This window comes from Autumnicola lenta, assembly GCF_031846515.1.
GTDB lineage: Bacteria > Bacteroidota > Bacteroidia > Flavobacteriales > Flavobacteriaceae > Autumnicola > Autumnicola lenta.
On record NZ_JAVRHO010000005.1, the window covers coordinates 1 to 115343 of the forward strand.

98 protein-coding genes (1 of these 98 running past the window's edge) are annotated in these 115343 nt (G+C 37.2%); 30 read left to right on the forward strand and 68 right to left on the reverse strand.

Translation table 11 applies throughout. From position 1 onward, the window contains the following. Nucleotides 1–118 precede the first annotated feature (118 nt). From RM545_RS04290 to RM545_RS04440, 31 genes are all read right to left on the reverse strand, one after another. Complete coding sequence (locus RM545_RS04290; RefSeq protein WP_311494085.1) at nt 119–1093, reverse strand: polysaccharide deacetylase family protein; 975 nt, start codon at nt 1091–1093, stop codon at nt 119–121. Between the two features lie 101 nt (nt 1094–1194). Beyond that, the gene (locus tag RM545_RS04295; protein WP_311494086.1) at nt 1195–2022 is read right to left on the reverse strand and encodes a glycosyltransferase family 2 protein; all 828 of its coding nucleotides are present in this window, start codon (nt 2020–2022) and stop codon (nt 1195–1197) included. Between the two features lie 59 nt (nt 2023–2081). Beyond that, complete coding sequence (locus tag RM545_RS04300; RefSeq protein WP_311494087.1) at nt 2082–3281, reverse strand: hypothetical protein; 1200 nt, start codon at nt 3279–3281, stop codon at nt 2082–2084. A 5-nt stretch (nt 3282–3286) separates the two neighbouring features. Beyond that, on the reverse strand, nt 3287–4231 hold the full coding sequence (locus RM545_RS04305) for a GNAT family N-acetyltransferase (RefSeq protein ID WP_311494088.1): 945 nt from the start codon (nt 4229–4231) through the stop codon (nt 3287–3289). Nucleotides 4232–4274: 43 nt separating this feature from the next. Continuing rightward, complete coding sequence (locus tag RM545_RS04310) at nt 4275–5390, reverse strand: glycosyltransferase (protein WP_311494089.1); 1116 nt, start codon at nt 5388–5390, stop codon at nt 4275–4277. 47 nt (nt 5391–5437) lie between these two features. Continuing rightward, nucleotides 5438–6520: a glycosyltransferase gene (locus RM545_RS04315; RefSeq protein ID WP_311494090.1), complete on the reverse strand. Its 1083-nt coding sequence runs from the start codon at nt 6518–6520 to the stop codon at nt 5438–5440. Between the two features lie 57 nt (nt 6521–6577). Next, nucleotides 6578–7447, reverse strand: a complete 870-nt coding sequence (locus RM545_RS04320; protein ID WP_311494091.1) for a GNAT family N-acetyltransferase — start codon at nt 7445–7447, stop codon at nt 6578–6580. 101 nt (nt 7448–7548) lie between these two features. Next, nucleotides 7549–8418 (reverse strand): polysaccharide deacetylase family protein, encoded by an 870-nt coding sequence (locus tag RM545_RS04325; protein ID WP_311494092.1) that lies wholly within the window; start codon nt 8416–8418, stop codon nt 7549–7551. 5 nt (nt 8419–8423) lie between these two features. After that, the gene (locus RM545_RS04330; protein WP_349254703.1) at nt 8424–9587 is read right to left on the reverse strand and encodes a glycosyltransferase family 4 protein; all 1164 of its coding nucleotides are present in this window, start codon (nt 9585–9587) and stop codon (nt 8424–8426) included. Between the two features lie 147 nt (nt 9588–9734). After that, nucleotides 9735–11204 carry a lipopolysaccharide biosynthesis protein gene (locus tag RM545_RS04335; protein WP_311494094.1) on the reverse strand — a complete coding sequence of 490 codons (1470 nt, stop codon included), beginning with the start codon at nt 11202–11204 and terminating at the stop codon, nt 9735–9737. Nucleotides 11205–11381: 177 nt separating this feature from the next. Beyond that, nucleotides 11382–11969: a GNAT family N-acetyltransferase gene (locus RM545_RS04340; RefSeq protein ID WP_311494095.1), complete on the reverse strand. Its 588-nt coding sequence runs from the start codon at nt 11967–11969 to the stop codon at nt 11382–11384. A 110-nt stretch (nt 11970–12079) separates the two neighbouring features. Further along, nucleotides 12080–13366, reverse strand: a complete 1287-nt coding sequence (locus RM545_RS04345; protein WP_311494096.1) for a DUF4910 domain-containing protein — start codon at nt 13364–13366, stop codon at nt 12080–12082. A 24-nt stretch (nt 13367–13390) separates the two neighbouring features. Next, the gene (locus RM545_RS04350; RefSeq protein ID WP_311494097.1) at nt 13391–14143 is read right to left on the reverse strand and encodes an AAC(3) family N-acetyltransferase; all 753 of its coding nucleotides are present in this window, start codon (nt 14141–14143) and stop codon (nt 13391–13393) included. A gap of 1 nt (nt 14144) precedes the next feature. After that, a complete protein-coding gene (gene pseI / locus RM545_RS04355; RefSeq protein ID WP_311494098.1) occupies nt 14145–15188 on the reverse strand; it encodes a pseudaminic acid synthase in 1044 nt (347 codons plus the stop codon). After that, the gene (locus RM545_RS04360) at nt 15185–15643 is read right to left on the reverse strand and encodes a GNAT family N-acetyltransferase (RefSeq protein ID WP_311494099.1); all 459 of its coding nucleotides are present in this window, start codon (nt 15641–15643) and stop codon (nt 15185–15187) included. Before RM545_RS04360 ends, pseI begins: the two co-directional genes overlap by 4 nt. A 33-nt stretch (nt 15644–15676) precedes the next feature. Next, a complete protein-coding gene (locus RM545_RS04365; protein WP_311494100.1) occupies nt 15677–16081 on the reverse strand; it encodes a MaoC family dehydratase in 405 nt (134 codons plus the stop codon). 21 nt (nt 16082–16102) lie between these two features. Next, on the reverse strand, nt 16103–16645 hold the full coding sequence (gene pseH / locus RM545_RS04370) for a UDP-4-amino-4,6-dideoxy-N-acetyl-beta-L-altrosamine N-acetyltransferase (protein ID WP_311494101.1): 543 nt from the start codon (nt 16643–16645) through the stop codon (nt 16103–16105). 82 nt (nt 16646–16727) lie between these two features. Further along, a complete protein-coding gene (locus RM545_RS04375) occupies nt 16728–17285 on the reverse strand; it encodes a GNAT family N-acetyltransferase (protein WP_311494102.1) in 558 nt (185 codons plus the stop codon). Continuing rightward, nucleotides 17260–17955, reverse strand: coding sequence for a pseudaminic acid cytidylyltransferase (gene pseF / locus RM545_RS04380; protein WP_311494103.1), 696 nt, complete (start codon nt 17953–17955; stop codon nt 17260–17262). Before pseF ends, RM545_RS04375 begins: the two co-directional genes overlap by 26 nt. After that, complete coding sequence (gene pseC / locus RM545_RS04385; RefSeq protein ID WP_311494104.1) at nt 17948–19135, reverse strand: UDP-4-amino-4,6-dideoxy-N-acetyl-beta-L-altrosamine transaminase; 1188 nt, start codon at nt 19133–19135, stop codon at nt 17948–17950. The genes pseF and pseC overlap by 8 nt, the downstream gene beginning before the upstream one ends. Before the next feature lie 6 nt (nt 19136–19141). Next, a complete protein-coding gene (pseB, locus tag RM545_RS04390) occupies nt 19142–20158 on the reverse strand; it encodes a UDP-N-acetylglucosamine 4,6-dehydratase (inverting) (RefSeq protein ID WP_311494105.1) in 1017 nt (338 codons plus the stop codon). A 2-nt stretch (nt 20159–20160) separates the two neighbouring features. Further along, a complete protein-coding gene (locus RM545_RS04395; protein WP_311494106.1) occupies nt 20161–21384 on the reverse strand; it encodes a capsular polysaccharide export protein, LipB/KpsS family in 1224 nt (407 codons plus the stop codon). A 646-nt stretch (nt 21385–22030) separates the two neighbouring features. After that, nucleotides 22031–23107 carry an ABC transporter transmembrane domain-containing protein gene (locus RM545_RS04400; protein WP_311494107.1) on the reverse strand — a complete coding sequence of 359 codons (1077 nt, stop codon included), beginning with the start codon at nt 23105–23107 and terminating at the stop codon, nt 22031–22033. A gap of 246 nt (nt 23108–23353) precedes the next feature. Further along, nucleotides 23354–24379: an NAD-dependent epimerase gene (locus tag RM545_RS04405; protein WP_311494108.1), complete on the reverse strand. Its 1026-nt coding sequence runs from the start codon at nt 24377–24379 to the stop codon at nt 23354–23356. A 7-nt stretch (nt 24380–24386) separates the two neighbouring features. Next, nucleotides 24387–25784 (reverse strand): nucleotide sugar dehydrogenase, encoded by a 1398-nt coding sequence (locus RM545_RS04410; RefSeq protein ID WP_311494109.1) that lies wholly within the window; start codon nt 25782–25784, stop codon nt 24387–24389. A 151-nt stretch (nt 25785–25935) separates the two neighbouring features. Then, entirely contained in the window at nt 25936–26283 is a 348-nt protein-coding gene (locus RM545_RS04415) for a four helix bundle protein (protein ID WP_311494110.1), read from the reverse strand. Nucleotides 26284–26386: 103 nt separating this feature from the next. Next, nucleotides 26387–27670 (reverse strand): nucleotide sugar dehydrogenase, encoded by a 1284-nt coding sequence (locus tag RM545_RS04420; protein ID WP_311494111.1) that lies wholly within the window; start codon nt 27668–27670, stop codon nt 26387–26389. A 32-nt stretch (nt 27671–27702) separates the two neighbouring features. Continuing rightward, nucleotides 27703–28698 carry an SDR family oxidoreductase gene (locus RM545_RS04425; protein ID WP_311494112.1) on the reverse strand — a complete coding sequence of 332 codons (996 nt, stop codon included), beginning with the start codon at nt 28696–28698 and terminating at the stop codon, nt 27703–27705. 112 nt (nt 28699–28810) lie between these two features. Further along, complete coding sequence (rfbA, locus tag RM545_RS04430) at nt 28811–29692, reverse strand: glucose-1-phosphate thymidylyltransferase RfbA (protein ID WP_311494113.1); 882 nt, start codon at nt 29690–29692, stop codon at nt 28811–28813. Between the two features lie 14 nt (nt 29693–29706). Further along, the gene (gene rfbB, locus RM545_RS04435; protein ID WP_311494114.1) at nt 29707–30768 is read right to left on the reverse strand and encodes a dTDP-glucose 4,6-dehydratase; all 1062 of its coding nucleotides are present in this window, start codon (nt 30766–30768) and stop codon (nt 29707–29709) included. A 15-nt stretch (nt 30769–30783) separates the two neighbouring features. Continuing rightward, the gene (locus tag RM545_RS04440; RefSeq protein ID WP_311494115.1) at nt 30784–31794 is read right to left on the reverse strand and encodes a LacI family DNA-binding transcriptional regulator; all 1011 of its coding nucleotides are present in this window, start codon (nt 31792–31794) and stop codon (nt 30784–30786) included. Nucleotides 31795–32008: 214 nt separating this feature from the next. Here RM545_RS04440 and RM545_RS04445 point away from each other — a divergent pair, with 214 nt between their 5' ends. The 4 genes from RM545_RS04445 to RM545_RS04460 all read left to right on the forward strand — a co-directional run bounded on the left by RM545_RS04445 (nt 32009) and on the right by RM545_RS04460 (nt 34110). Continuing rightward, entirely contained in the window at nt 32009–32146 is a 138-nt protein-coding gene (locus RM545_RS04445; protein WP_311494116.1) for a hypothetical protein, read from the forward strand. 126 nt (nt 32147–32272) lie between these two features. Continuing rightward, the gene (locus RM545_RS04450; RefSeq protein WP_311494117.1) at nt 32273–32593 is read left to right on the forward strand and encodes a phosphoribosylpyrophosphate synthetase; all 321 of its coding nucleotides are present in this window, start codon (nt 32273–32275) and stop codon (nt 32591–32593) included. 97 nt (nt 32594–32690) lie between these two features. Next, nucleotides 32691–33182, forward strand: a complete 492-nt coding sequence (locus RM545_RS04455; protein ID WP_311494118.1) for a Dps family protein — start codon at nt 32691–32693, stop codon at nt 33180–33182. Nucleotides 33183–33204: 22 nt separating this feature from the next. Then, on the forward strand, nt 33205–34110 hold the full coding sequence (locus tag RM545_RS04460) for a mechanosensitive ion channel family protein (protein ID WP_311494119.1): 906 nt from the start codon (nt 33205–33207) through the stop codon (nt 34108–34110). A gap of 99 nt (nt 34111–34209) precedes the next feature. Here the strand turns inward: RM545_RS04460 and RM545_RS04465 are convergent, their stop codons facing one another. Beyond that, nucleotides 34210–34734, reverse strand: a complete 525-nt coding sequence (locus tag RM545_RS04465; protein ID WP_311494120.1) for a hypothetical protein — start codon at nt 34732–34734, stop codon at nt 34210–34212. Between the two features lie 480 nt (nt 34735–35214). Continuing rightward, on the reverse strand, nt 35215–38937 hold the full coding sequence (locus tag RM545_RS04470) for a metallophosphoesterase (RefSeq protein WP_311494121.1): 3723 nt from the start codon (nt 38935–38937) through the stop codon (nt 35215–35217). Nucleotides 38938–38991: 54 nt separating this feature from the next. Here RM545_RS04470 and RM545_RS04475 point away from each other — a divergent pair, with 54 nt between their 5' ends. Continuing rightward, the gene (locus RM545_RS04475) at nt 38992–40176 is read left to right on the forward strand and encodes a Pycsar system effector family protein (RefSeq protein ID WP_311494122.1); all 1185 of its coding nucleotides are present in this window, start codon (nt 38992–38994) and stop codon (nt 40174–40176) included. Here RM545_RS04475 and RM545_RS04480 read toward each other — a convergent pair. Beyond that, nucleotides 40168–42537 carry a GAF domain-containing protein gene (locus RM545_RS04480; protein WP_311494123.1) on the reverse strand — a complete coding sequence of 790 codons (2370 nt, stop codon included), beginning with the start codon at nt 42535–42537 and terminating at the stop codon, nt 40168–40170. The genes RM545_RS04475 and RM545_RS04480 overlap by 9 nt on opposite strands. Before the next feature lie 150 nt (nt 42538–42687). On the opposite strand from RM545_RS04480, the gene RM545_RS04485 reads away from it, so the two are divergent. Continuing rightward, nucleotides 42688–43806, forward strand: a complete 1119-nt coding sequence (locus tag RM545_RS04485; protein ID WP_311494124.1) for a redoxin domain-containing protein — start codon at nt 42688–42690, stop codon at nt 43804–43806. 375 nt (nt 43807–44181) lie between these two features. Here the strand turns inward: RM545_RS04485 and RM545_RS04490 are convergent, their stop codons facing one another. After that, entirely contained in the window at nt 44182–44862 is a 681-nt protein-coding gene (locus tag RM545_RS04490) for an SIMPL domain-containing protein (RefSeq protein ID WP_311494125.1), read from the reverse strand. 24 nt (nt 44863–44886) lie between these two features. After that, the gene (locus tag RM545_RS04495; RefSeq protein ID WP_311494126.1) at nt 44887–45534 is read right to left on the reverse strand and encodes a rhomboid family intramembrane serine protease; all 648 of its coding nucleotides are present in this window, start codon (nt 45532–45534) and stop codon (nt 44887–44889) included. A 52-nt stretch (nt 45535–45586) separates the two neighbouring features. Here RM545_RS04495 and RM545_RS04500 point away from each other — a divergent pair, with 52 nt between their 5' ends. Continuing rightward, complete coding sequence (locus RM545_RS04500; RefSeq protein WP_311494127.1) at nt 45587–46492, forward strand: lysophospholipid acyltransferase family protein; 906 nt, start codon at nt 45587–45589, stop codon at nt 46490–46492. Here the strand turns inward: RM545_RS04500 and glmM are convergent, their stop codons facing one another. After that, nucleotides 46493–47878, reverse strand: a complete 1386-nt coding sequence (glmM, locus tag RM545_RS04505) for a phosphoglucosamine mutase (RefSeq protein ID WP_311494128.1) — start codon at nt 47876–47878, stop codon at nt 46493–46495. Between the two features lie 112 nt (nt 47879–47990). Between glmM and RM545_RS04510 the strand changes: the two genes are divergently transcribed. Further along, nucleotides 47991–48587 (forward strand): acyl carrier protein phosphodiesterase, encoded by a 597-nt coding sequence (locus tag RM545_RS04510; RefSeq protein WP_311494129.1) that lies wholly within the window; start codon nt 47991–47993, stop codon nt 48585–48587. Between the two features lie 165 nt (nt 48588–48752). Here RM545_RS04510 and RM545_RS04515 read toward each other — a convergent pair whose 3' ends face one another. The 6 genes from RM545_RS04515 to RM545_RS04540 form a co-directional block, all read right to left on the reverse strand. After that, entirely contained in the window at nt 48753–49790 is a 1038-nt protein-coding gene (locus RM545_RS04515; RefSeq protein WP_311494130.1) for a M12 family metallopeptidase, read from the reverse strand. A 446-nt stretch (nt 49791–50236) separates the two neighbouring features. Further along, nucleotides 50237–51784, reverse strand: a complete 1548-nt coding sequence (locus tag RM545_RS04520) for a hypothetical protein (RefSeq protein ID WP_311494131.1) — start codon at nt 51782–51784, stop codon at nt 50237–50239. A gap of 133 nt (nt 51785–51917) precedes the next feature. After that, the gene (locus RM545_RS04525) at nt 51918–53411 is read right to left on the reverse strand and encodes a hypothetical protein (protein WP_311494132.1); all 1494 of its coding nucleotides are present in this window, start codon (nt 53409–53411) and stop codon (nt 51918–51920) included. 174 nt (nt 53412–53585) lie between these two features. Beyond that, the gene (locus RM545_RS04530; protein ID WP_311494133.1) at nt 53586–55190 is read right to left on the reverse strand and encodes a hypothetical protein; all 1605 of its coding nucleotides are present in this window, start codon (nt 55188–55190) and stop codon (nt 53586–53588) included. 86 nt (nt 55191–55276) lie between these two features. Continuing rightward, a complete protein-coding gene (locus tag RM545_RS04535) occupies nt 55277–56782 on the reverse strand; it encodes a hypothetical protein (protein WP_311494134.1) in 1506 nt (501 codons plus the stop codon). 269 nt (nt 56783–57051) lie between these two features. Then, on the reverse strand, nt 57052–58068 hold the full coding sequence (locus RM545_RS04540) for a LuxR C-terminal-related transcriptional regulator (RefSeq protein WP_311494135.1): 1017 nt from the start codon (nt 58066–58068) through the stop codon (nt 57052–57054). Between the two features lie 436 nt (nt 58069–58504). Here RM545_RS04540 and uvrA point away from each other — a divergent pair, with 436 nt between their 5' ends. From uvrA to RM545_RS04570, 6 genes are all read left to right on the forward strand, one after another. Beyond that, entirely contained in the window at nt 58505–61336 is a 2832-nt protein-coding gene (gene uvrA / locus RM545_RS04545) for an excinuclease ABC subunit UvrA (RefSeq protein ID WP_311494136.1), read from the forward strand. Between the two features lie 13 nt (nt 61337–61349). Beyond that, on the forward strand, nt 61350–62039 hold the full coding sequence (locus RM545_RS04550) for an LOG family protein (RefSeq protein WP_311494137.1): 690 nt from the start codon (nt 61350–61352) through the stop codon (nt 62037–62039). 77 nt (nt 62040–62116) lie between these two features. Next, a complete protein-coding gene (locus tag RM545_RS04555) occupies nt 62117–64924 on the forward strand; it encodes a gluzincin family metallopeptidase (RefSeq protein ID WP_311494138.1) in 2808 nt (935 codons plus the stop codon). A gap of 180 nt (nt 64925–65104) precedes the next feature. Then, nucleotides 65105–67507 (forward strand): alpha-ketoacid dehydrogenase subunit alpha/beta, encoded by a 2403-nt coding sequence (locus tag RM545_RS04560; protein WP_311494139.1) that lies wholly within the window; start codon nt 65105–65107, stop codon nt 67505–67507. A gap of 301 nt (nt 67508–67808) precedes the next feature. Continuing rightward, entirely contained in the window at nt 67809–68075 is a 267-nt protein-coding gene (locus RM545_RS04565) for a response regulator transcription factor (RefSeq protein WP_311494140.1), read from the forward strand. Between the two features lie 207 nt (nt 68076–68282). Next, nucleotides 68283–69170, forward strand: a complete 888-nt coding sequence (locus RM545_RS04570) for an alpha/beta fold hydrolase (protein WP_311494141.1) — start codon at nt 68283–68285, stop codon at nt 69168–69170. Nucleotides 69171–69523: 353 nt separating this feature from the next. Here the strand turns inward: RM545_RS04570 and RM545_RS04575 are convergent, their stop codons facing one another. Then, the gene (locus RM545_RS04575; RefSeq protein ID WP_311494142.1) at nt 69524–69688 is read right to left on the reverse strand and encodes a hypothetical protein; all 165 of its coding nucleotides are present in this window, start codon (nt 69686–69688) and stop codon (nt 69524–69526) included. A gap of 266 nt (nt 69689–69954) precedes the next feature. Here RM545_RS04575 and dnaK point away from each other — a divergent pair, with 266 nt between their 5' ends. The 6 genes from dnaK to RM545_RS04605 all read left to right on the forward strand — a co-directional run bounded on the left by dnaK (nt 69955) and on the right by RM545_RS04605 (nt 77508). Next, the gene (dnaK, locus tag RM545_RS04580) at nt 69955–71889 is read left to right on the forward strand and encodes a molecular chaperone DnaK (RefSeq protein ID WP_311494143.1); all 1935 of its coding nucleotides are present in this window, start codon (nt 69955–69957) and stop codon (nt 71887–71889) included. 237 nt (nt 71890–72126) lie between these two features. Beyond that, nucleotides 72127–72726, forward strand: coding sequence for a hypothetical protein (locus tag RM545_RS04585; RefSeq protein ID WP_311494144.1), 600 nt, complete (start codon nt 72127–72129; stop codon nt 72724–72726). A 141-nt stretch (nt 72727–72867) separates the two neighbouring features. After that, nucleotides 72868–73260 carry a hypothetical protein gene (locus RM545_RS04590; RefSeq protein ID WP_311494145.1) on the forward strand — a complete coding sequence of 131 codons (393 nt, stop codon included), beginning with the start codon at nt 72868–72870 and terminating at the stop codon, nt 73258–73260. A 160-nt stretch (nt 73261–73420) separates the two neighbouring features. Beyond that, entirely contained in the window at nt 73421–73807 is a 387-nt protein-coding gene (locus RM545_RS04595; RefSeq protein WP_311494146.1) for a hypothetical protein, read from the forward strand. Nucleotides 73808–73996: 189 nt separating this feature from the next. Then, nucleotides 73997–75577, forward strand: coding sequence for a PhoX family protein (locus tag RM545_RS04600; protein WP_311494147.1), 1581 nt, complete (start codon nt 73997–73999; stop codon nt 75575–75577). A 71-nt stretch (nt 75578–75648) separates the two neighbouring features. Further along, the gene (locus tag RM545_RS04605) at nt 75649–77508 is read left to right on the forward strand and encodes a cytochrome-c peroxidase (RefSeq protein WP_311494148.1); all 1860 of its coding nucleotides are present in this window, start codon (nt 75649–75651) and stop codon (nt 77506–77508) included. Between the two features lie 102 nt (nt 77509–77610). On the opposite strand, the gene RM545_RS04610 is transcribed toward RM545_RS04605, so the two are convergent. The 3 genes from RM545_RS04610 to RM545_RS04620 all read right to left on the reverse strand — a co-directional run bounded on the left by RM545_RS04610 (nt 77611) and on the right by RM545_RS04620 (nt 81111). Beyond that, nucleotides 77611–78813 carry a porin gene (locus RM545_RS04610; RefSeq protein WP_311494149.1) on the reverse strand — a complete coding sequence of 401 codons (1203 nt, stop codon included), beginning with the start codon at nt 78811–78813 and terminating at the stop codon, nt 77611–77613. A gap of 269 nt (nt 78814–79082) precedes the next feature. Continuing rightward, nucleotides 79083–80363, reverse strand: a complete 1281-nt coding sequence (locus RM545_RS04615) for an NRAMP family divalent metal transporter (RefSeq protein ID WP_311494150.1) — start codon at nt 80361–80363, stop codon at nt 79083–79085. A 112-nt stretch (nt 80364–80475) separates the two neighbouring features. Then, nucleotides 80476–81111, reverse strand: a complete 636-nt coding sequence (locus RM545_RS04620) for an alpha/beta hydrolase (RefSeq protein ID WP_311494151.1) — start codon at nt 81109–81111, stop codon at nt 80476–80478. Nucleotides 81112–81159: 48 nt separating this feature from the next. Here RM545_RS04620 and RM545_RS04625 point away from each other — a divergent pair, with 48 nt between their 5' ends. The 3 genes from RM545_RS04625 (at nt 81160) to menD (ending at nt 84609) form a co-directional block, all read left to right on the forward strand. Further along, nucleotides 81160–81579 (forward strand): PaaI family thioesterase, encoded by a 420-nt coding sequence (locus RM545_RS04625; protein ID WP_311494152.1) that lies wholly within the window; start codon nt 81160–81162, stop codon nt 81577–81579. After that, the gene (locus RM545_RS04630) at nt 81580–82743 is read left to right on the forward strand and encodes a chorismate-binding protein (RefSeq protein ID WP_311494153.1); all 1164 of its coding nucleotides are present in this window, start codon (nt 81580–81582) and stop codon (nt 82741–82743) included. A 132-nt stretch (nt 82744–82875) separates the two neighbouring features. Next, the gene (gene menD, locus RM545_RS04635) at nt 82876–84609 is read left to right on the forward strand and encodes a 2-succinyl-5-enolpyruvyl-6-hydroxy-3-cyclohexene-1-carboxylic-acid synthase (RefSeq protein ID WP_311494154.1); all 1734 of its coding nucleotides are present in this window, start codon (nt 82876–82878) and stop codon (nt 84607–84609) included. A 129-nt stretch (nt 84610–84738) separates the two neighbouring features. Here the strand turns inward: menD and RM545_RS04640 are convergent, their stop codons facing one another. After that, complete coding sequence (locus RM545_RS04640) at nt 84739–84987, reverse strand: hypothetical protein (protein WP_311494155.1); 249 nt, start codon at nt 84985–84987, stop codon at nt 84739–84741. A 61-nt stretch (nt 84988–85048) separates the two neighbouring features. On the opposite strand from RM545_RS04640, the gene RM545_RS04645 reads away from it, so the two are divergent. Next, nucleotides 85049–85897: a CvfB family protein gene (locus tag RM545_RS04645; protein ID WP_311494156.1), complete on the forward strand. Its 849-nt coding sequence runs from the start codon at nt 85049–85051 to the stop codon at nt 85895–85897. On the opposite strand, the gene RM545_RS04650 is transcribed toward RM545_RS04645, so the two are convergent. The 9 genes from RM545_RS04650 to pfkA all read right to left on the reverse strand — a co-directional run bounded on the left by RM545_RS04650 (nt 85888) and on the right by pfkA (nt 95450). Then, nucleotides 85888–86349 (reverse strand): hypothetical protein, encoded by a 462-nt coding sequence (locus tag RM545_RS04650; protein WP_311494157.1) that lies wholly within the window; start codon nt 86347–86349, stop codon nt 85888–85890. The two genes, RM545_RS04645 and RM545_RS04650, sit on opposite strands and share 10 nt — an antisense overlap. A 342-nt stretch (nt 86350–86691) precedes the next feature. Next, nucleotides 86692–87585: a 5-oxoprolinase subunit C family protein gene (locus RM545_RS04655; RefSeq protein WP_311494158.1), complete on the reverse strand. Its 894-nt coding sequence runs from the start codon at nt 87583–87585 to the stop codon at nt 86692–86694. Further along, the gene (gene pxpB / locus RM545_RS04660; protein ID WP_311494159.1) at nt 87572–88312 is read right to left on the reverse strand and encodes a 5-oxoprolinase subunit PxpB; all 741 of its coding nucleotides are present in this window, start codon (nt 88310–88312) and stop codon (nt 87572–87574) included. The genes RM545_RS04655 and pxpB overlap by 14 nt, the downstream gene beginning before the upstream one ends. Beyond that, nucleotides 88309–89046 carry a 5-oxoprolinase subunit PxpA gene (gene pxpA / locus RM545_RS04665; RefSeq protein WP_311494160.1) on the reverse strand — a complete coding sequence of 246 codons (738 nt, stop codon included), beginning with the start codon at nt 89044–89046 and terminating at the stop codon, nt 88309–88311. The genes pxpB and pxpA overlap by 4 nt, the downstream gene beginning before the upstream one ends. Nucleotides 89047–89486: 440 nt before the next feature. Then, nucleotides 89487–90644: a DUF2891 domain-containing protein gene (locus RM545_RS04670; protein WP_311494161.1), complete on the reverse strand. Its 1158-nt coding sequence runs from the start codon at nt 90642–90644 to the stop codon at nt 89487–89489. Nucleotides 90645–90714: 70 nt separating this feature from the next. Next, nucleotides 90715–92253: a YifB family Mg chelatase-like AAA ATPase gene (locus RM545_RS04675; RefSeq protein WP_311494162.1), complete on the reverse strand. Its 1539-nt coding sequence runs from the start codon at nt 92251–92253 to the stop codon at nt 90715–90717. Between the two features lie 250 nt (nt 92254–92503). Beyond that, on the reverse strand, nt 92504–93361 hold the full coding sequence (locus RM545_RS04680; protein WP_311494163.1) for a BadF/BadG/BcrA/BcrD ATPase family protein: 858 nt from the start codon (nt 93359–93361) through the stop codon (nt 92504–92506). Nucleotides 93362–93448: 87 nt separating this feature from the next. Next, nucleotides 93449–94447, reverse strand: coding sequence for a type I glyceraldehyde-3-phosphate dehydrogenase (gap, locus tag RM545_RS04685; protein WP_311494164.1), 999 nt, complete (start codon nt 94445–94447; stop codon nt 93449–93451). A gap of 16 nt (nt 94448–94463) precedes the next feature. Further along, nucleotides 94464–95450, reverse strand: coding sequence for a 6-phosphofructokinase (gene pfkA, locus RM545_RS04690; RefSeq protein WP_311494165.1), 987 nt, complete (start codon nt 95448–95450; stop codon nt 94464–94466). A 741-nt stretch (nt 95451–96191) separates the two neighbouring features. On the opposite strand from pfkA, the gene RM545_RS04695 reads away from it, so the two are divergent. Beyond that, entirely contained in the window at nt 96192–98747 is a 2556-nt protein-coding gene (locus RM545_RS04695) for an adenosylcobalamin-dependent ribonucleoside-diphosphate reductase (RefSeq protein ID WP_311494166.1), read from the forward strand. 79 nt (nt 98748–98826) lie between these two features. On the opposite strand, the gene RM545_RS04700 is transcribed toward RM545_RS04695, so the two are convergent. Then, the gene (locus tag RM545_RS04700) at nt 98827–99726 is read right to left on the reverse strand and encodes a hydroxypyruvate isomerase family protein (RefSeq protein WP_311494167.1); all 900 of its coding nucleotides are present in this window, start codon (nt 99724–99726) and stop codon (nt 98827–98829) included. 104 nt (nt 99727–99830) lie between these two features. Beyond that, nucleotides 99831–100535 carry an NUDIX hydrolase gene (locus tag RM545_RS04705; RefSeq protein WP_311494168.1) on the reverse strand — a complete coding sequence of 235 codons (705 nt, stop codon included), beginning with the start codon at nt 100533–100535 and terminating at the stop codon, nt 99831–99833. A gap of 109 nt (nt 100536–100644) precedes the next feature. On the opposite strand from RM545_RS04705, the gene galK reads away from it, so the two are divergent. Then, nucleotides 100645–101814 carry a galactokinase gene (gene galK, locus RM545_RS04710; protein ID WP_311494169.1) on the forward strand — a complete coding sequence of 390 codons (1170 nt, stop codon included), beginning with the start codon at nt 100645–100647 and terminating at the stop codon, nt 101812–101814. A 15-nt stretch (nt 101815–101829) separates the two neighbouring features. Then, entirely contained in the window at nt 101830–102867 is a 1038-nt protein-coding gene (locus tag RM545_RS04715; protein WP_311494170.1) for a UDP-glucose--hexose-1-phosphate uridylyltransferase, read from the forward strand. Nucleotides 102868–102974: 107 nt separating this feature from the next. Here the strand turns inward: RM545_RS04715 and RM545_RS04720 are convergent, their stop codons facing one another. From RM545_RS04720 to RM545_RS04760, 9 genes are all read right to left on the reverse strand, one after another. Continuing rightward, nucleotides 102975–104651: a sodium/sugar symporter gene (locus tag RM545_RS04720; protein ID WP_311494171.1), complete on the reverse strand. Its 1677-nt coding sequence runs from the start codon at nt 104649–104651 to the stop codon at nt 102975–102977. A gap of 75 nt (nt 104652–104726) precedes the next feature. Next, nucleotides 104727–105725, reverse strand: a complete 999-nt coding sequence (locus RM545_RS04725) for an aldose epimerase family protein (RefSeq protein ID WP_311494172.1) — start codon at nt 105723–105725, stop codon at nt 104727–104729. A 10-nt stretch (nt 105726–105735) separates the two neighbouring features. Continuing rightward, entirely contained in the window at nt 105736–107556 is a 1821-nt protein-coding gene (locus RM545_RS04730; protein WP_311494173.1) for a DUF885 domain-containing protein, read from the reverse strand. 7 nt (nt 107557–107563) lie between these two features. Further along, complete coding sequence (locus tag RM545_RS04735; RefSeq protein WP_311494174.1) at nt 107564–109417, reverse strand: CocE/NonD family hydrolase; 1854 nt, start codon at nt 109415–109417, stop codon at nt 107564–107566. A gap of 69 nt (nt 109418–109486) precedes the next feature. Further along, nucleotides 109487–110812 (reverse strand): tRNA lysidine(34) synthetase TilS, encoded by a 1326-nt coding sequence (gene tilS / locus RM545_RS04740; RefSeq protein WP_311494175.1) that lies wholly within the window; start codon nt 110810–110812, stop codon nt 109487–109489. Between the two features lie 236 nt (nt 110813–111048). Beyond that, nucleotides 111049–112347 carry an anthranilate synthase component I family protein gene (locus tag RM545_RS04745; RefSeq protein WP_311494176.1) on the reverse strand — a complete coding sequence of 433 codons (1299 nt, stop codon included), beginning with the start codon at nt 112345–112347 and terminating at the stop codon, nt 111049–111051. A gap of 86 nt (nt 112348–112433) precedes the next feature. Continuing rightward, a complete protein-coding gene (locus RM545_RS04750; protein ID WP_311494177.1) occupies nt 112434–112802 on the reverse strand; it encodes a DUF5615 family PIN-like protein in 369 nt (122 codons plus the stop codon). Beyond that, the gene (locus RM545_RS04755; RefSeq protein WP_311494178.1) at nt 112802–113029 is read right to left on the reverse strand and encodes a DUF433 domain-containing protein; all 228 of its coding nucleotides are present in this window, start codon (nt 113027–113029) and stop codon (nt 112802–112804) included. Before RM545_RS04755 ends, RM545_RS04750 begins: the two co-directional genes overlap by 1 nt. 41 nt (nt 113030–113070) lie before the next feature. After that, complete coding sequence (locus tag RM545_RS04760) at nt 113071–113607, reverse strand: NADPH-dependent FMN reductase (protein ID WP_311494179.1); 537 nt, start codon at nt 113605–113607, stop codon at nt 113071–113073. A gap of 104 nt (nt 113608–113711) precedes the next feature. Between RM545_RS04760 and RM545_RS04765 the strand changes: the two genes are divergently transcribed. From RM545_RS04765 to RM545_RS04775, 3 genes are all read left to right on the forward strand, one after another. Further along, nucleotides 113712–114590 carry an aldose 1-epimerase family protein gene (locus RM545_RS04765; RefSeq protein WP_311494180.1) on the forward strand — a complete coding sequence of 293 codons (879 nt, stop codon included), beginning with the start codon at nt 113712–113714 and terminating at the stop codon, nt 114588–114590. Between the two features lie 27 nt (nt 114591–114617). Next, complete coding sequence (locus RM545_RS04770; protein WP_311494181.1) at nt 114618–114854, forward strand: hypothetical protein; 237 nt, start codon at nt 114618–114620, stop codon at nt 114852–114854. A gap of 123 nt (nt 114855–114977) precedes the next feature. After that, nucleotides 114978–115343, forward strand: partial view of a hypothetical protein gene (locus tag RM545_RS04775; protein WP_311494182.1) — the 5' portion only. The gene runs 30 nt beyond the window's last position; the window shows 366 of its 396 coding nt (coding positions 1–366); its start codon is at nt 114978–114980; its stop codon lies off the right edge, out of view.

Sequence of the window (115343 nt, forward strand, 5' to 3'; positions counted from 1 at the left end):
TTTAAATAAATAGAGATTCACCATGAGATGAATTTAAGCCTTATATTAATTACATTTTTAGTTCTTCCATTTCCCATGAATCAATACCAAATACACAATTTAAATTAAACATTTACGATTATGTGCTCTTTTGTAATCCTCCAATTTCTTCCATATTGGCAGATTGAAAATTAAATTTACTTCGCAGTTTATCAAAATGTTCCAAGATTACTTTCAGGTCATTCAAGCTTTCTGTAGGATGGTCTCCAAAGTTATGCGGATGCCACCATAGATGATAAATTTCATTCTTTTTTGCTGCCATAGTCATTTCTCTCATAATTCGCTTAAGTTTCAATTTTCTCAAAAAACTATTCCCTTCTACAGGCCTTAAGAATCTACCGGCTTTCTGCTCCAATGGGATGCCTTTCTTTTTCTTTAGTTCTTTAAGTGGGTAATTCTTATTACCGAATGGGAAATAGGCATCTCCAGATCGTCCGATCTTGGTCAGGAAAGAACTGGATTGGGTATCCTGCCAATACCAGGAAGAAGGATTGGATCTTACATTTTCAATACCCATGTCTGCACAAATCTTTAAGTACTCCTCCCTAAGTTGATTTCTGGGAAATACAAGAGATTTTAAATTTATATTCATTTCACAAGCAACATCAATAGCTTTCTGAAGATCTGCAGCAAATTGTTCTATGGTCTGTCCTTGTTCCAGGCAATAATAATGGGAATACGTGTGCGTTCCTATTTCCTGCCCTTCCGTACCCTTTATTTGTTGGATAAGCTCGGGAGCAAACACAAAATCTTCAGTAGCAAGGGTTGAAATTGAGTTGCCAAAATCGTATGGAGAAAGAGAGGAATTTTTATAAAGGGGTACAACCTTAGGTTGGTTATTATTCCATTCCTCCCAATTGCTATTAAACAACATCCCTACAATAGCCCAAGTTGCATGTATTTGATACTGTGCAAAGCTATCAAGTATAAGAGGTATTACTTTTTTCGTATTGGTAAAATATTCTTCTTTTTCTTTATGATTTACTAAATCGAATACCCCCCAAAGAAGCTCAAAGTCAAGAGAAATAACAAAACAGCCTTTATTCACCTGCATACAATTTCGTTTTAAATATATTCATCTTACGGCATCTCCTAAAAGTTCCCAAATTCACTAAAAATCCGCACAATTTTATGTGTTTTACTGCGTACATCCACTTATCTTCCAGAGAGTTTTATAATCTTACCACTTGAAGGATCTACCCTTTTACCAAGTTTTTTAAAAAATCCATGATACGTCCCCAAAAAAAACATCTTAAATTTTAACGATTTCTTATCCTCTTTAACTAAAATATTTAAAAATAAAATAATCCAACTCCTTAAAAGCTTATATAAACGTTGCAATGTAGTCTCTTTTATGTACAGACGAGAATAAATAGTATTACGTGTTTCATAGTAATACTGCCAAGGTCTTCTGGCGTTCGTTTGCCGTACCGTAAAATGAACGCCTTTAGCCTGAGAAATCCATTTTTGCGCATACTTGTACTTCATCCGGATTCTTGCCTGCAAGTACTCCGTATCTTCAGACCAAAAGAATAAATCTTCCCGGGGATAACCCACACGTTTAATAATGGGCATTGGAACTAGAACTCCCCACCATCCGGGTTGTTGGCGAAAAGCAAAATTTTTTTCCCGAACATAGGGAAATACCACCGTTTCTAAATTGGTAGCATTAAGAAGAATTTCTAAACAAGAGTCAAAAGGAAAAAAATCATCATCCATGAGCCACACATAGTCGACATTGGTGTTTTCAGAAAAATACTTAATCCCGTTATAAAAACCGCCGGCAGGTCCGGTATTTTCAATTAGAAAGATTTTTTCAACTTTATCGACAGAAGCAAGATATTCTTTTGTTCCATCGGTAGAACCGTTATCCACTACCAATATCTGAAGTGGCTGGTGTGTTTGAGCAATCACCTTACATAAAGCTATTTTTAAATACTTTAAACGGTTATATGTTAATACGACTACTCCTGTTTTTTTCATGTACCTCATCTACCGGAAAAAGAAACGTATTCCTTTACTAACCGCTTCCTATATCCGAATTACGCTAAACTTTCTTCTTTTATTTTTCTTTTTTTTCTTAATCTCACGATCTTGTCATATTTTTTTTGTGCCAAAAAATAGTAGATCACAAAAAACAGAAAATACATGACCATTTGTTTCTGCCTCATAATTATTCCCAGATTAGACATGACAAAAGTCATGGCAAAAGATGTTAATAAGAAAATTACCAAACTCATTTTTACAGCTGATGGTGCACGTTTTAAAAAACTGATAAAATCTTTTCTTATAATTTTCAGGAAGAGTAAAAGATACAGAAGATTTTCAAAAGAAATTATAAAACCCAAAGGATTAGGGGCATCAATAAAAAGAGGACGAAACCAGAAGGTAAACAATTTCATTGGTAAAGAATATGATGCCATGTCCACTCCTGACCCAGCCTTCTGGCTTAAATTTTCTGCTCTATCTCCTGTAAAACTTTCGAAATCTTCAACAAGGTTGTCAGAATCCTGTAAATTAACAACAGCTAAAATTTGATCCTGCACAAGAAGAACGCCACCTAACATCCCCACCATCACTAATATTTTGTTAGAGGTTGAAATTTTCTCTTTACCTGTAAAATATCCTGAAACTGCCCCCACGGCCAAAAACAGAAATACATGAGGTCTTATATAAAAGACCAGTAACGAGCCCAAAAACAAGGTGAATATTCGTGATTTCGGCTGTAAAATAGAATAGGCAAACATCATAACAGCCATAAAAATTGGCGCTCCTTTGCCCAAAGAAGCAGTCCAAAAATGCATATTTGGCAGAAAAAGCAGAAGGGTTAGAAAATCTATGGATTTAAACATTTTTACTTTTACAGGTATTTTCTCCCTAAAAAATAAATAGGAATAGACAAAACCTATAAACCCTATCCAGGAAAATGTTACCATAAACATTTCGTATGAAAATCCAATAAAATGCAAAGGATATCCAATAAAATGAATAAAACTTGTGTCTGTCCCAAAAGTTTCAAACCAACTAAGGTTTGGATATTTACTATAAAATTCAAAATATCCTTTGGAGTCTGAAGGATTATTATACGCATACCAGAGGTAAATACCAAAAAAAACCAGATGATAGAAGTATAAAAGATTTAACAGCTTTTTATTAAAAAAAGAGTGTTTCTTTTGATAAAAACCAAAGATTATTTGATTTAAACCAGCAAATAAGATAATTAGAAAAAGGACACCTATCATATTTTTTAAAATAACTCCAAATCCCCTAAACTATAGTTCCAATTTTCTATGGAAGAACAAATTTCCTTCTCATGAGGAGAAAGATTGAGATCTCGTACCGTTAAAATTGGCCCAAACTTACCTTTAACCGCAGGAGCTTTTAATTTTAAAAGTTCGGGTGAGAAAGAAATAAACTGTGCTCCAAATTTAAGGCTCCAATCGCGTATACTTTTATTTATTTCCTTATTGGGAAAAGCATTTAAGTATAAACATTCCACAATTCGAAGCTCTTTGATCCTTTTATGATGTTTTATATAACCAGCAATGTAGTAATTGGAAGCTGCCAAAACCTCATACTGTCGTAATGGATTGTTCTCGTACCTCCACTTCAAGTATTCCACAGATTTGGGAGTATATAAAACTTCCCCGATAAATTTACTATTCCACTCTGAACACAAATTTTCAATTTTGGAAACAGAGGTTCTATATTGCACTTCGTAATCAGGAATTGTTTTTTTAATTTTCCAGAAAGAATTAAAAGCCGGTTTAATACTTACCTTTATATTTCCCGCCAACTCCCAGCCCATCTTTAAATACCCTGGTCTGCTTTTTTCATTTGGTGTATTAAACACAAAGTCCGCTCCTTCTTCTTTTCCTATTTCAATTGCCTTAAGAGTTAATTTTTTAAAAATACCCTTACCCTGATGTTTAGGATGTGTAGCAGTATCTACCGCCCGAAAACAATAAAATTCTTTATGCCCGTTGTGCCAGCGCCACCTCATAAAGGCACGTACACCAACTATTATATCTTCTTCCTCTGCCACAAGTATAAGAGATTTACCAAAGGGATTATTAATATGTTTATATCTCCAGATTTCTTCAGACAAAGCTAACTCCTGTTCTCCCAGGCTTGCTTTTAGAACAGTCACGATTTCCGGAATATCCTTTTCTGTAGCTTCTCGTATGTTCATTTTTTAAAAAAAATAAAAATCAGATGAAAATTGAAATTTTTTATTACTTCTTCACAAAACTATTGTAGATATCCTCTAATTCATCCACCATCCTCTTTAAACTAAAGTTATTCACTACCCGTTTCCTGGCAGCAATTTGGTAATCTTTTCTTTTTTCCGGATCTTCTATCAATTCAGAAGCTTTTGCTGCCAGACAACCATAATTTCCTACTTCACACAATAAACCGCTTATTTCATTTTCCACTACTTCTACTACTCCTCCCGCCTTTGTTGATACTACAGCACATTCCATACTCATTGCTTCTAAAAGCGCAATTGGAAGACCTTCGAAAGCAGAACTCATCATAAATATATCTATTGCTGAAAAATAAGCGAGGGTATCCGTTTGAAGACCTGGTAATATTATTTTGTCTGATAAATTATATTCCTTTACTAAAGCTTTAACTTCATCTTCCTTTGGACCTGCGCCAACCAAAAGCCCATAAACTTCAGGATGTTTTTTATTTATTTTTTTGAAAGCCTTTAACCAAACTGGTATTGCTTTTTGTTCCCTAAAAACAGCGATATTACCAATTACACAAGCATCATCAGGTATGTTATGCTTATGCCTAATCTTTACTCTTTCATTGTGGTTTTTAATAAAAAAGTCTGTATTAACACCATTTAAAACTGTACGGACAGGAATTTTTGGTTTTATATTGTTTATAATAGATTGCGTGGCATCCTCAGACACTCCTAAAGCCAAAGCTTGAAAATTGAAGCTAAATTTATTCAATGTTTTTGTAGCTATATGATAGTGCTCCTGTATATTATGCTCTGTATAAATAACAGGAATATTTGTTCTTTTTGCTACTATCCTGCCAAGAAATCCGGACCAGGGTAAATGGCAATGGATGAGATCTATTTTATATTTTCTACAGTAGTTTATTACATCTGAAGATTTACCTAATAAACTTAAATTGTTGGAAGCCTTTAGACAGGTAACCTTTCCTCCCGTTTTTTCTATAGCCTCCACCATCTGATTTTTCCAGGGCAGAAAATATATGTAATGGAATTCGAATTGTGATTGATTATGCAATTTTAGCGTTTCTGGCAGTAAAACCTCAGCTCCTCCTCTACCTAATGATTTTATAATATGGAGGATTTTTATTTTATCCATAACGATAACAATATTATTTAAATAAGATGGTATTTGGCAAAAATAAGCTATTCCTCATCTGTAACAATCTTTTCGTAGGAATTAACGAATTTTAACGCTATGTCCTCATTCATATATCTTTTAACAACCATCCTATATGCATTGTCTATTCTGACATTTTCCGGCTGATTAATAGATTTTAAGACTCCTTCTGCAAACTTTTGCTCTTCGTTCTTTTCTACAAGAATACCGGTATCTCCATTAACAATTTCAGATATACCTCCAACATTATAAGCGACAACAGGAGTCTTGCAGTACATGCCTTCAAGAATAACTCCCGGAAGACCTTCAATAATACTTGGCAATACCAAAACATCCGCAGCATCTATAAAAGCCAGAGGATTGTTCACAAAGCCATAAAAAGACACATGAGATTCCAGCTTCATCTTTTTTACTTCTAATTCAATTTCTTCTTTTAAAGGTCCATCCCCCACAAGGTGCAGATGGACCTGAGGCACTTTTTCCAAAATTAGAGATAATATGCGCAACAGCCCTTTATGGTTTTTTTCAAAACTAAAACCTCCTACGTGAACTATATGCTTTACAGAAAAAGGCTTTAGCCTTACAAGGGATTCTTGCTTCTTTATCTCCAATCCAATAGGAATTATTTCAGTTTTTCCTTTTAGAAAAGGAAAATGTTCTAAAAGATCTCTTTCTGAAACCCCTGAAACCGATGCCACCCAATCTATTTTTCTGTATAAAAAACTGTTATATCTCTTTTGAAATGGAGAAGTAAGGTAACGTCCCACTTCACTGGCGTTACGAAATAGAATAGGCGCTTTCCAGTCAAAAATTATTTTTGAAAATACAGCATATTTTAAAGTGTCCCCGGCATTTGCCTGAACAACATTAGGTTGATAGGATGAAATTATTTTAGATAACTTTCTCCAACCTCTTAGGTCCAAAAATCTGTTTCCTTGAGAAGCATTTAAACATATTATTTCCCCCTCATACGGCAAAGTTGCATTGCCTTCAAAAATAGCAACAATCTTTACCTGATGTCCCAGGGCTTTGAGGTGACCTGATATTTGGCAGGCAAAAGTTTCTGCTCCCCTGTTTTGAGGTTTATGTATTAATTGTAGTATTTTCAATAGAAGAATTTTGAGTAATTAAAAATTTCTTGGTTTCCTCATATAACAATAGATACCTTAGAAAATAGCCTCTAAATCGGCAAGCGAAAAATCCATACTTCCGGAAATATTTAAATGTTCATGATTACGTACTACAATAACAGGTTTTTTACGTTTAAAGGTTACCAGTAAATTAAATTTCTTAAAGCACTCATTATTGTAATAGTATATTAAATACTTTCCCGTGTTTTTAGCCAAAGAATTTAAAACTTTATACGACACCGCACCATTATTTCCAAACACCTCACAAACAATAAGATATGTTTTACTGGTGCGATAAGCAACATAAATTTTCTCCTCTGGAAAAAAAGCTATTTTATATGGATCATTTTTATATCGCCATTTAAAATAAACAGAAGACCGGTAAGTACTAACATCACGAGAAGTTTGTTCTTCAAAATCTATCGCTCCGGCTTCTATGTCTTCGTACTGTAAAGATTTAAGAAGAGGGTTCATTAAGGAAGTTCGGAAATAATTTACCTGTTCCAGTCTTTGCCAACCCATTTTAAGATAACCGGGAAGACTGTTTTCATTAGGTGTATTAAAAATTATTTTATAATTACCTCTGCATTCATCCAGTCCTGTTAAAGAGAGGCGTTTAAATAATCCCTGACCTCTATAATCTTTATCTACAACTGTATCTACAGGCCGAATGGCCTTAATAGTCTTTTGTTCTTTAAAATACTTGAATTCCCAGTACATAAACATTCTTAGCCCTACAATTTGATCACCGTCAAGAGCTAAAAGGCCGTAAGATTTACCAAAAGGATTTTCTAAATGCTTCCATTTAAAAAGTTCAGGAGTAAAATTTGGATCCAAACCTTTTTGAATAAGATTAATTACCTGATCCAGATCCTCTTCATAATTAATTTTTCTGAACTCCAACATAAATATTTTGTTTAACCTCTAAAGTCTTCTGCGTAATATTAAGATTACAATAATGACTTAATATTCAATTCTACCATCCTTTATATATTATCTAGCAATGTCTAAAATTGCTTTGCAACATGCCAAATCATTGGATGTAAACCTGAAACTTTAGTCTTAAATTCTGGTAGAGGTGTATCGGAATCTACTGCAATCCGTGAAATTCTTAATGGATTTATTTTCTTTTCATTGATTTTGTGATCAAATAAAAAAGCAATTTCAATACCATTATCTAAAAGTAAATTCTCTGCGCTTTCATTGAAGTTACCATTTGGATAAGCAAATACTGAAAAATCACCAATTCCATTTTTTTTAAAAAGAAGCCCTGCCTGGTTTAGTTCTTCAAGTAATTCATCTTTATCAAGTTTATCAAACATAGGATGTGTGTGGGAATGATTTCCAATGTAAACTCTATTACCTTTAAGCTCTCTAATCTCACTAGTAGTTAACTGGTCCTGATAAGTCAATGGATATTGCTTTAAAAACTCAATCCGTTGTTTGTTTAACATAGACTTATTTTTATTCACGATTTTCATTATTTCCACTTGGGAATATCCTTTTTTCTTCTCATTCTTTATAATCGTATTCCACCAAAAATCTTTATTAGTAGAAATTAATTCTGTAATTATAAAAAGACAGACCGGTATCTGATACTTCTTAAAAATTGGAAGACCATTTGTGTAAACTGTTTTATCACCATCGTCCAGAGTAATAAGTAAAGAATTTGCTCTTAATTCTTTATTATAAAAAAGATGATCTCTTAAGGTAGAAATATCTATTATATGATAGTTTGTTTTTAGCCACAATAGTTGAGATTCAAATGTAACCGGATCTATAATATCATGATAAGCCAGAACCCGTAGCCTATTTTTAAAAAAGGTATTAACAACAGGATGAATAATATTTAAAGCTTTATAAAAAACGTCTCTCATTATTTTCACTTATATTTCGTCCTGACTTCTTCATAAGTTTCCTCATATTTATCAGCAATTTTTTGAATTTCAAATTTTTCCTCTGCCATCTTTTTGGCATTTTCACCTAGATCCTGCAATTGTGCATAATTTCTTAGTGCAAAAATTATTTTATCGGACAACTCCTTTACATTAGCTTTTTTAAAAATTATTGCACACTTCTCATCAACACATTCTAAATTCTCCCCAATGTCAGAAGCGATTATTAGTTTACCTGCCATCATTGCTTCAATTAAAGCTCCGGGCAAACCTTCGGCATAAGAAGGGTATACAAATACCTTTGACAGTTTTAATAAGTCCGGAATATCATGTCTTCTACCTAATATCTTCACATGCTCCTGAACAGCAAGGTCCTTCGCTCTTTTTTCCAGTATACTTTTATATTCACCATGACCAGCAATAATAAGAATAGTATCAGGAAATTCTTTAATGACTACAGGTAAAGAATTTACAATATCCAATTGTGCTTTTCTCTCTATTAACCTGCTTACATTTAATAGAATATTATCACTTTCAATTCCTAAAGAAGTTTTCATCCTGCTCATGATGTTTTCATCATCGATGTTGGCATATTTTGAAAAATCCCTTCCTCTGTAGATTACTTTTATTTTTGATGGGGGAACAGCCAAAGCACCACCCTCGGCATTCTTAATTGTTTCAGAATTTGATACAAAGAAATCAACCTTTTTTGCAGATTGTTTGTCCATTTGATATGCTATCCATAGCTTAGCTTTTTTTAAAATACTTACATTTTGGTACCGTTGAGGAGTATAGGTATTATTTACAAAACTGCCCATTAAAGGAATTTGTGGAAATTTTCTCTTCATACGTCTTGCAATCATATCTGCGCGAAACAAGGTGGAATGTACTAAAGAAGGTGTCTCCTCTTCATAAATGGGAACAAGTAACTTTATAGCATCCTTAAACCCATATTTTTTTTCAATATTTAAAGAATACACTTTTATTCCAGCGTTTTGCAGGATAGGCTTTAACATGTCGCCCTTGTATATATGAACAAAAACAGGAGTAAACTCTTTGAGATGTTTTGCAATTCCAACTAAGCTTCTTTCCGCACCTGCACCTTGCAGGGTATCAATAATAAAAAGTATTTTTTTTATCTGTCTACTCATTATCTGAATCAGGTTTTAGGATGTAAAAGTAATTATTGAATTAAGAAACATATAATCAGGAAATCATATGATTTTCTTAAAATTATAAATCTAAAATTCAATGGTAAATTTACTTTTAATCATTTTTACTTTATATTTTCCTTTTACTTAAGATTTACCAAACATCTTCCCTTTGGGAACTAATTTTAAAATTAAATGTATTTCTTTTAAAGCCCTGGTTCTAAACAAAAAATGTAAAGAAATAAGAATTGCCATAAACAAGCCTCCAATTATTAATAACTCAAGGAAGTAATTAAAATCCTTCATTATATTATAAAATTCTATTAAATAAAATATTAGAGCAAATGATATTAAGCCGGGAAGAGCAGTTTTAAATGCATCCACAAATTGCTCTATATATGGGTATTTTATAAATTGATTAGCATAATAGATGTTGATACCAACCCCAATTAAGCTGTTTATTACCTGTGCCAATATTAATGGTATTATTCCATATTCTACAGTTACAATAATTCCCAACACCATTGTTATGTTGACGATAATTGCCATTTTTAAATACAAATCTGTTCTTCCTTTTACTTTTAAAATGTTGGAATTATATTTATTGATAGGATAAAAAATTCCTGTTATACATAATAACTGAAAAAAAGGTACTGCAGGGAGCCATTTCTCACCGAGTAAAAAACCAAACAGTGGATGTGCAATTAGAATCAACAGCAACATAATTGTGCTCAATACAAATAATGATAATATTTGTATTTTTTGATAAGCAGCTTTTAATTGTCTGTCATCATTTTTGATTTTGGCCAACAACGGATAGACAACTTTGTCTAAAGTATTAGATATAGTAACAACCGGCAACTCTTTCATGGTAAATGCCCTGGTATAATAACCAACCATTGCTGCCGAATAATATTTACCAATAACCATTGGGAATATGTTTTTGACAATACGGCTCATAATACCCGCTAATGTCAGCTTATAACCAAATAGAAAATGTTCTTTTAACTTACTTCGATTGATTTTTACATTAGGGATCCAACGCGTTTGAAGGAAATATGTAATTGTAAGAAATAAACCATTTACAATTTGCATATAAACAAGAGCCCACACACCATAATCCAAATAAGCCAATAGAATACCTGTAAGACCTGATAAAAACAAGGCAGGTAACTGTGCTTTCATTTGATACTTAAAATTCAGCTCATAAGTTAATCTTGTTTTTTGTATAATGAATAAACTGCTAATTATAATTACAATTGAATACACCCTGATTAAATCGGTTAATCTGGGTTGCTCATAAAATTCGGAAATGTAAGGAGCGATAATAAAAAAGATCCAGTACAGAAGAAATGATATAGTAAAATTAATACTGAAAACTGTAGAAAAATCTTCTTCGTCCGGCTTATCAGACCGAATTAGAGATTGGCTCATTCCTGTATCTGATAACGAATTACCAATAGCATTAAAAATTAAAATCATACCCAGAAGTCCAAATTCTTCCGGAGCAATTAACCTCGCCAGAACAATCTGCACTATAAAATTTATTGCCTTACTTCCAAATTGTTCAAGAAAAGTCCAGCTAACCCCAGAAAGAGCCTTCTTTTGTAAAGACATAAATTTGATTTAACCGCTGAATTGTGGTGCACCGAAACATGTATTCCATATATATTTTCTTTCAACGATTTGTTAATTATTCAAAAAAGAGAAAACAATCATCTCTAACGGATTTTTTCTCACAGCTCAAAAAGAGAAGTACATCGCTACTATACTTTAATTTTGGTCCAACCGCTCTTACAATTGAAGATATCTCTTTTGATTGGCTGATACTTCATCTATTTCTTCCTGCTTAAAATGTTTAGGATTAAAACATCCTACCAATATCCTATCCTCATTCCTGTTATCTACACTATAAAATCCTTTAAGTCTTCCTTCGACGAGCCAACCAGCTCTGGTATAGGCTTTAATTGAAGGAATGTTCGATTCGTACATTCCACCATATAATTTCCTGATGTTGAACTCTTCAAATGCTAATGTATTTCCAACCTTTATAGCCTCTACTGCTAGCCCTTTTCCAAGGTAATTTCTGTCTCCAATAAGAATTACCAAATCAGAAGTTTTATGACCCTGATGGATTGGCCCTAGCTTTATCGTGCCAATTAGAGTATTATCTTCTATAGTATAGATCCCAAAAGTGAAAAGATTACCTTTAGATTTTCCTTCTTCTATGGAATGAAGTAATTTTTCCTTGGTAATGGTCTGCTTGGATGAGGTATAGAACTTCATTAATTCCTCATCTTTAAACCACTTCATTACATCATCAGTAATGTCTTTCTTTTCGATTTCATTAAGATAAACTCTTTCTCCATAATATTTTTTCATAATTATCAATTTTTTACGTGAACTATATTATTAAATTTAAGCTTTATTCTCTTGGGATGATTAAAATCTACTTTTTAGAAAAGTGCAACAGCATTTTATGTACTTTTTCACTAAAGCACCTTAATCACTTTATTCTCAACTAATTTATCGACTATAGCATATAGATCCCAAATAGGGGCATTAATTTTATTAGCTATTTGTAAAAGACTGTGTTCGCCGTCACAATAGCTAATCAAATTCATCATTCTTCTTGCCTCATTGGCTGACCCTTTAACACTGACCGTAGGATATAACCCTCTTTTGCCCAATTGTGGTTCACAATAAACTGTACTCTTTAAAACCGCATTATGCTCAATAACTTCAATTGCTTTTTTTAAAGCATTCAATCCTCCCTCCAAACCTTCAGGAGAAATTAAATCGAGATTATCATCAGAAGTGTGATATTCAGGATATTCACCATATTTACTTCTCATGATGGTGGCCATCGGCAAATCTACTCCGGGTGCACAATACTGCCGTTCATCACTGCCACGATCGAGCCAGGTATATTTTTTGAAATTTGGGGCAGTATGTTGTAGCACATGCAACGCTATTTGATCTGATAATGTGTTCCCCTCTCGCGAAGGTAAATAGGAATAGCATCTGTCATCACCAATACAGGTAATATTAAAACCTGCAAAAACCTTTTCTTTAAGTTCCTCCAGGTGTTTACTTAAATAAATAATTGATCCTAATGTTTCAGGTATCAAAACAATTCTATAAGTGTAATTTCTATCCTGAAGGGTTCTAATCCAATTGGTCAGTGCAATAGTAACAACGGGGCCAGAAAGCTCATTGTTGGCCATTGAGGGATGGCAAACGTAAGAAGACAGGAAAACTTCTTTGCTAGATTTCCCGGGTAGTATTATCTCTCCATAGTTTAAAACACCTTCTTTAAAACTTGACTTTACAACCACATGATAATCTCCCGGTTCTAATTTTCTTCTTTGATTTTCAGAAAGGCAGAACCCCCATCTCTTCTTATAGTATGAAGTTACATAGGGTATAGCATCCGGTTGTTCTGGCAAAGAATATAAATGGTTCTCTAATTCATCCAGATTAAGCCATTCATCCACAGGTTCAGAATATCCAACAACATGTAAATTGTTTGTTTTGAAATCAATAATTCTTTCACCATCCTTATTTTCAATATAGGCCTCTTCAATTTCCCATTCTTCAGGCACTGTCCAGTCAAAAGCTTTATAACCGGTAGAAACGCTTTTAATTTCCAACTCCGGAATAATATTTTTAAAGTAATTAAAGGTTTCTCTGACTCCAGCTCCCATTAAACTACGATTAATCGGGAACAAATCTTTTGCCCACCCATACATTACATTTCCTATATTTTTCTCTGTCATTTGAATTAATTAATCGTGTCTCATTTAAAGCTTGTAACTCAGCAGGAAATTCTTATCTGCTTCTAATTTCTGTCCCAAAATCTTTTCCATCGTTTTTGAATGGGACCAAACAACCTCCACATTTCCACTCTGGTGAATTTTTAGACCACCTTCCTTGTGTAGGGTCGTTTTAATTTTATGGCGATCCCACGAGGTATGTTTATCCAAATCCCTCACATGATATTGATAGTTTATTTCCTTCTTATCCTCATCAGATAAAATCACCTCTCCAGGAAAATTTTTATTATATCGATATGGGACCTTGTAATGATACTCAAGGAAATGAAGATAGGTACTTATAAATTCATCAACATTTATATTTATTACCACATGACCCAAATTATGTAAAAGGTGCATAAGAGAATCCTCACCAAAGGCGCTTTCTTCTTTTAGTTCAAATTTTTCAAAATATCTGTTAGTATCTATTACATTAAAAACAGGATTACTTGTTCGATGTACAGGATCAAACTGATTTCTTATTTCTTCACCGAACCTTCCGACCTCTGAATTAGAACTTAATTTGTTAAAAATCCCACTCTTGGTATAGCTATATGTAAAAGTGGGAATTAATATAGTTTTAGGCTGATAAAGATCATCCAGAACCGCAATTATCTGCTTTGATAAATTGGGATATGGAATTTGATCTGCTATTCCTTTCAGTTTCACGTGTAAGAACAGGATCTCATTCTTTGGAATATTTACCTCTTTAAAAATCCCCTCTATATCTGATAGCTTCATATTATTTTTCTAAATCTTCTAATGACAGTCGCGAACCTTTTTCAAGATTATTGATAAACTTTTTTCCTAACACTTGAGAGTAATACATTGGATGCAAACCAAATCCAGGTCTAACAGATCCTACGTTTTCTTCAGTTAAAGCCTCCCCTGCTTTTATATCTTTAATTACATATAGGGAACGAGAAAATTCCCTCCCTTTTTTCTGCTTCTCGGTTAATGAATAGTCTACTATGCCCATAGCTTTTTCGGCTTCTCGAACAGCTTTTACCATTTCTGTAAATTCCTTTTCATCCATCGAAAAAGAAGCGTCAGGTCCTCCAATTTTTTTATTCAAAATAAAATGCTTCTCAATTATTTTTGCTCCAAAGCAGGTAGCTACTACGGGAACTGTACTTCCCATCGTATGGTCTGAGAGTCCAGAGATTACATTAAAACGCTCGGAAAGATCTTTTACCATAACCATATTTGCCTCCTCAATGGGAGCTGGATAAGAAGAGGTACATTTTAAAAAGGCCACATCCTTATTTCCCATTCTGTGACATGCATCCAAAGCCAGTTCAATATCTTCCTTTTCAGCTATGCCCGTAGAGATTATTACTGGTTTTCCTTTTGAAGCTACCAATTCAATTAATGGGATATCAGTAATTTCAAAAGAAGCTATTTTATAAGCGGGGGCATCTAATTTTTCAAGTAAATCTACAGCTGTTGCATCAAAGGGAGATGAGAAACAAATTAAACCTTCCTCTTCTGCAGCTCTAAATAATTGTTCATGCCACTCCCAGGGTGTATAAGCTTCTTTATATAGATCATGAAGGTATTTCCCATCCCAGATCGTACCCTGACTTAACATGAAATCAGGTTTTTTTACATCAAGCGTCATGGTATCTGCAGTATAGGTCTGGATTTTAACTGCATCTGCTCCTGTACGCTTAGCAGCCTTGATCGTCTCAAGAGCTGTTTCTAAACTACCATTATGATTTGCCGATAATTCAGCAATTATAAAAACAGGATTATCTCCTCCTATTGTCTTATTTCCTATGTTCATTCTATAGATTTTTCAAATTTTAATTCTGATGTATTCTCCCAAACTTTATCAAAACTTAGCTTCTTAAAAATTTTTATTGAAGCCAGGTTATCTTTTAGCACAAGACCATAGACCTTTTTCAATGCTGAATTTTCCTTAAAAACCCTTTTTACCCCTAAAGCTAATATTTTTGAACCATAACCCTTGCCTTGCTGGGAAGGATCTATAAAATAATTTATTTTAGCTAATATCTGCCCTTCTACATCAAATCGAATAACTCCAACGGGAATTTCCCCTATTTCCAAAATGTAAGTAATTATGTCATCATTATTTAGAACATTCACAAACCATTCCTTATGACCTGCCATCGAAAGTTTACTTGTGTCAAAAGAATTTTGTCTGATAGCCGGATGATTTCTCCAGTTAAAGAGCATTTCCACATCTCCATAATATATTTTACGCAACCTCACTTTCATATAAAACTTTAAGCCTATCCGAAAACTCTATACTCATAGGTTTTCTAAAAATAGAATTACAGACTGACCTTCCAGAACTACTTCACCATCTTCCTTTTCTATCCAGTTTTTCAGCGTAATAATTGGTTTGTCATCCCTGATTTTTATAATTTCAACCCAGGCAGTAACAGTTTCTTCAATAAACAGTGGCTTTAAAAATTTAGTTTCCTGGCTAATGTAAATCGTCCCAGGTCCCGGCAGTGTAGAACCCAATATCCCCCCAATCAATGAAACTACCATTGGCCCCTGAACAATCGTTTTTTTAAATCTGGTCTTTGAAGCATACTGTTCATCAAAATGAATGGGATTATCATCAGATGTTAGTTTACTAAAATTTAAGACCTCTTCTTTTGAAAATTTTTTGGTTTGAGAAGCTTTCTGCCCTACTATTAACTGCATAACTAATGTTCTTTTTATAACTTAACCATAAATTTTAGTCTTTAAACTATCTTTTAATTGTTTCCATTCAGAAGAAAGTAGACCAATTACCACTATATCATGAAATCTATTATTTTTTTGAATATGATTTCTTAAATAGCCTTCTCTTCTAAAACCAAATTTTTCATGCATCTGAACAACCTTTTCATTAAAAGAAAAAACTTCACCACATAATTTATTTAATTTCAGTTCACCAAAGACATAATTCAGAACATTATATTCAATTTTAGCACCTATGCCCTTCCCCCTAATACTGGTATTACCAAGATAGAACCCCCAATAGCACTTGCTGTTCCATTTATCTATTTCTGTTAAATTGGCAACACCAAGTTCTTCGCCTTCATATTTAATGATCCAATATTTTTTACTTTCGTCCTGTTGAACCTTTTTAAACCATTTTTCCTGTTGTTCCCTAGTGATGTTCTCGTCTTTATACATGTATTGAGAGACTTCCGGAGAATTTCTCCACTCCCTCACAATATCCAGGTCTTCTTCTGCCAATGGTATTAATTCAATATCTTTCATTTATAGAAATTATATTTTGAAAATGTTATATTTAGGTCAGATAACTTAATACGATATAAGTCTTAATTGAGTTTTGATTATATTATATATCATTGAATTTAGAATGAATAATTATATCTATGTATTCATTATTAAAAAAACAATGTTCCTTTAAAACTGCCTCAACCTTAAAATTTGCTGCTTCCAAAACTTCATAGATTTTAGGCCTTAGGTCAAAAGCATATGTGTGTAACTTATGCAAATTCAACTCCTTAAAAGCTACTCTTTCAATTAATTTCAAATAAATATTCCAATGCTTATTGAACTCCTTCTGTTCAAGATCTGTTTTCATAATGAAGGATATTTCAGCATTTTTATCTACCCAGTTTATATGTACCAAACCGCCATATCCAATACATTCTTCTCCTTTCAAATAGGAAAATAAAATTTGGCCTGGTTTCTCCTGTTCAAATAAATTTGATACTACGGAATCAAAATAATTATCCTGCTTCTTCTTTGTCAAGAGTTCATTTTGTCGCAAATGATACATTTGCTCATTACGCCATTGCATAATTTTATACCTGTCTTCCAGACGTATAGGGACAATTGAATATTCACCTCTAGAAAACTTCTGCTTATTCAGTGCGTTGTATGAGTTCATATTTTAATTCAGCAAGGTTCCAATCTGTTTCTGTATCTATATCCTGAGCTTCCATCTCAGCTATTATTATACCTCCGGTGTTTTCTGTTATTATAGATTTATTACGGACAAAATTTTCTGTTCTTATGAAATAGAATTGTCCTGCATCGTGATATGCTTTTTCAAGGTCCTGAGAACGTGATTTTTCATATTCCGGAAAGAAAAATCGCAGTTTATTATTATAATATTTCAGTGATCTCTGAATAGGATAACCAAAAGGAATTACAGGAAATACGGCATCCAGATTTTCTCTGGATAATTTCTCAAAGGCCTCAACTAATTTAGCTTCGGTTATAAAAGGTGCTGTAGGATAAATGCAGCACATGTTTTCAAATTCTTTTCCTTCGGCATCATACTCCTCCAGGACCTCCAATAGCACATCAACAGTGGTGGCAAAATCATTTGCATTTTCCTTACTTCTCATAAAGGGAATATCTGCTCCATATTTGCGTGCTATTTCAGCAATCTCCTCATCGTCAGTAGAAACCATAACTTCATCAAAAAGCCCGCTATTTAGAGCAGCTTCTATTGAATACGCAATAATTGGTTTGCCCATAAAGCTTCTTATGTTCTTCCTGGGAATACGTTTACTTCCTCCACGAGCCGGTATGATGCACAGATTTCTATTCACTGTAATATTCTTTAACTTTTGAAATTACAAAATCCTGTTCTTCTGCTGATAGAGTGGGATACATAGGCAGGCTGATACAATGATTATAATAATTTTCCGCCTTAGGCATATCTCCCTCTTTCCAGCCAAAATCTCTGTAATAAGGCATTAGATGGCAAGGTATATAGTGAATTTGCGCAAAAATACTCTGTTCTCTTAAAAAGTTATAAAGTCCGAGTCTGTCTTCCACTTCAATTATATATAAGTGATATGCATGCCCCTCAATTACACCTGATTGCCCTTTTATGAAATTTTCATCCTTAAATTCACTCGAATACTTTTGAGCTATTTCTCTTCTACGCCGGAGCCCTTCATCAGCTCTTTTTAACTGACTACTTCCTAATGCTGCCTGAAAATCGGTAATACGATAGTTGTACCCCAAATCCTGCATTTCCATGTACCAACCGGGATATTTTTGGTTACCTCCCGCAAACTCTATTGAGTTTTGGTATAGATCATCGTTCTTAACTATACCATGTGTACGGAGTTGAAGCAGTTTATTATATAAACCTTCATCATTAGTAGTTATCATCCCTCCTTCTCCACTGGCAATATGCTTTACCGGGTGAAAAGAAAATATTGCCAAATCGGCGAAGTGCCCATTTCCACAAATTTGTATCTTATTTTCAGAATCACTAAAAAATCCGCCGGGAGCATGGCATGCATCCTCAATTATCCAAAGATTATATTCTTTGGCCAATATTTTAAAAGCCTCTAAGTTAACTGCACGTCCTGCAAAATCCACCGGAATAATCCCTTTATAGGTTCCTCTTGGTGCTTCTTCGAGCAGTTTCCTCACTGCATCGATGTTCAATAGATAAGTCTCCGCATCAATATCTGCAAATACAACTTCACCCCCGCAATATCTTACACAATTGGCCGAGGCTGCAAATGTTATAGGGGTAGTAATTACTTTATCTCCTTCTTTCACATCCAAGGCAAGTGCACAAAGATGAAGAGCGGCGGTACCATTAGCAACCGCAACAGCGTACTTACTATCGGTATATTCTGCAAAGGCTTTTTCAAATTCCATAATCTTTGGACCCTGAGTAAGGTAATCTGATTTCAGGGTTTCAACAACTGCCTGTATATCTTCTTCAGTGATATTTTGTCTTCCGTAAGGAATAGGTTTATTTTTCATGCTTGCTTATTTATCAACTTCAAAAGTTTCATCTATATGTTCTTTTATTAAAGAACGTAGAGAATCTACTGTTTCCCAATCGGTATTTTCTTCTGAATTATATTTAAAACCCTGAGGCACCTTTTTGGCATGGAATTCGTTTTTAAAATCTTCTAAGCTCCACCGGGGACTGGAAGGAAGTATTGCATAATATTTTCCTAAATCATAAGTGTAAAAGGAATCAGAAGGAGTAATCATTTCCTCATGCAATTTTTCACCGGGCCTTATGCCCACAACTTTCTTTTCACACTCCGGGCCAATGGCTTCGGCTACATCCATAATTTTATAGGAAGGAATCTTAGGCACAAAAAGTTCTCCCCCCCAGGCATTTTCCAGCGCATGCATAACCATATCAACTCCCCCCTGTAAAGAGATATTAAATCTCGTCATTTCAGGATCTGTAATTGGCAAAATACCCTCTTCCCGTTTATTCATAAAGAAAGGAATTACAGAACCGTTTGATCCCATTACATTTCCATACCGCACCACCGAAAATTTAATAGGATTCCATCCTTTAATGTTATTGGCAGCTATAAAAAGCTTATCGGAGGTAAGCTTTGTTGCTCCATACAGGTTAATAGGAGCACAAGCTTTATCTGTTGAAAGGGCAACTACGCGCTCCACTCCCGTTTCCAGGCAGGCATGAACAACGTTTTGTGCTCCCCCAACATTAGTTTTAATACATTCATCTGGATTATATTCAGCTAAATGCACATGCTTCATTGCCGCAGCATGTATAACAAAATCAACACCTTTAAAAGCGCGCACCAATCTTTCTTTATCACGAACATCTCCAATAAAGTACCTAATTTGGGGATATTCATTAGCAGGAAATTCCTGAGCCATCTGAAACTGTTTTTGTTCATCCCTGGAGAAAATTACCAGTCTTTTAATTTCAGGATATTTTTTTAGAATATGACCGGTAAGCGCTTTTCCCAATGATCCTGTACCGCCGGTAATTAATAAACTTTTATTTCTCAACATAATTAATTAAATTTTGATCTTATAATTTTCTCCAGGCTTTTTGCCACCTGAATATTATTTTCCTCAACATTATAATCTTTATAATATGAAGGATAATTTTCATTTAAAACGATTCCGGGTGCTAATTTCGCTGTCAGTTCATTAAATTTTGACTGAAGTTCTGTGAAATCAACTTTTTCAGAACTTATTTTTTCCAAATCTAAATCAGGAGAGAAAGAATAAACTCCGGGCAAAGTTTTGTACCAAACCCCCCATCCAAATATCAGTACAGTCTTTCCACCGGTTATTGCCTCCCAACCCACTGTTCCAGAAATAGTGGCACAAATTTTTGTGTGTCTAATTAAATCATAGGTATTATAAGCAGGAGAAACAAACACTAAATTTGGAATTCGTTCCAATCTCCTGAAAAATTCAGGATTTCTCATAAAATAGGTCTGCTTTGGATTTTCTTTAACATAGATTTTCCAGCCTTTTGGTAAAATAGAAGATAAATGCTCTAAAGCTAAAGCCTGATCTGAATACTTCCCGCCATACGAAGATGTTGTTTTCTCGGGTTGTAGGTGTAGGGCAAAATATACGAAAGGCTCATTTAGATCAACTTCATTTATGAGATTTCTCCGATTTTTTTCATATGTTTTTCTTAATTTATATCGATAGTAGGCCTGTCCTCTATAATTTGATTTAACTAAATCTTTGGCTAGTTGATATTCAGGAACATATTTGGTTAATTCATTATGTAAAGAACGAGGACTTTTAATATTTGAAAATTTAAATCCATCTCTGCGATTTTTTTTCATGTAAGGAAGATCTTTCTCAAACTTATTTTCAATTTTTATTGGTGGGGGAAGATCAAAAAGATTTTTTGTTGTTTTAAATGTTCCAAAATCATGGAACTCCCAATAATGAAAAAATCTATTTGGAAAAGAAGTTTGCCCAATATAGAGTGTACGTATATCCATTTCTTTCGCCAACACATGAGGAATATAATCATATCCGGCATGAGGTGAATTATTCTGAATTAAGATGTCGATATTATTATCAGTAAATAAAGTATAATAATAGTTTATCATTAGATTAAAATGATCAAGAAACTGATGGAAATTAAATTCATTATAATTTATAGAGTTATGCAGATTTACCCTTGAATACATATCGATAAACTTAGGTAAATGATTGTAAATCCGCTCATATAATTCTATCGGCACAGCTTTATATTCCCCTTCCAAACCGTTTAAACCCAGGTTTAGAAATTTTTTTTTACTTGCAGTGACGGTTTTCTGAACCACAGCATGGTTCAGGATACCTTTTTCTTTAAAATCTCTTATCAAATAATCTTCCCAGTTGTCGTGAGGAGTATTTATTATATAAAAATTTAAGGGTTTATCCATTTTTTAATCTTTAATAATTATATTATACAAGGCCATAGCTAAATTTTTTTTTCAGTTTGATCTAGCATTAACTTTGAAAACCTTCTTTTCAGTATGATTTTTTTATCCGCTTTATAGAAGAAAAACTAATGGTCATTGATATTTTTTTTCTTGACAACTTCAAGTTTTTCCAAAAGCTATTCGTCTTTTAAATTTAATAATTTGTTACTAATTACTGTGATACAGCTTCCTTTACCTTTTTTTATTCATATTTATGGCCTATCTATGAGAAAAGGATTTCTATAACCCAACCTTGCTGATGCTACTAGGTCAAAAACCAGCTCCGAAACATTGTCAGAAAATTATATTTAAAAAAAATAACTACTTCGGGAGAATGTAATGCTAGTTAAAAATGCTCTCACAGAAATAAAATCATAGGATTTAAGGCATCTTAAAATTTTTATTTATATGTAGTTTTAATCTCATTGAGGTTATTTAAATTTATTTATCTTTTATTGTTCAGCAGTGCTATTTTTAATACATTCCCTATTAAGATTCTATATTTAAGTTCTTCTCCAAAAATCCTCATATTTTCCAAAGAACCAGAAACAGCAAGAAACTTATTCCAATTAGTCTGCATCAACATAAGGTACGTTAAAGCCCTATAGAAGAAAAGAAGACTCATCAAAATTAAACCCAATTCAGATCCTAAACGACTGGTTTGAATTAAAATAACAGCCACCACAACAAGAATCAATATCGGCTCCCTTCCGGCATTCAGAAAAGATTCGAGGCGGCCTATTCTTGTATTGGTCTCCTGAATTTTAAGAATGGAATTATTCAATTTAGTGTTGTATTTATTTAAAGAACCTGTGGCTTTAAGATACTTATAATTTGATACGTTCTGAATAATCAAACTTTGAAAAACATTATTCTCACCTGTGAGCGTTAGCGAAAAACCACGAGTACTTCTATATAGGTGCTTATATAAAAAATTAGTAAGCACTCCCCCGATAGTAACAAGCACCGCAAATTCAGGATCTATACTGAAGGCGAAAACCATATAAATAACTACAAGAACACCAGCTTCAATTGTTTTAAAATAATTTTGAAAAGAACTGGCAACACGATCTACCTCCCCTGTAAGAGTATTCTGGATACGACCAACGTCTGAAGTAACAAAATATTTATAGCCCAAGGTACTAAGTCGCCGAACATTTGCAATTCTCAATTTTTTTACAAAATCCACCCGAACTTCCATTCTATATATACCCGCATAGTATTGAGCTAAGGCTTTTCCAAAAAAGAATACAACCATGAACCATAAAACTGAACCTAAAATTAGAGGAAGACCTGAATTACTAATCAATTCAACAACAAAACTTATCCTCCCTAGCCCATCTGGATCAACTCCCGAAGAATTACTTACTAATTGCAATAAAGGCAAAAACATGGTAAGTCCTAATCCATCCAAGACTCCTACCAGAATATCTAAAACAAAAATTATTACTACTTTATAACCTAAATAGAAATAAAAGAAGGCAAAGCTTTCAAAGTATTTTTTAATAAATCTTTTTATCATTAAAATTAAAAACCTGATAAAAATTAGCACAAAGAATACCTGCCAACTTTATTTTAAGTCAAAGGTAAAATCCTTTTAGGAAGATCGGCACTACTACCTTCTATTTTAGCACAAGTTTAAGAGATAGATGTTTTTCTGAAGAATGCGAATTTCAAATTGCAATATCTCTGAAACCATTGGTTTAGTATAAAAATAGTCTACACAAAAACATTGACTGACAACCTTTATTACAAGAAGTAGGTTTTTTTAATTATCTCTATCTACGTAATATTCTTTATACCAGTCAATAAATCTTTTTACACCTTCAGCGATTCCTGTCTTTGGATAATATTCAAAATCGTTTTGTAAAGACGTGATATCTGCCCATGTTCTATTCACATCTCCTGGTTGCATAGGCAGCATCTCTTTTTTTGCTTCTAACCCTAAATTCTCTTCAATTTCAGAAATAAAATCTAAAAGTTTTACAGGTTTACTATTACCTATATTATATAAAGAAGAATTATCAACATTAGAATTATTTTCCAATTTTATCACCTCCATTACTCCATCTACAATATCCTTTATATAAGTAAAATCCCGCTCCAAATTTCCTTCATTAAATACTTTTATTGACTCCCCTTTTATAATGGAATCTGTAAAAAGAAACATAGCCATATCGGGTCGGCCCCAGGGTCCATAAACTGTAAAAAATCTTAAGCCTGTCGTCCTGAATTTATATAAATGACTATAAGTATATGCCATTAATTCATTGCTTTTCTTCGTAGCTGCGTAGAGACTTATAGGATGATCTACATTGTCTTCTACAGAAAAAGGAACTTTATCATTTTGTCCATAAACACTGGAACTACTAGCATAGATCAAATGCTTCACTTTATGATACCTACAACATTCGAGAAGGTTAGCAAAAGCCACTACATTGCTATCAATATATGCCTCAGGATTTTCCAGACTGTACCTCACACCAGCCTGTGCAGCCAGATTGCATACTACATCAATTTTCTCACGTTTAAAAAGCAATGGTAAAACTTTTCTATCCTGCAGATTCAGATTTATGAATTTAAAATTGGGATATTTCAGACTATCCACACTACTACTATAATAAGATGCCTCATCAGAATTCACGCCCAATTCCTTTAGACGATCATATTTAAGTTTAACATCATAATAATCATTAATATTATCAAGCCCAACTACCTCATAACCTTCCTGTAGTAAATTTTCGGTAAGATGGAACCCTATAAATCCGGCAGCACCTGTAACTAAAATCTTCATATTTTTATTAATTTCCAATCGCATAAAACTCAAAACCTAAATTTTCTTTTTCTTTGCGATTTAATAATCTTCTACCATCAAACAAAAATGCCGGTTTAAGCATATTTTCATAAATAAAATGCCAATTCAGCTCTCTAAATTCGTCCCATTCGGTCAAAACCGCAATAGCATGTGCATCTTTACAAGCTTCTTCAGCGCTTTGCACCACTTTCACCCTCTCTCGAATTTCCTTATTATTATTGTTGCCTAAATACTCCAAGTCTGCATAAACCTGTTCTGGTTTCACCTTAGGATCGTACACTACAACCTCAGCCTGTTCACTGAGTAAATAATCCGTGACATAAATAGCAGCTGACTCCCTTGTATCGTTAGTATCTTTTTTAAACGCCCAGCCTAAAATCGCAATTTTCTTACCGGAAACGGTGTTATAAAGAGTTTTTACGATGTTAGCTGCAAACCTTCTTTTTTGATGGTCATTCATTATAATAACCTGTTCCCAGTAATCGGCCACCTCATCTAACCCGAAAGTTTTGGCTATGTATACAAGATTTAGAATATCTTTTTGAAAACAGGAGCCTCCAAATCCAACAGAAGCTTTTAAAAATTTTGGTCCTACCCTGCTATCCATTCCTACTGCCTTTGCCACTTCATTCACGTCCGCTCCTGTTTTTTCACAAAGTTCAGACATGGCATTTATACTGGAAACACGTTGTGCCAGAAAAGCATTAGCAGTTAACTTAGAAAGTTCTGAAGACCATACATTGGTGGTAAGAATATTTTCTTTAGGCACCCATGTAGCATAAATATTCACCAGGGCATCCATAGCTTCCTTTCCTTCGGGAGTATCTATATCACCACCAATTAGCACCCTGTCCGGATTTTGTAAATCCTCTACAGCAGTTCCTTCCGCAAGGAATTCCGGATTAGAAAGGATCTGGTATTTTACACCATTTCCAGTATTATCAAGAATATCCTTTAATGCAGCAGCGGTACGCACCGGTAGTGTGGATTTTTCAACAATGATCTTGTCGTTTTTAGCTACTTCAGCAATTTGCCGGGCACATAGCTCGATCCACTTTAAATCGGCCGCCATACCCTTACCTATTCCGTAGGTTTTTGTAGGTGTATTTACAGAGATAAAGATCATATCAGCTTTGTCGATAGCAGCATTAACATCCGTTGAAAAAAAGAGATTTCTACCTCTTGCTTCTTTAACAATTTCAGACAAACCTGGTTCATAAATTGGAATACTCTCCACATTGGGATCATTCCAGGCAGCTATTCTCTTTTCATTAATATCAACTACCGTGACATTCACTTTTGGACATTTCTGTGCTATTACAGCCATCGTTGGCCCTCCTACGTAACCTGCACCTATACAGCAGATGTTTTTTATTTGAGTCATTTGTACTTTATATCTTTTTATCAGGTAATTGTTCGGGTGAAACAGTTATTCTGCTTTTAATTTGTAAAGAAGTGATCTGGTGATCTTGTTACGGAGAAAGGAGATTTATCTTTACTCCCTAACAGGATCACTTCATCACTACTTCACTTCGTTACTCCTTCAAACTCTGTATTAATTTCAGAATCATTCTTCTGATATAAATTATTTTTTCTTCTACTTCAGAATTTTTCATAATAAAATCCAGCCTTTCTGCTATTTCCAGTTGAGTTTCCACTTCAGCCAATGAACCTAAAGCGATATAAAGAAACCTGCTAAAATCTTTCTTGCTGCCCCTTGCAGCACCTTCAGCTATATTAGAAGGAATAGAGACTGCTGCTCTTCTAATCTGACTGGTTAATCCAAACTTTTCAGCATCCGGAAAGTCTCGAGAAAATTGATAAATATAAACAACCAGATCAATACTTGTTTTGTAAACGGTTAAATCTTTGTGTGACTTCATAACTTAACAACCTCAATATTCTTTCACTTTTCAAACTTTCACATCGTAGCAACTTTACTCCGTCACCTTCTTTACAACGTCACTCCTTCACAAGGTCACTTCTTCACAACTTCTTATCACACCTATCCCCAAGGACTCCCTTTACATCATATACCACTGATCTTTTCTCCTTTAAGAAATCCAGATTTAGGTCAAGAAACTCCGTATGGGCTACAGCTAATACAATTGCTTTATATTTTTTTGAAGGCAATTTATTTAATGTTTCCAGATCATATTCATGCTTCACTTCCTCTGGATCTGCTAGAGGGTCGTAAATTGTAATCTCCACTCCAAACTCTTTCAGGTTCTTTATGACGTCAATTACTTTTGTATTTCTTACATCCGGACAATTTTCTTTAAAAGTCACCCCAAGCACCAAAACTTTGGCGCCTTTTACTTTCTGATCATTCTGAAGCATAAGTTTTACAACTTCTCCTGCAACATATTGTCCCATAGAATCATTCATTCTTCTACCAGCTAATATAATTTCAGGATGATATCCAATCTCTTGCGCCTTTTGAGCTAGATAATAAGGATCTACACCAATACAATGTCCTCCCACGAGTCCAGGCTTAAAAGGTAAAAAATTCCATTTTGTACCTGCCGCTTCTAAAACGTCCTGTGTATCAATCCCCATCATGTTAAATATTTTTGCCAGCTCATTAACAAATGCAATATTTATATCGCGCTGAGAATTTTCTATAACTTTTGCCGCTTCAGCAACTTTAATTGTAGGTGCTAAATGAGTACCTGCCGTTATAACTGATGCATATAACTCATTTACCTTTTTTCCGACTTCGGGAGTAGATCCCGCCGTCACCTTAAGAATTTTATCAACTGTATGCTCCTTGTCTCCTGGATTAATTCTTTCCGGGGAATAACCTACAAAAAAATCTTTATTATAATTTAGTCCACTATTTTTCTCCAAAACAGGTACGCATTCATCTTCTGTAACACCCGGATATACAGTAGATTCATAAATTACTATATCCTCTTTCTTCAATACCTTCCCTACTGTTTCACTACTTTTATAAAGTGCTGTAAGATCCGGCCTGTTATTTTTATCAACAGGAGTAGGAACAGTGATGATATAATGATTGCAGTTTTCGATATCACTTAAATCTGCAGTACAATATAGTCCATTTTCCTGAGAAGGCTCCAGTTTCAAAACCGATTGAAGCACAGCATTCTCTACCTCCAGAGTTATATCGAATCCATTCATAAGCTCTTTAACTCTCTTACTATTGATATCAAAACCAACAACTGAATATTTTTCGGCAAAAAGTCTGGCTAAGGGAAGACCAACGTAACCCAAACCAATAACGGCAATTTTTATATGGTTATTCATTTGTTAAAAATACTTTTTAAAAAGAAGACTTGTCATAAATTTTCCCAGTACCAATTTACAGCTTCTTTTAAGCCCGATTTAATATCATATTGTGGGACATAGCCAAGGAGATTTTTAGCTTTTTCTACCGAAGCTAAGGAATGAGGAATATCACCAGGACGGTTTGGCCCATGTTTCACCTCTACATTCCTAATTTCAGGATCATATTGAGAAAGAAATTCTTTTAAGTACTGAGCAAGCTCTACCAGATTTGTACGATCACCAACAGCTGTATTATAGACTTCATTAACAGCTTTACTATCTTCTACTGTTAATGCAAGTAAATTCATCTGGATAACATTATCAATATAGGTAAAGTCTCTGGAATAGGTCCCATCTCCATTAATTACAGGGCTTTTATGTTCCATAAACTGCATTACAAATTTCGGAATAACAGCTGCATAGGCTCCGTTAGGGTCCTGTTTTCTTCCAAAAACATTAAAGTAACGCAAGCCTATTGTATCCAGCCCATAGGCATCCTGAAAAATATCCGCATAAAGTTCATTAACGTATTTTGTAATAGCGTATGGAGAAAGAGGTTTTCCAATTTTATCTTCAACTTTGGGCAAACCTTTGGAATCTCCATACGTGGAAGAACTCGCAGCATAGACAAACCTTTTGACTCCAGCATCTCTTGCCGCAACTAACATATTAAGAAATCCAGTTACATTTATGTCATTTGTTGTTAATGGATCATTTAAAGATCTTGGAACAGAACCCAAAGCTGCTTCATGTAAAATATAATCTATTCCTGCACATACTTTTTGACAAGTAGACAAATCCCGGATATCTCCTTCAATTAAAGTAAAATTGGGATTATCTATAAAGGCATCCAGATTATACTTATGTCCGGTAGAGAAATTGTCGAGGCAGGTGACATGAGCGTTGAGGCTAAGAAGTTTTTCACATAGATTAGAACCTATAAAACCGGCTCCTCCGGTAACTAAAATGCTTGCGGAATCTAATTGTTGCAATTGATCTTCCTCCATGTAGTAGTGGTCCTTTTGATTTTTAAGCAGCAAATATAGGACTTCCTTCTTAAGCTATGGCCTTAAGTATCCTAAAGAAATGTAAATATTGAAAAAAACAGCTATGATTTCTCTAGTTATCCCTCTTAATAAGAGACTTTAAATAACTCCCATATTCACTTTTATCTAAGTCCGAAGCCAGTTTCCTTAGCTGCTCTTCATCTATATATCCTTTTCGAAAAGCAATTTCTTCAAGACAGGCAATCTTCAAACCCTGTCGCTTTTCTATCGTCTGGATAAAATTTGAAGCCTCCAAAAGGGAGTCGTGAGTACCTGTATCTAACCAGGCAAAACCCCTGCCCATCATCTCTACTTTTAACTGACTCTTTTCCAGATAATCCTGGTTAACAGCTGTGATTTCCAACTCTCCACGCGCACTCGGCTTACAATTTTTTGCAACTTCAACAACAGAGTTAGGGTAAAAATATAATCCGGTTACCGCGAAATTACTCTTCGGCTTTAAAGGTTTTTCTTCGATGCTTCTTGCTCTGCCATCCTTGTCAAAATCGACTACACCATAACGTTTTGGATCCTTCACATAATAGCCAAAAACAGTTGCCATATTAAGTTCGGTACAGTTTTGACGTGCACTGGCAAGTAACCTGCTAAAGCCCTGTCCATAGAAAATATTATCTCCTAAAACCAGGCAAACGTCATCTTTCCCTATGAATTCCTCCCCTATAATAAAAGCCTCAGCCAGTCCGTTTGGGTGCGTCTGTGGTTTATAGGAAAAATTTAATCCAATGTGAGCGCCGTGCCCAAGAAGTTTTTCGAAATTAGGCAAATCCTGCGGAGTGGAAATTATTAAAATATCCTTTATTCCTGCTAACATAAGGACGGATATCGGATAATAAATCATTGGCTTATCATATATCGCTAATAATTGTTTGGATGTTCCTTTTGTTATAGGATAGAGTCTGCTTCCTGTTCCACCGGCCAATACAATTCCTTTCATTCGTATAGATTTTATCAGACGTATTGTTTTTTATAATAGCTAAGGTATTCTCCTGAAACTACATGCTTAAGCCACTCTTCATTTTGAAGATACCAATCCACAGTTTTTCCAAGTCCTTCGTTCAATGTAACCGACGGCTTCCAGTTCAACTCAGTGTTAATTTTTGAGGCATCTATGGCGTATCTTTTATCATGGCCCGGACGGTTTTTCACAAAACTTATCAATTTTTCTGATTCATCTTTTGAACGGTTAAGTTTTTTATCCATAATACCACAAAGCAACCTCACTAAATCAATATTTTGCCATTCGTTAAATCCACCAATATTGTATGTTTCCATACCCTTTCCTTCATGAAAAATTAGATCAATTGCTGCCGCATGATCCTTTACATACAGCCAGTCACGCGTATACTTTCCATCGCCATAAACTGGTAGTGGTTTTTCATTAATTAAATTGTTAATAAACAACGGAATTAGTTTTTCAGGAAATTGATTGGGTCCATAATTATTCGAGCAGTTACTAATAACATATGGCAAATCATAGGTTTCACCATAAGCTCTTACAAAGTGATCAGATCCCGCTTTAGATGCGGAATAAGGCGAATTTGGATCATATGGACTTTTTTCTGTAAAAAGCCCTTTATCTCCCAGACTACCATAAACCTCATCGGTACTAATATGATAAAAAAGTTTACCTTCTGGCTCCCCTCTCCAGATGTCCTTCGCAGCATTTAGAAGATTCACCGTTCCCAGGATGTTGGTCTTTACAAATGCAACAGGATCAGATATTGACCGGTCAACATGTGATTCTGCTGCCAAATGAATAACACGCTGAAAACGATATTTTTTAAAAAGACTGTTGATCACTTCAGCATCGTTAATATCTGCCTTTAAAAATTTATAATTTTCTTCATTTTCTATATCCTTTAAATTCTCCAGGTTCCCTGCATAAGTAAGGGAGTCAAGGTTATATATATTATAATCAGGATATTTTTCAACAAATAGACGAACTACATGAGATCCAATAAAACCTGCACCTCCTGTTATTAATAAATTTAAATTCCCTGAAGTGGACACTTGGACAGTACTTTTTTAATTAAAACGAGTTGATTCTAAATGAATCAGCTCAGTATTGATGATTTTGTGAGTGTTCTTTTCAGGCATAAGCTTGCCATTCATGCGCTTAATAAGCATCTCCATAGCATTTTTTCCAATTTCTTCAGGAAATTGTTCAATGTAACTAATGGACGGAGTAAGGTGTTGCGCTACATCCTTATTTAAAAATCCTATCATTTTAAGATCTTTAGGAATTTCAACCTTATTTTCATAAGCCATCCTATATACAAGCATTGCACTAACAAAATCTGTACAAAGCATAGCTTCTACTTTTTTATTTACCAGAAGATCTTTAATACCATCTACAAGCACCTGATGCCTTGAAGATGCAGTAACTAACTGTTCCATACCTTCAGAAAGTGCTTTTTGGTATCCTTTTATTCTCAACTTACCCACACCCAGATGATGAATCGCTGAAGCCAGACCAATCCTTTTTATCCCCTTAGAAATTAGTAAGCGTGTAGCATCTTCAAAACTTTTCTCATCATCAATACCTATTTTATCCACAGGAATATCGATGTTGGTACGGTCGTATAGGACAACCGGAATTTCATATTCCAGTATATTAAAAATATGGTCATAATTTCTTGCCCGGTGAGTAGCTTCCGAAATTGCGATTAACACCCCATCCACAAAACCGGACGTAAGCATATCAGCAATCTGCTTTTCCCGTTCAAAAGATTCGTTGGAAATATATGTAATTACCTGCAACCCTTCTTTCTGTGCTTTTGCTTCTATACCTAATAGTACCTGTGCAAAATAAGTATTTGAGATATTCGGAATAACGACTCCAATCGTACCACTTTTACTACTCTTTAAATTTACAGCTACAGGATTTGGCCGATATTTATGCAGAGCAGCCAATTCTTTCACCCTCTCCACAGTCTTAGGGCTAATTTCGGAACTGTCATTAAGCGCTTTAGATACTGTTGAAATGGAAACGTTTAAAAGTTTCGCCAGTTCTTTAAGGGTGATTTTATTTTTCATAAATTAAAGAGACCAAAAATAATTCAACAAATTTAAGATATTTGGTTATATTTTTCAGGATTTGGCAGAGGTAAATAAAATCGAGCGTTATAAATGCAAATTATCGACCTTTCCTTTTCTGAACCATTTTAAAAACATCCTCAAAATTCTGAAGAAAAAATGCACGACTTACTAATTTAGAAACCACAAACATCTACAGAAAAAATAATATTTCATGAGATTTTTCAATTCTTACTGGTTTTATATTATTGCAGCCATTATCACCATTGTAGGACTTGCTACCGGATGGTATTTTTTTATTTTTCTGGTTATTCCATTCGGCTTCTTTCGCTCCGGAAAAAAAGATGAGTAAATCTAAACTATTTATTAAAAATTTACTAGATACCACACCCGTTAAACTTATCCTAAAGCCTCTGAACAATTTGCAAATATGGGGCTTGAGCAGTACTTTGAAATTACAATCAATCAAACAAAAAAAATGAAAGATTACGGAACATTATCCCAGGCACTAAATAAGTTGAAGCTGGAAGAAGGATATGAATTTGATTTTAACCTCATGGATGAAAAAATACAAATTAAATCCCTTAAGGAATCATACGGAGTAGAGGATTTTGATGTAGACAAGGTTTTAAGATTTGAAGGTATGAGCAATCCCGATGATAATGCTATTCTTTATGCTATTACAGCTAAAAATGGCAAAAAAGGGGTTCTTGTTGATGGCTATGGAATTTCAGGGGGCCAGATGTCCAAGGAAATGCTAAAGAAATTAGATCTTAAGGAAAATCGCCCTCTAAACTAGCTTAGTTAAACTTCTATTAATTCAGAAACTAAGGTTGCACAAGGATGACCATTATCATATTTTTGTATGTAATTTTAAAATTCAATCAATAAAAACTATGAGCTACTTAGGTTTAGATAATACGAAAACAGAGAAAACTGTAAAAGAATTAAATACACTTTTAGCCGATTATCATTTATATTACCAAAAACTTAGAAATTTTCACTGGAATGTTATTGGTAAAAACTTTTTTGATCTTCATGAAAAATTTGAAGAGCTTTACGACGAGGCGAAATTAAAGGTAGACGAGATTGCAGAACGAATTCTCACGCTCCGTCATCAGCCAACTAGTAATTTAAGCGACTATCTTAAAATGTCAAGCATCAAAGAATCAGGTAGTCAATTATCAGATTCTGAAATGATTGAAAAACTTCTTGAGGATCATCGTGTTCTGCTCAACCAAATGCGAAAGGTAATAAAAGTTGCCGAAGCAGGCGGAGATGAAGGAACTATAGATCTTATTGGAGCCTATATTAGAGAACTCGAAAAGACCAGTTGGATGCTGGATGCCTGGAAAATGAAAACCAGCGACAATCATAAACAAATTTAATTTTAAAAATATATAATACTAAATGTTGGAAAACTTTAGTTTCAGAAATTCCATAGATAAAATTGGAACAAAATTGGGCGAATGGCTGGATAGTATAATCCTGAATTTGCCCAATTTTATTATGGCCGTACTGGTCTTTATTGTCTTTATTTTTATCGCCAAGTACGTTGGCAATCTGATCAATAAACTCCTCAGAGGAAAAGTAAAACAAGCTTCTATAAGAGAAATGTCCGTAAAAGTACTGAAGGTTATCATTGTACTTATCGGTTTTTTCATAGCTCTGGGTCTTCTTAATTTAGACACTGTATTAACTTCTGTACTTGCGGGTGCCGGTGTAGTAGGTTTAGCTATAGGTCTGGCCCTCCAGGGAACCCTAACCAACACATTTTCCGGACTAATACTAAGTTTTCTTCCGGAGCTACAAATAGGTGACTGGATTGAAACAAATGGCTTTGCCGGTGCAGTGACAGAGATTAATCTTCGAAATATTGTTATTAAGCAATCAGATAATAACTATGTCGTAATTCCCAATGGAAAAATAATCGAGGAACCTTTTAAGAACTACACAAGGACCATGCGTTCCAGGGTGATGCTCAATTGCGGCGTTGGTTACAGTTCCGATCTTGAATTCGTTCAAAAGCTTACCACAGAAACTATAGCGAAAGCTTTCCCGCCGCGTACTAATGAAGAAGTTGAATTTATGTATGAAGAATTTGGTGACAGTTCTATAAATTTTGTGGTGCGATTCTGGACAGATGTTTCCAAAAACAGGGATATTCTATTAGCAAAGAATATAGCAATTATTGAAATTAAAAAAGCTTTTGATAAAAATGGAATTAATATCCCATTCCCTATCAGGACGATCGATTTCACTAATAATCTTTCCATTGAAAAAAATAGTAATTTAGAAAAAGGAAGTAAAGACTAGACCTTTTAAAACTTGCCAATAATAGCCATTTTTAGCACGTCTCCTTTTTCTGAAGACAAAGCATTTTTTATAAACAATCTGCGGAAGGACAAAAGTCTATTAATGAATAAGTAGTAAAACTGAAGGTCGAAAGTTGTCATTTTCAGGCACTGTCTTGAAAAAGAGAAGAGAAACAAGATTTCGTCCCTCTAACCTTTTACTTCGCACCTCAATAAAGGTTGATAATTGCAGTTTCAGAGTCCCCTCTTTTTCTGAGGTTACAGCATCTTCTCTGCGAAAATCAGCGGGCTCTGCGGGAAAACGAATTTTTTCAATTCGTGGTAAAACTGAAGGTCGAAAATTGCCATTTTCAGGCACTGCCTTAAAAAAGAGAAGAGAAACAAGATTTCGTCCCTCGTACTTCTTACTTCGCACCTCAACAAAGGCCGATAATTGCCATTTTCGGTGTGTGTTTTTTCCTGAAGCCACAGCATCTTCTCTGCGAAAATCAGCGCGATCTGCGGGAAAACGAATTTTTTCTATTCGTGGTAAAACTGAAGGTCGAAAGTTGTCATTTTCACACACTGCCCAAAAACGAGCACAAAGAGAAACTCCGTCCCTCGAACCTTTTACTTCGCACCTCAACAAAAGCCGATAATTGCAGTTTTAGAGTCCCCTCTTTTTCTGAAGTCACAGCATCTTCTATGTGAAAATCAGCGGGCTCTGCGGGAAAACGAATTTTTTCAATTCGTGGTAAAACTGAAGGTCGAAAATTGCCATTTTCAGGCACTGCCTTGAAAAAGAGAAGAGAAACAAGATTTCGTCCCTCGTACTTCTTACTTCGCAACTCAACAAAGGCCGATAATTGTCATTTTCAATGTATGATTTTTCCTGAAGCCACAGCATCTTTTCTGCGAAAATCGGCGCGATCTGCGGGAAAATGATTTTTTTTCTATTCGTGGTAAAACTGAAGGTCGAAAATTGTCATTTTCAGGCACTGCCTTGAAAAAGAGAAGAGAAACAAGATTTCGTCCCTTGTACTTCTTACTTCGTACCTCAACAAAGGCCGATAATTGCCATTTTTAAGAGGCATCTATTCACTCCGGAGAAGGTAATTTTTCAGAGTTAAAACCTAAACCCAAATGCAAAGGAGAACCTTGCCCCTTCTCCGCCTGAAAACAAGCTAAAAGTTCCGTTTATAGCTTCGGCACTATTAATCCATATTCCTCCTCCATAACTGTCGTGCCAGAGAGAACTCTCTTCAAAATCGGTCCATACCCGCCCCACGTCATACCCGCCAAAAACGCCTATCTGAAAAGGAAGGAAATTGGTTTTTAGCGTATCAAAGCTATACCGGAGATCTGCTCCCGTAGCAAAAGCACTTTTACCTATAAAGCGCTCCTGCCGGTACCCTCTTAGCCCAGTGTCACCACCAAGCTCTGCTGCCTGATAAAATTCATAGCCATCGCCCATATTAAGATGCGCCTGAACTTTAGTTTTTAAAACAAATTTTCTGCTTCTGGATACGGCGTTATAGAAACTCCAATAGGGCTTGAAGTACCCAAAATGCTGATCTGTATCTGCTGTGTTTAGTTTTCCCCCAAGGTTAAGCTCAAAGTGCATTCCTCTTGTTGGATTTAATCTGTTGTCATAACTTTCATATCTGTAAATGGCATCAAGTCCTGCAAAAAATTTCCGGTCAAAAAAGTTTGTTTCCTCATTTGGATTAAAACCTTCAGAAATAAAACGTCCTTCTGTGTCTTCCACTTTTACAGCTTCAAAATTAGCTTTATATTCAAAATAGCTTCCGAAGGGAGTTGCATTAACAAAACCAGCCTCGGTACCTATCCTGCTAATTCTTGTCCTGTTATAGTCCATTCCAAATTCATCATCGAAATTTCGGGTTTCGTTACCATAACCAAAAAAGTTTTTTGCGTAGTTAGGACTTGAAAAATGGGCACCTACCTGTAGGTTGTAATTTCCGAGAATATGCGCAAATTCTCCCTGATAGTTAAGATCAAAACCTCCTGTTGCGAAATAAAATCCTCCACCCAGGGTATGTTTTGAAGTAAAGGGATTTCTCTTGAAGCCATATTTGGCAAAACCGGCCTTTATACCAATCTTAAAACCTTCATCAGGATTATACCCGATTCCCGGAGTAATATTTCCGGATGTATAATTTTTCTTGTCTTTGTCATAGGTATTCGTTTCGTACCTGTCAGAAAACCTGAATTTTGCGTCTGCTCCTTCTTTTATAGTATTAGGTTTTGATTTATGGTCATAAATCTTCAGCTTTTCCTTATTCCTTATGGTATACACATCGTTGTTCTGTCCGCCGATAATCCGTAAAAAAATATAATTATCACCCTCGCCCTCTACGGTAATCTGGTCATCATCATCCAGAGCATAGATCCAGATATCTTTAGTATCCTTTTTATTATAAATTTTATCGCTGATAATTTCTGCCCGTTCGCCTTCTTTATTCCTGGAAATGGTAACGCGGGTGCGGCCCTCCGGCATGCGAACCACATCCACGAAATCATCTTTGTCTGTACCGGTGACAATGGCAAGTTTGGAAAAGTGCTCGTAGTACCGCTCTGCTATTGCTACTATGTTATCACGACGTGCCTTTACATTTTCTACAAGTTGCTCTGTAGTCTCGCCAAGCGTTTCCGGAGGTAACTTTGAAAAAGCCCCTTCAATTACCTCATCTGTTACGTTTTCCTGAATATATTGTGCTTCTTCCAGCCATGCTTCTCTTCCAACATTTTGAAGCAGTGATCTGTCCAGCCCGGCAGCGGCAATATTAAACCATTGTACATCTGTAATATCTGCTCCGTAAACTGCAAATTGATTGGCAAATCCAGAAAAAGCCCGCAGTGTCCCAAAAAATGCGCCATCAAAATTAGAAAAAACCTGATCCCGGTCCCGAGGGATAGGCCGGAAAATCCTGTTTCCCTCTTCTGTCTCTATTTCTGCCCATCTCCATTGATCCTGATGCCGGTCCCAATCTCCTATAAGCATATCAAAAACGCGTGCTCTTACATATGCCGACTCGTCCAACATGTACCTTTCATCTTGTCTTAAACGCTCAAACATTCCTGATGTACTTACGATATCATGATCTGGGCTTCCAAAACTTTTATAATCAAGCCAGTTTTCTTCAGGACGTTCTACAAGCATATAAACGTCATCCCCGTGATTTTCATTGTACTTTCCCAATTCCTCCTGCCTGGGTAAATAATACACTTCCGGGTTGGTATGATAGACATTTGCAGCCTGAGAAAGATCTGGAATTGCCAGGAAAGCATAAGGATGTGCCGAGGTATAAAAATCCTCTACAAAGCGTTCTGCAACAGTATTCTCCAATTGATCTTCTATTGGTTTACTTTTATAAGCCACGGTCTGAAGAAACTGAACTGCTTCTTTCCTTATTCTACGGAAATTGTATTCCCTCCCCAGGCTGTCTTTTACCCGAAGGGAAACCGTCTGGTGTCCTCCTCCTTCTCTCACTACCTCCAGGCCTCCACGGAGTGTATCAAGATCTGCCACTTTAAATTCTATTTTCTTGCCATACAGTTCCCTGTAACGTTCTCCCCAAAGTGTCTTAAATGCTACCCCTTTGTCGGTTTCCTCTTCTGAATAAATGGAAGCTGTTATTTTCTCCGGAAAATCATCAGGTAATTCTGAAGTATCATATCCTACTGGAGCAGAAAAAACTTCCCGCTGATATAACAATTTTGGTTTATTATTTTCATTCCCGTAAAAACTCACCCAGGAAGAACCATCGGTAAAAACATCATAAACAGTAAATCCCTCCCCTTCATAAGCGAAGAGACCATCGTTGCTCAGCCTTACATAAGAAGACTTGGAACCTGATCCTGAAACTATCTGATTCACATTTTCGTCTACAATATATTGTAAGGAATGCTCATGTCCGGAAATAAAAATTAAACGTTCGCCCTGTTGAGCAAGCGTAGTTAACCGCTGCACCAACGATTTATAACGTTCATTTTGAGCATCCTGAATAGAAACTCCTCCTGTCGTCCTGACAAGGCTCACCAGAGAACCCAAAACAGGTACAGGAATCTTTTTTTGTGAAGGATATAAGTGCTGGTCAAAATCATACTGACCGCCATGCGTTCCATTGGTAAGCAATGGGTGATGTATGGCAATAATTAAAGTTTTATCCTGATTCTTTTTAATCTCAGATTCCACCTCCAGAAACATTGCTTCCCGGGTTTTAATACCATCACAATTATCATTTATCGTGGGATGCCTGTCCCAATCTTCAAGATACCATTGGGAATCAATAACAACCATCTGGATATTCTCAGTGATCTCAAGAACCTCCAGTCCGCAGCCGGTATCGGGAATCCAGGTAACTTTTTTTTCAGAATTTTCTTTCAGGTATTCCTTCTGTCTTTCAAGACCTGCAATACCATTGCTGTACCAGTCGTGATTTCCTGGCATAAATAAAACATTTCCGTCGAAATTCCCAAGGGCATCAAGCTGGACATCTAACCGGTATTCAGCTTCTTCACGCTTAGGACTATCTTTAACAGGCATTCCTACAGGATAAATGTTATCACCAAGAAAAACAGCATATTGGTCGGGATGCTGAATAGAATCCAGAAAGTTTTTAAAAGCAATGATACCTAAAGAACTTCCGCCAATAGGAGAATAACCACCGTCTCCCAAAATATAAAAAGATTTCTCTATTTCCCTGGCTACCGGGTAACCAAAATTCTCCTGAAGTTCACCCTCACGATATTTAGCGATTGTAGAAGAACATGCCTGGAGAATGATAATGGCCAAAATGGCAATGATCACGTATTTAAATTTCATAAACGTTTTGGTAATATTTTTGTAATTTGGCAAGAAAATTTAAGTCTCCGCTATATGAACAACCTCATTGAGAAAGCAGATAAATTTGTACAAGATCTTTTTAAAGAAGAGCTTCCAAACACCTTTATTTATCATAACTACAAGCATACAGAGCGTGTAGTTAAAAGTACTAAAGAAATAGTGGATAATTCTCAAATTAATGTTAAAGAAGAAGAGGCGCTCATACTGGCAGCCTGGCTTCACGACACGGGCTATACTAAAACCTATCACGGACATGAAGAAGAAAGCGTTAAGCTTGCCACTGGTTTTCTTAAGGAAAATAATGCTACCGAGGATCTTATAGATGAAGTGGCCAGGTTAATAAAAGCTACGAAATTTGAAAACAGCCCTCAAACTGAAGCTGAGAAGATTATACGGGATGCAGATTCTTCTCATTTCGCAAAAGATTACTTTGAAGATGCCAGCGAATTTCTAAGACAGGAACTCCAGCTTCATAATATCAAAAATTTTACCGGGGAAGAATGGATTCAGGAAAACATACACCTTTTTACAGAAAAGCATCAGTATTACACAGAGTATGCACGGGAAAACTGGAAACCTGTAAAGGAAGAAAACCTGCTGGAACTAATTGAAGACCAGAAAAAAAGGCAGAAAAAACTTCAGAAAGAGGAAAATAAGGCCAGGCTCAAGGCTCAGTATAAAAATGATAATCCAGAGCGTAGTATTCAAACAATGTTCCGGGTTACTCTTAGAAACCACATCAAATTAAGTGACATTGCCGATACTAAAGCTAACATCCTTTTATCTGTTAATGCAATTATCATTTCCCTGGCTCTTGCCAACCTTATCCCAAAACTGGACGCAGCCTCTAATAAACACCTCCTTATCCCGAGTCTGATCCTGATTCTCTTTAGCGTTGCATCTATCATCCTTTCGATAATGTCTACGAGACCAAATGTAACCAGTGGAGAGTTCACCAAAGAACAGGTTGAAAACAAGGAAGTAAACCTACTGTTTTTTGGCAATTTTCATAAAATGCCTTTTGAACAATTCCGGTGGGGAATGCAGGAAATGATTAAAGACAAAGATTTTGTGTACGAATCCCTGATGCTGGATTTACACCTCCTGGGAAAGGTCCTGCATCGCAAATATTTTCTACTGAGACTTACCTATACCGTTTTTATGGTAGGTATTATTGTTTCAGTAATAAGTTTTGTAGTAGGTTTCTACTTAATGTAATTCCTGCATCAGGTTTTCGTAAGTAATGTTCTCCTCTTCCGGGTTGTCTCCGGTAGAGTATAAAACATTTACCCTAATCGCCTTCAAGCCAACTACGCCCTGCACATCCTGCAACTCGAGCAATTCCACTTCTTCTCCTACGTAATTTTTCGCCTGGAGATATTTAATATATCTCAAGTATTCTCTTTCGTCGCTTCTTTGCGAATAAATTATTGCAATCTTACCTTTTTGAGTAATTCTTTCTTCGGTATCCTTGATGTAAGCTTTATCAATTCTCTTTTTAATTATCTCATAACGCGCATTGTAGGTGCCGTCTACATCAAATTTCTTTTCATCCATTCGATATCTTATAGACATGGTACTGTTATAAACCAAAATTAAAGAAGCTGCATCCAGTTTTACTGGAGTAGTTTCCTGTAACTTATAGAAGCGGTTTTCCATTTCGCACATTGTGCTTAGTTGCCATAACCTCAAATTGTAAAGGTAAATTTTATTGAAGGGCTTATTATTAGCCATTGAAGCTCCAATATAAATGTTATGGTCTACGCCATCGGTCTTATAGCGCTCAAAGTAATGAGGATAGATTTTTTGAGCCTGAACCTGCTTTCTATCAATGTAACGGGACATCGTCCTGTTTACATGTTGGACGGTGGTGTCATATTTTTTCCTTTCGTCATAAACAAGACCGGTGTCTGGGTTCAGCATAGATTCGTACTCCTCCACCTTCTGTTTTAGCTCATTGGATTGCTTCCTCAAATGAGTCATTGTTGGGTTAACCTCCTTCTCAAGCAAATTAAAGACTTTCTGCTCACTGGAAGCGTTTAAGCTTTCTTCAAGCTCCTGCTTAAATTCTGAAATACGGAATCCCACCTGTTCATAAATAGAAAGTTCTTCTATTTCAGAACCCATTCTTATTATTTCCAGAATAAAATTTAACTGAGTTAAAAGATCTTTCTGAATTGCAGTATTTCTTGCTTCCGAAGAAGCTACGATATCAATTTGACCATACAATGGATAAACATTTTTAAAGCTGATGTCTTTAAATGAAGCCAAACCATCATCATCCAGGTCCCTGATAAATTTTCTTGCTTCCCTCTCAAAAACCCAGAGAACACTAGGGTGAATAGAAGTACATTCACTCTGGATGATAGCTTTCACCCTATTTTCAAAATCTGAACGGTTTCGTTCTACCGCCGTCACTATATACGGTAAAATTTCGTCCAGCTTTAGAGCGTTTATACTGTGCAGCTCATTCTTCCTTTCGGAAACCAATTCGAGAATACCCAAGAGTCGGTTCTTTTTTGCTATTGGTGCCAGGATACAACTCTTAACATTGTTTGCCTTTAGGTTTTGAGAAAGCGAATTATTATTAGTCTTTCTGGCATAAGCATCTACATTGGAGATGGAAAAATAGCTATGTCCCTCGACCAGCTTTTTATAAGCTTCATCACACAAGCCTTCATCACTGTCCAGTGAAGTCCTGCCGTTTAAAAGAAAGCTGCTGGTATCATCACTCTCCAAAGGTTCAAAACTCTTTTCTGAAGTATCAAAGACTGTAAAACCAACTTTTAAATCCGGGATTTTATAAATTGAACGAAATATTCCCTCCAGGCTTTTAAGTTCATCCTTCTGTGATGATTCATTATACAAAAGCGTGGTTTTAAGCTTAGAGATTGCATCGTCTACCGTAACATCTGTAAGATTAACAATGGTGAAACCTTTAAAAACATAACTTCTTGGAGGAAATTTCTTTTTCCAGAGATCAATATCATCAATATTCTGGATAAGAAGATCTACATCTTCCTGAGTGATTTCAGGTGCATTTTCTTTTGGAAAAATTTCTACAAAGTCGCCATTTATTGCAATTCGGTAATGTCTTGAAACACCATTTTCATCGGGTATGTCATAGTATAAAGGGCGCGAAAAATCAATATCATATCCGTACTCTTCCTTCAGGATATTTATACAGGCATTAATATAATGTGCATCTTCATCAATATCCCTCGTCTCCAGCACAAAATCATCGCCGGCCATTTCAAGGATATTTTTTAATCTACTGGAAGCGTTAAAAAGGATATTATGATAAGGTATAGATGCCGCTTTAATCTCATTATTTGTAAGGACCGTAGGAAAAAGATCATTAAGCAAAACCTTTATGGGTTCCTCATACTTTTCGAGGTCACCAGCATCCTCAATTCCTTCAGTAAGTTCAGGAAATTGGGAAATATACTCCATTACGCTCTCAATATATTTATTGGCAATTTTGTTATGCTCCTTTTTTATTTCAGCTTCATATTGCTCAAATACTTTGTGAAAACTTATCTTAATCTCTAAGGGAAAATCTTCCAGTTGTTCCTTCATAATGCTTTAATATACCGTAAAATTACCTGTTCTATATTTTGCTGAATATTCAGATGCCCTAAATTAACAATTATTAACAATATTTTATTAGAAATGCTAATTAGTGCCATAGTAGTTCCTTATTTTTGCTTCAAATAAAAATAATTTTTTATGCGGAATTTACTAATATTATTTGCTTGTATTCTTCTTATGGCTTCTTGTGGAGAAGAAGAAAAAGGATATTTTATAAGTGGAACTATTGAAGGTGTTGAAGATGGTACTAACGTGTATATTTCTGAAATTAGTAAGGAAACCGAAAGACCTGCAATAATAGACACAGTACAGGTTCAAAACGGCCAATTTCAGGCTGATCTTGAGGATAATGAATCTCCAAATATGGCTTTTATCTCCTTTGAGGGAATAGGAGGCAATATTATCTATATTTCTGAAAATGAAGAAATTAATATTGAAGCCTATAAGGACAGCTTAAGGAGTTCTAGGATTTCGGGAGGTAAAGAGAATCGCGCTTTAAACCAATATATGGATCATTTAAAGGAAGTGAACCGGAAGATACAAGCTGGTCGATCTGAAATGCAAAAAGCATATAATGCCAAAGATTCTTCTGCATTTGTGACTTTACAGGCCGCAGAACAGGAAATAAAAGATAATGACCAGGTTTCCAAGAAAAAAATCTTTGAGGAGAATAAAGATTCTTACGTATCGCTTATGATCCTGATGGACATGCTCAGCATGAAAATTTATCCTGTAAAAGAAATTCAGGAAATGTACAACGGTCTATCTGAAGACTTAAAAAACACAACCATTGGAAAAAGCCTTCAGGAAACCCTGGAACAACAGGCTACTGTTGCTATAGGAAGTAAAGCACCCGAATTTACAGCTCCTACTCCCGATGGATCTGAACTTTCCCTTTCAGACGCTATGGGAAAAGTGACAATTATCGACTTTTGGGCTGCATGGTGTAAACCATGTCGTGTAGAAAATCCAAACGTGGTAAAAATATATGATAAGTACCATGATCAGGGTCTAAATATTATTGGTGTTTCTCTTGATCGCCCCGGCCAAAAAGATAAATGGCTACAGGCTATTGAAGAGGATGGATTGGAATGGAATCACGTATCTCATCTGGAATTTTGGCAGGACCCTGTAGCACAACTTTACAACATAAAAGCAATTCCGGCAACTTTTATTCTTGATGAGAATGGTGTAATTGTAGATCGCGATCTACGTGGCGATGAACTTGAAGCAAGAGTTCAGGAATTACTGAATTAAATAAATGTAGACTGAAAATTGCCAATTATCGACTCGCTGTCATAGGATTGGCTTTTTTGAAACGTGAGTCGTAAAAACCCTTATAGGTTTAGCATCAGACCTCACAGATTTTGAAAATCTGTGAGGTCTTTTTTCTTAATAAAATATAAGCACAAACCTTATAGAACCTTCTAAATCAAAATGAAGCACGAAATTTGTTAATTTTCGACCTGCTAATGTGGAAAGCGACTGCGGAAGAAGTTGAATAGAATAGAAAATGACTTTCAGGAGTTTCTGAAAGTCATTTTTATTATTTAAGCAATGGGCTGAGTAATATAGAAGAGGACGAAAATTGCCATTTTCAAGCCTGCTCTTTACAACGCCTGGTTGGTTAATTTACTCTAGCAGAAAACCTACATTTACCCTTACAGTAATTTCCATTTCACCCGGCGCTATAGATTCCCGGCTACTTTCGACACTATCACCCATCATAGCCATCCTGTACATTGGCTGCGGATTGTTAACGGTACCTTCCGATATAAAAATTGCCTTTCCAATTTGCTGACCTAAGGGAGCCACAAGTTCTTCAGCTATCCTTTTGGCATCCAGAACTGCTTCTTTTCGAGCTTTGGACTCAAATTTTTCAGCTTCCGAAGATTTAAATTCAACACCATCAATCCTGTTAAGTCCTACTTCCAACAATCCCGACATTATCATCTCATAATCCTCAATATCTTCAAGAGTAATAGAAATGGCCTGATTTGCTGAAAAAGAGGATGTCTTTTCGTTATAATTATAAGACTTGTTTAATCTAATATAATCCGTATTAATATGTTTTTCGGGGATACCACTTTCCTTCAGAAACTTTATTATCGCATTTACAGCCTCGTCATTCTGTTTTTTAACAGCAGCGGCACTTTCCCCTTCGTGTTCTACACGGGATTTAATAATCACCTTATCTGGCACCACATTTACCGTACCCTCGCCGATCACATTGACCAGGTTAGAACTACTTTCCTGAGCCATAGATCCTGAAGCAATAAGAATTGCTATGAGGTAAAAAATTTTCTTAATCATTTTTTAGTCTTTAAATTGTTAAGTTTAAATTTTGCCCATTTTCTGCAATACAAATAAAATTACCAATGGTACAGCCAACAGGATAACCATAAGCAAATGACTTTGAAAAACCCATGGAGCCAGAACTAATGTGAGAAGATAGCCCCCGGCTGCACCACCAAAATGTGCATCGTGACCTATATTCCCAAACTGTTTTTTCATCCCCCAGATTGTGTAAAGCAAATATCCAATACCAAAGATGTAAGCAGGAATAGGTATAACAAAAAACAGTCCAAGCATCATATCCGGACGTAATAATATAGCAGAATAAAGTATACCCATCACAGCACCACTGGCTCCAACCGCCCTATAGTGGGGTTCGTGTTTATGAAAAATGTAAGAGAGTAAATTACCCAATATCAGGCTGGCGATATAAACCAGTATAAAACCTGTATTACCCAGACCATAGATCACAACGTTCGCAAAAAAATAGAGGGTAAGCATATTTACAAAGAGGTGGGTAGTGTTTACGTGCAGGAAGCCTGATGTCAATAATTGATATTTAGCGCCCCTCTGTATATCTCCAATATTAAATTTATATTTTTCAAAGAAAGCATCATCATTAAAACCCTTAAATGAAATAATCACATTTGCTGCAATTACTATGATAGTCACCAGACTCAAATCTCCCATATCTACTTAAGTTTAGTGTCAAATATACCATATATTTGCTGAAAACTTTTTTATGCACGCCCTGGTTTTTTGGTTGATTTATCCCCTTTTATGGATTATCTCGATACTACCGTTTAAGTTATTTTATGCGGTATCTGATGCTGTTTTCTTTTTAGTGTACCACATTATTGGCTACCGGAAAAAAGTAGTTGCTGAAAATCTGAAACTGGTTTTTCCGGAAAAAACTGAAGAAGAACGCTTTAGAATAAGAAAGAAGTTTTACTCTCACATGTGCGACATGTTTCTTGAAATGATTAAAACCCTTTCAATTTCTGAAAAGGAGCTTAGAAAACGTTTTAAATTCGTTAATCCTGAAGAAATTATTCGTCTTCAAAAGCAAGACAAAAGCATAATGATGATGTGCGGGCATTATGCCAGTTATGAATGGATGATAGCTTTACAGTTATACGGCTTAGATGTTATAGCTTATGGAATATATAAAAAAATAAAGAATCCTTACTTCGACAAACTGGTAAGGGATATTCGCGGAAGGTTTAATGGCGAACTTATTTCAACCACAAAAGCAACTATTACTATTACTAAGCACGAAAGCGAAAACAAACGTGCAATTTATGCGATGGTCGCAGACCAGTCTCCCAAACTGTTAAAATCAAAGTATTGGGCAGATTTTTTAAATATTAAAGCTCCAGTCTTTATTGGATCTGAAAAGCTGGCAAGAGAATTTAATATGGCGGTACTGTATCTTAATGTCGAAAAAGTATCAAGAGGGCATTACGTTGCCAACCTCGTCAATATTACAGATTCTGCAGCACAAGAACCTGCGCATCAAATTACGCGCACATATCTGGACCTATTGGAAAAACAAATACGAAAGAAACCGGAGTATTATCTTTGGACGCACAAGCGCTGGAAACACAGTCACAACCCTATTCCTGAAAATTCAAAAATAATTGATTGATCACGCAATTATATCCTGTATTTCCTTAATCATTTTTTGTGCAAGTTCGTCTGCCTCTTTCTGGCTTTTTGCCTCGGTATATATTCTGATTATTGGTTCTGTATTAGATTTTCTCAGATGAACCCAATTTTCAGGAAAATCAATTTTTACACCATCAACGGTAGATATCTCTTCATCTTTATGCCGCTTTTCTACTGACTTTAAAATCCCATCTACATCAAGGTCTGGCGTAAGTTCAATTTTATTTTTGCTCATAAAATATGACGGATATTCTTTCCGAAGGGCAGAAACAGTGATTTGCTTTTCTGCAAGATGCGTAAGGAATAAAGCTACTCCAACAAGACTATCTCTTCCGTAATGTGATTCAGGATAAATAATTCCGCCGTTTCCTTCACCGCCAATAATTGCCGAGGAATCCTTCATTAACTGGACAACGTTTACTTCTCCAACAGCACTTGCTTTGTATTCACCGTTGTGCTTGTTTGTTACATCCCTTAGAGCTCTTGAAGAAGACAGGTTACTTACGGTATTACCCTTTGTCTTACCCAAAACATAATCTGCACAAGCCACGAGTGTATATTCCTCACCAAACATCTCCCCTTTTTCATCTATAAAAGCGAGACGGTCCACATCTGGATCTACCACGATACCAAAATCAGCGTTCTCCTTTTTTACCAGTGCGCAGATATCTTCAAGATGTTCCTTTAATGGTTCAGGATTATGTGGGAAATGGCCATTAGGCTCACAATAAAGTTCTGTCACTTCTACACCAAGTTTCTTCAGCAGCTTGGGTATTGCAATTCCTCCGGTAGAATTTACGCCATCTACTACCACTTTAAATCCTGCTCCTTTGATCTTCTCCACATCTACAAGTTTAAGTCTTAAAACTTCTTCTATATGGATATCTATATAATCTTCTTTTTTGGTGATAGTTCCCAGATCATCTACTTCAGCAAAATCAAAAGATTCATTTTCTGCCAGATCCAATATTTTAGCTCCTTCTTTCCCATCGAGAAATTCTCCTTTACTATTCAGCAGTTTAAGTGCATTCCATTGCTTTGGATTATGGCTGGCTGTGAGAATAATTCCGCCGTCGGCTCCTTCCATTGGAACGGCAACTTCTACCGTGGGGGTGGTGGAAAGCCCAACATCAATAACATCTATACCTAATCCTGTAAGAGTGTTCATCGTTAATTCCTGAATCATTCTTCCGGAAATCCTGGCGTCCCTTCCAATCACTACCTTGAGTTTTTCTTTTTGGCTCCCACTTTTAAGCCAGGTACCATAAGCTGCGGCAAATTTTACAGTATCTATAGGGGTGAGATTTTCAGAAGTTTTTCCTCCTATTGTTCCTCTTATTCCCGAAATTGATTTGATTAAGCTCATGGTCTCACTTTTATAATTAATTTTTACGGCTCAAATATACAAGGCTCTTGCCCACACCTCCAAAACTTAACAAAATTTAAACAGTACAAGCTAAAATTTGTACCTTCAAAAAATGAATTATCTGGCACATGTTTATTTATCGGGAGATGATGACAATCTAAAAATTGGGAATTTTATAGCAGATTCTGTAAAAGGCAAAAAGTTCCTGAATTTCCCTGAGCCTATACAGAAGGGAATCGTGCTACACCGGGCGATAGATCATTATACGGATACGCATCCCATAGTAACAAAAAGTGTGACCAGGTTGTTTAGCCGGTACAGCCACTACAGCCGGGTGATTGTAGATATCCTTTACGATCATTTTCTGGCTAAAAACTGGAACCACTATTCCCAGCAACATCTGGAAGAATATACTGAAGAATTTTACGACCTCCTTAGGGAGAACAAAACTGTTCTGCCAAAAAGTGTTCAAAGGTTTATGCCTTATATGTTTCGCGATAATTGGCTTTTAAGCTATGCTAGTATAGACGGAATAACAAAAATCCTTTATCAGATGAATCATCGCACAAAGGGAAAATCACAGATGAACCTTGCAGTGGAAGAGTTGGAAATATATTACACTGAATTCCAGGAGGAATTTACCGAATTCTTTGCCGATCTCATTAGTTTTAGCAGTGAGAAAATTAAGGAGCTAAACCAGACTCAATAAAAATCCACAAAATTTTGTTAAAAAATACTTTAGACGAAATGCATTTGAAGCAGAAAGAGAAAGTGGGGAATTTCTTCACAACAGGTGAGGATTTTATACCTATAAAAAAATAAAAAGCCCCGCTGCATGCGAGGCTTTTTCTATTTGAAAAATAAAACGTTTCGTTTATACCCAATACCAGTTACTATCTACTAATTTAACTTTTCTCCAGCCAAATCTGGACCCGTAATACCATGAATCATTGTACCGCAGTACAGTTAATCCGCTTACAGTATAGTATTCACCATTAATATAATTGGGTTCCGAAGTTGTTGTTCCCGAACCGGATGGATACATACTTTCTATTCCCTGGATATCTCCCGAGGAAAGTTCTTGTCTTTGCACATAATATGCACCACCGTCGTTCTTGACAATTGTTGGCTCCCCATTTTTGGAAAACGAATAGGAACTGTACATCATAATTGAGTTGAAATCTAAGTTAGATGTAAATTCTTCTCCCTCGTATCCCATCTCCTCATAGGTAGAAAAATTATGCTCTCTTCCACTCTCGATATTGTCATATAAAATAGTAACGTGTCTATCCCGGTCTACACGGCTCTGTTCGTGCCACAGTCCGACAGCATGCCCTATCTCGTGGATAGTATTTCCTGTGCTACAGCCATCGGCAAGTGTTATTTCCTGCCTTCCTCCTACTCTTCCTATATAAGAAGAACAACCAGCTCCGGCGGTAAAATAGATATAATCTGATACTCCAGATCTTTCTACAAAATCCAGAGAAGTATTACTTTCCCAATGTTTTACAGCGTCATATACACGCTGCTGATTAGGTAAATTAGAATCTACCTGAAAATATACTGTATTATCTTTCCATAATCCGGAGGTTCTACCGGTACTTTTTTGGAGTGACTCCCCTTCCTGGTAAACAAGCTTCTTAGGTTGTACATTCGCCATGTCTTTAGGAAGGATTATATCTCCCTGATAAACATAAGACCCTTTAATCTCTTCCACAGGCAATTTCTGACCCGCAAAGTAAACTTGTGAGGTAGCACCTAACTGTTTCGGATAGGCTTTTTCTGTTAAATTTTGGTTAAAATCTTCGGTGATGGAGTTCGGGGTGGTGTTGTCAATTTCACTGATTGGATCTTCACTACAAGCTATCATTCCAAGCACTGGTAGCAAAAATAAAACTTTTAATTTTCTCATAAGGAGGTTTAGACTTTTGGGGATTCTTTTTCTATTCCCGATTAGTAATTTGTTTTTGATAATTTGCAAAGTCCATACCACAAGTAACCTTCAAATTGGCACTAGTACTTTAACAGCTAGATTCCTACAAGATCAACGAAAGATTTTTATTCCAATTAGGACGGTCCAATTTACGGAATTCAATTTCTTTTTTTTTCTATAAAAATATCTGTGTTTCAGGTACTCCCAACGCGATGCTAAAAAATGAACGACCTTTACTCAAAATGTATCTATACGAACATAAAGATTATTAGAACTAAAAAAAATTTTATGTAAATTTTAACAAAAAAGAAAGCCATTCAGAAAAATCTGAATGGCCTTCTCCATTGCTTCTCCCATAAATTGGAGAAGTCAATTAATCTTCTAAATAATTAGTCACCCCCCGGTTAAAAAATTATAGAAGATTATTATTCCAGGATATTGCAGAGATTAGCTCTCACCTCTACTTCCAGATCTGTATAACTGAAATCCCCTTCTACTGTTATTTGATATAAAGTGCTAGCTAAATCCGTATCAGTACATTTGATCACTTCGCCATTCACGAGAATCTCAATATTATCCATGCTATAACCTTCCTGTACAAAGAAGGTAGCTCCAACTACCAAATCTCCATCTTCTTCTACAGTGAATCTCAAGGTGCCAATAGCTGTATCATTGTAAATCCACTCAATCGGAAAATCGTTCGAAACTGTACCCTCAAACGTAGATGTTATACATCCAGTATCAGCCGTAGGAAGACATGGTTCAGGTTCCTCTGCTACCTCTTCACCACAATTGGGATCAGAATCATCAACACATCCGTCATTCTCGTCCATATTGTCAATGCCATCATTATCGCAATCAAACTCTCCATAGCCGACCGCATTCTCATCACATCTGTTCGCAACACCATCATCATCACAGTCTGCAGTAGGATCTGTATTCTCACAATCTTCTCCTCCACCGTTTCCGCCGCCAGTTTGACCGTCATCTTGTCCGCAACCTAAGAACACGTGCCAGTAATCAACTGTGGAATCATTTTCATCGGCATCAAGTAGGTCTTCTATTTCATTCCAGCTCAAGTATCCGGACTTAGTTATAGATCCATCTTCTATGTCTGAGTAATTACCTTCCCAATCGAGAAGAGTTACTTCATAATAGAGATATCCATCTTCTCCATCCTCACCAAGCATAGGTGCCGGAATAGTCATACAAACAGGTTCTGCATAGTAATCTCCATATTGATTAATGTCCGTCACAGGCATAGAATCTTCAATTAACAGTTCATCATCTGCACCTTCTATAACATACCAAAGATCAACACTGTAATTTGCTGTATAGTGCCTGCCATTTTCTGTACAATAGTTTGTAAAGAAGCATAATTCATAGAGTTCCCGTGGAATTATATCAAAAAACAAGTAGCCGTATTGATTTACTTCACGGTCATCGTAACAAAGCACCTCAACATCTACATACTTCTTCACTCCTGCTCCAAGATTAATGGTTATTGGGAGTGCATCTGTCACATAGCCGTTGTACTCTCCACTATCATCCTCATCTATTGGCGCAATCCAGATCATATTGTTGGAATCGTCATAAACAATAAATTCTTCGAGTTGATAAGTGCCCGGAGTTAGTTCAAGATCACCCGAATAATCGGTAAAATAATCCATTACACCGTCGTTGTTTAGATCGTCTGAAAGAACATCCAGGGTTACTGCGTCCATGGCCTCTCCGCCCATAGAAAGGACAACCATTACACTGGCCGGTGCAGCATCAGAACATTCCGGTACATCAGAAAAATGGTTTTTGGTCTGGGAACGGTTGTTCAAAAGATCATTCAAAGTCGCCCCAAAGGACAAAGTAGCTTTGTCTGTGCTTCCTTCTATAGCGGACTCTGATTCCTCTTTACTACAGGAAGTGAGAAGCAGAGCAATTGCCCCGATAAAGGTAAATATCAATTTAAAATTTCTCATAATAAAACGTTTTGGTTAACTAATAGAATGATATAGAAGATTTTCTATTCAGGGAAAGAGCACCTGTGAGTGCTCTTTCCCGAATAAAAATCCGGGAGAAAAATAAATTATCTTTATCTCTCCCCTATTGTATTTACTGCAAAATAAACTGTCCACAGGCAACTGGAAGTGTAGCCTCGTAGTCGTCATCATCTTCTGTTCCAGCTCCGTCAAGATCTACACTGAGACCATGCAAAACCGTTACTTTTTTGTCTAATGGCGTTACAAGCTCCAATTCAGCATTAGTTAAAGTGAAAGTTCTTTCATAGAAGTACATGCCCATACCCCAATTTGCTAATGGAAAATCCCCATCTCCCTGAACTAATGCCAGTTGTACAGGACCATAATATGGCGCTCCTTCTCCTATTTCTACAAAACCATTTCCGTTAGTATCATCGCCCATATCAGGACAGGTAGCATTATCTTCATTTGCATCAGTTCCATCTGTGAACCCATGAATATGCTGAGGATGTCTTTGACCTACCTCCATATTGTAAGCTAATACTGAAGTGTATAATATGTTTCCTTCAAGTCTCGCATAAGAAAAAGCTACTGCTCCAGAATCATTAAGTTCTTTTAAACAAGCTTTGTAGTTCATCGCTTCATCTTCGGGATCAGTAAAAATAGGTGGTGTATCTGTTTGTCCACATCCGTAGAAGAAGTGCAAATAATCCATATTATCTTCACCATCAAAGAAAGATCTTACTTCTGTATCAGTAATTACCCCACTACGGATTATTCTCTCTACAGTTTCATATTGATCTGTTTCCATGATTGTAATCTCAAAGTAATATTCATCATCACCTGCTCCATCAGGCAGTGCAAAACACACTGGTGCTGCAGAATATTCTCCATTTTCCATTACAACATCTGCTTCAACTCCATTGTAAATTTGGTTCGTGTTTTCACCATCTTCACGAAGCCATACGTCTACGCTATAAGAAGCCACGTAGTGTCTTCCGTTTGGTGGGCAGAAGTTTCCAAAGAGACAAAATTCTATTACTTCTTTACCTTCAAAGTCAAAAAACAAGTAGCCATATTGATTTACCTCACGGTCATCGTAACAAAGCACCTCAACATCTACATATTTCTTCACTCCTGCTCCAAGGTTAATAGTCATTGGAAGTGCATCTGTCACATATCCATTGAACTCTCCACTATCATCTTCATCTATTGGAGCAATCCAGATCATATTATTATCGTCGTCATAAACAATGAATTCTTCGAGTTGATAAGTACCTGGAGTCAATTCCAGATCAGCTGAATAATCGGTAAAATAGTCCATAACACCATCATTATCTAAATCGTCAGAAAGAACATCAAGGGTTACTGCGTCCATGTCTTCTCCGTCCATGGAAAGAACAACCATCACACTGGCCGGTGCAGCATCAGAACACTCCGGTACATCAGAAAAATGGCTCTTAGTTTGGGACCTATTGTTCAAAAGGTCATTTAGAGTCGCACCAAAGGATAAAGTGGCTTTCTCTGCGCTTCCTTCTACTGCAGACTCTGATTCCTCTTTACTACAAGAGGTTAAAAACATGGTCAATGCCAGGATTGACATCATTGTAATTTTAAGCTTTTTCATAATTAAAAAATTTTAGGTTAATATTTAGAATAGTTAATAAAAATATCCTTAAGATTTCTGGTCTTGATTTACAGAATTTTCCTTTCGGATATTAAGTGTTTATTACGTTTATCTTTTCATATTGAAGAAAAGGAAGCACTACCCGCAATTTCACGGTTAGCGATACGGTTTAATTTATTGACAGGTCACTGCATGGACCACAATCCAGAAATCTCCATCACCACTATAGGTGAGGTTATAGGTTTCCCCTGAAATTCCCGGCTCTTCGTCTGTATTGCCATACTGTCCCGGGGCAGTAGTCCATGGCTCTACATCATTTAAATAGATGTGGGTTTCACTCAAAGTCACACCGGGCTCTAAATCTATATCAACTTCGACATCTACTCCAGAAACTGTTATAGTTACAACACCGGCCTTATAACCATTAGAGGTGATGTTCCGGCCTGCGCCAGCATAGAGGTCAAAGTTGTAAGAACCATCTACTTCATCAAATTCCTCAGCCCAACCCCATCTTCCATTGGTAAGGCCAAGAGAAATGAAGGTATTATCACCAAACATAAAAGCTGTCTCACAATCGTCACCTGGTATTGCATAATCACAACCATCAGGAATTCCATTAGCGTCTTCATCAATGTCATCATCGCCACCTTCACACATGTCGCATCCGTCTGGTGTTCCGTCGTCATCAGAATCTATACGATCATCATATCCCGGACAAACATCATCATTATCAGGTACACAGTCTCCATCTAAATCACCTGGTCCTGCAGGACAATCACCGCCTCCTGGAGTATCATCACAATTGAAGAAAATGTGTAAATAATCTATACTAGCATCGTTAGTTCCAAGCAGGTCTTCTATATTTTCCCAGCTTAGATATCCATCTTCTACATAAGCACCATCTTCTATATTGCCATAATTTCCCGGCCAGTCAAGAAGAGTTAATCTATAATATAGGTACTCATCATCCGCTTCTTCTCCAAACTGAGGCATAGGTATCACCACACATAAAGGTTCAGCATAATAATCGTTACTATCATTATTTCCTGTAAAAGGTACGCTGGGAGTCGCACGAGGATATAGCTGAATATCATCTTCTCCATCTCGAATATACCAAAGCTCAAGGCTATAATTTGCAGTATAATGTCTGCCATTAGGTGTACAGTAATTTGCAAATAGGCAGAATTCTTTTAATTCTCTGGGTACAAGGTCAAAGAACAGATATCCATATTGATTAACTTCACGATCATCAAAACAAAGCACCTCAACATCTACATATTTCTTAACTCCGGGACCAAGATCAATAATCATGGGAAGAGGATTTATAACATAACCATTAAATTCCCCACTGTTATCATCGTCTATAGGAGCTATCCATATAATATTATCTTCCGAATCGTATACAACAAATTGCTCTAACACATATTGGTCTGGAGTTAATTCGAGATCAGCTGAATAATCAGTGAAATAATCCATAACACCATCATTATTGAGGTCATCAGAAAGTACTTCTAACCTAACTGCATCCATATCTTCTCCGTCCAAAGACAATACTACCATCACGTAGGCCGGAGCTGCATCAGAACATTCGGGAACATCAGAAAAGTGGTTCTTAGTCTGAGAACGATTGTTCAAAAGGTCATTTAAAGTTGCGCCAAAAGACAAGGTAGCTTTATTAGTGCTGCCATCTATAGCGGGTTCTGCTTCCTCCTGACTACAGGAGGTTAAAAACAACGCCAGTATAAAAATGGACGCCATCGTAATTTTAAACTTTTTCATAAATAAAAATGTTAGGTTAATATATTCAGAATGGTTAATAATTTTTTTTACCAAAGCTACATATGCCTTTTGTTTCTTCAGTTCAGTTAATATTGATAATCGTCAAAAAGAGGAGGACTGTCGCCCTCATTACAGCCTTCAAAAAAGTGGAGATAATTTAGATTATTTTCCCCCTCAAACAATCCTCTAATGTCATTATCTGTTATCACTCCGCTCCGGATTATCTCCTCCGTAGCGCCATATTCATCGGTTCCATAAATAGTTATTTCTACAAAAAATTCATCTGTACCGCTACCATCGGGTAGAAGCACACACAGAGGATCTGCTGAATACTCTCCGTCTATCATTGTGACCGGAGCGAAAAGATCATCGTAAAGCTGAGAACTAATTTCACCTTCAGAATAGCTCCATACATCAACACTATATGAAGCAACATAATGTCTTCCATTAGAGGTGCAGAAATTTCCGAAGAGACAAAATTCAATTAATTCTTTTTCCTGTAGATCAAAGAACGCGTAACCCATTTGCTGCACACTATCCGGTATACAGTTTCCATCGGAATCTGTTGGTGTTGGTATACAATCCCCTCCTCCCGGGCCGCAATTAAGAAAGAACTGAAGAAACCTAAGATCGTCATCCTCAGTTGATGTATCATCATCTGTATTTCTTAAAATCTCAATCATTTCCCAGGTGAGATATCCGCCCTGTACCACTTCTCCATCTTCTATATCTCCATAATTTTCAGGCCAATCCAACAGAGTTAATTGAAAGTATAAGTATTCTTCATCATCTGCTTCTCCATACTGTGGCGAGGGTATAATTACGCATACCGGTTTTGCATAAAATTCATTGTCTTCATTGCGGCCTAATTCAGGGGTGACGAGGGTTTCTTGTGGATATAGGAGAATGTCTTCTCCGGCATTTCTTACATAGAACAACTCCAGACTGTAATTTGCCATATAAACTTCCCCGTTTAGGCATAAATTAGCTGCTAAACAAAATTCATACAATCTGTTTGGAATCAAATCAAAAAATTGATATCCATATGTATTGGCCACTCGATCATCAAAGCATAATACTTCTACTTCAACATACTTTTTAACACCTGCAGTAAGATCAACAGTTATGGGAAGCAGATTATTAACGTATCCATAGTAGTTTCCTTCACCCTCCTCGTTTTTGGGAGCAATCCATAGTATTTCGTTATTTGTATCATAAATTATAAACTCCTCTAGCTGGTAATTATCTGGAAGCAATTCCAATTCTTCTGAATAATCGGTGTAAAACTCTGTATCTCCATCATTGTCTAAATCATCTGATAAAACATCAAGAATTATAGCAGGAAAATCCGCGCCATCTAAAGAAAGTGTGATATGAACCTTTGCTGGATCATTGTCTGAACATTCAGGAAAATCAGAGAAATCGTTTTCACCTCGGGAGCCAACATTAAGTAAATCTTGTAACGCTATTCCGAAGGTAAGAGTGGTCCTGTCAGAAGGTGTTGATTCAGTTTTAATTTCTTCCTCGTTACAAGAAAACAGGAAAACTAACAGAGCAGCAACACATAGTGGAAATAAGTTAAAGTTTTTCATAATTATATTTCTTCTAAATATGTATAGAGATAGCTTTAGTGCACATAACTTATCCTAAGGATATATTGTTCTTGTAAATCTGAGGCGATGTATTGGTTTAAAGAATAAGACTTAGAAGTAGGGGTGACTTTTCTTATCCTGATATAAATGTAGTCCTATTCAGACCTTGAAACAATGGGGGAAAACCCTCATATTTCGTTTTTCGTTTAATTTCTTTCTTTTTTAATAATTTATTTTATTAAACCCATGATTAAATCCTAAACCTGTTTTCAGGGCGCGCTTACTTCTATGAGATTGTGGTTTATTGCATAAATTATGCTCTCCAGCATAGTATCTGACTTTGTCTTTTTTATAATATTTGAACGGTGCTTTTCTATGGTCTTAGGAGAAATGAATAATGTACTGGAAATCTCTTTTGTTTTGTATCCTTTACATAGTAACTCTATTATTTCCTTTTCGCGTTTCGTAAAATTAAAATCACACAAGCTATTTTCCTCTACAGTGCAGTTTTCTACATCAGCGGATTTAACATTTATATTCTGGTCAGCAGAACCATCGGAACCTGAAAAATCTATCATAAGAATAAATTGATCATCCATTCCCTTTTTCAGCTTTGAGAAATTAACAAAAGCATTCCTTGCTTTATTGTTACTCAATAAAAGTGAAGTACGAACTGTTTCTCGCATATATTTACCTCTTGAAAAGTTTCTAAGACTTATCTCGAGTTTTGCTCTGTTCTCTATATCAACAAAATCTGTAAGTCTATGACTCTTGGATTTTAAAGGCCTAAAAATTTGTTTAAACTCATCGTTCATAGCCAGGATGTTATTCTGCTCCAGAAGCAGTACCGGCTTTGGCATGAAGTTGAACATTCCCATAAAACAATCCTTCCAATAATTGGAAAGAGAATTTTTCGAGTACACTTTGCTAATTATCCTTTTATATATAGTCTCCAATGGTGTGCCCTTTAAAAAAAAGCCGTCTGCAATCTTATCAAATTCCTTTATTATTTCGTTACCTGACTCGTTGGGTACTAATAAAAAAATCCAGCTCTTAACTAGAAAATGAGTAGATCTGAAATTTGAAACATTCCTAATGTCCTCTAAAAGGTTAAAAGCAGAACCATCTATAAAAATAAGATCAGGTAAAAGTTCTAATGCCATGCTGTATCCTACATGTACTGATTCAACATTTACCACATTAAAATAAGGACTTAATGATTCCTTCATCTCCAGAACCATTTCGTTATTTACTGAAATAAGAAGCAGTTGTTTTTTCTCACTCATACACATTATTATTACTGACCTCCATTTTAAAAAATTATGATATTTTTAATCATCCTAGATATTATGAGGTATCATTTAAGAATATATTAATTATGGGGGAGAATTATTATTAACATGACAATAGTCAAATATAGATCAAAATTAAAAATGCATCGAAAAAAAGAGGTAATATAATACTGACACTTAGTTCGTTAAGGAACAGGTCAAGCTTCTCATTTTAACAGTTCCACTACCTGATTTCACAGAAATTAAAGTTTCATTCACAAATCTTTAACCTCTATAGTTTTAGTTTCCATAGCATTTTCTAGAAAGATTTACCAAATGATTTATCTCAGAGAAGAGATTAGTAATTTTACATCTAAATTAACACTGCATAATTTAAGCTCCCTTTTTAATTAGCAACACTTTAAGTACCTTTGCCACCTTGAATAAATTTATGACGGAAAGCGAAGATAATATTGAGGTTTTAGGGGCAAGAGTCCATAATTTAAAGAATATTGATGTTAGCATTCCCCGGGAAAAATTGGTGGTAATAACAGGACTGTCAGGTTCTGGTAAATCTTCCCTGGCTTTTGATACAATTTATGCCGAAGGACAAAGAAGATATATCGAAACCTTTTCTGCTTATGCAAGACAGTTTCTTGGCGGACTGGAAAGACCAGATGTAGATAAAATAGAAGGTCTTTCTCCCGTTATTGCCATTGAACAGAAGACTACCAGCAAAAACCCCAGAAGTACAGTAGGTACAATTACAGAAATCTATGACTTCTTGAGACTACTTTTTGCCCGTGCCGCAGACGCTTACAGCTACAAGACAGGTGAAAAGATGGTGAGTTATACCGACTCCCAGATAAAGGATCTTATCATTAAAAAATTTAACGGCAAGAGAGTTAATATACTTGCGCCGGTAATAAGGTCCAGAAAAGGCCATTATCGCGAAAATTTTGAACAAATCTCCAAGCAAGGGTTTGTTAAGGTAAGAGTAGACGGTGAAGTTAGGGATATCGTGAAGGGGATGAAACTGGACCGATATAAGACCCACGATATTGAGATTATTATAGATCGGCTTCAGATCGACGATAAAACAGATGGACAGAAGCGACTTAGTGAAAGCATTAAGACTGCTATGTATCATGGTGATGATACGTTAATGATTCTTGACCATGAAACAAATGAAATTAGATATTTCAGCAGAAATTTGATGTGTCCTTCTACCGGAATATCTTATCCAAATCCTGAACCGAATACATTTAGTTTCAATTCGCCTAAAGGTGCTTGTCCCGACTGTAATGGAATTGGAACTCTTCACAAAGTCAATATCAGTAAAATTATTCCTGACGAAAAGAAATCTATAAAGAATGGAGCCCTCGCACCACACGGTCCTCAGAAAAAGAACTGGATCTTTTCGCAGCTTGAACTGATCGCCGAAAGATTTGACTTTAAACTTACAGATCCCGTTTCGAAAATTCCTAAGGAAGCTTTGGAAATGATTCTTTATGGAGGAAAAGAAAAGTTTTCTAAAGAATCGAAGACACTCGGGATTACCAGGGAATTTAAAATTGATTTTGAAGGAGTCGCGACTTTTATTGAGACTACGTACAATAACAATGACTCTACTTCCCTGAGACGATGGGCCAAAGAGTATATGGATAAAATAGAATGTCCTACCTGTCATGGTAGCCGTTTAAGAAGGGAATCTCTCTATTTTAAAGTAAATGATCAAAACATTGCTGAACTGGCTCAAAAAGATATTACAGATCTTGCAGAATGGTTTTCGGGACTCGAAGGCAAATTGACCGACAAGCAACAATTAATTGCAACCGAAGTCATTAAGGAGATAAGAACCAGACTTCAGTTTTTAACAGATGTGGGGTTAACATACCTTTCCCTAAACAGAGGATCAAAATCCCTTTCTGGTGGAGAAGCACAGAGGATAAGACTGGCTACACAAATTGGTTCGCAACTGGTGGGGGTTCTCTATATCTTGGATGAGCCAAGTATCGGTCTGCATCAGCGGGATAATGAAAAACTAATCAATTCTCTTGTTTCCCTTCGCGATCTGGGAAATACTGTTATTGTTGTAGAACACGATAAGGATATGATTGAAAGGGCAGATCATGTTATTGATATTGGCCCTTTGGCAGGAAAGAACGGTGGGGAAATAATTAGTGAGGGAACTCCTTCAGAAATTAAGAATCATGATACCTTAACAGCTTCTTATTTAAATGGCACGAAACAAATTGAAGTCCCAAAAGAACGGAGAAAGGGAAATGGAAAAAGTATTTCTTTAAAAGGCGCAACCGGGAATAATCTTAAAAATGTTTCTATTGATATTCCTTTAGGCAAAATGATTGCCGTTACCGGCGTTTCAGGTAGCGGGAAATCCACTCTTATCAACGAGACTTTGTACCCCATAATGAATGCTCATTATTTTAATGGTGTTAAGGTTCCAAAGCCATATAAAAGTATAAAGGGGCTTGAACATATCGATAAGGTAATAGATATTAACCAATCTCCGATCGGTAGAACCCCTCGCTCCAATCCCGCAACTTATACAGGTGTCTTTTCGGAAATCAGAAGTCTCTTTACAAAAACTCCTGAAGCTCAAATAAGAGGCTATAAACCGGGGCGCTTTAGCTTTAATGTAAAGGGTGGCAGATGTGAAACCTGCAAAGGCGGCGGATTAAGGGTAATCGAAATGAATTTTCTTCCAGATGTTTATGTAGAATGTGAGACCTGCCATGGCAAACGTTTTAATAGGGAGACCCTGGAGATAAGATACAAAGGCAAATCCATTGCTGATGTTCTTGAGATGACTATAAACGACGCTACTCAGTTTTTTGAGCCTATTCCTAAAATCTACAGAAAGTTAAAAACGATTAAGGATGTAGGGCTGGGTTATATTACATTGGGGCAGCAAAGCACCACCTTATCTGGAGGTGAAGCACAGCGTATAAAATTAGCTACAGAACTTTCCAAGAGAGATACAGGAAATACCTTTTACATTCTTGATGAACCCACAACAGGACTACACTTTGAAGATATTCGTGTACTAATGGATGTACTTAACAGACTGGCAAACAAAGGAAATACTGTTTTAATCATAGAACATAATATGGACGTCATAAAAATGACGGACTTCATTATTGATATAGGTTATGAAGGTGGTAAAAATGGAGGTAAAGTAATTGCCACAGGAACTCCGGAGGAAGTAGCTAAACATAAAACAAGCTATACTGCTAAATTTCTTAAAAAAGAATTGCAATAAAACATAATTATATATGAGAGCAAAGCAAGGCAATAAAGCCTGGAATGAAATCAAAACGAACGACTCCTGGGCAATTTTTAAGATAATGGGAGAGTTTGTAAATGGATACGAAAAGTTGAGTCAGATTGGTCCCTGCGTCTCTATTTTCGGATCGGCACGAACAAAACCCGATCAAAAATATTATAAACTGGCTGAAAGTATTGCTACCAAAATTGTAGATCACGGTTACGGCGTTATAACCGGTGGCGGCCCCGGAATAATGGAAGGAGGAAATAAAGGTGCTCATCTTGGTGGGGGAACTTCTGTTGGGTTAAATATTGATCTTCCTTTCGAGCAACATGATAATCCTTATATAGACAATGACAAGAGTTTGGATTTCGACTATTTTTTTGTAAGAAAAGTAATGTTCGTAAAATACTCTCAGGGTTTCGTAGTAATGCCGGGGGGATTTGGAACGCTGGATGAGCTTTTCGAAGCAGTTACTCTTATTCAAACCCATAAAATTGATAAATTTCCAATTATTCTTGTTGGAAGAGATTTCTGGGGGGGCCTCGTAGACTGGATTCAGACTACATTATGTGATAGCTTTCAAAATATAAGCACCGCTGATATAGATCTTGTACAGGTCGTAGATACAGAAGATGAAGTAATTGAAGCATTGGACAAATTCTATGATGAGTACAATTTAAGCCCAAATTTCTAGTTACTAATATGTATTCATGTAAAACAAACTTTAATTACTTTAGTTCAAATATCCTTACCTAAATTTTCTATAATCCTTTGAAGCACTTTTTCTTCTTAATCCTCCTTTTTGCCTTAACTTCAGTTAGTTTTGGACAACATTCTATTTCAGTTGAAGCTAAACTGGACGAAAAGGTAGATTCCATATATATTCAACAGGTAATTGAATATGAAAATCAAAGCAATGAGCCTCTTACGCAAATTTATCTGAATGACTGGATAAATGCTTTTAGCAGTAAAAGTAGTTTCCTGGGAAAGAGATTTTCAGAAGAATTTGTAAGGAGATTTCATTTTGCCGGGGAAGAAGAACGTGGCGGAACAAAAATTTATTCCTTTACGAACAACAATACTCCTTTAATTTGGGAGAGACTTGCTGGCCGTGTCGATATTATTAAAATCTCCCTTTCCAAACCTCTTCCCCCCGGAGAAAAACAGACTATTAATCTTAATTACGCGATTAAAGTCCCTCAGGACAAGTTTACCCGGTACGGCAAAGACAGTGAAGGAAACTATAAGCTTAGATACTGGTACATTACACCTGCTGTCCATGATGGCAGCTGGAAAATTTACAGTCATCAAAATTTGGATCTGGATTATACACCGCCAGCAGATATTGAATTATTGCTGAATATCCCCATAGATTATTATGCCGCCTCAGCACTTAATATGCTGGAGATCCACAATAAAAATGAAAGGAAGACAGTGAGATTTATAGGCGAAGATAGGATTGAGTCTAAGCTTTACCTAACCAAAACTTATATCTTTGAGAATATATATGCCCATTCACATGAAATAATTACAAATCTTAAGGATGACAATCTTCAGACTGAAGTAAAGGAAATTATTCTTGGCCGAATTTTAAAATTCCTAAATGAACGACTGGGGGAATATCCTCACAACCACATTTTTGTAACACAGGAAGATTACCTTAATAGTCCAATGTATGGGTTAAACCAGTTACCTGGTTTCATCAGACCTTTTCCTGATGGTTTTCAGTACGATATTAAGCAATTCAAGACTATAACTAATAATTATTTAAAGAACACACTTTTATTTGATCCACGTAAAGACCAATGGGTAAATGATGCTATCCTCGTTTCGCTTATAATGGATTATGTCGATAACTACTATCCAAAAATGAAGCTCATTGGTAATTTGAGTGATATTATTGGAATACGTTGGTTTCATGCTGCCGATTTAGAATTTAATGATCAGTATCAGTTAATGTACATGAATGCCGCCAGATTAAATTTTGACCAGCCACTGGCTACCCGTCAGGACTCGTTAGTCAAATTCAATAAAAATATAGCTAATGCCTATAAGGCTGGAGTTGGTCTGAGGTACCTGGAAGATTATTTGGGATCAGATGCTGTGAAAGAATCTATTTCTCAATTCTATAGCAATTATAAACTTCAGCCTACCTCACAGGAAAAGTTCGGGCAAATTCTAAAAAATAATGCTTCAAAAGATATTTCCTGGTTTTTTGAAGATTATGTTCAAACCAACGGGAAAATAGATTTCTCAATTAAAAAGGTTAAAAAACAGGATGACTCTCTGGTCGTTACTGTCAGAAACAGGCGGGATAACAACATGCCTGTTTCTGTATATGGAATAAACGACGGTAAAGTAGTCTCCAAAACTTGGGTTGAGGAAATTGATAAATTAAAAGAAGTCACCATACCCCGAAAAGATGTAGAGCGCGTGGCTGTAAATTATGAGCAGAAGATTCCGGAGATCAATCAGCGTAATAACTTTAAAGCAGTTACTACAATTTTCGATAAGCCTCTACAATTCCGATTGCTTCAGGATGTGGAAGACCCAAAGTACAATCAGTTGTTTTTTATGCCGGAGTTTGATTACAATCTTTATGACGGAATTTCTATTGGCCCTAAGCTCTACAATGAAACCTTTTTAAATAAAAATTTTAATTTTAAAATATCGCCAAAATATGGCTTTAACAGTAAGACCATTGTAGGATCGGCTTCCTTTTCTTATACACACCAGTATGAAAATGCAGAACTTTATGCTGTAAGATATGGTATTAGCGGCACACGCTTTTCGTATGGATATGATCTTTTTTACGAGAAATTTTCTCCTTTCCTCACGTTTTCCTATCGTAATAAATATCTCCGTAGCAACGAGAGACAATTCCTTATGATTAGAAATATCAATGTAAAACGAGACGTTGACCTGGACAACCCGGTCGAGCAGCCTGACTATAATGTGTTCAATGTAAATTACACCTATAGCAACCCCAATGTGGTAAACTATTACAGGGGGTCTTTTGACTACCAGCTCGCCGAAAAATTCAGTAAAATATCTCTGAGCCTTGAATACCGTAAGCTGTTTAAAAACAACCGACAAGTAAATCTCAGGCTTTTTGCAGGAACATTTCTTTATAATGACAGTCGCGATCACGACTATTTTAGTTTTGCTTTAGATCGTCCTACAGATTACCTCTTCGACTATAATTACTACGGAAGAAGCCAGGGGACGGGTCTTTTTAGCCAGCAAATAATTCCGGCTGAAGGTGGTTTTAAATCTCAGTTACAGCCGGAATTTGCGAATCAGTGGATCACAACTTTTAATGCAAGTACCAATATCTGGAAATGGGTGTATGTGTATGGAGACCTCGGAATGATAAAAAACCAATATGAAACTCCGGCATTTCTTTATGATACAGGAGTAAGAGTAAACCTGGTAGCTGACTATTTCGAGTTGTTCTTTCCTGTATATTCCAATCTAGGCTGGGAAATAGCACAACCTTCCTACGATCAAAAGATTCGATTTATTGTTTCCCTGGATATCAATACACTTCTAGGCTTATTTACGAGAAGATGGTATTAGGTTTAATTTCACCATTACCCATTTCATAATTCTCAGGCTCAAGGCTCTTAATTTCGTGTTAATTTATCTAAATGTAAAATTTAGTTACTTTGAATAAGAAATATTCAATAAAATTGAAAATTAATGAATTGTTTACAGTCATACTTTTCATTATATTTGTGAGGATCCAAAAATAAGTTCATGCATAGCGAAACTAAAACAAAAGATTCCATTTCATTCGAAGATTTTAAGGCTCAGGTTCTGGAAGATTATAAAATTGCTGCTACCAGTCGGGAATGTAGTATCCTGGGCAGACGGGAAGTGCTCACGGGAAAAGCAAAATTTGGCATTTTTGGAGATGGTAAAGAATTACCACAGTTGGCTATGGCCAAAGCTTTTAAAAATGGTGATTTTAGATCGGGATATTACCGCGATCAAACCTTCATGATGGCTATTAATGAACTTTCAATTCAGGAGTTCTTCGCCGGTTTATACGCCGATACCGATATCGAAAACGAACCGATGTCTGCCGGCCGGCAAATGGGAGGTCATTTTACCACACACAGCTTAAACAAAGACGGCAGCTGGAAAAATTTAATTCAGCAAAAAAATTCCAGTGCAGATATTTCCCCTACGGCCGGACAAATGCCAAGATTATTAGGTCTTGCCCAGGCCTCTAAAATCTACAGAAATGTTGAAGGTATCCCATCTGAAAAGTTTTCAGATAATGGAAATGAAGTAGCCTGGGGAACAATAGGTAATGCCAGCACCAGTGAAGGCCATTTTTGGGAAACGATAAATGCTGCCGGAGTTTTACAGGTGCCCATGGTAATGAGTGTATGGGATGATGAGTACGGAATTTCCGTTCATGCCCGCCATCAAACCACAAAGGAAAGCATTTCGGAAATCCTGAAAGGCTTCCAGCGGGATCAGGAAAACGATGGTTATGAAATAATGGTTGTAAAAGGCTGGGATTATGTTGCTTTGGTCGAGACATATGAAAAAGCTGCGAAAATTGCCAGAATTGAACATTGTCCCGTTTTAATTCACGTTAAAGAACTTACACAGCCCCAGGGTCATTCCACTTCGGGTTCTCACGAGCGTTATAAAAGTGAAGACCGGCTTAATTGGGAAAAGGAATATGATTGTAATATAAAGTTTAGGGAGTGGATTATAGATAATCAGTTTTCTACCAAAGAAGAGTTGGATGAAATTGATAAAAGAATTAAACGGAAAGTTAGAGAAGGAAAAAGAGAAGCCTGGGTGAATGCACTCGCTCCCGTTCGTAAAGATCATAAAGAACTTGTAAAGCTTTTGTCTAAAGTTGCACAAAGCAGTCCGAATAGAAAAGTTATATCAGAAATTAAAGATAAGCTGGCGGCTAACAGAGAATCTATTAAAAAGGATATTATGTCTGCCGCCAGGAGGGTGCTTCGCTCTGTTATTGGAGAAGAAACTCCCGAAAAGCAGGAATTAATGGATTGGACCCAGAAATTTGCGCTGCAAAGTGAAGAAGAATATAACAGTTATCTTTATGAAGAAAATGATTCAAAAAATCAACTCATTGAACCAGAGTACGAGCCAGGTGCAGTAGAAGTTGACGCCAGGGTAATCTTAAGAGATAATTTCGATGCTATTTTTGGTTCCCGTCCCGAGACTTTAATTTTTGGGGAAGATGCGGGAGAAATAGGAGATGTTAACCAGGGGCTGGAGGGCCTGCAGGCAAAATACGGAAAAATGCGTGTTGCAGATGTTGGAATACGTGAAGCAACTATTTTAGGACAGGGAATTGGAATGGCCTTAAGAGGCCTGCGACCAATTGCTGAAATTCAATATTTGGATTATGTAATGTATGCACTTCAGACAATGAGTGATGACCTCTCCACACTTCTTTACAGAACAAAAGGAAAACAAAGAGCTCCACTTATTGTAAGAACAAGAGGCCACCGGCTGGAAGGCATATGGCATAGTGGCTCCCAATTGGGTGGTTTAATACATTTGCTTCGAGGGATGTACATCCTGGTGCCGCGCAACATGACAAAAGCAGCTGGTTTTTATAATACTTTATTAGATATAGACACACCGGCACTGGTGATAGAGTGCCTCAATGGTTATCGTCTTAAAGAAAAATTACCTGGCAATCTGGGAAAACTGAAAACGCCTATTGGTGTAACCGAAACAGTTAGAAAAGGGAAAGATCTCACCATTGTTTCTTATGGATCCACACTTAGGATAGTTGAACAAACTGCCCAGGAACTGGAAGAAATAGGGATTGACGTAGAAATAATAGACGTACAGTCGCTTCTTCCTTTTGATTTAGATCATGATATTGTAAAAAGTGTAAAAAAGACAAATAGATTGTTAGTTATAGATGAAGATGTACCGGGCGGTGCTTCAGCATATATTTTACAGAAAATTCTGGAAGAGCAGGATGCTTACCGTTACCTGGATAGTAAACCGCAAACGCTTACAGCCAAGGAACATCGTCCCGCGTATGCAACAGATGGTGATTATTTTTCTAAGCCATCTTCTGATGATATTTTCGAAAAAGTTTACGGAATCATGCATGAGGCAAATCCTGAAAAATTCCCGAAGTTGCGATAACTTATTAGAATATCCAATTTTTCACGAGCCACGAACACTTACAAAATTGTAGTTCGTGGCTTTTCTCTTTTACCTACAAAGTTTTAATTAAACTCCGTCTGAATAAAACCTGGTCTTCCCTGCTTTGCTGATTTACTTTCCCACGAATTTCAGGAGATCGAAAATTGCCATTTTTTAATAGCGCCCATTTTACTATTGAACAGCATGTGTTTTGCATTGAAACATTTGTTTCCCATCTTAATATTACTAGTACAAACAAAGTTTCTTTTATTCATAGGAATGGTGGAAAAAGTTTTACAATATGGACATTTTCAAAGGAAAATTTGATCCCGAAGACGCTGACAGTAGCACCGATTTTTCAAAGCTTCTTACGAATAAGGAGAAACAGATAGTGGAAGAATTATCCAGAGGATTAAATGCGGAACAGATCGCAGAGGAAATGAATCTTTCTCCACATACCATAAAAACTCACAGAAGAAATATTCTTCAAAAAACAGAATGTACCAATACAACTGAATTAGTGGCAAAGAATCTCATAAACGGAACTATTTCCCCTGGATTAGAATAATACTGAACCGTAAATTAGTTGGTGTGTTTGATTTACTATGCTTCTCCTATTACAAAACCAGCTGACAACCATTTCAAAGATCAGGCTGAACATTAACCTATAATTATAATTTGCAATTTGAATTCTGCTACTAAGAGTCGTAATTTTAGGTGGAGATCATATTGATTTCCTCATCTTTAAGTACAATAGAAAAAATCAAAGCGCACCATGGGAGATAGCAAAAAGAATAAAATTGAAGATGTTATTCATAAGCACGAACAGTCCGGAAAATATTTTGAAGTAGACGGACAAAAAACCTTCGCTCTGGATTTTGGAGAGGGTGAGGTGGTTTTATGCATCCACGGTGTCCCCACTTCCTCTTTTTTATACCGAAAAGTACTGCGTTCCCTTGCTGATAAAGGTTACAGGGGAATTTCGATAGATCTTCCCGGTCTCGGGCTGTCTGCACGTCCTAAAGATTTTAACTATACATTTTCTAATTTTGCTGAATTTCTCTCCAAAGCAATAAAAGCACTGGATGTAAAAAAATTTCATCTGGTAGTTCACGATATAGGCGGGCCTGTTGGTTTCGTACTTGCTGCCAGGCAATTGGAAAACATACTTTCCCTTACTATCCTTAATACCTGGGTAGATGTGGTGAACTTTAAAAAGCCACTTCCTATGCGCCCCTTTGAAAAGAAAATTTTAGGTGATGCTCAATTAAAAATGATGACTCGTGAAACATGGCCTGTCATGTTCTCCAAACTCGGAGTTTCAGATTCAAATAAAATACCTTCGGAAGAAATTAAAGCTTACGTAGATCTTCTAAAAAGAGAGGACAACGGAAAGGCATTTCTAAAAATAATGCGGCAATTCCCGGACTCTACTGAATTTAGGGATACCTGTTTACAGGCTGTTCAGGGTACGCCCTACCCTATTCAGGCAATTTGGGGAGAAGAAGATCCCGGCCTGACCTACGAACGTTACGGTAAAGAAATCGAAAAGATGGCAGATCTTAAAGAAATGACGCTTCTCCCTTCAAAACATTTCCTCCAGGAGGAAGTTTGGGAAGAAATAGCAGTCAAAATAGATGAACTGGCCAAAACAGCTTATTAAGATCTTTTGCAACTTTTAATGTGAATCTTTTGTAGTGTTGAAAATTTAGCTTGAGCAATTAAGATCAGCAAATATTTGAACTTTCCTAACTAATGTTATCCGGTTTTACATATCAATTCGCGCCTTTCCTGTGGGATTAAATCTGATCGATATCTTTCAAACTTAACAGTGTTTTTTTCGTAAATGATCATGTGAGCGTTCTTTGTTGTAATTTGTTACAGCTCTTTTATTTTACAGACTGTAATAACAGACTCTATGAATTATCGGCGGGCGACTTTTCTTCTGAAGATCGATAATTGCCATTTTTGGAGCATGGCTCTACGAATCGTAAAATATTTCTAGAGATAGCTTCTTCAGATTACGCGGGCGCCATTGTTTATTTTAGCTTTTTCACCTCTTAACTCTTTTACTTCTTTCAGAAGGCGTGGCAGAAACTCCAGGTCGAAAATTGCTATTTTTCGAACCTCCCTTTGTCCAGCGTGAACTTTCCACTTTTCACTCTTCACTCCTTTGCTCACTACTCACCCTTTGATTCCTTGACTCATTAACTTTTTCACTTTTCGACTTTTCACTTTCCCATTAAAATGCATTAGGGATAGGAGCGGCATCCCGCGAATTTTTCTTCGCGGATACAGCGGATAGCCCGGCCCGTAATGAAATGGAGGGAATGCCATTATAATTAAAGTATTTCTGACATCCTGTCATAACTTTTCCGCTGGCATAAAGATTGACTTTAACTGATCGAGAAATTGAAACAATAACATAAAAATCAACGTATAAAGTTATGAGTAAAATAATTGGAATTGACTTAGGTACGACCAACTCTTGCGTTGCCGTAATGGAAGGTAACGAACCAACGGTTATACCTAATGCCGAAGGAAAAAGAACTACACCTTCTGTAATTGCATTTGTAGAGGGTGGCGAAATAAAAGTAGGGGATCCTGCAAAACGTCAGGCTGTAACCAACCCACAAAAAACTATTTCGTCTATTAAGCGTTTTATGGGGAATAAATTTTCTGAATCTGAAAGAGAAGCAGGAAGGGTTCCTTATAAAGTAGTAAAAGGAGATAATGACACTCCGCGTGTAGATGTGGACGGAAGAAAATATACTCCGCAGGAACTTTCTGCAATGGTACTTCAGAAAATGAAGAAAACCGCAGAAGATTATCTTGGACAGGACGTAACGGAAGCGGTAATTACCGTGCCAGCTTACTTTAACGATTCCCAGCGTCAGGCTACAAAAGAAGCCGGGGAAATCGCCGGACTAAAAGTTAGCCGAATTATAAACGAGCCAACCGCAGCAGCACTTGCTTACGGACTGGATAAAAAATCCCAGGATCAGAAAATTGCTGTTTATGACCTTGGTGGTGGTACCTTTGATATTTCTATTCTAGAATTAGGAGACGGAGTTTTTGAAGTACTTTCTACTAACGGGGATACGCACCTTGGTGGTGATGATTTTGATGAGGTAATTATCGATTGGTTGGCTGATACTTTTCAAAAGGCAGAAGATATCGACTTAAGAAAAGACCCGATGGCACTTCAGCGTTTAAAAGAAGCTGCTGAAAAGGCAAAAATCGAGTTGTCTTCTTCAAGCCAGACAGAAATCAACCTTCCTTATGTAACTGCAACTTCAAGCGGACCTAAGCACTTGGTAGAGACTCTTACAAGATCTAAGTTCGAACAACTTGCCGATACTTTGGTAAAGCGTTCTATGGATCCTGTACAGAAAGCCTTAAAAGATGCCGGTCTTTCTAAAAGCGACATCGATGAGGTGATCTTAGTTGGTGGTTCTACACGTATTCCTAAAATTCAGGAAGAAGTAGAGGCTTTCTTTGGAAAAAAACCTTCTAAAGGAGTAAACCCAGATGAGGTTGTGGCAATTGGTGCTGCTATCCAGGGTGGTGTATTAACAGGAGATGTAAAAGATGTATTGCTTCTTGATGTTACTCCGCTTTCTTTAGGTATTGAAACAATGGGTGGTGTGAATACAAAGCTTATTGAATCTAACACGACAATCCCGACTAAAAAATCACAGACATTCTCTACCGCGGCAGATAATCAGCCTTCTGTAGAAATCCACGTGTTGCAGGGTGAGCGTCCAATGGCGACAGATAATAAAACAATTGGTAGGTTCCACTTAGACGGAATTCCACCAGCGCCAAGAGGAACACCTCAAATTGAAGTGACTTTCGATATTGATGCCAACGGTATTATTAAAGTAAGCGCTACAGATAAAGCAACTGGAAAATCTCAGGACATTAGGATCGAGGCTTCTTCAGGATTAACCGAAGAGGAAATCGAGAAAATGAAGAAAGAGGCTGAAGCCAATGCTGAAACCGATAAAAAAGCCAAGGAGAAAGTTGATAAGCTAAATGAAGCCGATGCTATGATCTTCCAGACTGAAAAGCAACTGAAAGAATTTGGTGATAAGATTTCTGAAGATAAGAAAAAGCCGGTTGAAGATGCACTTGCAGAGCTTAAAACAGCTTACGAAACTAAAGAAATCGAGCAAATCTCTCCTGCTTTGGATAAATTGAATGAAGCCTGGAAAACAGCTTCTGAAGAAATGTACAAAGCACAAGCCGAAGCCCAGGGTGGCCAGGCCGGAGGACCACAAGGTGGACCGGGAGCCGGAGCTCAGGGAGGACAAGCCGGAGGTGGTGAAGCCAAAGGTGGAGACGATGTAGAAGACGTAGACTTCGAAGAAGTCAAGTAGCCTGTCCTGAGTTTATCGAAGGGTAGACTTCGAGGAGGTGAAGTAAGCAGAGAATAGATTTTGCATAGCAAAATCTTGTGTATCGCTTATCCAGACAAGGGAGGATCTTCCCTCCTATCTTCCTTAAAAGTGGAGGAATTATAAAAGCAAAAGCGCAATCATTAATTTGATTGCGCTTTTTTTGTTTTTTATGCGCAACCATTCCGGAGTTTCAGCATCTAGTTAAAAACCATTAATATGAAAAGATTTATTTTCTTAATTTTTATTGTACTGGGATGCAGTCCTGAAGCGGAAAAAGACAGTTTTACAGATGATCCGGTTACCCTGAATGTAGGCACCGTCGAAAATTGTGCAGAAACAGAAACACTTTGTGCAATGAGTAATGTATGCGGAGAAGAATTTTTAAATCTGATTGATTATCAATATGTAAGTCCGCAACTGGAATTCACTATGTATTTCAGTTCAGAAATCCAGGATAATCTTTCACTGGAAGTACTACAGAATAATTTCGAATATGTAATTTTTGCTTTACCATTTCCTGAACAAAAAACGGCTACTACTTCTTTTGGTTATAGTAATACAATTACCGCACTGGATAATCCCGGACAGGAAGGTTTCATACTTACAATTGCTGATTACGAAGAAGGTGTTATTAGCGGTACACTTACTGGTAAATTAACCGAAATAAGCAAATATACCAAGTCAGATGATCCTGAATGCATTATGGAAGACGTAGTAGGAGTGTGCGAGGAGGAAATAGCAGTGGAAAAAGAAGTAACTGTTGACTTTAGTTTTTGTCTGGAAAATTATTCCAACTCTGATTCCACGGTTGATTAAATTATTAAAAAAACACTTCTGTAACTGATTGTTGCAGTAACATGAGGAACCGCTTAAAATCTGGCATCTGATGATAACAGAATCAAATTACTTCTCAGAACTTCGGAATAATTTTTTTGAATAACTTAAATCAGATTTACTATGAAAAATGTACTGGCATGCTTATTATTTGTCTCAGGAATCGTGACTTCCTGTGATTATGAAGATGAGGCAATGGATGAAATCAATGCGCAAGCTGAACTTCAGAATGCCTGTACAGCAGAGAATCCTTTGGAACTGGAATGGATGCAGGAGTTGATTGCTGAGTTGCATTGCGGCAATTATGCCTGTAAAGTTGCTATTCTGAAAAGTGAGTATGCAGGGGAAACAGTTTTTTACATTCAGATGGTAGATCCTTTGTGCTTTGGGTTCGAAAAAATAGATTTATACGACTGTGTTGGAGAAAAGGTAAAAGAATTTACTCTTGAAGAAAGCAGGGAGTTTGTAAATAGTCCTGACCATGAAGCTGAACAAATTTTTAGCCGTAATGTGTAAATAAAAACCTTATGGACTGTGTGGTCAAGAAAATCATACTTATGAAATGTAATTCTTTCCTGGTCAGGGAGTAATTCTCATATCGGTTTGTTGTTTACAAGAGAACACACAGAAAATACTACTATAAAATTTCTAACAATATCAAAAACTATATAACCTTATGAAAAAAATAATAATTTTAATCATTGCGATTACTGTATCAATTAGTTGCTCAAATGATGATGACAACAGCAATCAATCTGAAATAGAGATTCGATTATCCAATACCAGTCAGGTCGATTTTAAAAATGTTATAGTAAATACTTCAAATGAATATGTAGCGTTTGGAGATATAGATGCAGGGCAAACTACAGAATACAAAATATTCGAAACCGCCTATAGATATGCCTTTATTGAACTGGAAATAGATGGGGAAACATACACTATCCAGCCAATAGACTACGTTGGAGAAACACCTCTCGAAAATGGCAAATACACCTATCAAATTGATGCGGACGACTCCCAGGCACGATATGGGAAGTTAAATTTGACATTCGTTGAGGATTAAAAAACGGTTTATCAAAACTTTTGATAGATAGTACCTGATTCCAGGATATTTAAGCTTGTCTACTAACACAGGCTTAACCTTCGTAATTTTAAGTTGAACCTTTATTAATACAAGCACTAAAATGAGTTAACGCACATGATCATGGTGGCGGCTAGTTTTGTTAAAACAATAAACTATAAACCAAAAGCCATGAAAAACATGCAAAAACTGATTTTTAAAATTTTTATTTTTTCTATTGTAGTGACATTTTTTAATGCCTGTGAAGTAGAAGACGGGATTGATGGAGTAGACGGAAGGGACGGAGTAGATGGTGTGGATGGAAGAGACGGAGTTGACGGACAGGATGGTGTAGACGGTGAAGACGGGGAGGATCTCGTTAATCAGGCGGGTATTTTTGAAAACAAGTCCAGTGTAGATCCTTTAGTTGCACTTTCACCTCAGTTTAATTTCGTAAAAGCCTATTCCTTACTAAGTACGCCAGATGTTGTAGGAGATGGATTCCAATTAGCAGGTTCTGCAGATGGTGCAGGTTTTCTTAAAGATGGAGACGGTTATATGTATGTGGTAAATTGCGAAGACAGTTATGCAGTGGCAAGAATCCGTCTAGATGAAAATTTTAATCCGGTTTCGGGGGATTATTTATTAGATTCAGGTGTTTCAGATTATGCAAGACAGTGTTCTGCCACTATGTGGGAAGCCGCTATACATGGTGGAAGTAAAGATATCTTTTTATCTGCTTCAGAAAGTTTGCATTATGATGTAAAAGGCATCGATCCATGGGTGGAAACTCCTACCCCAAATGCAGATTTTGGACTGGATGCACTTGGGGAATTCTCATGGGAGAATGCAGTGCCACTTCCGCAAAATGCTTATTCCGGTAAAACTGTAATTGTTGGGGGAGATGATGACTCCAGTAATTCTGAAGGTCAGGTGGTTCTCTATTATTCTGAAAACGGAGATGACGATCTTGAAAATGGAAAAGTTTATGTACTAAGGACAAAAGAGGTTTCAGACGGAGCAGGTGGCTTACAGCCTGTTAATGAGGATGAAATATATTCTGAAGCGCATTTTGATCGAAGTGTTTCTTATGAAGTGGAGTTTGTAGAAATCGAAAATGCTGCCGATATGACCAAAGATGAAGTGGAAGCTGCAAGCAACGATGTTTTAGCTACGCACTTTATGAGGGTTGAAGATGTAGATTACCAAAAAGGATCTGATGCAAACGGAAGAAATGTATTTTTCGCAGTTACCGGCCGCGGCCCAGGTGCCGGAACGTTCAACGATTGGGGTACGGTGTACAAACTGGAATTGGATGAAGAATCTCCGTTAACCGGAAAATTAACTCAGATAGTGAGCGGTAATACAGATACCAACAATATGGATGGGAATCTTGCTGCACTGCAGAGCCCTGATAATATTTGTGTGACTGAGAATTTTGTTTATATTCAGGAAGATCCAAACTCCTTTAGCAGGGGGCATGCTGCACAAATTTACCAAAGTGATCTTAGTGGTAATAACATCCATAAAGTTCTGGAATTGGTGGTGAGACAGGATCTTGCTCCAAACAATAGCACCGGACTTAGCGGGGAGTTTGGGGCACTTATAGACGTATCTGATAAAGTTGGAATTCCCGGAACTTTTATTCTTGCTTTACAGCCGCATTACTGGCAAAGAGAAGAGTATAAAGCTCTTGACGGACACGATTTTTCTGAAGTTTATGAAGATGACCAGGCTTCACAACTTGTTATCTTACAAGGTTTGCCAAGATAAACCTCACTTATTGATATTTAAAACCTCCGCCATTTGTGCGGAGGTTTTCCTATTAATCTAAAATCTGTAAAATGAAATACCACAAGCTTTTTTTGCTTTTGTTTTTTGTTACTTTTTCATCCTGTAAAAATAATGAAGAATATGTAGACCTTGCTATAAATAAAGAACAAGCGAAGAAGATCGTTAATTGGTTAAACACCAGAAGCTTCTATCTGGAAAGTATTGAGAAGTCCATTGCGCACCTGGAGGAACTGGAAAAAATTGGCCATGATAATGCAAAATCGAAGGAGGTTTTTGCCATGGCCCGGTCAGAATTTAAAAAAGCAGAACCTTATGCTTCTTATCTGAATCCGCCCGTTGGTCACAGGGTAAACGGACCTGCTTTACCGGTTTTTCTGGAGGATAACAGCAGGACAATGCCTCCTGTAGGTTTGCAAAAAATAGAGGAAAGTATTTATAAAGGAGGTGTGTCTGAAACAGAATTTTTAGCTGAAGTTGAGGTGACTAAAGGATTAATGATTAACCTTAAAGAAAATATTATTAAGCGGGAACTAAATCCTCAGCGGTTCTTTGTTGCTACACATCAGCAGTTGCTAAGAATTATCAGCTTGTCAATTTCGGGTTTTGATACTCCGGTAAGTCAGTTGGGGTTTGATGAGACCGTCACTTCCCTTCAAAGTTTACTCGAAGTCTATAACAGAAGTATTGCAGGAATAATTATAGAGAGAAATGAGCAGTTAGATAAGGATTTTCAGCAAAAAATAGCTGAAGCGATTACATTTGTTGAACAAGATAAGAACTTCGAAAATTTTGACAGGTTTACTTTTATTCGGGATTATATGAATCCTGTAACTTCTACCTGGGTTGCTGTAAGAAAAGAAAGCAGGCTTTGGGATGGGAAAGTTAGCTCCCCATTCAATTTTGATGCGTCCACTTTTTTTGAAGAAGATTCTTTTAATGCAAATTTCTTTATGCCTGCGATGAACAGGAATCCTTCAGAAAAACAAATTGCTTTGGGAGAGAAACTCTTCTTTGATAAAAACCTTTCTGAAGACAAGAAAATGTCTTGCGCCACCTGTCATGTTCCGGAAAATGCTTATTCAGATGGTATGGTGGCTAATCTGGATAATCAGGGAAATCACCTTCAGCGCAATACTCCCACATTAATAAATGTTGCTTTTCAACAAAGCTTCTTTTGGGACGGTCGTTCAGAAAATTTAATGGATCAGATTTCTTCAGTTTTTACGAACGATAAAGAGTTTAACACGGGCGTACATCAATTTTCAGAAGGGATTCTTGAAGATCCGGCTTATAAAGAAATGATCCGTGAAGCTTTCGGACAAATTTCCGGAAGAAATACCGATGTTATTAAAGCCTTGTCGGCATACATTGCCAGCCTTAATGGTTTTAATTCGAAGTTTGATCGTAACATTCGGGGAGAGGAGAATACTTTTACTGCGGAAGAAAAACATGGTTTTAACCTTTTTATGGGCAAAGCACTTTGCGCCACCTGCCATTTTATGCCGCTTACCAACGGTACGGTACCACCATTTTTTAAGGAGACAGAAAGAGAAGTTATTGGAGTACCCGAAACTGCTCAAAATTTAAAACTGGATGATGATTTTGGTTTCTATTGGAAATACGGAGTAGAAATTCAGAAGGGTATGTTTAAGACACCAACAGTAAGAAATTCTGCTGTAACAGCACCTTATATGCATAACGGAGTTTATGAAACGCTGGAGGAAGTAATCGACTTTTATAACTTAGGTGGAGGAGCAGGATTAGGCTTCGATTTGCCGCACCAAACGTTGCCTTTTGATGAATTGACTCTCGATGACAGCGAACAAAAAGCTCTAATAGCCTATCTCAAAACCCTTACAGATACAGCTGTTTCAGAAACTAGAGAGAAAAACTTACTGGTGAATAATTAATACTGAAAGAATTAATGCGCGTTTTCCTGTCTATTTTCAGGTTATCGCGCTTTTTTTTAGGAGCAGGCTGTCCACTAATTACATCTTTAGAGACAATAATGATTAAAAGTGAATATCTACCTGCAGGCGGTACATTAGGCCATCATCTGTGTTATTATCAAAATCATTATAACTAAGATCTGTTTGCACCTTAAGTTTATGGCCAACAATATACTTCGAGAGGCCTAAAGTGTATTGCTTTTCGATACCGCGATTTATATATTGATTGTCAAGATCAATCCCGGTATAGCGGCCCACAATCTCATAGTTATTTTTAAAGACATATCCTGCCTGTACATTAATTCCGTCTCCCACCAGAACCACATTTCCGGTAGGACTACCATCTCCATGCACAGCTACAGGATCATCTGCGGTACGTTTTGCAGCTTCTGCCATTACATTCAATCCGCGGTACTTGAACATAAGGTCCAGAAAATAAGTGGTAATGTCGGTTTGATGAAATCCGTCGTTGGTGATCAGGTACCTTCCGGAAACAGAATTTGATCTTACGGCATCATTATTAAAACTATAACTTGCGCCTACTGCTAATTTCGGTGATGGTTCGCGCTCAAGATCAGCTCCCGAGTAGGCATTAAAATCGCCGAAAGGAAGCACTTCAGCTCTTGCCACAATATGGTGCCCGCCAATATTTCCAGTGGTCACGTTGCGTCCTTCGCCCTGGGAGAGTGAAATGGCCTCCCTAAAAAGCACATTATCGCCCGCATAAAAAAAGTGGCGTAGCTGCACACCGGTCTCCCGGTCTACATTAAAGCGGCTGTTTACGAGGGAGCGGTCTACTGTTTGCATATTTGCCGAAGAGATTACCCTTTCCCTGTTTCCCGGTAATTTGGTCTGCCCCAGCCATAGCTCAAAATTCTGATAAAAATTCCAGAAAATTACTGCATCCAGAATATATCGTGGCGCATTGCCGGTATATTCAGAAGCACCGGAAATGTCGCTGTTGGACAGTCCCAACTCAATTTTATATTCCAGTTTTGGAGAATAGGCAAAACCCGAAAATTTTAAACGGGCCCTTCTAACAAGCATGTTGGAGTTTCCTCTCCTAAGATTTCCATTTTCGGGATAATCCCATTGGGAAGTATAGAGGGACTGGATGCGGGTAGCAAATTTAAAGCTATAGGAACTATCTTTTGCAGTAAAATTAATAAGTCCTTTTCCGAATTTACTGGACATAATTTCCTGCGCCATAGTATTACATGTTACTATCAGCAAAAATGCCGTTAGCAGGTGCCACGGATATCTCATTACTCTTGGTTTTTGTCGGTGCAAAGAACCAAAAAGAATGTTAAATTAATGTTATGTAGACATTATGCTTAAATGAAGTTATAAGAAAAGCCGTCCCGTGAGACGGCTTCTTCATAAATCAAGTCGACAAAAACCATGATTAATGAAATTGCTCTAATTAGAGCCAGAACAAAGATTGTTTTTTCTTCTCTTTCTAATGTGAAGTTAAATTTAAAAAATGGTTATGTTATAAGTAATTTATACTTCAATGCACGTAGCTAATTTAGTTTTTACTGAAAAAATGAATAGTGAATATACACTAAGTTAAAAACCACCAAAAATCCGAAGCAAATCAGGCTGAAAATTGTGTAGTTCTTTTTCGGACGATGTTTTTTCGGCATTTGTTTGCCGGTGACCAATTTGTAGTTAAACCATGCTAAAAACGGAGCTGATAAAAATGAGAGTCCTGCCGCGAAATCTACCAATATCGTAAAGGAACCGGAAAGAAAAAACAGGATACAAAGTGACAGCACGGGAATGGCAAATATCGAAATCTGGTAAATCTTCCACTTCTCTTTTTTATCCTGAGGCAAGTCTTTTTCCGGGTTTTTTAATTCTGAAATCACCCTTGGATACGCATCGGTAACAGTGAGTACAGTACTTAGCATAGTGACAAAAGCAGCTACAGAAATTATGGGTTTGCTCCAGTTTCCCAACGTCCTTCCGTAGAGATCTATGAGCTGAGTGGCAAATTCCACGCTGTTACTGGAAAAGGAAGTTCCGCTGCCAAACATTACCAGCACTCCAAGCAGGAAGAATAATAGTCCAATAAAAGCGGCAGAAAGATATCCCACATTAAAGTCTACAAAGGCACCGCGTACAGAAAGTTTCTGTTTTGCCTGCACAGCTTTTTCCTTAGTCCAGATGCTGTGCCAAACAGAAGCATCGAGCGGTATGGGCATCCACCCCATAAATGCTATAACAAAACCTATACTTGCGGTTGTCCATACAGAGGGAGCTTCAGTATTTACGGCATCTCCCACCGTTCCTGCACCAAAAGCCATGACCACAGCAACCAATGTGGCAATAGTCAAAAAGCTAACAATAATTTTCATACTCTTATCCAGCCCGGGATATTTCCCGATAAGCAACAGCGCAATACAAGAACCCAGGATTACAAAACTCCAGATAAAAGGAGACCAACCAAAATTAAAAAGTCGTTCAGCAAGACCGGCGGTAACGATCGTGACCGCGGCCTGGATAATAAACATACTTCCTGTTGTGATGATTATATAGATCCAATATGGAAAACGCCCCATCTTTTTATAACCAGCGATGAGATGCTCTCCTGTGGCCGCGGCATATCGTGGGCCAAATTCCAGAAATGGATATTTAGAGATACAGGCGATGATCAATGCCCAGATCAGGATAAAACCATAATCAGCGCCGGCACGCGTAGCCTGAATAAGATGAGAAACTCCAATAGCAGCTCCCGCCAGCAGAAATCCGGGGCCAATACTTTTAAGCAAAGAGGTTTTAGATTTTTTAGCTGAAGAAGATTTCTGTTTCATATAATTTCGAATTATCTGAATAAGTCATACGAGCGTAGCGAAGTAATCTTATTCAGCGATTGCTTCAATGCATTGGCATCTCGAAATGATTTTTAGCACACGGCACATGAAATTAAGCAAATTTCGAAATTATAGTCCGGTTCACTTCATGTCCGCCATCAAATGTTAGAATTTCCAGGTTTTTTGGAAACAGATTCCGCAGATGTTCTTCTTCAATATCGATAATTGCCTTTTTCAGGTACTCATCTTCAGTTCCATAGATAAAGGAAAACTGCGAATTATTTAGAAAATCGAAATCTTCCGGTTTTAATTCTGAAGGAACTTTTCCGGAGTGCATAATTAAGCGGTCACACTTGATTTTTCTTCGGGCAACCCAACGTGCAGCGACCGAAACCCCCTGGGAATAGCCGAAAATTGACAAATTTGGAGCCTCTCCTAAATTTTCAGTTTTATATACTTCATCAAGATAATTAAGTACATTTTCTATTTCGGCTTCAGTATTTTCCCGGGTAAGCCACGAGGCGCCAACGTGTTTATACTCATTATTCAGGTAATATTTAGATTGTGCCTGTGGGGCGATAATATAATTTTCTTCCGGGTTCAATTCAGTAAAATATCGCAGGAAATAACGACTCAGATAGCCAATTCCGTGGCAAACAACCCAAATCGTTTTGGTTTTAGGAGTAAACTCATTCAACACGCTGTACGTATTGGTGATCTGGTAAGAAAGCTGCTTTTCGGTGCTCATTTTTAGGGTGCGGTTTTGTATTTTTACAAAGAAACCAATCTTATTGCTATGACCAAAGAGGAAATTCTCGAGTTGTCCAAAAAGGTATGTAAAAATACTTTGATGGAAACCCTTGATATTGAGTTTACTGAAGTTGGTGAGGATTACCTGGTGGCAAAAATGCCCGTGACTTCTAAGGTTCACCAGCCAGATGGAGTTCTTCATGGCGGGGCGAGTGTTGCGCTTGCAGAAAGCGTGGGCAGCCTGGCGAGTTACGTTTTTCTGAATACTGAAGAATTTTTTGTCCGCGGTATAGAGATTTCGGCGAATCATATAAAAAGTATTTCTGAAGGTTACGTTTTTGCAAAAGCCACTTATATCCATAAAGGCCGTACCACTCAGCTTTGGGAAATCAAGATTACAGATGAAGATGACAACCTGATTTCCCTGGTAAAACTGACGACCATAGCATTACCTAAAAATAAGTAGATGATCGATTCCGAAGAATTTTTTATAAAATTAGAGAAACATATAGAAAAAGGACTTCCTTTTGTGGCATACCGCAAGCCGAAAAATGCCAATTTTCATCAGTCTACCAGGGCTTTATTGCAAAGGGATTTCACAACACACAAAGTGGAAGATTATTCTGAAAGTGGTTTTGTTTTTTCTCCCTTTAATGATGAAAATGATGCTTTTATCGTACCCTCTGAATTTTCAGAAGAAATTGAAACTGAATATTTCTTTGAAGAAGATCATAAAAATGTCAAAAAACTGGACGCCCCTTTTCCGCCAAACCAACTCAGGAAGCAGGCGCGGGTTGAACATGAAAATCTGGTACAAAAAGGTATTGATGAGATAAAGGCGGGAAGGCTGAAAAAAGTAGTGCTTTCCAGGACCGAAAGTGTTCAGCACCAGTTAGAGGTGATTGGGATTTTTAAAAACATGCTGAAGAAATACAACTCCGCATTTGTTTATCTGTGGTTTCATCCGGAAACCGGGGCGTGGCTTGGTGCTACTCCGGAAACTTTATTGCAGGTAGAACGGAATAAATTTAAGACCATGGCTCTTGCCGGCACCCAGTCTTTTCATCAGACTACCCATGTGGAATGGGGTGAAAAAGAGAAAGATGAGCAGCAAATCGTGACCGACGCAATTCTGGAAAACCTGCACAAATTCACTTCTGATTCCGGGGAAATTACTCCGTCAAAACCATATACTTCTAAAGCGGGAAATTTGTTGCATCTACGCACCGATGTTGAAGGAACTTTAAATCCTGACACAGCAGACCTGAAAAAGCTAATTTCGGCATTGCATCCAACTCCGGCAGTTTGTGGCATTCCGAAAGCTTCAGCTAAGAAATTTATTCTGAAAAATGAAGATTACGACCGTGAGTTTTACACCGGATATTTAGGAGAACTAAACCTAAAAACCGAGAAAAAACGAAATTCAAACCGAAGAAATCAGGAGAATCAGGCATATGCGAGCATTTCCAGGCAAACATCTTTATATGTAAACCTGAGGTGTATAAAATTAGATGCTGGAATTGCAAATCTATTCGTAGGAGGTGGAATTACTGAAGGTTCCAATCCGTCGCTGGAATGGGAAGAAACGGTAAATAAATCCCATACGATGAAGGCGGTATTGGTGAAATAAGATTTAAAAACATATAGTTCCCTTCTTAGAATTTGTAATTTTGATGATAAAATTTACAGTCTTCAGAGACCTCACAGTTTTTAAAACCTGTGAGGTCTGGTCAGCCTGCAATTATAGTTTTAAAGATAATCTGTGAAACATTCAAAAATACCCGTAGCACGATCCATAGTTGCACTTTGTGTTGCGAAAAATATAAATCACGTAGTAATTTCCCCGGGTTCTAGAAATGCACCGCTCACCATAGGCTTTACCCATCATCCGGAGATAAAAGCTTACAGCATTGTAGACGAGCGTTGCGCGGCCTTTTTTGCTATTGGGATGGCGCAGCAACTTCAAAAACCTGTGGCTTTGGTTTGTACTTCGGGTTCAGCTTTGCTGAATTATTATCCGGCGGTTGCCGAAGCTTTTTATAGTGATATTCCGCTGGTGGTAATTTCAGCAGACCGGCCTGTGGAGCGGATAGATATTGGCGATGGACAAACCATCAGGCAGAAAAACGTCTTTGAAAACCATATTCTTTGTTCCGCTAATTTATATTCTGAAGTTGTGCTGGAATCGCAAGTTTCCGATAAAAAACTTCAGCAGAAACAGTTTGAATCTCAGAAACACAATGAGCGCGAAATAAATCTCGCCCTGAACAAAGCTATAGAAGGAGCGGGGCCGGTGCATATAAATGTTCCGTTTTATGAGCCTTTATACGATCTTGTTGAAAACGTGGAAGTGGATCCATTACAGATTTTACCCGAAATTAAAGAAAGAAATTATACAGAAAGTCAGCTGGAGTCTTACGCAGCATTGTGGAGTAAGGCTAAGCGAAAAATGGTAATTGTTGGAGTTGCGCAACCAAATGCGGTAGAGCAGCAGTTTCTGGAGCAATTGGCTAAGGATGAATCGGTTATTGTTTTTACTGAAACTACTTCCAACCTTAACCATCCCGAATTCTTTACCAGGATAGATACTATTATCGGGCCGATCGAAAAGGATGATAACCGCGAAGAATTGTTTAAAATGCTGCAGCCGGATATCCTGCTCACCTTCGGCGGAATGATTGTTTCCAAGAAAATTAAAGCTTTTCTTCGGAACCACAATCCAAAGCAGCACTGGCATGTAGATCCAAAAAAGGCATATAATACGTTCTTCTGTTTAAACAAGCACTTTGAAGTTTCGGTAAATTCATTTTTTGCTCATTTTCTTCCGCTTACCCAGAAAATTGACAGTGATTACGCTGAATATTGGAAGAATACTAAGAAAAAGCGGCAGGCGCGGCATGAGCAATATATGGATGAAATTCCGTATTCAGATTTAAAGGCGATGCAGTTTATTGTTCCTGCCGTTCCCGAAAATTATATCCTGCATTTGGGCAATAGTTCCACCATCCGGTATGCGCAGTTATTTAAGTGGAAAGAGAGCCTGCGGATTTTCTGCAACCGTGGCACCAGCGGTATAGACGGCAGCATTTCTACCGCCGTGGGTGCGGCAAGTTTGAATAAGGAACCAACGCTGATGATCGCTGGGGATTTGAGTTTTTTCTACGACAGCAATGCGCTTTGGAACAATTATATTCCTTCAAATTTTAGAATTATCGTCCTGAACAATAGTGGCGGCGGAATCTTCCGGATTTTACCGGGCAATAAGAATACTGAAAATTTTGAAACTTACTTCGAAACCACGCATAATCTAAAAGCGAAATCACTGTGCGAGATGTACGGATTTGAATATGAAGCAGCATCTTCTTCTGAAGAAACCAAAGAAGCAATAAAGCATTTCTTTGAAGCTTCGGAACAGCCGAAACTACTTGAAATATTTACTCCGCGTAAAGTAAATGACGAAGTGTTGCTGGAGTATTTTAGTTTTATGAGAGGGTAAAGTAGTGAAAAGTGGAAAGTGAATAGTTCAGAGTGAAGTTCAATGCTGCTAGACAAAGAGAGGTTTAAAAATGTCAATTTTCGGTTCGAATTTTTTTTACCACGGATACACCAATATAAAATATACTTATCAAAATGGCTCCCGCAGATGTCGCTGATTTTCGCAGAATGTACCATCTATTTTAGCTTTTTCACTCGTTCTCTTTGTAACTTCATTGCAAAAATGGCAATTATCGGCTTGCAGCTTATCGCTTGCTTCAAGATAAACTTTCCAATATAAAATATCTCTCTCAAAATAACTCCCGCAGATTCCGCGGATTTTCGCAGAAGCACCATTTACTTTACCTTTTTCACTTTTTAACTCTTTGACTTCTTTCAATCACTTTCAGCTTATCGCCAGTGCAAAAATATATCCTACCTTTGCAAAATAAATTAGTAGTATGCTTAGAATTGGCGAATATCACGTCCTTACGATAGACAGGGAAACAGAACCGGGATTATTCCTTCGGGATGATGATGGAAACGATGTTTTGCTTCCGAATAAATACATTCCGGAGCAATTTGAACTCGAGGATGAAATAAATGTATTTGTTTACCTGGATCATGAAGAGCGGCCTGTGGCAACTACTTTAAATCCGCTCATAAAACTCGATGAGTTTGCCATGCTGAAGTGTGTTGAGGTTACTGATTTTGGTGCATTTTTGGATTGGGGACTGGAAAAACACCTTTTTGTTCCTTTTAAGGAGCAGGTTTATCCTATGACTATCGGAAGCCGATATTTGGTTTTTTGCTACCTCGATCTTGAAACTGACCGTTTAGTGGCGTCCAGCAAAGTGCATGCATTTTTAGATAATTCTGAATTGACCGTTGAACCTTTTGAAGAGGTCGACCTTATTATCAGTAATAAAACAGATTTGGGTTACAACGTAATTGTTAATGAGATCCACCTGGGATTAATTTATAAAGATGATATTTTTCAGCCTATAAATGTAGGGGATAGATTAAGAGGCTTTATTAAGAAGACCCGGCCGGACGGGAAAATTGATGTCACCCTGCAACGCCCCGGTTACCGAAGTATAGAGCCTAATGCGCAGCTTATCCTGGATGAACTGGAACGTAATATCGGCTATTTACCGGTTACCGATAAGTCTGACCCAAAGGAAATAATGCGGATTCTGGAAATGAGCAAGAAAAGCTTTAAACGAGCCGCCGGAACTTTGTATAAGCAGCGACGTATAGAAATAAAAGACGACGGAATTTATTTGTTAGAAGATAAAGATCAAAAATAAATTCTTTGGAAATTGGAGTAGTGGCGATTAAAACGACTGCCATTCCTAAGATAATCCTGTCGGCCAAAATTATTCCCGTAAGGATAAAAAGGATTTGGTGAGAAATTCTGATTCCTGGAGAACTCATTTTCCCCGCTGCTGATTTCGATCGCTTTTTTCTCTTTTTGAGGTAATCTAAGGTCAATTTCTACCGTCCTTGGTTTTTCATTCTTCTGTTGGGCAAGTACAGCTCTTAAATCCACAGATTTTTTTGCAAAAGGATCTTTATTTAAATATTCTCCGCTTGGCAAATTAAATTGCTTTTCCTGAACCCAGACAAATCCTACTTCAAGCAGTGGGGACTTAATTTCGCGGTTTCCGATTTCAAAATCTTCAGGATCCCAGTACTCCTGAGCATCTGAAGTATAGATACTCATAGAAAATATAAAGAATAACAGGAAACGAATTTTCATTAGTTAATTTTTCAATAAAATATCAAAAACAATGCTAAACTAAAACTATTAGCTAAAATAGTAATAAAAAGTTTTAAAACCTGATTTTTCGGTTGTCTGTTGATGGGCTGAAAACGAAGATAGTAGGCTAAAAATGCCAATTATTGCCTTAAAATCTTTCTCATTGTGCATTTCAGATGCGTCATGAAATCATTAAAATGGATCTTTATAAAAAGGGGATTTTTCCCCTTGTAGAGAATATAAGTTTCGGGTAATTTTACAATATCATTTTAGTAAAGCTAAAGTGTTTTGGGGACAAAAAAGTGCTGTTGAAGCGTGAAATAATGCTGAGTAGGGTCACTATTATTTTTTTAACGCTAATGCAGCACTTTTTTTATTAACCTGACTTTTAACTGTAAATCTCACTTTTTCTCCTGCTACTTTTTGCGCAAGACAACTAATGCCCTTCTCACTCAATTGAAGGATTCTGGGATACCCTCCCGTGGTCTGACAATCTCTCATAAGAACAATTAATCTTCCGGAAGGCGTTAGTTGCACAGTACCGGGTAAAACAGGTCCGGTTAAAATTGGATCTAAATCATTAACCAGCGGCTCCACCATTTGAATCGCCATGCGGTTATTATCTCTTCCAATGCCATATTCGGTTTCCATTAACAGCGCTCTCTGTGCTTCACAAAGTTTAAAATATTCAGGCCCGGGATAAGCTTCGATATTTCGGGAATCTAAGTATCCTGAAAAGAACTTTACAGAAGAATGGGTCACCGGCTCACTCTTCTCAAAAGAGTTATAAGGCAGAGCCATACCTTTTTCAAGTTTATATTTTTCAGTTAATCCTGTATACCAGCTTCTACTATTCATGAGATATTCCGTGTCAAAACCATCCTTAATAGCTAAATAAGTACGACAACCGTTTTTCCTCCTTCCAAAAGAAAGAGTATCCCCGGCACTTATTTTCAAAACAGAATTATTTTGAACCTGATCATTATTAATTTTTGGTGAAAGATCTGCTCCGGCAATGGCGATTTCCGTAGCAGCCGAAAATTGCAATTTAGGACCCATCTGTGTAATTTCAAGAACAGCATCATTAGCTTTATTTCTCAAAATGAGATTTGCAATTTTAGCAGCATAAAAATCCATAGCACCACTTTGTGGAACTCCGAAATTAAGAAATCCGAACCTGCCCATATCCTGAATAGTAGAAAAAAGTCCGGGCTGTAAAATGTCAATTTTCGCCATGGTTATCTTTTACTTTTAATTCGTAATTTCCAGCTTTTACTTCTTCGGAAATTCCCGTGTATTCTTCTTTTGAAACAGCATAAAATTTTAACATATCTCCGGAAGAAATTTTAGAGGGAGGAAGGCTGTTTTTATCAAAAAAATCCACCGGACAATTACCTATAATTTGCCATCCTCCCGGGCTGGGTTGAGGATAAATTCCTGTCTGCTTTTCCCCTATTCCCACGGCACCTTTTTCGATCTTCATCCTGGGTTCCTTTTTCCTGGAAATATGAAGCTTTTCATCCAGTCCTCCGAGGTACAAAAATCCGGGCAAAAACCCCATAAAATAAACAGTGTAAAAAGGTGCTGTATGAAGGCTGACTATCTCCTCAATACTCAGCTGATTTTTTTCTGAAATCAACTCCAGATCAAGGCCGAATTCCTTACTATAGCAGACAGGAAGGTAATAAGTCTTACCATAAATTTTATTTCCTATCTTAGCACCATTCATAAGACTTTCCAACTTAGATAACTCACCATAGACATCTTCTATACCTGAAACATAAAAAACTAATAACGAGTTATATGCATTCGTTACCTCAACCTTTTCTTTAATATAAAAATCTTCAACTAAAAATTTGACAGCAAGTAACTTCTGAAGGATTTCTTCATCAATTTCCGGTTGAAATTCTATTAGAATTGCCCGCTCCCCCATGGGTCTGATTATTGGAAAATCCTTAGTCATTTCTTCTGAATTTTAATATTCATTTTTACCAGTTTTCGATCTAAATACTGAAGGATTTCCACCGCATTTTTAGTGTCACTATGCAGACAAAATGTATAGGCTTTGAAGTTCTTTTTTACACCACTTAAAGTGGCAACTTTTTCTTCAGAAAACATATAAAAAACATGCTGAAAAACATCTTCTTTTTGGTGCAAAACAGCTTGTGGATCTGACCTTGAAACAAGGCTAAAATCTTCATTATAATTTCGATCTGCAAAGGCTTCAAAAACTACGTTAATTTCTCCTTTTGCCAGCTTTGAAATTACCGAATTATATGGTGCATAAAGAGCGCAATTCCCACCAATTTTACTTAGAGAATTCAGAACAATTTTAGCGACTTTTTCATTTTTTGCAGCATCATTATAAAGTGCTCCATGTGGTTTTATATGGATCATTTCAGCTCCCTTTTCAGCGGCAATTCTCTGCACTAATTGCACCTGATTTATAATTGACTCCTCCAGTTCTTCTTCTGAAATCAGCATTGATTTTCTTCCGAAGTTTTCTTTATCGGGATAAGAAGGGTGAGCACCAATTTCCACATTATTCGCAATAGCGAGATCTATCGTTCTACTGATAGTCTCCTGATTTCCCGCGTGACCTCCGCAGGCAATATTGCAGGCAGATATTAAAGGCATAAGCTTATCGTCATACTCACCCCCTTCTCCTAAATCGCAGTTAATATGTATTTTCTTCATTAATTATCTGGTTCTTATTACGCCGCGAATAGAAATCCGTCGAAAAACATTAACATAATATAATTTCTAAAACGGAAACTTCTTCACCCCTCAAAATAAGAAAATAGCGATTACCCGAAGAAGAATTACAGCAGCATCTCATAAAACCCGAACTATTTATGTCGGTTTTACTTCAGAAGGTCACAATAGTAACAAACCCAGAACAGACAAAGTATTCGATTAAATAAGGTACCCGCATTTTTTGGCAATTATCGTCCTCAATAATTGCTGGTGATTACTTCAACCCCCTCCAGGGTCTCCTTCTGTAGCTGAATATCTGGGTAAGGGAGAGCAGCAACCATATAGCCTGTCACAGCAGATGTTCATACGAGAGTCCTGCGCCGGTGCAGGTAACCGGGAAAGACCCTGAATGAGGATATTCTAGAAAATATCTTTCTAAACTATTCTTTAGAGGCGGCTTGTAAAGCATATATAGCAAAACTTCCCAGCCAATGACCACCCTCATAACTATCCCCTACCAAATTTGGAAAGGAATAAGAAACATGCTCATTTGCCAAAGTTCTTAAATAACCATAATCTTCAGGATACGTATTTGCTAAATGGTAAAAAACCCATGCCCTGCTAAAGTTCAGGCCATCCAAATGTACCAGCTTACCGTCTGAACGATCTGATACTTCCCCAACTTCCATTGTGAAATCTTCGTTTTTCAGGTCTGGCATAAAATCTTCTATCCAGAGATTAAACGCATTTCTTGGCAGGATACGCAACATAATATCCACCTCCTGCAGGCATGGAGAAAGAAAATCATATCCTCCCGGCTCCCAGCTAATGGGGCAGTCATCATCATTTAAGTAGAAATCTCTGGCACGCTTAGAAATTGCGTCCATCAGGTCCTGGTTCGCGGTACTATTCGCAAAGTCATATGCGAAACTCATTCCAAAGGCAGTATTGGAATGCTCCCCTACCCTAACCGGATAATTTAATTTGGGCAGAAAATCAACATAGCGCTGAACTATTAAATCTGTAAGGGGCTGTAAATTAGCATCAAGTTCTTTAGCCAGGGGATCCTCCCAGGTTTTGAGTTCTTCTGCAAGCTTTAGCAACCATGCCCAACCATAGGTGCGCTCGTAAGAATCACTCTGAGTTCTTTGAAAGTACTCTACTTCACCCATGATATTTTCCGCAGAAAGAGATTTTTGTAATTTTTCCCGGATTTCTTCTTCCTTTTCCAAATCCGGAAATTGCTTAAGAAGACTCACCAGGGACCAATGTGCATGAACAGAAGAGTGCCAGTCAAAACATCCATAAAAAGCCGGGTGAAGTTCCTGTGGCGTTCCCAAGGCTTCCTTATTTTCTAAAGTCTGACCCAATTTATTGGGATATTCTGTTTCTATGCAACCCAGTGGTAAATCTGCAAGTCTATTCGCTTTTTCAAAATTAAATTCCACTGCTTCTTCACCTAAAATAGATTCGGAAATGAAATTCTCATCAGATAAACTGTCACTTTCTGAAGCAGAAACTTCCTCCATCTCCTTGGTTTTATCACCTTTACAACCAATAAATAAAATAATAATTATCAAGCCTATAATTTTTTTCATTACCCCCATAGTATTTTCAAAAAGAAGTTTTTTGTATAAAGTTATCCGATATCTGTAAATCATCTTTTTATCAGCCCAGCCATCCTTCCCTGTCCAGGCTCCTGTACTGAATAGCTTCACTTATGTGATGATCTTTAATGTTTTCTGAAGCTTCTATGTCTGCAATAGTACGGGATACTTTCAGAATTCTATCATACGCTCTTGCAGAAAGATTAAGGCGTTCCATGGCAGTTTTTAGCAGCGTTTTTGAAGAATCATTAAGCTCACAAAATTGCCTTATGTGTTTTACACTCATTTGAGCATTATAGTGTGTGTTTTCAAAACTTTCAAATCTTTTAGTCTGCAGTTGCCTAGCTTTGGTTACCCGCTCTCTAATTTCCATACTGCTTTCCCCTTTTCTCTCTTCGCTAAGCTTATCGAAAGGCACAGGGGTAACTTCTATATGAATATCTATACGATCCAGAAGAGGACCACTAATTTTACTTAGATAACGCTGCATTTCACCAGGAGAAGACGAAGCCGGCCCACCAGGATCATTAAAAAATCCGCTGGGGCTGGGGTTCATGCTTGCCACCAGCATAAAACTTGAAGGGTAGGTAACCGTAAATTTTGCCCTGGAGATCGTTACTTCACGGTCCTCCAATGGTTGCCGCATTACTTCAAGCACACCTCTTTTAAATTCCGGAAGTTCATCCAGGAATAAGACACCGTTGTGGGAAAGGGAAATCTCTCCCGGTTGCGGATAAGCTCCTCCTCCGACTAATGCGACATCTGAAATGGTATGGTGCGGACTCCTAAACGGCCGTTGAGACATTAATCCCACGTGATCTTTTATTCGTCCAACGACACTATGAATTTTGGTAGTTTCCAATGCCTCGTGCAAAGTCATGGGAGGTAAAATACTTGGTAAGCGCTTGGCAAGCATCGTTTTTCCCGCTCCCGGTGGACCTATAAGAATAATGTTGTGACCGCCGGCTGCAGCAATTTCCATACAACGTTTTATCGATTCCTGCCCTTTTACATCAGCAAAATCGTGCTCCAGGTGATCAAGATTTTTATAAAACTCCTCCCTTGTATCGATAATTGTCTTTTCCAATGCTTCACCTTCATTAAAGAAGTTAATTACCTGAAGGATATTATCTACGCCATACACATCAAGTCCTTTAACAATTGCGGCTTCTTTAGCATTCTGCATAGGCAGGATAAAGCCTTTAAAACCTTCCTCTTTAGCCTTAATAGCAATTGGAAGTGCTCCTCTTATAGGCTTTAAACTTCCATCAAGTGAAAGCTCTCCCATTATTAAATAATCTGAAATATTTTCAGCTTTGATTTGATCTGAAGCTGCTAAAATACCGAGTGCAAAAGTGAGATCGTAAGCAGAACCTTCTTTCCGAAGATCGGCCGGAGCCATGTTTACGATAATTTTTTTTCCGGGAAACTTATAGCCGTTATTCTGAAGGGCGGCCGCTATTCTAAAACTACTTTCTTTAACAGCATTGTCCGGCAATCCAACAAGATGATAACCTATTCCGGTTGCCACGTTAACCTCTACGGTAATTGTGGTTGCCTCTACTCCAAATACAGCACTACCGTAAACCTTAACAAGCATCTAAAACAATTAATTTTTTAAATGTACTGATTTTTTTTAAAGAATATTCGTCCGGGGTTTGATCCTTGAAAATATTCTCTGAAATATTCTTTAAAGAGCAGAGCATTATTTTTTCTGGAATCTATCTCTCTTGTTCTCCACGAAAAAAAAGAAAAAGGCCGAATCCTTGAGTGAATCGGCCTTACTTTTCTAAAGTTTCCAATGCAAAAAAGCACAGGAACATTATCTTAATGCTTTATGGAAAAAGAAATTATTTATTAAAAAAATTCTTTTGATAATGTGCAATTAACCCGTCAATTGGCCGGCGCACGATATTACCAATTTCCAGTCCGTAAGGCTGTAAAACAGCACGTATTATATCTTCACTAAAATAGGCTATACTTCCAATAAAGTGAATGGGCACACTCTGCGCCTGCTTGTAGCACAACACCCTACTCTGAACAAAATCGTGAATACCTTCATATACAAGTTTATAGAAGTAGCCATTTCTCTCATTGGTGAAAATGAATTCAGCAAAAGACGCGAGATAAGTATTTGGATTTTCTCTTCTGTAAAGATTTTTCTTTATATCGTCTGAATCCAGATTGAACTTTTCTTCAAATTTCACTACCAATTCCGGCGGCATTCTTTTATAATAATAATCCCGGATTAGCCTTTTCCCGAAATAATTTCCGCTGGCTTCGTCCATAAGAATGAATCCCAGTGAAGCTATGGTTTGGTGAATTTCCTCCCCATCATAATAACTACTATTTGAACCTGTTCCAAGAATACAAACAATTCCAGGTTCTGTACCTGTCGCATAAACAGCTGCAACAGTGTCTTCCCGCACAATCACCTCCTCAGCATTTGTGAAAAAGTTACCAATAATATCCTCAAGAAGTTTTTTAGGTGTTTCTGTACCACATCCCGCTCCAAAAAAGTGGACTTTCTCTATCTTGTCCCTTACTTCCCTTAGTTCCGGATTTTCCTCTATGCGTTGTTCCAGAACAAGTTCAGGAAATACTGCGGGATTCAGACCTTTGGTCCTGGTTTTAAAAACCTGTTCTCCCTGATGATCCAAAAGAATCCAATCGCACTTGGTGGATCCTCCATCTGTAATTAAAATCATGAGTAGTTATTTGATTATGAGATATAAAAAACCTGAAAACACAGCTTTAGGTAGTCAAAACTGCTGTGTTTTCAGGTTGTCTGAAAATTATAGAGAAGCAACGTGTGCAGCCAGATCAACAAGTTTTGCGGAATAACCGTACTCGTTGTCATACCATGCGATCAACTTAAAGAAGTTATCGTTTAGTGCAATACCTGCTTCAGCATCAAAGTTACATGTGTGAGGATCTGAAACGTAATCCTGAGAAACTACCATTTCTTCAGTATAAGAAATAACTCCTTTAAAGTCACCTTCAGCAGCTTTTTTGAAAGCAGCTTTAATATCGTCGTATGAAACAGACTTCTCAGTTCTTACAGTAAGATCAACTACAGAAACATCTGTGGTAGGAACCCTAAATGCCATCCCGGTAAGCTTTCCTTTTAATGCTGGAATAACTTTAGTTACAGCAACCGCTGCACCGGTGGAACTAGGAATAATATTCGCCATAGCACTTCTTCCTAATCTAAAATTCTTTTTTGAAGGAGAATCCACAGTAAATTGTGTAGAAGTAGTTGCATGTACAGTCGTCATAAGACCTTCAACAATTCCGAATTCGTCTTCTATAACTTTAGCAAGAGGAGCAAGACAGTTTGTAGTACATGAAGCACCGGAAACTACTTTATCTTCTGCTTTAGCGTCCTTGTGGTTAACGCCCATTACAAACATTGGAGCATCTTTAGAAGGTGCAGAGATAACCACTTTTTTAGCGCCTGCTTTAAGGTGAGCTTCAGCTTTATCTTTTAAAGTAAAGATACCTGTACATTCAAGAATTACTTCAGCTCCAGCTTCGTCCCATTTTAAATCTTCAGGATTGCGCTCTGCTGTTACTCTAATAGTTTTTCCATTTACTACCAGATTACCACCTTCAACAGATACATCACCTTTAAATTTCCCATGTACCGAATCATGAGCTAACAAATATGCCAAATGATCTACTTCCAGTAAATCATTAATTGCTACTACTTCAACATTGTCGTTTTCAGCTGCGATTCTGAAAGCTATTCTTCCAATACGGCCAAAACCGTTAATTCCAATTTTTGTACTCATTTCTCTATTTTTAAATTTAAACTGAAGTGATGTCTGCCACCCTTCTTAACTCTTTATCTACTTTTGGTTCTCCTTTAATTGCAGTTTCTAATGGAACAGTCACTACATTTTGATGATGAAGACCTATCATTACCTTAGTTTTACCATCTATAATGGCTTCTACTGCCCCAACACCTAGTTTACTGGCCAGAACACGATCAAAACAACTTGGAGAACCTCCACGCTGGATATGACCAAGAACCGAAACTCTTATGTCGTAACTCTCATCCTGTTCATGAATAAATTCAGCCAGCTGAAATATATTCTTGCCACTTTTCTCCCCTTCGGCTACCACAATAATACTTGATGTTTTGCCAGACATTTTACTTTTCTTCAAAGACTCCAGCATTCTTGCTACTCCGGCGTCTTCTTCAGGGATAAGGATTTCTTCGGCTCCCGCACCAATTCCGCTATTTAAAGCAATATCCCCGGCGTCACGCCCCATTACTTCAACAAGGAAAAGCCTGTTATGAGAACTTGCGGTGTCCCGAATTTTATCTATAGCCTCTACAACAGTGTTCAATGCTGTATCATAACCCAGTGTATAATCTGTACCATGAATATCATTATCAATGGTTGCCGGAATTCCAACAATGGGAAAATTAAACTCATCACTAAAAAAAACACCTCCTGTAAAAGTTCCATCCCCGCCAATTACAACCAGTGCATCCACACCGGCTTCTGATAATTGATCATGTGCTTTTTTACGTCCTTCTTTAGTTTTAAATTCCAGAGAACGCGTAGATTTAAGAAAAGTCCCACCTCTGTTGATCACATTTCTGACCGATCTGGCGTCCAGTTTTTCAAAATCACCTTCTATAAGCCCCTGATAACCTCTGTAAACACCTACACATTCCAAGTGGTAGTAGGAACAGGCGCGTACTACAGCCCTAATTGCGGCGTTCATTCCAGGCGCATCTCCACCGGAAGTCAACACTCCTATTTTTGTTATTTTCTTTGACATTACGTCAAAGCTATTTTATTTGAACAATATAACCTAATTTAGCAAGAAACTAAAACGTTTTCGGTTGATAACTCATAAAATGCCCCTGATTATAGGAGGCTTTTTTAAAGTTTTATGATTTAAAATCATAAAATCCTAACATTTTCAGTTTCCATACTGCTATAGAGCATTCTCGAAAATCAGGTTAAGCAGAAATAGAATTGTAAAAATTTCTATTATTTTTTAAATGATAATTTTTGAAGCTCCTTTGAAAAATTTCCCTATATTAGTGGCATAAATTGGATTATTAATAACAGGATTCCTTATATTAGATAAGTCAGTTTATTTTAAGAGATATTCCCTACCTCCGATGAAAATATGGGGCGTTGATCGAAAAGTTGGTCATCAACAGAATAAAAGTTTTATTTTGGATTTTCATAGGTGTTAATTCAAGGAAGGCTGATTGATTTTTCAATCAGCCTCTTTTTTTGCCAATTTTCATTCTTTATTTACTGCTTTCTTTCTTCTTTAAATTTTTAATCCCACTGAAACCTCACGATTTCAGCACTTTTCTTTCTCAAAAATAAAGTTATAAAATTTGTCAACTTTTTTATGTTGATAAATTATCAATGCATTAAAAATCAACTTACTAACATATATATCTTGATAACTTTACAAAAATAATTTTCGAAATATCTTTTTTTCTTACCTACATTTACATTCGTTTTTATCCGAATTACTAATCCCAAAAATCTAAATTGTATGCCAGTACAAGCAAAACCAACAGCTCCTAAAACCTACACTCAGGAAGAGGCATTTCAGGCTTCTTTAAAATATTTTAAAGGTGATGACCTAGCTGCCCGTGTTTGGGTAAATAAATATGCTTTAAAAGATTCTTATGGACATATTTATGAACTTACTCCTAATGATATGCACAGGAGGATTTCCAAAGAAATAGCCCGAATAGAGCAGCGGTATCCTAACCCTATGAGCGAAGATGAAGTTTTTGACCTTATCAAAGACTTTAAATACATCGTGCCGCAGGGAAGCCCGATGGCGGGAATTGGTAATCCTTACCAGATTGCATCCCTTTCCAACTGTTTTGTTATTGGCAACGATGGAGATTCAGATTCCTACGGGGGGATTATGAAGATAGATCAGGAGCAGGTGCAGCTTATGAAACGTCGTGGTGGTGTTGGACATGATCTTTCCCACATACGCCCAAAAGGCTCACCGGTAAAAAATTCAGCATTAACCTCAACCGGGATTGTACCTTTTATGGAACGGTACTCCAATTCTACAAGGGAAGTAGCCCAGGATGGAAGAAGAGGAGCGTTAATGCTTTCGGTTTCTATCAATCATCCAGATGCTGAAGATTTTATTGATGCCAAAATGCAGCAGGGAAAAGTGACAGGGGCAAATGTATCGGTTAGAATAGATGATGCTTTTATGAAAGCTGTAAAGAATAACACTTCTTATGTTCAGAAGTATCCCATCCACAGCGACGAGCCAAAAAATACTAAAGAAATTGAAGCAGAAAAGTTATGGAAGAAAATTGTTCATAACGCATGGAAATCTGCAGAGCCGGGAATATTGTTCTGGGACACCGTAATTAATGAATCTGTCCCTGATGCTTATGCCGATCTTGGATATAAAACGGTTTCTACAAATCCTTGTGGTGAAATTCCGCTCTGTCCTTACGATTCCTGCCGACTGCTGGCAATTAATTTATTCTCCTACGTTGAAGATCCGTTTACTGAAAAGGCATCTTTTAACTACGAACTTTTTAGCAAACATATTGCGGCTGCACAGCGAATAATGGACGACATTATTGATTTGGAACTGGAGAAAATCGATGGCATTCTTGGGAAAATTGATGCCGATCCCGAAAATCAGGACATTAAAGGTGTGGAGAGAAATCTTTGGCTTAACATCAAGAAAAAAGCGCAGGAAGGTAGAAGAACCGGAATTGGGATTACTGCAGAAGGCGATATGCTTGCAGGTTTAGGTATAAAATACGGCAGCAAGGAGGGTGTGGACTTTTCTGTAGATATCCATAAAAGAATTGCCATTGAAGCTTATAAAGCCTCTGTTACTGCAGCAAAAGAGCGCGGTGCTTTTGCCATTTTCGATTCCGACAGGGAAAAAGATAACCCGTTTATACAGAGATTGCGTGAAGCTGATGAGAAGCTTTACTACGACATGCTGGAGTATGGAAGAAGAAACATTGCCTTGCTTACCATTGCCCCTACAGGAACGACCAGTTTGATGACCCAGACCTCTTCAGGGATTGAGCCTGTATTTCTTCCGGTTTATAAAAGAAGAAGAAAAGTTAACCCTAATGATAAAGATTCCCGCGTAGATTTTGTAGATGAAGTTGGAGATTCCTGGGAGGAGTACGTGGTTTTCCACCACCGCTTCAAGCAGTGGATGCAGGTTAACGGCCATGACACCACTAAAAACTACAGTCAGGAAGAATTGGATAAACTTGTAAAAACTTCACCTTATTACCAGGCAACTTCTAACGATGTTGATTGGCTAAGTAAGGTAAAAATGCAGGGAGCGGTTCAAAAATGGGTAGACCATTCGATTAGTGTAACCATAAACTTACCTAATGATGCTACAGAAGAGCTTGTAGGGCAACTTTATCTGGAAGCATGGCAGGCAGGTTGTAAAGGCGTAACAGTTTATAGAGATGGGTCCCGCTCGGGAGTTCTAATCTCAAATGATGAGAAAAAAGATAAGAAGAAAGAAAATGGAAACTCTACATTTCCAACGAAACGCCCACAGGTTCTGCAGGCAGACGTTGTAAGATTTCAGAATAGTAAAGATAAATGGATTGCCTTTATAGGATTAATAGATGATCGTCCTTACGAAATCTTCACAGGTTTTGCTGATGATGAGGACGGAATTCTTATTCCGCGTTGGGTAAATGAAGGGCTTATCATCAAAAACAGAAATGAGGATGGCACTTCAAGATATGATTTCCAGTACGAGAATAAAAGAGGTTATAAAACCACTATTGAAGGTCTTTCACATAAATTTAATCCTGAATTCTGGAACTATGCGAAACTTATCTCCAGTACACTTCGCCACGGAATGTCCATAGAAAAAGTGGTAGACCTTATTGCCAGTCTTCAGTTAGATACAGAATCTATAAACACCTGGAAAAACGGAGTGGCACGTGCCTTGAAACGTTATATTGCTGATGGCACAGTGGCCAGAAAAGAAAAATGTAATAATTGCAATTCCACAAGCCTCATCTATCAGGAAGGATGTCTTACCTGCAAAGACTGCGGCTCTTCAAAATGTGGATAATGCTTGTTTAATTTTAAGTTGAGAAAAAATGGCCTTCAGAATTAGGCCATTTTTTATTTTTATGTTTTTCTTACAGAAATTAAACATCACAAATTAGAACAGCCTCTTTTAAAGCAGCCATTTTATCCTCATAAGTAGGAACAAATTCCTGGGCAAGGTATCCGTCAAAGCCTGTCTCTAATATCGCCCGTACAATAGCCGGGTAATATAATTCCTGAGTTTCATTAATCTCATTTCTACCCGGATTCCCCGCTGTATGGTAGTGATTGATGTACTGATGGTTGTTGTGGATGGTCCTGATAATATCCCCTTCCATAATTTGCATATGATAAATGTCGTAAAGCAGCTTAAAATTTGACAATCCCATCTTTTCGCACAAAGCAGCGCCCCAGCTGGTATGGTCGCATTGATAATCTGGATGGTTCACCTTGCTGTTTAAAAGTTCCATTACCAGGTTAACTTCGCGTTCTTCAGCATATTTTAGTAATGGAGTTAGCCCTACAGCACAATTCTCCAGGCCCTCTTCTTTACTCAGCTGCCTTTTATTTCCTGAAAAACAAATCACATTCTTAATTCCATGCTCCGAAGCTTTATCAATTAGAGGTTTATAAGCCAACTGTAACTTTTTATGGTTTTTGGGATCATTAAAACCTTCTCCAATATTAGCAAAATCATCTGTAGCCATAGAACAGGTAAGGCCGTACTTTTCTACTGTGGCCCATTCTGAAGGTTTTAAAAGATCTATAGCTTTCAAACCCAATTCAGCAGATTCCCGGGCAAATTTATCGAGGGGAATATCACCGAAACACCACCGGCAGACTGAATGGTTTATATTTCCTTTTAGCCTTGAAGAGTTCAGATCCTCTTTAGCGGGTGATTCCGGCATATTGAAGGCACTACTAACACCACCAAGGCTAAGAGCTCCCGTTCCCAAGGCCAGATTCTTTATTACTTCTCTTCTATTGAACTTATTTTTCATACTGACCTTATAAATGTAGTTGTTACGGTTATTTTAATAATACAAAAATTTCTGAGAGTAATTTAATTATACTTCAACATAAAAATACTTTGTTATAATAATCACTAAGAAATCTCAAAATTATAGCCAAATTTCTCAAGTTCGTGATAGGTCTTATAATCAAATTTATAAAGAAAGGCTCCTCTTCTGGAATTGGTTTTATCCTTTTCATCCAATTTTATCAGCACTTTTAGAGAAAGCAATTTTTTCCGAAAATTTCTGGAGTCCAACTCCTTCTGGTAGATTACTTCATATAATTGCTGCAATTGGGGAATGGTAAATTTCTCGGGTAAAAGGTTGAGACCAATAGGCTGATACCTGGCCTTTTGCTTTAGCCGCTCCAATGCATCCTGTACCATCTGGTTATGATCTAAAACCAAATCTGGAATTTCATCAATATCAAACCAATGGGCACCATGTTTTTCCACCAGTTCCCCATCATATTCATCAATTTGTATTAAAGCATATTGGGCTATCGACAGGCATCTGAACCCAGGATCCCTATCAGCTTTACCATAAGCTTTTAATTGCTCCATGAAAACATTTTCCAGGCCAGTGATTTCTTTAAGAACCCGTTTTGCTGCTTCAGATACATCTTCATCCAAACGCACAAAGCTCCCAATAAGCGACCATTCCCCTTTTAACGGCTCCACCCTTCTTCTGAAAAGCAACAGTTTAATTCTCCCTCCTTCAAATCCAAAAATAATACAGTCTGCGGCTGCATACATTTTGTCCTTTACACTGTAAAGATCCGTTTCTAAATTTGCCATTGGTATTATTTCCATTTGGAATAAAGATATAGAAATAATTCATAAATGTAATTAACGTACATTTTACATTTATTATCTTTATAAGATAATTCACTAAAAAACCGAATCTTTGGAAAATTCAAACAACAAAAAATTATATCCGGAACAGTTCTTAGATTTTAATTCTGAAGTAAAGGTGGCTTCCCCGGGAAGAATTAATCTTATTGGAGAACATACAGATTATAACAATGGGTTTGTGATGCCCACAGCCATTGACAAAAAGATATTGTTCGACTTCAGAAAAAATGAGTCGGACGATAATTGCCAAATTTACAGTCTCACTTTCGACAGTTATTTTAAATTTAATCTGAACGATTTTTCTAAAGCTGAAGATTCCTGGAAAAATTATTTGCTGGGGGTAATTGATGAAATTCAGAAACTTGGAAAAAAGCTGAAGGGCTTCGATTGTATTATTAAAAGCGAACTCCCCATAGGTGCCGGAATAAGTTCTTCGGCAGCCCTGGAATGCGGATTTGCCGGCGGTTTAAACCAGCTTTTTAATCTGAATTTGTCCAAACAAGACCTTGTGGAACTTTCGCAGCGTGCAGAGAACAACTTTGTAGGCTCCAACTGCGGAATTATGGACCAATTTGCTTCCGTAATGAGCAAAAAAGACCATATAATTCTTCTGGATTGTAAAAGCCTCGAGACTGAATATATTCCTGCTGACTTTAAAAATTGTAAGTTATTACTGCTGAATACCAACGTGTCCCACAGTATTGCAGATAGTGAATATAATACCAGGCGTGCTGAATGTGAAGAAGCAGTCAGAAAAATTCAGCAGAAATACCCTGAAGCAACTTCTCTAAGGGAAGTAAGTTTTGGCATGCTGGAAGAATTTAAAACTGAATTGCCAAAAAAGACCTATCAGCGTTGCACTTATGTCTTAAAGGAGAATGAAAGGGTTGAAAAAGCTTCGAAAGCCATGAAAAGTGGGCAATTAAAAGAATTTGGCGAGTTAATGTACCAATCCCACGAAGGTCTTCAGCATAATTACGAAGTGAGCTGCCCCGAGCTGGATTTTATGGTGGATTTTTCCAGAAACAAAGATTTTATCTACGGTTCCAGAATGATGGGCGGCGGTTTTGGGGGCTGCACGATCAATTTAATCGAAGCTGACAAAATCGAGGAATATTCCGAAGAAATTTCTGAAGCATATTTTAAAAAATTCAATAGAAAAATGGATGTTATCTCCGTATCAGCCGGGGAAGGGACGATAATTGACGAATTTAAGGCATAGCTAAAAATCCAAATTATGAGCAACGAATTAAACAACAATCCGCATAGACGCTACAATATTTTAACCGGAGAATGGATTCTGGTTTCCCCACATCGTACCAAAAGACCATGGCAGGGAAAGACCGAGAAACATAATTCTGAAAAAGGACCAGATTATGATCCTTCCTGCTATTTATGCCCCGGAAATACCCGTACCAGCGGAGAAACCAATCCTGATTATACAGAACCATTTGCTTTTACAAACGATTTTTCAGCATTATTGCCCGATACTCCCGAAGAAGAGCTAAATAATGGCTTGCTGAAAGCCGAAGCAGAACAGGGAATATGCAAAGTGGTTTGTTTTTCACCCGATCATTCTCTTACACTTCCTTTGATGAAGACGGAGGACATTCAAAAGGTGGTGAAAATGTGGAAAAGAGAATATGCAGATTTGGGAAGCAGAGAGAACATCAATTATGTTCAAATTTTTGAAAATAAAGGTTCTGTTATGGGATGTAGTAATCCGCATCCTCATGGACAGATCTGGTCGCAATCTTCAATCCCAACAGAAATTCAGAAGAAATCGAAACACTTCAAAGAATATTGGCAGGAAAATAAACAGAGCCTGTTGGCAGATTACTTAAAACAGGAACTTGAATTGGATGAACGTATCCTGGTAAAAAATGAGCATTTTGTAGCACTCATTCCCTACTGGGCGGTTTGGCCTTATGAAGCGATGATTATCCCGCGGAAACATCACCAGCATATTGGCCAGCTTACAGAGGAAGAAGAGCAGGCTTTTGCTGAGATTATCAAAAAACTGACGATCATGTACGACAATCTTTTTGAGACTTCTTTTCCATACTCTTCAGGAATCCATCAAACTCCTACCGACGGAAAAGAATATCCGGAATGGCATTTCCATATGTCTTTTTATCCGCCGCTTTTACGCTCTGCAACAGTAAAGAAATTTATGGTTGGTTACGAAATGTTTGCGGGGCCACAGCGTGATATCACTGCAGAAATGGCTGCAAATACTCTTAAACAACTTTCTGAAAAACATTATACGAAGTAACTATATTCCTTTTTTCTGACTATAAAAATTAAAGGCTGCGGACAATATTCCGCAGCCTTTTTTTGCTTCAGTTTATCTAACTAAAAACATATTTCTCTTATTTTTTCCTACCAGAACAAGGCATATAACATTGCAACAATTAATAAAATTGCAAAACCACATATATTAAAAACAGGACCTGTTTCAAATAACTTCTTAGAAATTATAATAGCTCTTTCATGGTCTCTTCCTTTTGTTTCAGCATAACTTATCCCAACCATAATGAGCATCGTTAATATCCAGGTGATAAACATTTGATGCATGAAAGGCAACTCCACAAATAGCGGACTATCTACCCATCCATTGGGACCAACTTTAAAATAAAGCGCTATTGGAATAGATAATAAAACTCCCCAGATTGCTGCTTTGTTAGTAGTCTTTTTGTAAAACAAGCCGAGCATAAATACCGCCAGGATACCGGGACTCACTATACCCGTGTATTCCTGGATGTACTGAAATACCTGACCCAGGTTTGCCAGTTGCGGAGCAAGAATTACAGCTATAATAAGAGCAATTGTAGCAGAAAGCCTTCCTACCGTAACCAGGTTTTTATCAGAACGTCCTTTACTAAAATAAGGTTTATAGATATCCATGGTAAAAATGGTTGCCGTAGAGTTCAGCATCGATGCAATGGAAGACACGATAGCCGCGGCCAGAGCAGCCAATACAAGGCCTTTAAGCCCTACAGGAATAAATTCTTTTATGAGCCATGGAAAGGCGTTGTCATTGATAATGGTTCCGCTTTCAGCAATAAAAGAAGGATCTGTAAAAGCTGAAGATATCTCTCCGTTAGGTCCGGTGTTCATTACATAAGCTATGATTCCGGGAATAACCACGATTAACGGAATAAGTAGTTTAAGGAATCCGGCCAGGATAATTCCCTTCTGCGATTCACGAAGACTTTTTGCAGCCAGCGTCCTTTGGATAATATATTGATTGAATCCCCAGTAGTAAAGGTTCGCAACCCACATTCCTCCAAGTAACACGGCTAATCCGGGTAAATCCCACCAGGCATCTTTTCCATTAGGTGTCATTATCTCTCCCTTCTCCAGGATCATAGAGAACTTCTCTGGTACCTGTTCGTAGATAGAAACCATACCCGATATCACTCCTCCATCTTCTGCCACATGAGTAAGGCCAATGTAAGTGGTGATCAAACCACCAGCGATAAGAAGAACCACCTGCACAACATCTGTCCATGCCACAGCTGCAAGTCCGCCATAAAGCGAGTACGCAGCCGCAAAGAGCGCAAGACCTACTATAGAATACATAAATATGGAACCATCTCCAACACCAATAATAGTATCGAGAGCTGTGGCACCCAGATAAAGAACTGAAGTAAGGTTAACGAAGATAAAAAGTGCAATCCAGAAAATGGCCAATATCGTCTTAAGGTTTGTCCCATAACGTACTTCCACAAATTCCGGAATTGTATAAAGTTTCTTTTCAATAAATATGGGTAAAAAGAATTTTCCCACTACCAGCAATGTAATTGCTGCCATCCACTCGTAAGATGCTATGGCGAGACCTATTGCAAAACCAGAACCAGACATCCCTATAAACTGCTCTGCGGAAATATTTGCTGCGATCAGGGAAGTACCTATCGCCCACCACGGTAAAGATTTACTGGCAAGAAAATAATCTTCTGAAGATTCTCCCTTTCCTCTGGAAACCCATAAACCTATCCCAATGATTAATAACGCATACGCTGCGAAAACAATCTGATCCAGTAATTCAAATTCCATATGTCGATTTAAAATTTTGTTAAATATATAATTTTAAATTTTAAACGTAAAATTTACCTTTAAAATTTATCGATATTATTTCTTTACTGAAAAGCTTAACGAGATTTTATTAATGTACTTTTCTCCAGGCGCCAGCTGGCTGGAAGGAAAATTTCTGAAGTGCGGAGCATCGGGAAAATTCTGTGCCTCAAGACAGATCGAAGGATATTCCTTTGAAATGGAGGTCTGGTAACTTAGAGAAGACGGCAGTTCTTCAGGAGCATAAGCTATTATCGCACTTTGATTAGTGCGCATTTCCATTTTTATTCCCGTCATTGGGGAGAACAATCGCGCAGAAACCTCCTGGTCATCAGAATTTAGTACATAAGCATCATTTAAAACCCGATTCCCAATTAGTTTATTACTACCAAAATTTTTCGGGTGTTTCGGTAAATTCACAAGGTCGCCCGTGGGAAGATTTTTCTCATCGATCTTCAGAATTTTGTCGGCATTAATAAAAAGAAAATGATCACTCACACTACCTTCTCCATTTAAATTGAAATAAGCATGATTGGTAAGGTTAACGATGGTGTTTCTGTCAGTTTCTGCTGTATAGGTAATACTAAGTTTATCATCTTCAGAAAGCGTATAGTTAACCTGAACTTTTAAATTTCCCGGGTATCCTTCTTCTCCATCCTCACTAAAGTAAGACAAAGTAACCGATGGATTTTTTCCTGAAGTTTCTTCTTCTACATGCCATAATTTATACTGGAATCCCTCAGCTCCTCCATGCAAATGCTCTCCATTTTTTTGCGGAAGCACATACTTTTCCTTCCCAATACTAAATTCTTCCTTACTAATTCTACCCGCAAAACGGCCTATAGAAGCCCCGAATAATTTATTATAATCCTTATAGCGGGCGGTGAGAAAATCTTCAGGTCGTCTTGGAGAAACGATTACATTTACCCTTTTACCAGTTGAGTCATCCATTTTCATACTAAAAAGTGTAGCTCCCAGATTGAGAATTTCCACTTCAGTCTGATTGTTGTTCCTAAGCTTTATCAACTTAAGATCCTTTTGCTCTATTTGCTCCAATTGCTAATTTTTAACTTTTATTCTCTGCGATCCACTCATCAACCTTTTGTTCCAGAATATTTAAAGGTATCGCTCCGTCGAGCAAAACTACATCATGAAATTCACGTATATCAAAATTTTCTCCTAATTGTGACCTGGCTCTTTCCCGCAGCTCAAGAATTTTATTCATTCCAATTTTGTAAGCTGTTGCCTGGCCTGGCATTACAATATGCCTCTCCACCATTTTTACTGCATCACTTTCTGCATTGGGTGTATTTTGTTTATAATAGTCGATTCCCTCTTCACGAGTCCATTTTTTAGCATGGATTCCAGTATCAACCACTAATCTCACAGCTCGCCAAAGCTCCATTGCCAGGCGACCAAAATCTGAATATGGATCTTCATAAAAACCTATTTCTTTCGGAAGCAGCTCGCTATACAATCCCCAACCTTCTACATAAGCTGTATAAAAACCGAATTTTCTGAAATCGGGAACCTCTTCCAGTTCCTGGGCGATTGCTATTTGCATATGATGTCCCGGGATACCCTCGTGATAAGCCAGCGCGTCCAGCTGGTAAGTGGGCATGGCTTTTATATCGTACAAATTGGCATAAAATGTCCCCGGTCGGGAGCCATCCATGGCAGGCTGCTGATAAAAAGCTTTTCCTGCACTTTTTTCCCTGAAAGGTTCCACGGCTTTCACCACGATTTTGGCTTCAGGAAGTGTAAGAAATAAATCAGGAAGCTTTTCCCGCATCTGGTCTATGATCTCTTTCGCATCAGCCAGGTACTTTGCCCGTCCTTCTTCGCTATCTTCATAAAAAAATTGTTCATCTGTCCTCATGAAGTTAAAGAAATCCTGAAGCGAACCTTCAAATTCCACTTCCTTCATAATTTCTTCCATTTCCCTGTGGATGCGCGCAACTTCATTTAACCCGATTTCATGGATTTCATCTGCTGTTAAATCTGTAGTGGTTGTCCTTTTTAAAGCATTGTTATAAAACTCCTCACCTTTAGGGAATTTCCATACCCCCGCTTCAGAGGTTGCCCGCTTCTGTTGATTTTCAAGAAAAGCAATTAGCTCTGTATAAGCCGGTTTCACCTGCTCTACAAGTGCAGTTTCGGCTTCTGCAATTAATTGCTGCTCTTCTTCTTCAGAAATATCCAGAGCCTCTACTTTGGATTTAAAATCTGCGAGTAACGTACTTGCATCAGTAGATTTCTCAAATGGTCTTCCGGTAATAATGTTCCGGGAGTCATCCAAAACTTTATCAAAAACAAACCGCGGTGGTATAATCTGGTTCTGCTCCCTTATTCTTAATCCTTCAATAATTTCTTTAAAAGCTTCAGGAAATCCCTTAAGCCTCGAAATATAGGCTTCAGCATCGCTTATGGAATCTATGCTGTGCATGTTTATAAGAAAAGCAGGCAACTGAGAGTGGTAGCCAAACATCTGGTTTACCGGGTAATCGTAAAATCTATAATTATAATCCTCAATTTCATTTTCCAGTCCCTGCCTGTACAACGCATAACTAAGCCGTACGTCTTCATTTAAATTTGCAGGATCTATATCGTCTATATAATCCAGTCTGGTTTTTGCCTGATTAAGGTCTTCAGCATATTTCTCTGTAGAAAAGTTGTCCCATTTACCGTAATCCTCCTTTATCCCCAAGCGTGTTTGAAGCATTGGTGATTCAGCTACTTCCTTTTGAAACTGCTCATCAAAGTATTCGTTCAACGCTGCAGAATTCTGCTCAACATCAACTTCTGAAACAGCCTTTTCCTCCTGTTTACAAGATACAACAGCTAAAACTGACAATATCGGAAGTAGCTTTTTATAACTGAAATTCATAAATTCTCTATTCATTTAAAACTGAAAATATCACAGCCGAATCTCCGTAAACGGTATGTGTTTGCTTCTGAAAATCTTCTTCTTCGGCTTCAAAAATATTAGGAACATAAGTCTGCGGATTAAGATCTATTAGTGGAAACCAGGTACTTTGAACCTGAATTTGCAACTTATGCCCTTTTTTAAAAGTATGATTAATATCCTGTAAATTGATGTTTACAGCAGTTTTTTTATTTGGCTCAAAAGGTTCAGGATTTTCGAATCCGTTTCTAAACCTTCCGCGCATTACTTCACTGCGCACCATCATATGATAATTGCTCATTTTAAGATGTGCCGGAGTCTCTTCATAATCTTCGGCATCGGGAGGATAAACATCGATTACCTTCACCACCCAATCTGACGAAGTTCCGGTGGTAGCAACTTGTAGACGCGCTTCTATAGGTCCGGCCATTTTCAGGTCTTCCTCTAAAACTTCGGTTTCAAAAACTAGTACATCTGGTCTCCTGGCCGCAAACCGTTGGTCGCCGGTCATATATTCCCGCGGAGTAAAAACCATTTTAATTTCATTATTATAGGAAACAGGTTTTTTTGGATCGCTGATAAATTCTTCCTTAGAATCTGAAGGATTATCTGTTAAGTTCTCATTTTCGCCAAGGTAGAATGGTCTTTTTTCTACTGCTTTTGGTGGCCAGGCTTTATAGTTATCCCATTTCCTTTCGCCGGTGTCGTACATATGAGCTTCTGCAAGTCCGTTATTTCCATCTGCTTCTCCTTTTAGAAAATGATTAAAGAATACCGTCTCATAGTTCTCCTGAAAATCTTCAGAAATGTTATCTCCAAAATAAACATTTCCTACTGCCTGTCTATCTTCATTCCTGGCCCAGTCACCGTGGCTCCAGGGGCCAAAAACTATCGAGTTATAATTATCGCTATGCTCTTCAATACTTTTGTAAATATTAAACGGTCCGTAAAGATCTTCAGCATCAAAAAGTCCGCCCACGATCATCACCGCTGGCTTAATATTTTTCATATGCTGCACGATTCCGCGGGATTGCCAGAATTCATCATAGTTTGGATGCTCCTTTAATTGCTGCCAGAAAATGTTATCCTCTCCATAGTATTTATCGAGATTGCTCAACGGACCTGCATCCAGGAAAAACTGGTATTGATCCTGAGTTTCAAGTTCCGGAAGGTTGTACCACGCCTCATCTGTCGGTCCATCCTTCTGATAACCAAAAAGCGCAGTTGCCCGCCAGTAACTTAGAAGATAAGCACCATTATGATGGAAATCGTCAAAAAAGAAATCACCAATACTGGCCTGAGGGGAAGCTGCCTTTAACGCCGGGTGATCACTTAAAAGTGAATATGTAGCATAAAAACCGGGATAGGAAATTCCCCAGGTGCCAACTCTGCCATTATTATTTTCCACATTGTTTATCAGCCACTCAATGGTATCGTAAGTATCGCTGGCCTCATCAAACTGTTCCCCGGTTTTATTAGGAATAAAAGCACGCATATTATCATATTGTCCTTCACTCATCCATCTGCCACGAACGTCCTGGTACACGATGATATTTCCTTGCTGCATTAAATATTCGTTTGGACCAATTTTGGAACGGAATTGGTCTTCTCCATAAGGCCGCGAACTGTAAGGCGTACGCTGCATTAAAATCGGGTACTCTGTAGAGGTATCAATAGGTGAATAAATAGTGGTATGGAGCTTTTTACCGTCCCTCATCGGGATATCCACCTCCATTTTTGTATAGTTTTCTTCTACGCTGTAATCCTCCTGTAACTGGGCAAAAGACTGAGCTCCAATAAAGAAGAATAGGTTTAAAAGTAAAGTAATTCTGAATAATTTCATTCCGTGGGTTTTAAAAGTTCCTAAAGATAGAAATTACCGGATAAACTAATAAATTTTATTGTTTTAGCTTTAGCTGAAGGATTGAAGACAGCACGAAATTTTTAGTATTTCCTGCTTTTCTGAAGTTATTGCAAAACGATCGTCTGCCCTGTGGTTTATTACCCACACAATGTCTTCTCCGGAACATAACAACCAGGTATTTTCCTTTTCTGGAATGGACATTTTTTGGTCCTTAAAGAAATCGCTGATTTTTTTTCTGCCTTTCATCCCGAAGGGATAAAAGTAATCGCCTTTTTTCCATTTTCGTATTTTTAGCGGAAACCGAAGTTTTTCCCTCGCAACAAAAATTCTTGTGTTATCTCTGTTTTTGTCAATTTCTTCTACTTTTCGAAAAGCAATCCTGCCCAGCGGCAACATTACCAAATCTTCTTCTTCAGCAATCGTATAAATTTTATCTTCAGAATGATTTATTTCGGTTAAAATTAAGGTGTCGCGATCTTTTATAAGCCGGTAATCTTCAGAATAAATTATTTTTCCCGGCTGTGCGTCCAAAAGATTATGAATATCACTCCATTCTGTAAAGCCAAAAGACTTCAGGAGCTGATAGAGAATTGCTTTTGTATTAGGTACTTTTTTAAGAAAATTAACATCCAGTGTATAGCCAAATTTAGCAGTTTTCACCACCTTAGGATAAATAAGGCTTATATAATCTTCAATTAAGGCCTCACTTTCTTTTAAATGCGCCTGAGTTTGAGAAAAACTTTGCAATAACTGCGGATTCAATTCTTCCAGCACCGGCACTACATCGTGCCGAATTTTATTCCGAAGATATTTTGTGGAAGCATTACTACTGTCTTCCCTCCACTTGATGCTGTTATCACGGGCATAAGTTTCTATTTCTCTCCGGGAAAAATCCAGCATTGGCCGAATAATTCTATCGTTTTCAATTAAAATTCCGCTTAAACCTTCCAGTCCCGTGCCACGCACCAGGTTGATAAGGAAAGTTTCCAGATTGTCGTTGGCGTGGTGGGCCGTGAGAATATATTCAAATTTTAAAGTTTCAGATAACTCTCTAAACCAGTTATAACGCAATTCCCGGGCCGCCATCTGGATAGAGATTTTAGCTTCTTCAGCAAAAGCTTCGGTATCAAAATTCTGAACAAAAACTTCAACTTCAAGCTCATCTGCCAGATCAATTACAAAATCTTCATCCCCGTCACTTTCTTCTCCCCTGAGGTTAAAATTGCAGTGTGCTATGGAGAATTCCAGTTTTGCAGCTTTACAAAGATACGCTAGAACCACACTGTCCAGCCCCCCGCTGACTGCCAGCAGAAGATTTTTTCCGCATAAGAAGGGAAACCTGGATTTGAGGATATTTTTAAAAGATTTCTCCATAGATACTCAAATATAATTCAACGTTACAGAACCCGTCTTACCTCCTGCAAGGTTTCCAAAACCTTGTAGGTTTATTTAGGTTTTATAGCTACTACAAAGTGTAAAAACCTTGCAGGAAAACTCAAGCTAGAAAGTTATGTTCCCGTAAAGATTTCGCAAAATTATACTCTCCAATATACAAAAAGAGCCTCTTCTTCTCTCCTGCAAAAAATAATTTCTGTTCAATCGTGTAAAAATTAACCCGACAAAGCTTCCCGCATCGCCTTTGCTTTGAGCAGGCACTCCTCATATTCCTTTTCAGGATTAGATTTTGTAGTAATAGCACCACCTACCGAAAATGACAAATATCGATCTTCAGCATTGTAAAGAATACTGCGTATTACCACGTTAAAATCGAAATCCCCGTTTGGTGTAAAATATCCCACAGCACCGCTGTAGAGTCCGCGTTTGGTTTCTTCCAGTTCTTCAATAATCTTCATTGCTGAAATTTTTGGAGCCCCGGTCATGCTTCCCATCGGGAAGGTGGCGCGCAGGGTTTCCACAGCCGGTATTCCATTTTCAAGTTGTGCCGAAATTGTTGAAATCAACTGGTGCACCTGCTTAAAACTGTAAACTTTACAAAGTTCCTCCACCTGCACACTTCCTTTTTTGGCAATTTTCGACAAATCGTTGCGCACCAGATCGACAATCATCACATTTTCAGAAACCTCCTTAGGGTCATTTGCGAGTGCGTGGCTAATTTTGAGGTCTTCCTCCTTATTTTCAGCCCTTCTGGCTGTTCCTTTAATAGGCTGGGACAAGATTTTGCTTCCGGTTTTCTTTAAATAACGCTCTGGAGACGCACAAAGTAGATAATACTGCTCCAGTTTTAAAAAAGTGGCAAACGGCGGACCGGAAATTTCATTGAGCTTTGAAAAAACTACCGATGGTTGAATTTGGCAATTTTCGGCATAGAATTCCTGGCAAAAGTTAGCTTCATAAATATCTCCCCACTGGATGTGGGAGAGCATTTTATTAATCTTAACGAGGTATTCTTCTTTGGAAATACGTGGTAAAATTTCCTGATTTCTCAGTCTTTCCTCTTTTCTCTCTCCCCTCTCCTCTAAATCAAGAATTTCTGCAAAATCTTCATCCATTTCGTCATCTACCATTCTTAAATAATGGAATTCTGCAAATTTTCCTTTAACCTGAATAATTTTTTGAGGCTGAAAAAAGTAAAGATCCGGAAAACGGAGTCCGTCGTAATTTTGTGAAGTCAGCCGCTCCACATCATTTTTAAGATCGTAAGAAAGATATCCGAAAATCCAGTCTTTGGTGGTTTCCTGGTACTCCTGAAGTTGATCAAAAGCCTGGTGATAATCTGTTTTTAAAGCTGTAAAAGCCTGCACCGCCAAAAGAGCGTCAAAACTGCTGTTTTCCTGCTGATAATTATTGCTGTCCAGCCAGGCGACTTCATCAAACTGCCGGCTCCAGGCGAATAATTGTTTTTTAAACTTTTCCGGATTATCTAAAGGAAAGGATTTGGTAGTACGCACTTAAATTATTAATTTGATGTGCAAATGTAGTTAAAGCAGTTCTCAAAAACACCTGATAAAACCCGCATTCATCAATGAAATCTATATTACTTATCTTCTTTTGTAATAAAAGTCACCGTATCCAGATCTAATTCTACCAAAAATTTTCCTTTTACATTTAAACGCTCAATTGCTTCTATATTTGTGGAAATAATTTTGATTAAAGTTGATGTAGCCATATTACCTAAGTTCACCTTTACCAATTTTCTGGGAGTATTTCCTATTAGATGACTATTCTTAAAATCAACATCTTTTGTGATTACGATTAAGTCATTTTCATCGGCATAAAAGCAGATATCCTGGTCCTTGGTATTCCATTTATCAAGAATTTCATTAACATGGATTGCCTCAAATCCTTTTGATTTTAAATAATTAGCTATTTTATAAGAAATATGGACATCTAAAAGAAATTTCATTATGCCACTTCCTCGATATTATGACCGGAGAGGGAAAGTTTTGCATATTGTAAAGAAGCAAGAATATCTTCTCTTTCCAACTCGGGATGATCTTCCAAAATTTGCTCAATACTCATTCCTGCTCCAAGCATATCGATGATGACTTCTACCGGCCATCGCATTCCCCTTATGCACGGTTTGCCATGACAAACTTGCGGATCCCTGCTAATTTTATTAAGTAAATGCATTACGCTCTATTTCAATTCTATCAAATTTACATCTTTTTGCATCAACTCTCCACCTCGTGCGAAAAAGTAGTTAAAACATCTTCAATTCCCATGTCCAGAACTTCGTTATGTACTTTATTATCCCGAAAATTATCTGCGTACGACGGGAAACTGAAGCTTTCCACTACCCGCCCGCCAAACCTGGGTAGAACACTTTTTGTAAATTCCAGGGCACTTGCAGCACCACGTGCACCGTTGGAAGTACTTATAAGCAGGATCTTTTTATCCTTCAGAAAATTTCTATCAGCACGGGAAAGCCAGTCGATGCAATTTTTAAAATACGAGGAAACGGTGCCATTATGCTCATTAACGGCAATAATAAGAGCATCATGTTCTGCAATTATATTTTTTACAATTTTCACATCCATGGGAATTCCCCTTTCCGTCTCAAGATCTGCACTGTACATGGGAAAATCGTATTCGGTGAGTTTAATCAATTTCACTTCGTGCCCCTGGATCCTTTCGGAAATGTGTGTAAGCAAGCGGTGGTTGATTGAAGTACTACTATTAGAACCGGCAAAAGCGAGGATTTTCTTCATTTTTAGATTTTATCTGAATTCAAAAATAACTAAAACATCTTGTCCTCCGAATAAAAGAGAAATAATGATTGTAACTTTAATTCCGGAACATAAAACCTTCAGTTTTGAAAAAATTTACTCTTCAGAATGAACACCTCAGCATTTCAGTGCTTGAAAAAGGAGCTGAACTTTGCAGCATCAAAAATCTTAAAACCGAAAAAGAACATATCTGGCAGGCCGATCCTGAAATCTGGAGCAGCCATGCCCCAAACTTATTCCCGATAATTGGTGTTTTAAAGGACGGACAATATTTTTATGAAGGTGAAGCTTATTACATGCCAAAACACGGAATGGTTCGCCACAATGAAAACATCAGGTTAAAAGAGAAAACAGAAGATAAACTCGCTTTTGAACTGATTTATTCTGAAGAAAGCCTGAAAAGCTATCCTTTTAAGTTCAATTTTCAGATTATTTATAAGCTGAAGGGCAAAAAACTTCAAATTGCTCAAAAAATTACAAATCTGGATAGCAAAACCATATTTTTCTCCCTTGGAGGGCATCCGGCCTTTAATGCTCCTATTAATAATGATGAAAAATATGAAGATTATTACCTGGAATTTGATCAAAACATGAATTTGGAGACCCATATCCTCAACAATGAAGGTTTGGTGAGCCAGAAAACACAGAGAATTCTTCAAAATGAGAAGAAAATCGAGCTACATGAGCATCTTTTTGATGATGATGCGCTGATTTTTAAAAATATTACCTCCAAAGCAGTGGCCCTAAAAAGCCAATTATCGGGTACTATTTTAACTATTGAATATTCAGATTTTAAAAACCTTGGTGTTTGGGCCAAACCCGGCGCACCTTATGTATGTATTGAGCCGTGGCTGGGAATTGCAGATGTTGAAGGGACAGATCAAAACCTGGAAACCAAGGAAGGTATTCTACAACTGGAAGCAGGGAAAGAATTTAAGGCTGCTTATACGATCAATATTGAGTAACTTAAATAATTACAGTATATTAGATATATGGAAACTTCAGAACTTAAAGAGAAATTAATAGCCAGAATAGAAAGCGTGTCAGATAAGAACCTACTGTCTGACATGCTGAAATTTCTGGAAACCAATTCGACTCCTGATGAAATATATAAACTTTCTGAAGAAGAATTTCAGGCCATTAACGTTGCAAGGGAGCAAATAAAAAACGGCGAATCTTATACGCAAACGGAAATAGAAAAGGAGGTTCAAAAATGGCTAAAAGAATAATTTGATCCATCAACGCAAAAACCGATCTGCGAGACATTCTAGAATTGGAGCAGAGAATAAATTTAAGGCTGCTCACACTATTTTTACCGCATAAGTTAATTGTTATCAGCATCTTAGATGTAGGTGAAATTCAGAGTTGAGCCTGGAAAAACGGTTTTGATTTCTAAACCTCCCGACATAGCAGAGAACTTTACCGTCAGAAATAATTTGGCGCGTGATATATATTTAAAAAAAGAAACCATGGAACATCGTAAACTAGTAAAATTCGGTATTGGAATTTTAATTATGGAAATGTTCCTGATGGGACTTTGGTATTACTGGACAACTCCCGAATTAGGCTCTGCCCTTGAAACTTTACAAATTGTTTTATTTTTATTCGGAATAAATTTAATTATCGGACTTCTACTCTACTTTGTAAAGAAATCATTTGCATTACTATTATTAGCCAATGCTGTAATTTGTCCATTTGTTTTTTATGCTACATGGATA

Excerpts from the sequence above, each read along its gene's own strand:
- RM545_RS04290 (WP_311494085.1), bottom strand. The coding sequence starts at position 1,093 with ATGCAGGTGAATAAAGGCTGTTTTGTTATTTCTCTTGACTTTGAGCTT.
- RM545_RS04295 (WP_311494086.1), bottom strand. The coding sequence starts at position 2,022 with ATGAAAAAAACAGGAGTAGTCGTATTAACATATAACCGTTTAAAGTAT.
- RM545_RS04300 (WP_311494087.1), bottom strand. The coding sequence starts at position 3,281 with ATGATAGGTGTCCTTTTTCTAATTATCTTATTTGCTGGTTTAAATCAA.
- RM545_RS04305 (WP_311494088.1), bottom strand. The coding sequence starts at position 4,231 with ATGAACATACGAGAAGCTACAGAAAAGGATATTCCGGAAATCGTGACT.
- RM545_RS04310 (WP_311494089.1), bottom strand. The coding sequence starts at position 5,390 with ATGGATAAAATAAAAATCCTCCATATTATAAAATCATTAGGTAGAGGA.
- RM545_RS04320 (WP_311494091.1), bottom strand. The coding sequence starts at position 7,447 with ATGTTGGAGTTCAGAAAAATTAATTATGAAGAGGATCTGGATCAGGTA.
- RM545_RS04325 (WP_311494092.1), bottom strand. The coding sequence starts at position 8,418 with ATGAGAGACGTTTTTTATAAAGCTTTAAATATTATTCATCCTGTTGTT.
- RM545_RS04330 (WP_349254703.1), bottom strand. The coding sequence starts at position 9,587 with ATGAGTAGACAGATAAAAAAAATACTTTTTATTATTGATACCCTGCAA.
- RM545_RS04335 (WP_311494094.1), bottom strand. The coding sequence starts at position 11,204 with ATGTCTTTACAAAAGAAGGCTCTTTCTGGGGTTAGCTGGACTTTTCTT.
- RM545_RS04340 (WP_311494095.1), bottom strand. The coding sequence starts at position 11,969 with ATGAAAAAATATTATGGAGAAAGAGTTTATCTTAATGAAATCGAAAAG.
- RM545_RS04345 (WP_311494096.1), bottom strand. The coding sequence starts at position 13,366 with ATGACAGAGAAAAATATAGGAAATGTAATGTATGGGTGGGCAAAAGAT.
- RM545_RS04350 (WP_311494097.1), bottom strand. The coding sequence starts at position 14,143 with ATGAAGCTATCAGATATAGAGGGGATTTTTAAAGAGGTAAATATTCCA.
- pseI (WP_311494098.1), bottom strand. The coding sequence starts at position 15,188 with ATGAACATAGGAAATAAGACAATAGGAGGAGATAATCCTGTTTTTATA.
- RM545_RS04360 (WP_311494099.1), bottom strand. The coding sequence starts at position 15,643 with ATGAAAGTGAGGTTGCGTAAAATATATTATGGAGATGTGGAAATGCTC.
- RM545_RS04365 (WP_311494100.1), bottom strand. The coding sequence starts at position 16,081 with ATGCAGTTAATAGTAGGGCAGAAAGCTTCTCAAACCAAAAAATTTTCA.
- pseH (WP_311494101.1), bottom strand. The coding sequence starts at position 16,645 with ATGAAAGATATTGAATTAATACCATTGGCAGAAGAAGACCTGGATATT.
- RM545_RS04375 (WP_311494102.1), bottom strand. The coding sequence starts at position 17,285 with ATGAACTCATACAACGCACTGAATAAGCAGAAGTTTTCTAGAGGTGAA.
- pseC (WP_311494104.1), bottom strand. The coding sequence starts at position 19,135 with ATGAAAAATAAACCTATTCCTTACGGAAGACAAAATATCACTGAAGAA.
- pseB (WP_311494105.1), bottom strand. The coding sequence starts at position 20,158 with ATGTTGAGAAATAAAAGTTTATTAATTACCGGCGGTACAGGATCATTG.
- RM545_RS04400 (WP_311494107.1), bottom strand. The coding sequence starts at position 23,107 with ATGATAAAAAGATTTATTAAAAAATACTTTGAAAGCTTTGCCTTCTTT.
- RM545_RS04405 (WP_311494108.1), bottom strand. The coding sequence starts at position 24,379 with ATGAAGATTTTAGTTACAGGTGCTGCCGGATTTATAGGGTTCCATCTT.
- RM545_RS04410 (WP_311494109.1), bottom strand. The coding sequence starts at position 25,784 with ATGACTCAAATAAAAAACATCTGCTGTATAGGTGCAGGTTACGTAGGA.
- RM545_RS04415 (WP_311494110.1), bottom strand. The coding sequence starts at position 26,283 with ATGAAGTCACACAAAGATTTAACCGTTTACAAAACAAGTATTGATCTG.
- RM545_RS04420 (WP_311494111.1), bottom strand. The coding sequence starts at position 27,670 with ATGAATAACCATATAAAAATTGCCGTTATTGGTTTGGGTTACGTTGGT.
- RM545_RS04425 (WP_311494112.1), bottom strand. The coding sequence starts at position 28,698 with ATGGAGGAAGATCAATTGCAACAATTAGATTCCGCAAGCATTTTAGTT.
- rfbA (WP_311494113.1), bottom strand. The coding sequence starts at position 29,692 with ATGAAAGGAATTGTATTGGCCGGTGGAACAGGAAGCAGACTCTATCCT.
- RM545_RS04440 (WP_311494115.1), bottom strand. The coding sequence starts at position 31,794 with ATGAAAAATAAAATCACCCTTAAAGAACTGGCGAAACTTTTAAACGTT.
- RM545_RS04445 (WP_311494116.1), top strand. The coding sequence starts at position 32,009 with ATGAGATTTTTCAATTCTTACTGGTTTTATATTATTGCAGCCATTATC.
- RM545_RS04450 (WP_311494117.1), top strand. The coding sequence starts at position 32,273 with ATGAAAGATTACGGAACATTATCCCAGGCACTAAATAAGTTGAAGCTG.
- RM545_RS04455 (WP_311494118.1), top strand. The coding sequence starts at position 32,691 with ATGAGCTACTTAGGTTTAGATAATACGAAAACAGAGAAAACTGTAAAA.
- RM545_RS04460 (WP_311494119.1), top strand. The coding sequence starts at position 33,205 with ATGTTGGAAAACTTTAGTTTCAGAAATTCCATAGATAAAATTGGAACA.
- RM545_RS04470 (WP_311494121.1), bottom strand. The coding sequence starts at position 38,937 with ATGAAATTTAAATACGTGATCATTGCCATTTTGGCCATTATCATTCTC.
- RM545_RS04475 (WP_311494122.1), top strand. The coding sequence starts at position 38,992 with ATGAACAACCTCATTGAGAAAGCAGATAAATTTGTACAAGATCTTTTT.
- RM545_RS04480 (WP_311494123.1), bottom strand. The coding sequence starts at position 42,537 with ATGAAGGAACAACTGGAAGATTTTCCCTTAGAGATTAAGATAAGTTTT.
- RM545_RS04485 (WP_311494124.1), top strand. The coding sequence starts at position 42,688 with ATGCGGAATTTACTAATATTATTTGCTTGTATTCTTCTTATGGCTTCT.
- RM545_RS04490 (WP_311494125.1), bottom strand. The coding sequence starts at position 44,862 with ATGATTAAGAAAATTTTTTACCTCATAGCAATTCTTATTGCTTCAGGA.
- RM545_RS04495 (WP_311494126.1), bottom strand. The coding sequence starts at position 45,534 with ATGGGAGATTTGAGTCTGGTGACTATCATAGTAATTGCAGCAAATGTG.
- RM545_RS04500 (WP_311494127.1), top strand. The coding sequence starts at position 45,587 with ATGCACGCCCTGGTTTTTTGGTTGATTTATCCCCTTTTATGGATTATC.
- glmM (WP_311494128.1), bottom strand. The coding sequence starts at position 47,878 with ATGAGCTTAATCAAATCAATTTCGGGAATAAGAGGAACAATAGGAGGA.
- RM545_RS04510 (WP_311494129.1), top strand. The coding sequence starts at position 47,991 with ATGAATTATCTGGCACATGTTTATTTATCGGGAGATGATGACAATCTA.
- RM545_RS04515 (WP_311494130.1), bottom strand. The coding sequence starts at position 49,790 with ATGAGAAAATTAAAAGTTTTATTTTTGCTACCAGTGCTTGGAATGATA.
- RM545_RS04520 (WP_311494131.1), bottom strand. The coding sequence starts at position 51,784 with ATGAGAAATTTTAAATTGATATTTACCTTTATCGGGGCAATTGCTCTG.
- RM545_RS04525 (WP_311494132.1), bottom strand. The coding sequence starts at position 53,411 with ATGAAAAAGCTTAAAATTACAATGATGTCAATCCTGGCATTGACCATG.
- RM545_RS04530 (WP_311494133.1), bottom strand. The coding sequence starts at position 55,190 with ATGAAAAAGTTTAAAATTACGATGGCGTCCATTTTTATACTGGCGTTG.
- RM545_RS04535 (WP_311494134.1), bottom strand. The coding sequence starts at position 56,782 with ATGAAAAACTTTAACTTATTTCCACTATGTGTTGCTGCTCTGTTAGTT.
- RM545_RS04540 (WP_311494135.1), bottom strand. The coding sequence starts at position 58,068 with ATGAGTGAGAAAAAACAACTGCTTCTTATTTCAGTAAATAACGAAATG.
- uvrA (WP_311494136.1), top strand. The coding sequence starts at position 58,505 with ATGACGGAAAGCGAAGATAATATTGAGGTTTTAGGGGCAAGAGTCCAT.
- RM545_RS04550 (WP_311494137.1), top strand. The coding sequence starts at position 61,350 with ATGAGAGCAAAGCAAGGCAATAAAGCCTGGAATGAAATCAAAACGAAC.
- RM545_RS04560 (WP_311494139.1), top strand. The coding sequence starts at position 65,105 with ATGCATAGCGAAACTAAAACAAAAGATTCCATTTCATTCGAAGATTTT.
- RM545_RS04565 (WP_311494140.1), top strand. The coding sequence starts at position 67,809 with ATGGACATTTTCAAAGGAAAATTTGATCCCGAAGACGCTGACAGTAGC.
- RM545_RS04570 (WP_311494141.1), top strand. The coding sequence starts at position 68,283 with ATGGGAGATAGCAAAAAGAATAAAATTGAAGATGTTATTCATAAGCAC.
- dnaK (WP_311494143.1), top strand. The coding sequence starts at position 69,955 with ATGAGTAAAATAATTGGAATTGACTTAGGTACGACCAACTCTTGCGTT.
- RM545_RS04585 (WP_311494144.1), top strand. The coding sequence starts at position 72,127 with ATGAAAAGATTTATTTTCTTAATTTTTATTGTACTGGGATGCAGTCCT.
- RM545_RS04590 (WP_311494145.1), top strand. The coding sequence starts at position 72,868 with ATGAAAAATGTACTGGCATGCTTATTATTTGTCTCAGGAATCGTGACT.
- RM545_RS04595 (WP_311494146.1), top strand. The coding sequence starts at position 73,421 with ATGAAAAAAATAATAATTTTAATCATTGCGATTACTGTATCAATTAGT.
- RM545_RS04600 (WP_311494147.1), top strand. The coding sequence starts at position 73,997 with ATGAAAAACATGCAAAAACTGATTTTTAAAATTTTTATTTTTTCTATT.
- RM545_RS04605 (WP_311494148.1), top strand. The coding sequence starts at position 75,649 with ATGAAATACCACAAGCTTTTTTTGCTTTTGTTTTTTGTTACTTTTTCA.
- RM545_RS04610 (WP_311494149.1), bottom strand. The coding sequence starts at position 78,813 with ATGAGATATCCGTGGCACCTGCTAACGGCATTTTTGCTGATAGTAACA.
- RM545_RS04615 (WP_311494150.1), bottom strand. The coding sequence starts at position 80,363 with ATGAAACAGAAATCTTCTTCAGCTAAAAAATCTAAAACCTCTTTGCTT.
- RM545_RS04620 (WP_311494151.1), bottom strand. The coding sequence starts at position 81,111 with ATGAGCACCGAAAAGCAGCTTTCTTACCAGATCACCAATACGTACAGC.
- RM545_RS04625 (WP_311494152.1), top strand. The coding sequence starts at position 81,160 with ATGACCAAAGAGGAAATTCTCGAGTTGTCCAAAAAGGTATGTAAAAAT.
- RM545_RS04630 (WP_311494153.1), top strand. The coding sequence starts at position 81,580 with ATGATCGATTCCGAAGAATTTTTTATAAAATTAGAGAAACATATAGAA.
- RM545_RS04645 (WP_311494156.1), top strand. The coding sequence starts at position 85,049 with ATGCTTAGAATTGGCGAATATCACGTCCTTACGATAGACAGGGAAACA.
- RM545_RS04650 (WP_311494157.1), bottom strand. The coding sequence starts at position 86,349 with ATGAAAATTCGTTTCCTGTTATTCTTTATATTTTCTATGAGTATCTAT.
- RM545_RS04655 (WP_311494158.1), bottom strand. The coding sequence starts at position 87,585 with ATGGCGAAAATTGACATTTTACAGCCCGGACTTTTTTCTACTATTCAG.
- pxpB (WP_311494159.1), bottom strand. The coding sequence starts at position 88,312 with ATGACTAAGGATTTTCCAATAATCAGACCCATGGGGGAGCGGGCAATT.
- pxpA (WP_311494160.1), bottom strand. The coding sequence starts at position 89,046 with ATGAAGAAAATACATATTAACTGCGATTTAGGAGAAGGGGGTGAGTAT.
- RM545_RS04670 (WP_311494161.1), bottom strand. The coding sequence starts at position 90,644 with ATGAAAAAAATTATAGGCTTGATAATTATTATTTTATTTATTGGTTGT.
- RM545_RS04675 (WP_311494162.1), bottom strand. The coding sequence starts at position 92,253 with ATGCTTGTTAAGGTTTACGGTAGTGCTGTATTTGGAGTAGAGGCAACC.
- RM545_RS04680 (WP_311494163.1), bottom strand. The coding sequence starts at position 93,361 with ATGATTTTAATTACAGATGGAGGATCCACCAAGTGCGATTGGATTCTT.
- gap (WP_311494164.1), bottom strand. The coding sequence starts at position 94,447 with ATGAGTACAAAAATTGGAATTAACGGTTTTGGCCGTATTGGAAGAATA.
- pfkA (WP_311494165.1), bottom strand. The coding sequence starts at position 95,450 with ATGTCAAAGAAAATAACAAAAATAGGAGTGTTGACTTCCGGTGGAGAT.
- RM545_RS04695 (WP_311494166.1), top strand. The coding sequence starts at position 96,192 with ATGCCAGTACAAGCAAAACCAACAGCTCCTAAAACCTACACTCAGGAA.
- RM545_RS04700 (WP_311494167.1), bottom strand. The coding sequence starts at position 99,726 with ATGAAAAATAAGTTCAATAGAAGAGAAGTAATAAAGAATCTGGCCTTG.
- RM545_RS04705 (WP_311494168.1), bottom strand. The coding sequence starts at position 100,535 with ATGGCAAATTTAGAAACGGATCTTTACAGTGTAAAGGACAAAATGTAT.
- RM545_RS04715 (WP_311494170.1), top strand. The coding sequence starts at position 101,830 with ATGAGCAACGAATTAAACAACAATCCGCATAGACGCTACAATATTTTA.
- RM545_RS04720 (WP_311494171.1), bottom strand. The coding sequence starts at position 104,651 with ATGGAATTTGAATTACTGGATCAGATTGTTTTCGCAGCGTATGCGTTA.
- RM545_RS04730 (WP_311494173.1), bottom strand. The coding sequence starts at position 107,556 with ATGAATTTCAGTTATAAAAAGCTACTTCCGATATTGTCAGTTTTAGCT.
- RM545_RS04735 (WP_311494174.1), bottom strand. The coding sequence starts at position 109,417 with ATGAAATTATTCAGAATTACTTTACTTTTAAACCTATTCTTCTTTATT.
- tilS (WP_311494175.1), bottom strand. The coding sequence starts at position 110,812 with ATGGAGAAATCTTTTAAAAATATCCTCAAATCCAGGTTTCCCTTCTTA.
- RM545_RS04750 (WP_311494177.1), bottom strand. The coding sequence starts at position 112,802 with ATGAAATTTCTTTTAGATGTCCATATTTCTTATAAAATAGCTAATTAT.
- RM545_RS04755 (WP_311494178.1), bottom strand. The coding sequence starts at position 113,029 with ATGCATTTACTTAATAAAATTAGCAGGGATCCGCAAGTTTGTCATGGC.
- RM545_RS04760 (WP_311494179.1), bottom strand. The coding sequence starts at position 113,607 with ATGAAGAAAATCCTCGCTTTTGCCGGTTCTAATAGTAGTACTTCAATC.
- RM545_RS04770 (WP_311494181.1), top strand. The coding sequence starts at position 114,618 with ATGGAAACTTCAGAACTTAAAGAGAAATTAATAGCCAGAATAGAAAGC.